Origin of the sequence: Spongiibacter pelagi (genome assembly GCF_014705705.1) — a bacterium.
In the GTDB taxonomy this organism is placed as follows: Bacteria; Pseudomonadota; Gammaproteobacteria; order Pseudomonadales; family Spongiibacteraceae; genus Spongiibacter; species Spongiibacter pelagi.
Map to the genome: position 1 here is coordinate 115,344 of NZ_JACXLD010000004.1, position 115,343 is coordinate 230,686.

The 115,343-nt window shown below is 51.5% G+C and carries 105 protein-coding genes and 6 tRNA genes (2 of these 111 cut by a window edge); 77 read left to right on the forward strand and 34 right to left on the reverse strand.

All coding sequences use genetic code 11. The features are described from left to right. The 7 genes from IB286_RS08525 to IB286_RS08555 all read left to right on the forward strand — a co-directional run. Nucleotides 1–426 carry the 3' portion of an SPOR domain-containing protein gene (locus tag IB286_RS08525; protein WP_190764487.1) on the forward strand. Its footprint begins 231 nt before the window's first position, so 426 of the gene's 657 nt are visible here — the last part of the coding sequence; its start codon lies beyond the left edge, outside the window; it ends in the stop codon at nucleotides 424–426. A gap of 163 nt (nucleotides 427–589) precedes the next feature. Continuing rightward, nucleotides 590–1,117 carry a CvpA family protein gene (locus IB286_RS08530; RefSeq protein WP_190764489.1) on the forward strand — a complete coding sequence of 176 codons (528 nt, stop codon included), beginning with the start codon at nucleotides 590–592 and terminating at the stop codon, nucleotides 1,115–1,117. 99 nt (nucleotides 1,118–1,216) lie between these two features. After that, nucleotides 1,217–2,737: an amidophosphoribosyltransferase gene (gene purF / locus IB286_RS08535; protein WP_190764491.1), complete on the forward strand. Its 1,521-nt coding sequence runs from the start codon at nucleotides 1,217–1,219 to the stop codon at nucleotides 2,735–2,737. Nucleotides 2,738–2,752: 15 nt separating this feature from the next. Next, the gene (locus tag IB286_RS08540; protein ID WP_190764493.1) at nucleotides 2,753–3,964 is read left to right on the forward strand and encodes an O-succinylhomoserine sulfhydrylase; all 1,212 of its coding nucleotides are present in this window, start codon (nucleotides 2,753–2,755) and stop codon (nucleotides 3,962–3,964) included. Between the two features lie 99 nt (nucleotides 3,965–4,063). Beyond that, nucleotides 4,064–4,990: an AAA family ATPase gene (locus IB286_RS08545; RefSeq protein WP_190764937.1), complete on the forward strand. Its 927-nt coding sequence runs from the start codon at nucleotides 4,064–4,066 to the stop codon at nucleotides 4,988–4,990. A gap of 9 nt (nucleotides 4,991–4,999) precedes the next feature. Beyond that, a complete protein-coding gene (locus IB286_RS08550; RefSeq protein ID WP_190764496.1) occupies nucleotides 5,000–6,001 on the forward strand; it encodes a DUF58 domain-containing protein in 1,002 nt (333 codons plus the stop codon). Continuing rightward, nucleotides 6,001–7,980, forward strand: coding sequence for a transglutaminase TgpA family protein (locus IB286_RS08555; protein ID WP_190764498.1), 1,980 nt, complete (start codon nucleotides 6,001–6,003; stop codon nucleotides 7,978–7,980). The genes IB286_RS08550 and IB286_RS08555 overlap by 1 nt, the downstream gene beginning before the upstream one ends. Here IB286_RS08555 and IB286_RS08560 read toward each other — a convergent pair. Next, nucleotides 7,977–8,615, reverse strand: a complete 639-nt coding sequence (locus IB286_RS08560) for a TetR/AcrR family transcriptional regulator (protein WP_190764500.1) — start codon at nucleotides 8,613–8,615, stop codon at nucleotides 7,977–7,979. The two genes, IB286_RS08555 and IB286_RS08560, sit on opposite strands and share 4 nt — an antisense overlap. A 113-nt stretch (nucleotides 8,616–8,728) precedes the next feature. On the opposite strand from IB286_RS08560, the gene IB286_RS08565 reads away from it, so the two are divergent. Both IB286_RS08565 and IB286_RS08570 read left to right on the forward strand, forming a co-directional pair. Then, nucleotides 8,729–9,874: an efflux RND transporter periplasmic adaptor subunit gene (locus IB286_RS08565; RefSeq protein ID WP_190764502.1), complete on the forward strand. Its 1,146-nt coding sequence runs from the start codon at nucleotides 8,729–8,731 to the stop codon at nucleotides 9,872–9,874. Next, a complete protein-coding gene (locus tag IB286_RS08570) occupies nucleotides 9,864–12,965 on the forward strand; it encodes an efflux RND transporter permease subunit (RefSeq protein ID WP_190764504.1) in 3,102 nt (1,033 codons plus the stop codon). Before IB286_RS08565 ends, IB286_RS08570 begins: the two co-directional genes overlap by 11 nt. A 6-nt stretch (nucleotides 12,966–12,971) precedes the next feature. On the opposite strand, the gene IB286_RS08575 is transcribed toward IB286_RS08570, so the two are convergent. Further along, a complete protein-coding gene (locus tag IB286_RS08575) occupies nucleotides 12,972–14,078 on the reverse strand; it encodes a 3-deoxy-7-phosphoheptulonate synthase (RefSeq protein ID WP_190764507.1) in 1,107 nt (368 codons plus the stop codon). Between the two features lie 233 nt (nucleotides 14,079–14,311). Between IB286_RS08575 and IB286_RS08580 the strand changes: the two genes are divergently transcribed. The 3 genes from IB286_RS08580 to IB286_RS08590 are packed head-to-tail and all read left to right on the forward strand — an operon-like array spanning nucleotide 14,312 to nucleotide 17,533. Continuing rightward, nucleotides 14,312–15,592: a lipoprotein-releasing ABC transporter permease subunit gene (locus tag IB286_RS08580; protein ID WP_223826245.1), complete on the forward strand. Its 1,281-nt coding sequence runs from the start codon at nucleotides 14,312–14,314 to the stop codon at nucleotides 15,590–15,592. After that, nucleotides 15,585–16,295, forward strand: a complete 711-nt coding sequence (gene lolD / locus IB286_RS08585) for a lipoprotein-releasing ABC transporter ATP-binding protein LolD (RefSeq protein ID WP_190764509.1) — start codon at nucleotides 15,585–15,587, stop codon at nucleotides 16,293–16,295. Before IB286_RS08580 ends, lolD begins: the two co-directional genes overlap by 8 nt. Continuing rightward, a complete protein-coding gene (locus IB286_RS08590; RefSeq protein ID WP_190764511.1) occupies nucleotides 16,292–17,533 on the forward strand; it encodes a lipoprotein-releasing ABC transporter permease subunit in 1,242 nt (413 codons plus the stop codon). Before lolD ends, IB286_RS08590 begins: the two co-directional genes overlap by 4 nt. 14 nt (nucleotides 17,534–17,547) lie before the next feature. On the opposite strand, the gene IB286_RS08595 is transcribed toward IB286_RS08590, so the two are convergent. Beyond that, entirely contained in the window at nucleotides 17,548–18,078 is a 531-nt protein-coding gene (locus IB286_RS08595) for a DUF2062 domain-containing protein (RefSeq protein ID WP_190764513.1), read from the reverse strand. A gap of 97 nt (nucleotides 18,079–18,175) precedes the next feature. On the opposite strand from IB286_RS08595, the gene IB286_RS08600 reads away from it, so the two are divergent. From IB286_RS08600 to IB286_RS08670, 15 genes are all read left to right on the forward strand, one after another. Then, a complete protein-coding gene (locus tag IB286_RS08600) occupies nucleotides 18,176–20,650 on the forward strand; it encodes a DNA internalization-related competence protein ComEC/Rec2 (protein ID WP_190764516.1) in 2,475 nt (824 codons plus the stop codon). A gap of 73 nt (nucleotides 20,651–20,723) precedes the next feature. Then, a complete protein-coding gene (locus IB286_RS08605; protein ID WP_190764518.1) occupies nucleotides 20,724–21,374 on the forward strand; it encodes a MotA/TolQ/ExbB proton channel family protein in 651 nt (216 codons plus the stop codon). Beyond that, a complete protein-coding gene (locus IB286_RS08610; protein ID WP_190764520.1) occupies nucleotides 21,371–21,799 on the forward strand; it encodes an ExbD/TolR family protein in 429 nt (142 codons plus the stop codon). Before IB286_RS08605 ends, IB286_RS08610 begins: the two co-directional genes overlap by 4 nt. After that, nucleotides 21,796–23,595 carry a lipid A export permease/ATP-binding protein MsbA gene (gene msbA / locus IB286_RS08615; protein WP_190764522.1) on the forward strand — a complete coding sequence of 600 codons (1,800 nt, stop codon included), beginning with the start codon at nucleotides 21,796–21,798 and terminating at the stop codon, nucleotides 23,593–23,595. The genes IB286_RS08610 and msbA overlap by 4 nt, the downstream gene beginning before the upstream one ends. A gap of 2 nt (nucleotides 23,596–23,597) precedes the next feature. After that, on the forward strand, nucleotides 23,598–24,578 hold the full coding sequence (gene lpxK, locus IB286_RS08620; RefSeq protein WP_190764524.1) for a tetraacyldisaccharide 4'-kinase: 981 nt from the start codon (nucleotides 23,598–23,600) through the stop codon (nucleotides 24,576–24,578). 35 nt (nucleotides 24,579–24,613) lie between these two features. Beyond that, on the forward strand, nucleotides 24,614–25,372 hold the full coding sequence (gene kdsB / locus IB286_RS08625) for a 3-deoxy-manno-octulosonate cytidylyltransferase (protein ID WP_190764526.1): 759 nt from the start codon (nucleotides 24,614–24,616) through the stop codon (nucleotides 25,370–25,372). A gap of 1 nt (nucleotide 25,373) precedes the next feature. Then, a complete protein-coding gene (locus tag IB286_RS08630) occupies nucleotides 25,374–25,847 on the forward strand; it encodes a low molecular weight protein-tyrosine-phosphatase (RefSeq protein WP_190764527.1) in 474 nt (157 codons plus the stop codon). A gap of 2 nt (nucleotides 25,848–25,849) precedes the next feature. Further along, the gene (murB, locus tag IB286_RS08635) at nucleotides 25,850–26,887 is read left to right on the forward strand and encodes a UDP-N-acetylmuramate dehydrogenase (protein WP_223826246.1); all 1,038 of its coding nucleotides are present in this window, start codon (nucleotides 25,850–25,852) and stop codon (nucleotides 26,885–26,887) included. Beyond that, nucleotides 26,877–27,485, forward strand: a complete 609-nt coding sequence (locus IB286_RS08640; RefSeq protein WP_190764530.1) for an alpha-ketoglutarate-dependent dioxygenase AlkB family protein — start codon at nucleotides 26,877–26,879, stop codon at nucleotides 27,483–27,485. Before murB ends, IB286_RS08640 begins: the two co-directional genes overlap by 11 nt. A gap of 77 nt (nucleotides 27,486–27,562) precedes the next feature. Beyond that, a complete protein-coding gene (gene uvrY / locus IB286_RS08645; RefSeq protein ID WP_190764532.1) occupies nucleotides 27,563–28,207 on the forward strand; it encodes a UvrY/SirA/GacA family response regulator transcription factor in 645 nt (214 codons plus the stop codon). Between the two features lie 6 nt (nucleotides 28,208–28,213). Further along, nucleotides 28,214–30,049 carry an excinuclease ABC subunit UvrC gene (gene uvrC, locus IB286_RS08650; RefSeq protein WP_190764534.1) on the forward strand — a complete coding sequence of 612 codons (1,836 nt, stop codon included), beginning with the start codon at nucleotides 28,214–28,216 and terminating at the stop codon, nucleotides 30,047–30,049. Nucleotides 30,050–30,097: 48 nt separating this feature from the next. Further along, nucleotides 30,098–30,661 carry a CDP-diacylglycerol--glycerol-3-phosphate 3-phosphatidyltransferase gene (pgsA, locus tag IB286_RS08655; RefSeq protein ID WP_190764536.1) on the forward strand — a complete coding sequence of 188 codons (564 nt, stop codon included), beginning with the start codon at nucleotides 30,098–30,100 and terminating at the stop codon, nucleotides 30,659–30,661. Nucleotides 30,662–30,757: 96 nt separating this feature from the next. Next, nucleotides 30,758–30,833 (forward strand) — tRNA-Gly (locus IB286_RS08660). 25 nt (nucleotides 30,834–30,858) lie between these two features. Beyond that, nucleotides 30,859–30,932 (forward strand) — tRNA-Cys (locus IB286_RS08665). 104 nt (nucleotides 30,933–31,036) lie between these two features. After that, nucleotides 31,037–32,128, forward strand: a complete 1,092-nt coding sequence (locus IB286_RS08670; protein ID WP_190764538.1) for a PilT/PilU family type 4a pilus ATPase — start codon at nucleotides 31,037–31,039, stop codon at nucleotides 32,126–32,128. Nucleotides 32,129–32,188: 60 nt separating this feature from the next. Here IB286_RS08670 and IB286_RS08675 read toward each other — a convergent pair whose 3' ends face one another. Continuing rightward, a complete protein-coding gene (locus tag IB286_RS08675; protein WP_190764540.1) occupies nucleotides 32,189–32,782 on the reverse strand; it encodes a hypothetical protein in 594 nt (197 codons plus the stop codon). Between the two features lie 539 nt (nucleotides 32,783–33,321). Between IB286_RS08675 and IB286_RS08680 the strand changes: the two genes are divergently transcribed. From IB286_RS08680 to IB286_RS08695, 4 genes are all read left to right on the forward strand, one after another. Continuing rightward, entirely contained in the window at nucleotides 33,322–35,508 is a 2,187-nt protein-coding gene (locus IB286_RS08680; protein ID WP_190764542.1) for a thrombospondin type 3 repeat-containing protein, read from the forward strand. 131 nt (nucleotides 35,509–35,639) lie between these two features. Beyond that, nucleotides 35,640–35,726: transfer RNA gene (locus IB286_RS08685), tRNA-Leu, on the forward strand. A gap of 711 nt (nucleotides 35,727–36,437) precedes the next feature. Further along, complete coding sequence (locus tag IB286_RS15800) at nucleotides 36,438–37,010, forward strand: tyrosine-type recombinase/integrase (RefSeq protein ID WP_398284895.1); 573 nt, start codon at nucleotides 36,438–36,440, stop codon at nucleotides 37,008–37,010. A gap of 616 nt (nucleotides 37,011–37,626) precedes the next feature. Further along, the gene (locus tag IB286_RS08695) at nucleotides 37,627–37,989 is read left to right on the forward strand and encodes a hypothetical protein (protein ID WP_190764546.1); all 363 of its coding nucleotides are present in this window, start codon (nucleotides 37,627–37,629) and stop codon (nucleotides 37,987–37,989) included. Between the two features lie 1,129 nt (nucleotides 37,990–39,118). Here IB286_RS08695 and IB286_RS08700 read toward each other — a convergent pair. From IB286_RS08700 to IB286_RS08720, 5 genes are all read right to left on the reverse strand, one after another. Then, a complete protein-coding gene (locus IB286_RS08700; protein ID WP_223826248.1) occupies nucleotides 39,119–39,490 on the reverse strand; it encodes an XRE family transcriptional regulator in 372 nt (123 codons plus the stop codon). Continuing rightward, entirely contained in the window at nucleotides 39,474–39,833 is a 360-nt protein-coding gene (locus tag IB286_RS08705; protein WP_190764548.1) for a type II toxin-antitoxin system RelE/ParE family toxin, read from the reverse strand. The genes IB286_RS08700 and IB286_RS08705 overlap by 17 nt, the downstream gene beginning before the upstream one ends. Nucleotides 39,834–39,941: 108 nt before the next feature. Next, nucleotides 39,942–40,445: a hypothetical protein gene (locus IB286_RS08710; RefSeq protein ID WP_190764550.1), complete on the reverse strand. Its 504-nt coding sequence runs from the start codon at nucleotides 40,443–40,445 to the stop codon at nucleotides 39,942–39,944. Further along, complete coding sequence (lexA, locus tag IB286_RS08715; RefSeq protein ID WP_190764552.1) at nucleotides 40,445–41,044, reverse strand: transcriptional repressor LexA; 600 nt, start codon at nucleotides 41,042–41,044, stop codon at nucleotides 40,445–40,447. The genes IB286_RS08710 and lexA overlap by 1 nt, the downstream gene beginning before the upstream one ends. 238 nt (nucleotides 41,045–41,282) lie before the next feature. After that, a complete protein-coding gene (locus IB286_RS08720) occupies nucleotides 41,283–41,600 on the reverse strand; it encodes a DUF6763 family protein (RefSeq protein ID WP_190764554.1) in 318 nt (105 codons plus the stop codon). 273 nt (nucleotides 41,601–41,873) lie between these two features. Between IB286_RS08720 and IB286_RS08725 the strand changes: the two genes are divergently transcribed. Then, nucleotides 41,874–42,983: a mechanosensitive ion channel family protein gene (locus IB286_RS08725; protein WP_190764556.1), complete on the forward strand. Its 1,110-nt coding sequence runs from the start codon at nucleotides 41,874–41,876 to the stop codon at nucleotides 42,981–42,983. Beyond that, complete coding sequence (locus tag IB286_RS08730; protein ID WP_190764558.1) at nucleotides 42,980–43,723, forward strand: S-methyl-5'-thioinosine phosphorylase; 744 nt, start codon at nucleotides 42,980–42,982, stop codon at nucleotides 43,721–43,723. Before IB286_RS08725 ends, IB286_RS08730 begins: the two co-directional genes overlap by 4 nt. Here the strand turns inward: IB286_RS08730 and IB286_RS08735 are convergent. Further along, nucleotides 43,694–44,716 (reverse strand): CsiV family protein, encoded by a 1,023-nt coding sequence (locus IB286_RS08735; RefSeq protein WP_190764561.1) that lies wholly within the window; start codon nucleotides 44,714–44,716, stop codon nucleotides 43,694–43,696. The two genes, IB286_RS08730 and IB286_RS08735, sit on opposite strands and share 30 nt — an antisense overlap. Beyond that, complete coding sequence (mfd, locus tag IB286_RS08740) at nucleotides 44,716–48,141, reverse strand: transcription-repair coupling factor (RefSeq protein ID WP_317889733.1); 3,426 nt, start codon at nucleotides 48,139–48,141, stop codon at nucleotides 44,716–44,718. Before mfd ends, IB286_RS08735 begins: the two co-directional genes overlap by 1 nt. Nucleotides 48,142–48,304: 163 nt before the next feature. Here mfd and IB286_RS08745 point away from each other — a divergent pair, with 163 nt between their 5' ends. From IB286_RS08745 to IB286_RS08790, 10 genes are all read left to right on the forward strand, one after another. Next, entirely contained in the window at nucleotides 48,305–49,771 is a 1,467-nt protein-coding gene (locus IB286_RS08745; RefSeq protein ID WP_190764563.1) for a glyceraldehyde-3-phosphate dehydrogenase, read from the forward strand. Between the two features lie 197 nt (nucleotides 49,772–49,968). Next, complete coding sequence (locus IB286_RS08750) at nucleotides 49,969–51,303, forward strand: Na(+)-translocating NADH-quinone reductase subunit A (protein WP_190764565.1); 1,335 nt, start codon at nucleotides 49,969–49,971, stop codon at nucleotides 51,301–51,303. Between the two features lie 2 nt (nucleotides 51,304–51,305). Further along, nucleotides 51,306–52,499 carry an NADH:ubiquinone reductase (Na(+)-transporting) subunit B gene (locus IB286_RS08755; protein ID WP_190764567.1) on the forward strand — a complete coding sequence of 398 codons (1,194 nt, stop codon included), beginning with the start codon at nucleotides 51,306–51,308 and terminating at the stop codon, nucleotides 52,497–52,499. Further along, nucleotides 52,492–53,259 carry a Na(+)-translocating NADH-quinone reductase subunit C gene (locus IB286_RS08760; RefSeq protein WP_190764569.1) on the forward strand — a complete coding sequence of 256 codons (768 nt, stop codon included), beginning with the start codon at nucleotides 52,492–52,494 and terminating at the stop codon, nucleotides 53,257–53,259. Before IB286_RS08755 ends, IB286_RS08760 begins: the two co-directional genes overlap by 8 nt. A gap of 2 nt (nucleotides 53,260–53,261) precedes the next feature. Continuing rightward, entirely contained in the window at nucleotides 53,262–53,927 is a 666-nt protein-coding gene (locus IB286_RS08765; protein WP_190764571.1) for an NADH:ubiquinone reductase (Na(+)-transporting) subunit D, read from the forward strand. After that, a complete protein-coding gene (gene nqrE / locus IB286_RS08770) occupies nucleotides 53,927–54,535 on the forward strand; it encodes an NADH:ubiquinone reductase (Na(+)-transporting) subunit E (protein ID WP_190764573.1) in 609 nt (202 codons plus the stop codon). Before IB286_RS08765 ends, nqrE begins: the two co-directional genes overlap by 1 nt. A gap of 27 nt (nucleotides 54,536–54,562) precedes the next feature. After that, nucleotides 54,563–55,786: an NADH:ubiquinone reductase (Na(+)-transporting) subunit F gene (gene nqrF, locus IB286_RS08775; RefSeq protein ID WP_190764575.1), complete on the forward strand. Its 1,224-nt coding sequence runs from the start codon at nucleotides 54,563–54,565 to the stop codon at nucleotides 55,784–55,786. 115 nt (nucleotides 55,787–55,901) lie between these two features. Beyond that, the gene (locus IB286_RS08780) at nucleotides 55,902–56,810 is read left to right on the forward strand and encodes an FAD:protein FMN transferase (protein ID WP_190764577.1); all 909 of its coding nucleotides are present in this window, start codon (nucleotides 55,902–55,904) and stop codon (nucleotides 56,808–56,810) included. Between the two features lie 2 nt (nucleotides 56,811–56,812). Continuing rightward, on the forward strand, nucleotides 56,813–57,052 hold the full coding sequence (gene nqrM, locus IB286_RS08785) for a (Na+)-NQR maturation NqrM (RefSeq protein ID WP_190764579.1): 240 nt from the start codon (nucleotides 56,813–56,815) through the stop codon (nucleotides 57,050–57,052). 268 nt (nucleotides 57,053–57,320) lie between these two features. Further along, on the forward strand, nucleotides 57,321–58,550 hold the full coding sequence (locus IB286_RS08790; RefSeq protein WP_190764581.1) for a sensor histidine kinase: 1,230 nt from the start codon (nucleotides 57,321–57,323) through the stop codon (nucleotides 58,548–58,550). Between the two features lie 68 nt (nucleotides 58,551–58,618). Here IB286_RS08790 and acnB read toward each other — a convergent pair whose 3' ends face one another. Then, a complete protein-coding gene (gene acnB, locus IB286_RS08795) occupies nucleotides 58,619–61,246 on the reverse strand; it encodes a bifunctional aconitate hydratase 2/2-methylisocitrate dehydratase (RefSeq protein WP_190764583.1) in 2,628 nt (875 codons plus the stop codon). A gap of 248 nt (nucleotides 61,247–61,494) precedes the next feature. On the opposite strand from acnB, the gene IB286_RS08800 reads away from it, so the two are divergent. From IB286_RS08800 to cobD, 4 genes are all read left to right on the forward strand, one after another. Beyond that, nucleotides 61,495–61,962 carry a DUF1289 domain-containing protein gene (locus IB286_RS08800; RefSeq protein WP_223826249.1) on the forward strand — a complete coding sequence of 156 codons (468 nt, stop codon included), beginning with the start codon at nucleotides 61,495–61,497 and terminating at the stop codon, nucleotides 61,960–61,962. A gap of 61 nt (nucleotides 61,963–62,023) precedes the next feature. After that, a complete protein-coding gene (miaE, locus tag IB286_RS08805; RefSeq protein WP_190764585.1) occupies nucleotides 62,024–62,635 on the forward strand; it encodes a tRNA-(ms[2]io[6]A)-hydroxylase in 612 nt (203 codons plus the stop codon). 14 nt (nucleotides 62,636–62,649) lie between these two features. Continuing rightward, nucleotides 62,650–63,651 (forward strand): adenosylcobinamide-phosphate synthase CbiB, encoded by a 1,002-nt coding sequence (gene cbiB, locus IB286_RS08810; protein ID WP_190764588.1) that lies wholly within the window; start codon nucleotides 62,650–62,652, stop codon nucleotides 63,649–63,651. After that, on the forward strand, nucleotides 63,651–64,673 hold the full coding sequence (cobD, locus tag IB286_RS08815) for a threonine-phosphate decarboxylase CobD (RefSeq protein ID WP_190764590.1): 1,023 nt from the start codon (nucleotides 63,651–63,653) through the stop codon (nucleotides 64,671–64,673). The genes cbiB and cobD overlap by 1 nt, the downstream gene beginning before the upstream one ends. Before the next feature lie 70 nt (nucleotides 64,674–64,743). Here cobD and IB286_RS08820 read toward each other — a convergent pair whose 3' ends face one another. The 7 genes from IB286_RS08820 to IB286_RS08850 form a co-directional block, all read right to left on the reverse strand. Further along, a complete protein-coding gene (locus IB286_RS08820; RefSeq protein ID WP_190764592.1) occupies nucleotides 64,744–65,310 on the reverse strand; it encodes an ANTAR domain-containing response regulator in 567 nt (188 codons plus the stop codon). Beyond that, nucleotides 65,307–66,605, reverse strand: a complete 1,299-nt coding sequence (locus IB286_RS08825) for a CmpA/NrtA family ABC transporter substrate-binding protein (RefSeq protein WP_190764594.1) — start codon at nucleotides 66,603–66,605, stop codon at nucleotides 65,307–65,309. The genes IB286_RS08820 and IB286_RS08825 overlap by 4 nt, the downstream gene beginning before the upstream one ends. A gap of 142 nt (nucleotides 66,606–66,747) precedes the next feature. Further along, nucleotides 66,748–67,632 carry an ABC transporter ATP-binding protein gene (locus tag IB286_RS08830; protein WP_190764596.1) on the reverse strand — a complete coding sequence of 295 codons (885 nt, stop codon included), beginning with the start codon at nucleotides 67,630–67,632 and terminating at the stop codon, nucleotides 66,748–66,750. Between the two features lie 9 nt (nucleotides 67,633–67,641). Next, nucleotides 67,642–68,658: an ABC transporter permease gene (locus IB286_RS08835; RefSeq protein ID WP_190764949.1), complete on the reverse strand. Its 1,017-nt coding sequence runs from the start codon at nucleotides 68,656–68,658 to the stop codon at nucleotides 67,642–67,644. Between the two features lie 94 nt (nucleotides 68,659–68,752). Then, the gene (locus IB286_RS08840) at nucleotides 68,753–70,144 is read right to left on the reverse strand and encodes a CmpA/NrtA family ABC transporter substrate-binding protein (protein ID WP_190764598.1); all 1,392 of its coding nucleotides are present in this window, start codon (nucleotides 70,142–70,144) and stop codon (nucleotides 68,753–68,755) included. Between the two features lie 308 nt (nucleotides 70,145–70,452). Then, nucleotides 70,453–71,190 carry a UDP-2,3-diacylglucosamine diphosphatase gene (locus IB286_RS08845; RefSeq protein WP_190764600.1) on the reverse strand — a complete coding sequence of 246 codons (738 nt, stop codon included), beginning with the start codon at nucleotides 71,188–71,190 and terminating at the stop codon, nucleotides 70,453–70,455. Next, a complete protein-coding gene (locus tag IB286_RS08850) occupies nucleotides 71,190–71,684 on the reverse strand; it encodes a peptidylprolyl isomerase (RefSeq protein WP_190764602.1) in 495 nt (164 codons plus the stop codon). The genes IB286_RS08845 and IB286_RS08850 overlap by 1 nt, the downstream gene beginning before the upstream one ends. A gap of 110 nt (nucleotides 71,685–71,794) precedes the next feature. Between IB286_RS08850 and IB286_RS08855 the strand changes: the two genes are divergently transcribed. From IB286_RS08855 to IB286_RS08865, 3 genes are read left to right on the forward strand one after another with little or no spacing between them, the layout of a single operon-like run. Continuing rightward, nucleotides 71,795–73,477 carry a glutamine--tRNA ligase/YqeY domain fusion protein gene (locus tag IB286_RS08855; protein ID WP_190764604.1) on the forward strand — a complete coding sequence of 561 codons (1,683 nt, stop codon included), beginning with the start codon at nucleotides 71,795–71,797 and terminating at the stop codon, nucleotides 73,475–73,477. 2 nt (nucleotides 73,478–73,479) lie between these two features. Further along, nucleotides 73,480–74,862 carry a cysteine--tRNA ligase gene (cysS, locus tag IB286_RS08860; protein ID WP_190764606.1) on the forward strand — a complete coding sequence of 461 codons (1,383 nt, stop codon included), beginning with the start codon at nucleotides 73,480–73,482 and terminating at the stop codon, nucleotides 74,860–74,862. Nucleotides 74,863–74,912: 50 nt separating this feature from the next. Beyond that, nucleotides 74,913–75,632: a hypothetical protein gene (locus IB286_RS08865; RefSeq protein WP_190764609.1), complete on the forward strand. Its 720-nt coding sequence runs from the start codon at nucleotides 74,913–74,915 to the stop codon at nucleotides 75,630–75,632. A gap of 9 nt (nucleotides 75,633–75,641) precedes the next feature. On the opposite strand, the gene IB286_RS08870 is transcribed toward IB286_RS08865, so the two are convergent. The 3 genes from IB286_RS08870 to folD are packed head-to-tail and all read right to left on the reverse strand — an operon-like array spanning nucleotide 75,642 to nucleotide 77,537. Then, nucleotides 75,642–76,025, reverse strand: a complete 384-nt coding sequence (locus IB286_RS08870) for a VanZ family protein (protein WP_190764611.1) — start codon at nucleotides 76,023–76,025, stop codon at nucleotides 75,642–75,644. Then, nucleotides 76,025–76,672: a lysophospholipid acyltransferase family protein gene (locus IB286_RS08875; RefSeq protein WP_190764613.1), complete on the reverse strand. Its 648-nt coding sequence runs from the start codon at nucleotides 76,670–76,672 to the stop codon at nucleotides 76,025–76,027. The genes IB286_RS08870 and IB286_RS08875 overlap by 1 nt, the downstream gene beginning before the upstream one ends. Nucleotides 76,673–76,691: 19 nt before the next feature. Continuing rightward, complete coding sequence (gene folD / locus IB286_RS08880; protein ID WP_190764615.1) at nucleotides 76,692–77,537, reverse strand: bifunctional methylenetetrahydrofolate dehydrogenase/methenyltetrahydrofolate cyclohydrolase FolD; 846 nt, start codon at nucleotides 77,535–77,537, stop codon at nucleotides 76,692–76,694. A 180-nt stretch (nucleotides 77,538–77,717) separates the two neighbouring features. Between folD and IB286_RS08885 the strand changes: the two genes are divergently transcribed. From IB286_RS08885 to IB286_RS08900, 4 genes are all read left to right on the forward strand, one after another. Beyond that, nucleotides 77,718–77,794, forward strand: a tRNA-Pro gene (locus IB286_RS08885). A 27-nt stretch (nucleotides 77,795–77,821) separates the two neighbouring features. Beyond that, nucleotides 77,822–77,898: transfer RNA gene (locus IB286_RS08890), tRNA-Arg, on the forward strand. A 25-nt stretch (nucleotides 77,899–77,923) separates the two neighbouring features. Next, nucleotides 77,924–77,999 (forward strand) — tRNA-His (locus IB286_RS08895). A gap of 144 nt (nucleotides 78,000–78,143) precedes the next feature. Then, on the forward strand, nucleotides 78,144–78,632 hold the full coding sequence (locus IB286_RS08900; protein ID WP_190764617.1) for a DUF411 domain-containing protein: 489 nt from the start codon (nucleotides 78,144–78,146) through the stop codon (nucleotides 78,630–78,632). Nucleotides 78,633–78,649: 17 nt separating this feature from the next. Here the strand turns inward: IB286_RS08900 and IB286_RS08905 are convergent, their stop codons facing one another. From IB286_RS08905 to IB286_RS08925, 5 genes are all read right to left on the reverse strand, one after another. Next, nucleotides 78,650–79,408 (reverse strand): pyridoxine 5'-phosphate synthase, encoded by a 759-nt coding sequence (locus IB286_RS08905; protein WP_190764619.1) that lies wholly within the window; start codon nucleotides 79,406–79,408, stop codon nucleotides 78,650–78,652. Further along, nucleotides 79,405–80,013: a peptidylprolyl isomerase gene (locus tag IB286_RS08910; RefSeq protein ID WP_190764621.1), complete on the reverse strand. Its 609-nt coding sequence runs from the start codon at nucleotides 80,011–80,013 to the stop codon at nucleotides 79,405–79,407. Before IB286_RS08910 ends, IB286_RS08905 begins: the two co-directional genes overlap by 4 nt. A 4-nt stretch (nucleotides 80,014–80,017) precedes the next feature. Then, entirely contained in the window at nucleotides 80,018–80,713 is a 696-nt protein-coding gene (locus tag IB286_RS08915; protein ID WP_190764624.1) for a TIGR04211 family SH3 domain-containing protein, read from the reverse strand. Nucleotides 80,714–80,896: 183 nt separating this feature from the next. Further along, nucleotides 80,897–81,196, reverse strand: a complete 300-nt coding sequence (locus IB286_RS08920) for a YciI family protein (protein ID WP_190764626.1) — start codon at nucleotides 81,194–81,196, stop codon at nucleotides 80,897–80,899. 2 nt (nucleotides 81,197–81,198) lie between these two features. Beyond that, nucleotides 81,199–81,936, reverse strand: a complete 738-nt coding sequence (locus IB286_RS08925) for a VC0807 family protein (RefSeq protein WP_190764629.1) — start codon at nucleotides 81,934–81,936, stop codon at nucleotides 81,199–81,201. 106 nt (nucleotides 81,937–82,042) lie between these two features. Between IB286_RS08925 and IB286_RS08930 the strand changes: the two genes are divergently transcribed. Genes IB286_RS08930 through rluB form a run of 5 tightly spaced genes read left to right on the forward strand, consistent with a single transcriptional unit; the run spans nucleotide 82,043 to nucleotide 86,208 of the window. Beyond that, nucleotides 82,043–82,930: a PHP domain-containing protein gene (locus IB286_RS08930; RefSeq protein ID WP_317889734.1), complete on the forward strand. Its 888-nt coding sequence runs from the start codon at nucleotides 82,043–82,045 to the stop codon at nucleotides 82,928–82,930. 55 nt (nucleotides 82,931–82,985) lie between these two features. Further along, on the forward strand, nucleotides 82,986–83,615 hold the full coding sequence (locus IB286_RS08935) for an L-threonylcarbamoyladenylate synthase (RefSeq protein WP_190764631.1): 630 nt from the start codon (nucleotides 82,986–82,988) through the stop codon (nucleotides 83,613–83,615). A 56-nt stretch (nucleotides 83,616–83,671) separates the two neighbouring features. Further along, nucleotides 83,672–84,658 carry a segregation and condensation protein A gene (locus IB286_RS08940; protein WP_398284911.1) on the forward strand — a complete coding sequence of 329 codons (987 nt, stop codon included), beginning with the start codon at nucleotides 83,672–83,674 and terminating at the stop codon, nucleotides 84,656–84,658. 40 nt (nucleotides 84,659–84,698) lie between these two features. Further along, nucleotides 84,699–85,397 carry an SMC-Scp complex subunit ScpB gene (scpB, locus tag IB286_RS08945; protein WP_190764633.1) on the forward strand — a complete coding sequence of 233 codons (699 nt, stop codon included), beginning with the start codon at nucleotides 84,699–84,701 and terminating at the stop codon, nucleotides 85,395–85,397. After that, on the forward strand, nucleotides 85,348–86,208 hold the full coding sequence (rluB, locus tag IB286_RS08950) for a 23S rRNA pseudouridine(2605) synthase RluB (RefSeq protein ID WP_398284913.1): 861 nt from the start codon (nucleotides 85,348–85,350) through the stop codon (nucleotides 86,206–86,208). Before scpB ends, rluB begins: the two co-directional genes overlap by 50 nt. A gap of 46 nt (nucleotides 86,209–86,254) precedes the next feature. Here rluB and rmf read toward each other — a convergent pair whose 3' ends face one another. Then, on the reverse strand, nucleotides 86,255–86,458 hold the full coding sequence (gene rmf / locus IB286_RS08955; protein WP_190764636.1) for a ribosome modulation factor: 204 nt from the start codon (nucleotides 86,456–86,458) through the stop codon (nucleotides 86,255–86,257). A gap of 253 nt (nucleotides 86,459–86,711) precedes the next feature. Between rmf and rlmKL the strand changes: the two genes are divergently transcribed. Beyond that, complete coding sequence (gene rlmKL, locus IB286_RS08960; RefSeq protein ID WP_190764638.1) at nucleotides 86,712–88,949, forward strand: bifunctional 23S rRNA (guanine(2069)-N(7))-methyltransferase RlmK/23S rRNA (guanine(2445)-N(2))-methyltransferase RlmL; 2,238 nt, start codon at nucleotides 86,712–86,714, stop codon at nucleotides 88,947–88,949. A gap of 74 nt (nucleotides 88,950–89,023) precedes the next feature. On the opposite strand, the gene cspE is transcribed toward rlmKL, so the two are convergent. Together cspE and IB286_RS08970 are read right to left on the reverse strand one after the other, a co-directional pair. Beyond that, on the reverse strand, nucleotides 89,024–89,230 hold the full coding sequence (gene cspE / locus IB286_RS08965; protein WP_190764640.1) for a transcription antiterminator/RNA stability regulator CspE: 207 nt from the start codon (nucleotides 89,228–89,230) through the stop codon (nucleotides 89,024–89,026). A gap of 213 nt (nucleotides 89,231–89,443) precedes the next feature. Next, a complete protein-coding gene (locus tag IB286_RS08970; protein WP_190764642.1) occupies nucleotides 89,444–91,603 on the reverse strand; it encodes a YgiQ family radical SAM protein in 2,160 nt (719 codons plus the stop codon). A 169-nt stretch (nucleotides 91,604–91,772) separates the two neighbouring features. Between IB286_RS08970 and IB286_RS08975 the strand changes: the two genes are divergently transcribed. The 9 genes from IB286_RS08975 (at nucleotide 91,773) to IB286_RS09015 (ending at nucleotide 101,091) form a co-directional block, all read left to right on the forward strand. Then, a complete protein-coding gene (locus tag IB286_RS08975; protein ID WP_190764644.1) occupies nucleotides 91,773–92,243 on the forward strand; it encodes an NfeD family protein in 471 nt (156 codons plus the stop codon). A 2-nt stretch (nucleotides 92,244–92,245) separates the two neighbouring features. Further along, nucleotides 92,246–93,094: an SPFH domain-containing protein gene (locus IB286_RS08980; RefSeq protein ID WP_190764646.1), complete on the forward strand. Its 849-nt coding sequence runs from the start codon at nucleotides 92,246–92,248 to the stop codon at nucleotides 93,092–93,094. A gap of 11 nt (nucleotides 93,095–93,105) precedes the next feature. Then, entirely contained in the window at nucleotides 93,106–93,960 is an 855-nt protein-coding gene (gene purU / locus IB286_RS08985) for a formyltetrahydrofolate deformylase (protein WP_190764648.1), read from the forward strand. A gap of 193 nt (nucleotides 93,961–94,153) precedes the next feature. Then, on the forward strand, nucleotides 94,154–95,218 hold the full coding sequence (locus tag IB286_RS08990; protein ID WP_190764649.1) for a PstS family phosphate ABC transporter substrate-binding protein: 1,065 nt from the start codon (nucleotides 94,154–94,156) through the stop codon (nucleotides 95,216–95,218). An 85-nt stretch (nucleotides 95,219–95,303) separates the two neighbouring features. After that, a complete protein-coding gene (gene pstC, locus IB286_RS08995; RefSeq protein WP_190764651.1) occupies nucleotides 95,304–96,692 on the forward strand; it encodes a phosphate ABC transporter permease subunit PstC in 1,389 nt (462 codons plus the stop codon). Next, the gene (gene pstA, locus IB286_RS09000) at nucleotides 96,685–97,965 is read left to right on the forward strand and encodes a phosphate ABC transporter permease PstA (protein WP_190764653.1); all 1,281 of its coding nucleotides are present in this window, start codon (nucleotides 96,685–96,687) and stop codon (nucleotides 97,963–97,965) included. The genes pstC and pstA overlap by 8 nt, the downstream gene beginning before the upstream one ends. A gap of 14 nt (nucleotides 97,966–97,979) precedes the next feature. After that, nucleotides 97,980–98,792, forward strand: coding sequence for a phosphate ABC transporter ATP-binding protein PstB (gene pstB, locus IB286_RS09005; protein ID WP_190764655.1), 813 nt, complete (start codon nucleotides 97,980–97,982; stop codon nucleotides 98,790–98,792). A gap of 15 nt (nucleotides 98,793–98,807) precedes the next feature. Beyond that, the gene (gene phoU / locus IB286_RS09010; protein WP_190764657.1) at nucleotides 98,808–99,488 is read left to right on the forward strand and encodes a phosphate signaling complex protein PhoU; all 681 of its coding nucleotides are present in this window, start codon (nucleotides 98,808–98,810) and stop codon (nucleotides 99,486–99,488) included. 289 nt (nucleotides 99,489–99,777) lie between these two features. Continuing rightward, nucleotides 99,778–101,091 carry an OprO/OprP family phosphate-selective porin gene (locus IB286_RS09015; protein WP_190764660.1) on the forward strand — a complete coding sequence of 438 codons (1,314 nt, stop codon included), beginning with the start codon at nucleotides 99,778–99,780 and terminating at the stop codon, nucleotides 101,089–101,091. A gap of 48 nt (nucleotides 101,092–101,139) precedes the next feature. Here the strand turns inward: IB286_RS09015 and phoR are convergent, their stop codons facing one another. From phoR to IB286_RS09030, 3 genes are all read right to left on the reverse strand, one after another. Further along, nucleotides 101,140–102,414 (reverse strand): phosphate regulon sensor histidine kinase PhoR, encoded by a 1,275-nt coding sequence (gene phoR, locus IB286_RS09020; RefSeq protein WP_190764662.1) that lies wholly within the window; start codon nucleotides 102,412–102,414, stop codon nucleotides 101,140–101,142. A 143-nt stretch (nucleotides 102,415–102,557) separates the two neighbouring features. Further along, on the reverse strand, nucleotides 102,558–103,253 hold the full coding sequence (gene phoB / locus IB286_RS09025) for a phosphate regulon transcriptional regulator PhoB (protein ID WP_190764664.1): 696 nt from the start codon (nucleotides 103,251–103,253) through the stop codon (nucleotides 102,558–102,560). 124 nt (nucleotides 103,254–103,377) lie between these two features. Further along, complete coding sequence (locus IB286_RS09030; RefSeq protein ID WP_223826250.1) at nucleotides 103,378–104,961, reverse strand: AbgT family transporter; 1,584 nt, start codon at nucleotides 104,959–104,961, stop codon at nucleotides 103,378–103,380. Between the two features lie 47 nt (nucleotides 104,962–105,008). Between IB286_RS09030 and IB286_RS09035 the strand changes: the two genes are divergently transcribed. The 7 genes from IB286_RS09035 to IB286_RS09065 all read left to right on the forward strand — a co-directional run bounded on the left by IB286_RS09035 (nucleotide 105,009) and on the right by IB286_RS09065 (nucleotide 112,901). Next, on the forward strand, nucleotides 105,009–106,355 hold the full coding sequence (locus IB286_RS09035) for an MFS transporter (RefSeq protein ID WP_190764665.1): 1,347 nt from the start codon (nucleotides 105,009–105,011) through the stop codon (nucleotides 106,353–106,355). Between the two features lie 358 nt (nucleotides 106,356–106,713). Beyond that, nucleotides 106,714–108,960 (forward strand): FimV/HubP-related protein, encoded by a 2,247-nt coding sequence (locus IB286_RS09040; RefSeq protein WP_190764667.1) that lies wholly within the window; start codon nucleotides 106,714–106,716, stop codon nucleotides 108,958–108,960. Nucleotides 108,961–108,962: 2 nt separating this feature from the next. Next, the gene (locus tag IB286_RS09045) at nucleotides 108,963–109,652 is read left to right on the forward strand and encodes a TIGR01621 family pseudouridine synthase (RefSeq protein ID WP_190764670.1); all 690 of its coding nucleotides are present in this window, start codon (nucleotides 108,963–108,965) and stop codon (nucleotides 109,650–109,652) included. Between the two features lie 47 nt (nucleotides 109,653–109,699). Next, the gene (locus IB286_RS09050) at nucleotides 109,700–109,996 is read left to right on the forward strand and encodes a DUF2288 domain-containing protein (RefSeq protein WP_190764676.1); all 297 of its coding nucleotides are present in this window, start codon (nucleotides 109,700–109,702) and stop codon (nucleotides 109,994–109,996) included. A 26-nt stretch (nucleotides 109,997–110,022) separates the two neighbouring features. Then, nucleotides 110,023–110,343, forward strand: coding sequence for a hypothetical protein (locus IB286_RS09055; protein ID WP_190764678.1), 321 nt, complete (start codon nucleotides 110,023–110,025; stop codon nucleotides 110,341–110,343). A gap of 11 nt (nucleotides 110,344–110,354) precedes the next feature. Beyond that, nucleotides 110,355–112,496, forward strand: a complete 2,142-nt coding sequence (locus tag IB286_RS09060) for a GNAT family N-acetyltransferase (RefSeq protein ID WP_190764680.1) — start codon at nucleotides 110,355–110,357, stop codon at nucleotides 112,494–112,496. 9 nt (nucleotides 112,497–112,505) lie between these two features. Further along, nucleotides 112,506–112,901: an HIT family protein gene (locus IB286_RS09065; RefSeq protein ID WP_190764682.1), complete on the forward strand. Its 396-nt coding sequence runs from the start codon at nucleotides 112,506–112,508 to the stop codon at nucleotides 112,899–112,901. Here the strand turns inward: IB286_RS09065 and IB286_RS09070 are convergent. Beyond that, complete coding sequence (locus IB286_RS09070) at nucleotides 112,883–114,937, reverse strand: B12-binding domain-containing radical SAM protein (protein WP_190764684.1); 2,055 nt, start codon at nucleotides 114,935–114,937, stop codon at nucleotides 112,883–112,885. The genes IB286_RS09065 and IB286_RS09070 overlap by 19 nt on opposite strands. A gap of 176 nt (nucleotides 114,938–115,113) precedes the next feature. Between IB286_RS09070 and IB286_RS09075 the strand changes: the two genes are divergently transcribed. After that, a protein-coding gene (locus IB286_RS09075) for an SRPBCC family protein (RefSeq protein WP_190764686.1) crosses the window boundary here: on the forward strand, nucleotides 115,114–115,343 show its 5' portion. Its footprint extends 193 nt past the window's final position; only the first 230 of its 423 coding nucleotides appear in the window; it begins with the start codon at nucleotides 115,114–115,116; its stop codon lies off the right edge, out of view.

Genomic DNA, 115,343 nt, shown 5'->3' on the forward strand with positions numbered 1-115,343 from the left:
GCGCCGGAAGAGGTGGTTATGTTGCAGCCGCCCGCGCCAGAAAAACAATCAGCTCCTAAAGAGTCTGTGCAAGCTGAGAAGAAACCCCCTGTTAGCAAACCAACAGCCAAGGTTAGCAAACCGGCGGCAGAGCCTAAAACTAAGCCTGCGAATCAGCCGATTCTCGATGACAATAAACTGCCCAATGGCTGGTTGATTCAGGTCGGTAGTTTTGGTCAGTCGGCCAATGCCGAAAAACTGAAAAGCAAAATTCAAGACAAGGGTTATAAAGCCTATGTTGATTATCGTAAAACCGGTGATCGCGGTCTGTATCGGGTACTGGTCGGCCCGTATTTAGCTAAAGATTTGGCCGAGGCGGAGCAGGCCGAAATCAATACCGCTTTCAAAGTGAAATCCATCGTTACGCGTTTTGAGGCCAATCCCTGATTTATTTCAACACGCAAACACCATTTATGCGTGTAGTTGTTACTGTTCACAGCAATTCTTGCTTGGGCTGAACGAGTCGGCTTGATAGAATTCGCGGCTACTCCCTCAGAAAAGGGAAATCACCCTTTAGTTAGTAGGGCAATCAATCGGAGACACGCGCCAAGTGTTAGCGAGCTTTAATTGGGCAGACTGGGCCATTATTGGTGTTATTGTCGCATCAGCCCTTATCAGCCTACTTCGCGGCTTTGTTAAAGAAGCCCTGTCTATGGTGTCTTGGGCGCTGGCATTTTTCATCACCATTGCGTTTCACGACCCGATGGTGGCGCTTTTAGAACCCCATATCACCAAACTCTATGTGCGCGATATTCTCGCCTACATTCTGTTATTTATTGGCGCCTTGGTCTTGGGCAGTCTCGCCACCCACCTTGTTTCTCAGTTAGTGAAGCGCACCGGTTTAAGCGGCACCGACCGTTTGCTCGGCATGATGTTTGGCACCGTGCGTGGATTTATCGTGGTGTTGGCCTTGTTGGTGGTATTGCCCTCATTGCTGGCCGGTATTGAGCAGGATAACTGGTGGCAGGAGTCACAGTTGATTCCCGAGTTTTTAGTGATGCAGGAGTGGTCAGAAGAAACCTTTGGGGATCTGGTCGCCGGCGTAAAAAACCTGCTTAACAAAGAGCCGATGGGCTAATCATATTCATCAATCAGATCGGTGTAGTGCCGGTTTGGCTAGTCAATATTGTTACTCAATATTGTAAAAATAGAATTCGTGCCAGTGAGGTAAAACTGCATGTGTGGGATAGCGGGTATCGTCGCCAAGGGCAATGTGAATCAGGATCTCTATGATGCCCTGACCGTACTTCAGCACCGTGGCCAGGACGCCGCCGGGATTGTGACTTGCCAGGGCGGCTTACTGCATCAGCGCAAAGGCAATGGCCTCGTGCGCGATGTTTTTCATACTCGCCATATGCAGCGTTTGTTGGGAACCATGGGTATTGCCCATGTGCGCTATCCCACCGCAGGGACCTCCAGTCCGGCCTTGGCGCAACCGTTTTATGTAAACTCGCCCTACGGTATCAGCCTTGCCCACAACGGCAACCTGACCAATTCAGAGGAATTAAGCCGCGAGCTGTTTCAGTCTGACTTGCGTCACCTCAACACCGAATCCGATTCTGAGGTGTTACTGAATATTTTTGCTCACGAATTACAGCGCCTCGGTAAGTTGGTGCCATCGGCGGATGATTTGTTTACCGCTGTAACCGGTGTCCACAAGCGCTGCCGTGGTGGTTATGCCGTGGTTGCCATGATCGCCAGCTATGGTGTGGTGGGTTTTCGAGATCCAAATGGTATTCGCCCGCTGGTTTACGGTCAGCGCAAAACTGCTGAAGGGGTGGAGTATATGCTTGCCTCTGAAAGTGTGGCGCTGGATGCGCTGGGCTTTAAATTGATTGGCGATGTTGCGCCGGGCGAGGCGGTATTTATTGATATGCAGGGCAATTTGCATGTTCGCCAGTGCGCTGAAAATCCACGTCTGCGCCCCTGTATTTTCGAGCATGTTTATTTTGCCCGTCCGGATTCCATTATGGACGGCATTTCAGTGTACAAATCGCGCCTGCGTCAGGGTGAGCGGCTTGCAGAGAAAGTACTGCGTGAGCGCCCCGAGCACGATATCGATGTGGTGATTCCAATTCCAGATTCCAGTCGTATTGCCGCGCAATCTATGGCGCAGATTCTGGGCGTGAAATTCCGCGAAGGTTTGGTGAAAAACCGCTATATCGGCCGCACCTTTATTATGCCCGGCCAGAGCAAGCGCAAGAAGTCGGTCAAACAAAAGCTCAACACCATCGGCCTTGAATTCAAAGGCAAGAACGTGATGCTGGTGGATGACTCCATTGTACGGGGCACTACCTGTCAGCAGATTATTGAAATGGCCCGCGAGGCCGGTGCGGCCAAAGTGTATTTTGCTTCCGCTGCGCCGCCGGTACGCTATCCAAACGTGTACGGTATCGATATGCCTTCGGCGACTGAGCTCATTGCTCATGGCCGCAACCTCGATGAGGTGCGCGTGGAAATTGGAGCGGATTGGCTGATCTACCAAGATCTGGAAGATCTGAAATCCTGTTCCGCTGAGGGTAACCCCAATGTGGACGATTTTGATTGCGCCGTGTTCGACGGTCAGTATGTCACTGGCGATGTTGATCAGATGTATCTGGATCGCTTGGAAGCCGACCGCAATGACAATTCACAAAGCCAGCGCAATGCCTCCGTAGGTGATGGTGCATTGATTGGCTTGCATAACGATGCCTCGTAAAAGGAGGCGAACAGCATGACGGACGACAGTTATTTACAGCAGCGTTTAGCGGTTTTGGCTGAGGCTGAGCTTGATACGCGAGCCGTGCGCGCGGGTCAAACACGCACGGCGGAAGGCGAGCACTCAGAGCCTATTTTCACCACGTCCAGCTATGTTTTTGCCTCGGCAGAAGAAGCGGCGGCGCGGTTCTCTGGTGAGCAGCCCGGCAATGTTTATTCTCGCTATACCAACCCCACAGTGCGGACTTTTGAAGAGCGTATTGCGGCGCTGGAAGGTGCCGAAATGGCGGTGGCCACGTCCTCCGGTATGGCCGCTATCCTCTCTACCTGTATGGCGCTACTGAAAAGCGGTGATCATATTGTTTGCTCGCGCAGTGTTTTTGGCACCACCACGGTATTGTTGAACAAATTCATGGCCAAACTCGGGGTGCGTACCACCTTTGTTTCGCCACTGCATATTGATGAGTGGGAGCAGGCGATTGGTGCCGATACCCGTCTGCTGTTTTTGGAAACGCCGTCTAACCCTCTTGCCGAAATTGCCGATATTCGGGCACTGGCGGCGCTAGCCAAAAAGCGCGATTGCCTGCTGGTGGTCGATAACTGTTTCTGTACCCCGGCGCTGCAAAAACCGCTGGAGTTAGGGGCGGATATTGTTGTGCACTCGGCGACCAAGTATCTGGACGGTCAGGGCCGTTGCGTCGGTGGCGCGGTGGTTGGTCGCAAAGCGGAAATGGATGAAGTGCTGGGCTTTATTCGCAGTTGCGGCCCCAGCATGAGCCCCTTTAACGCCTGGGTTTTCCTAAAAGGTCTGGAAACACTGCGCCTGCGTATGGAGGCCCACAGTGCCAACGCATTAGCACTGGCTCAGTGGTTGAATGAGCAGGATGGTATCGAGCAGGTGTTTTACTCCGGCTTACCCGAACATCCGCAACATGCTTTGGCGGCTAGCCAGCAACGCGCTTTTGGCGGGGTGCTGTCATTCAAGGTTTGTGGCGGTCGCGAAGCGGCGTGGCAGTTTATTAATGCCACGCGTTTGGTATCGATTACCGCGAATTTGGGTGATGCCAAAACCACGATTGTGCATCCGGCCACCACAACTCACGGCAGACTCAGTGACGAAGACAAGGCTCGCGCCGGTATTACTGAGAATCTTATCCGTGTTGCTGTCGGCCTTGAAGATATTGCCGATCTGATTAAAGACATGCAGCGCGGTTTAGACGCCCTGTGAGCTGCAACTCAAATCTGATGGTTAGCATAGCCTGTGCCAGCCAGTATCAGTAAACTCTAAGCCTTCCTCTCAAGCGAAGGCTTAAGGTTTTACTGCGTGATGACATCCGATAAAGACCTGTTGCAACAGGCGCAACAGGAAATCTCCCAACTCATTCTCGGCAAATCCCGACAAGTACAGTTATCGCTGTGCTGCTTGCTGGCCGGTGGCCATCTGCTGGTAGAGGACTTGCCCGGCGTGGGTAAAACCACCTTGGCCCAGGTGTTTGCCAAAGTGGTGGGGCTTGAATACCAGCGCGTGCAATTCACCAGTGATCTGCTGCCGGCGGATGTGCTTGGTCTGTCGGTATTTGATCGCAACACCAATGCCTTTCATTTCCATCCGGGGCCCATTTTTACCCAGTTTTTGCTGGTGGATGAGGTCAATCGCGCCAGCCCAAAAACCCAGAGTGCACTGCTGGAGGCGATGGCGGAGCAGCAAGTCACCATCGAAGGGGAAACGCGAAAATTACCCCAGCCGTTTTTTGTGATGGCGACGCAGAATCCGATTTTTCAGTCCGGTACTTTCCCGCTGCCAGAATCTCAACTCGATCGTTTCATGATGAGGATATCGCTGGGTTACCCCGATGAGCGCTCCGAGCGTTTGCTGTTGGAAGGTGGCGACCCGCGTCAGCAAATTAAACATTTGCGCGCCTTGCTGGACGGTGAGCGCATCACTCAATTACAGCAGCGCGTGAGTGAAATAGAAGCGCGGGGCAGTGTGATCAGCTATCTGCAGCGTTTGATTGCGTTCACTCGACAAGACAGTTTCTTTGCCTTTGGCCTGTCTACCCGTGCGTCACTCGCCTTGCTACAGGCTGCCAAAGCGTGGGCATTTCTTGAGGGGCGGGACTTTTTATTACCCGATGATATTCAGCAGGTTTTAGAGCCAGTTGCGGGACACCGATTGCAAGCCGCTGCCGATCACCGCGTCGAAGGTGAAACTCTAGTGAAGCGCCTATTGGCAGAAGTGCCGGTACTGGCTTAAGCCCCATTTATGGCGAATCCTCTGTCATTTTTGCGGGCCCAGGCCGAGCGGCGCTTTAATGCTTGGCTGGCTAGGCGAAGCCCGCCGCAGCGCGCCTTGTCGCTGAATCACAGCCAAACCTATATCTTTCCCTCCAAGCCGGGCTTGCTGTTTCTGGGGATGTTATTGCTGATATTGCTACTGGCCATTAACTACCAGAACAATTTGGTTTTTGCCCTGTGTTTTACTCTATTTAGTTTGTTTTTGGTTTGTATTCTGCACACCTTTGCCAATCTATCTGGGCTCAGTTTGCGAGCCGGGGCGGCGGAGCCGGTGTTTGCCGGAGAGGATGCACATTTTCATCTGCATCTGAAATCGGGCGCGCGAGCGCGCTACGCGGTTTCGCTAGGTTTTAATGGCCAAGAAAGTCAGATTGCGGAAATGGCGGGGGCCAATGAAGAACTTACAATCAGGCTGCCATTCCCCACGACCCAGCGGGGCTTGTTAAAGCCGAATCGGCTGCGGGTGCGTTCAGATTTTCCTTTAGGCTTGCTGCGCTGCTGGAGTCTGCCTGCGCTCGATTGGCAGTGTTTGGTCTATCCCCAGCCGAGAGCATTGCGCCCACTACAAACTGCGGAATCTAGCGGGGAAGAGGGTGGGGCTGATCGCCTCCATGACGGTGAGCAATTTAGCGGCTTTGAACGCTATCAGCCGGGAGAGTCGCCGCGCCGGATTTACTGGAAAGCTTATGCCAAAGGGCAGGAATTACTCAGCAAACATTTTGAGCAGTCACTGTCCCATGAATTAATTTTGGATTGGGAAAGTCTGCCGGGTTTGGGTACTGAAGATCGTCTGAGCACGCTTTGCGCATGGGCGTTGGAGTGTGATCAGCGGGGCTTGGGCTTTGGGCTTAGCTTGCCAAATCAGATAATTGAGTCAGGTTTTGGCGCGGCACATCTGGCCAATGTCTTGGCTGCCTTAGCTCAGTTTGATCCCCTAAAAACCGCTAATTCAACGGCAGGGGTGTCCTGATGAGTGCCGAGCACAATGAATTCAGTGCCGAACAATATTCCCGCGCCGGGCCTTGGGTATTAGCTGCGCAGTTGATTGTGATTTTACCTTTATACAAGGTGCTGCCGGTGTGGACGATACTGCTGTGGGGCAGTGTGGCGTTCTGGTATTGGAAGGTGCTGCGATCGGCTTGGGTGCATCCTTCGGCGCTGATTAAAACAGCTTTGGTGCTGGCTGGATTCAGCGGTATCTATTTCAGCTATGGGCGTTTTCTCGCCATTGAGCCGATGGTGGCGGTGCTGGTTATCGCGCTAGTGCTGAAATTATTAGAGCTGAAACACCGCCGGGATTATTGGCTGGTGTTATTCCTGTGCTATTTCTGCCTTGGTTGTGGGTTTTTATTTGAACAGGGTTTGTTATCGCTGGCGGTGGCGATTGTGCAGTTATTGGTGTTGCTCGCCGCACAGCAGCGCTTTTATGGTGGCCAGTTAGCACCGACAGCGAGTTTGAAACTCGCCGGTTTAATGCTGCTACAAGCGGTTCCCTTAATGCTGTTTTTGTTTGTGGTGTTTCCCCGTATCGGGCCGCTGTGGACAATGCCGCTGCCCTCGCAAAGTGCGCGTACCGGCATGTCTGATAATGTTGAATTCGGCGATATTTCTTCGCTGATCGCCTCGGCGGATTTGGCGTTTCGAGTGCAATTTGAGGGCGAGCCGCCTGCCGCCGAACAGCGTTACTGGCGTGGACTGGTATTGGAAAACCTGCAGGGCAGGCGCTGGTCGCGTTCAGATTATAAAGGTCTTGTCGCGCTTCCCGAGTCGATAAAAGAAGGCGGGAGCGAGCCGGATTTAAGCTATACCATCACCCTTGAAAGCAACTTCCATGAATGGCTGTACAGTCTGACGCCGTCGGTGTTGCAGGATACAGATGCTCACTATGCCGGTGCCGGTCAGTGGCTTTTGAGAAAACCGCGCAATGGCCGCCTTCAATATCAGGGTCAGTGGTTTGCGGATGTGCAAATCGACGCGCACAAGCACGAGTTAACTCGAAACCTGCAGTTACCCGATGATATTAATCCGCGTACCCGCGCCTTGGCTGAGCAGTGGCGGCTTCAATACAGCCAGCCCAGTGAGCGCTTGGCTGCCGCACTTGCGTATTTCCGCAGCGGACAGTTTATTTACACTCTGCAGCCGCCGCGCTTGGGCAAAGATAATGTCGATGAGTTTTTGTTTGAAACCCGGCAGGGCTTTTGTGAACACTTTGCCGGTAGCCTGGTCTTTGCTCTGCGTGCTGCCGGTGTCCCCGCGCGCTTGGTGGTCGGCTATCAGGGCGGTGAAATGGATGCGGAGCAGGGGTATTTTCGGGTGTATCAATCCGACGCCCACGCTTGGGCTGAAGTCTGGCTAGAGGGGCAGGGCTGGCTTCGGGTTGACCCCACCGCCACGGTTTCGCCCGACCGAATTCGCTTGGGGGCAGAATCTGTATTTGGCGGTGTGCAGGGCTTTCTCGATGCTGCGCCGCTGTCGTTACGCAATTTTGCATGGGCGGCGGAAATTCGCGCAATGGCCGATCGGATCAATTATGCGTGGGCCCGTTGGGTGGTGAATTTTGACAGCGACAGCCAAAGTGCGGTCTTGGTGAAGTTGCTTGGCAAAATTGATATGCAGCGCTTATTGATCGCCTTGCTGCTTTTCGGAGGTTTACCTTTATTGCTGCTGGGTATTTGGGCCACTCGGTTTGAACGCGGAGCCCAGCTGCCAAAGCTGGAGCAGCGTTATCTTGCGTGTTGTCAGCAATTGGCCAAGCTCAGTGGAATAGGAAGACGGGAAGGTGAAACCCCCCATCAATATTTACAGCGTATTCAGGCCCAAGCGCCGGAGTGGGGAGTGTGGTTTGCCGAGGTGACCGAGGTGTATGTGGCGGCGCGCTATCGGCCGGGTGGCGATAATAATAAGGCACTGTTGCAGATGAAAACGCTTGCTAAAGCGCGGCGCATTTAATTACGGCGATAGGCGCGAAGAAAAACATCGACACAGGACTGGGCGTAGCGCTCAATCTTGTCTTTCTGGTTCTCATTAGAGGATGTCGTATTCAAACCCAATATTGCACAGTTGTGTTGCTCGCCGTGAAGAAGGGCAATCATTTGCGTGCAGGCGGTGTCGTGATCGCCGATATCCAGCCAGCCGGCTTCGCTTTGTTGTTGTAAAAAATCCAGTAATTGCTTGCGGATTTTACTGGGCCCCGCTTCCCAAAACAGTTGAGCGACATTGCTGCGTCCGGCATCGGCAACACAGACTTTATGCACACCCAAGGCTTCTTCGCTAACCAGTAATTGCGCTAGGTGAACACAGAAGCTGCGCAAATAGGCCTCGGGATCGCTGCTTCGATTCATCGAAGGGCCCAGTTCGTATTCCTCGACAACACTTTCTATTGCGCTGCTAAAGAGTTGTTCTTTGGTGCCAAAGTGGCTGTAAACCGTCTGTTTGGATACCCCGGCCAAGCGGGCAATATTGTCCATGCTGACATTTTCAAAACCCTGCTCCAGAAATAGTTTGGCGGCGCTGTCTATAATTTGGCAGCGCTTTTCTTCGCTTTTGCTGCGGCCGCGTTTTGGGGAGGGGCTGGCAGAATTCATCGGTGCTTTCGGCAATCTCGTAGTAGGTGAAGAGATAGTAATAAAATCAAACTGGACAGTCCAGTTTGGGTAAATTATATTCTGGACTCTTCAGTCTAATTGGAATGTTTGACATGGATCTGGCGAGAAGTTCGGTGCGCTTTTCTGCAACCCTAGTGTTTGCGGCATTCATCATTGCTCTTGGCGCGACAGCGGCGGTGGCCGAAGTGCGACCAGTGGCCACGGTGACCGTGAATCTGCAGGACAGCTACCAAGCCAAGCGACTTTTTGCCGGGCGGGTGTTGGGCAGTAAACGCTCGGTGATTGGCTTTGAACTGAAAGGTTTGGTTGAGTCGGTCAGTGTTGATGATGGTGATTTTGTTGCCGCCGGGGCGGAATTGGCCAGATTGGACACCGAAGGTCTGCAGATTGAAAAAGCCGAACTCGAAGCGGGTAAGCGTGAAGTGCTGGCACAGCTAGAACAATTGCGCCGGGATCTGGCGCGCTTTGAAACCCTGTCGGAAAAAGGCTATGTCTCCGCCGGTCAGTTGGACGATCTGAAAAGTAATATCACCGCTACCGAGGCTCGCCAAAAGCAGGTTGAGCAGCGTTTGCGCGGGGTGTCATTGCGGCTTGAAAAATCGGTATTGAGAGCGCCCTTCGCTGGCGAAATTGCGGGCCTGAAAGTGGAAGAGGGGGCTGTTGTCGAACCGGGAATACCGGCACTGGAGTTAGTAGAAGTTGCCGAAAATGAAGCCTTGTTTGGCATTCCGGGCGAGCTGGCTCAGCAGTTGGTCATCGGTCAGGATCTTGAGGTCTTTGGCGAGGCCGGCCAGCGTCACGGTGCGGTAATTTCCATCGCACGCAATCTTGATTGGCGTACCCAAACCCGTATGGTGCGTATCAGCCTGCCAGCCGAATCGCCCTTTGTAGACGGCCAAACCGCTTATGCCTTGATTCCCGAGCAGCGTCCCCAGCCCGGCTTCTGGCTGCCCAAACAGGCGCTGTTAGAAGATATGCGCGGCACTTGGGCGGTTTACCAATTGGCGGCCAATGAGGCGGGTGAGCTGCAAATTGTAAAACGTTCAGTGCGGGTGCTGTATCAGTATCAAGGCCAAGTCTTTGTCGATGCGGAATTGAAAGACGGCGATCTATTGGTCAGCGGCGGTATTCACAAGCTGGCGCCGGGGCAATTGGTGCGCCCGGCTAAAGGTCTGAGCAGTTTGAATATGACCGAATCATTGAGCGGCTATGCTCAGGTCCATGTCGATGCTAAATAATCCCCGCACTATTGCGCTGGCTTTAGCGCTGATTCTAGTTACCGGCTTGGTGGCAATTAAACAATTGCCCCGGCAGGAAGATCCTCGCTTTGGTAATCGCCACGCCTTTGTTCAGCTGGTGTTTCCCGGAGCCAGCGCTGAGCGGGTGGAAACCCTGGCGGTTGAGCCGGTAGAAAATGCACTGCGTTTATTGCCGGAAGTAAAAACCGTGACCTCAAAATCCAAGGCGGGCATTGGGGTGGTGATTGTTGAAATTAATGAAGAAATTGCGCCCGATGACACAGATCAAGTGTGGGCCGAGGTGCGCGATAAACTTGAGCAAGTCAGTAAAAAGCTCCCTTCAGATGTGCTTGCTCCGGTGCTGGATACCGACCGTCTCTATGCTTACACCTGGATTGGCGCACTGGTGTGGAAGGGCAGCGGTGAGCCCGACATTCTGCGTTTAGGTCGTTACGCAGAAGAATTGCAAAGTCGCCTTCAGGGTTTAAGCAATACCGATTTGGTGCGTTTGCACGGCGCGCCGAAAGAGCAAGTTCAGGTAAAAGTGGATGTGGTGCAAGCGGCCTCGGTGGGCTTGGATGTGCCCAGTATTGCCGGCTTGTTGTCCAAGAGTGATGCGAAAACCTCGGCGGGGCAGTTGCTGGATAAAAACTACCGTCAGTCGGTGGAGCTGGTCGGTGGTTACGATCAGTTGGAGCGTATCCGTCGTACGCCGCTGTTGAGCTTGCCCGATGGCGGTTCGGTGCAGTTGCAGGATGTCGCGGATATTTATATCGGTGAAGATGATACACCGGGAGATTTTGCCATTATCGATGGCAAACGCGCGGTGGCGATTGGTGTGCGCTCGGAAATTGATACCCGCGCTGATTTGTGGACCGACAAGCTGTTAATTGAAATTGCGGAGTTCTCTGCGCAGTTGCCTGCAGAAATTGGCATTCAAGAACTGTTTTCTCAACAGTCTTATACCACTGAACGTTTGAGCGAGTTGGTCGGTAATATCTTCCTCGGTTTCACCTTTATTTTTGTGATTCTGTTTTTCACCCTTGGCTGGCGTTCAGCGGTGTTGGTGTCTTTATCGCTGCCGGTCACCATGCTGTTTTCCCTGTCGATGATGCACTTCACCGGTTTGGCGATTCACCAAATGTCGGTCACCGGTTTAATTGTGGCGCTGGGGATTATGGTGGATAACGCGATTGTGGTGGTGGATCAGATTGGCCGCTATCGTCGCAACGGTTTTTCGGTGGCTGCCGCCGCCAGCAAGGCGGTGCGCCATTTATGGGTGCCTTTGCTGGGCTCGACCCTGACTACCATGCTGACCTTCTTGCCGATTGCCTTGATGCCCGGCTCCGGTGGTGAATTTGTGGGGCCGCTGGCCATTACCGTGGTGTTTTCACTTTTGGGATCATGGCTGATTTCGCTGTTTATCATCGCGCCGATCAGTAGCAAATGGTTGAATGCCAATACTCACAACAAGGTGGTTTCCAGCAATCGTTTAGCGGAAATGTATCGCCGCTTACTGGAGTTTGTGTTGGATCGCCCGCGCCGGATTATGGTGTTGTGCTGTATTTTGCCGGTGCTGGGTTTCGGTCTTGCGCAAACGCTACCAGAACAATTTTTTCCGCCCTCACAGCGGGATATGATCGATATCGAAGTTTTCCTTCCCGCCTCCAGCAGCGTGTTTCAAACCCGTGCGGTGACCGAGCGTTTAAGCGCAACCTTGAATCAGTATCCGGAAGTGAAATCCCTGCACTGGTTTGTGGGTAGCAGCGCCCCCAAGTTCTATTACAACTTGAAAAGTGGCCAAGATGGGTCGGCGCATTTTGCTCAGGCCTTGATTACCCTGAATGGCTACAAAGGGGTAAATGCCTTAATTCATAAAATGCAGGCCGAGCTGGATGAACAGTTCCCCACGGTGCAAGTGATCGTTAAAAAATTGGAGCAGGGGCCGCCGCGTGACGCACCGGTTGAGTTGCGGGTATTGGGGACGAACCTTTATCGCTTAAAAGAAATTGGTGATCAGATCCGTGCCATTGCCTTAAATACCGACGGTGTCACTCAGGTGCAAGACTCCATGAGTGAGGTGGTACCGAAAATCTGGCTGGATGTGGATGAGAGTGAGGCCCAGCGAGCACAGGTGGGTTTGCGAGATCTCTCCCAGCTGTTATCGACCACTATTGACGGTGTGGTGAGTAGCACCATGTTGGATGGGCCGGAGCAATTGCCGGTGCGGGTATCCGGTAAAAAAGTGAATGACGCCAGTGTGGATTTGTTGATGTCGGTACCGCTGGCGCTGCCCACGGGAGCGCGGCCGCTGTCAGCCTTGGCGGAAGTGGAATTGCGCCCCGCGCAGGCGGTGATTTCACGGCGCGATGGTCAGCGGGTCAATAATATTTATATTTTTTCCGATGTGGATTTGCTGCCTGCCGTTGTGCAAAGCCGCCTGCAGAAAAAACTGGAAGAGGCCAATTTCCAATTGCCGGCCGGCTATGAGTTACAGATTGGTGGTGATTCTGAAGCGCGCGACGAAACCGTCGGCAAGCTGATGGGCAGTATGGGTATTATCACGGTACTCCTAGTGCTGACCGTGGTTATGTCATTCAACTCCTTCCGCCTGTCCGCCATTACTTTTGCGGTGGCGATTCAATCGCTGGGCTTGGGAATGCTGAGTCTGTGGTTGTCGCAATACGCCTTTGGCTTTACCGCGATTATCGGCTTGATGGGTTTGATGGGCTTGGCGGTAAACGCGGCCATCGTGATTCTCACCGAGCTGAAATCCTCACCACTGGCGATGAGTGGCAATAAGGTGGAGATCACTCAAATCGTGCTGGAATGTACTCGCCATATCAGCTCGACCACGATCACCACTGTGGCGGGATTGATTCCGTTGATTGTGTTCGGTGGGGAGTTTTGGCCACCCTTTGCCATTGTGTTGGCCGGCGGCACGGTATTGACCACAACCCTGTCTCTGGTGTTTGTGCCCGCTGCGTTTGCGGTGTTGCGTCGGCCTTATATGCTGAAATTTTTGCCGGAATCGGCGCAGCAGAGTTTGCGTGACGAGCCGCCGATAGAAACCCTAAAAGCGCATGACTAATACCGCTTAATTCGCCCACAACGCCTTGCGGGCGAGGTAGGCGTTGCGGGCAATTTCCACGTCTTTCAAAAAGGGTTCCAGTTCAGAGAGCAACATCGCTTGGGGGCCATCTACCAGCGCTTTTTCCGGCGCTGGGTGAAAATCAACCAAAACCATATTGGCGCCGGCGATAATACCCTGAGTGGTCGCGTGGCATAGTTCCAGAATGCCATCTGGCGAGCGCTCGCGAGTGCCTACGGAGTGCGAGGGGTCGATACACACCGGCATGCGCGTTAACCGTTTTACGGTAGGGACTTGGGCAAAATCCACCAGATTGCGATGGGGTGCGCCGAAGTCACTTTTCATACCCCGCAGACAAAAAATCACCTGATTATTGCCTTCGCTGGCGAGATATTCGGCGGCGTTAAGTGATTCGTTCAGGGTGATGCCAAAACCGCGCTTAAGCAGTCCCGGGTGGCGAGTCTGGCGGCCGATCGCTTTGAGTAATTCAAAGTTCTGGGTATTGCGCGTACCGATTTGCAGGATCACCCCACAGGGATTGCCGGATTGATCCAGCGCCTCATTGATCTCGGCAATATGCTGTTCATGGGTGACTTCCATGGCAATGACTTTGATGCCGTATTTCCCGGCTAGATCAAATACCCACGGTAGGCAATCGGCGCCATGCCCTTGAAATGCGTAAGGATTAGTGCGGGGCTTATAGGCACCCATACGAGTGCATTGCAGGCCATTTGCTTTTAATGCCGAGAGCATTTCCTCAACATGTTTTGGATTGTCCACGGCGCACAGCCCGGCAAAAACATTCAGGCTGTCTTGACTGAATTCAATACCGTTATAGGTGAACCCGGCCAGCCGCTTTTCGTCCCGGTGGCGGCCCAGAATTCGATAATCCTCAGAGATGCGAATGACCCGCTCGACCGCCGGTAGGGCTTCAATATCGTGCTGATCGAGCGCGTGGGTATTTCCTAATAGATAGATTTCGGTCAGCGCCTGTTGTTGGCCTTGAACCTGATGCTGGCGAACTTGAATGCCGGGCAGGGCGTCGAGAAACGCCATGGTGTTGATATAGGCTTCGTCAGTGCTTTGAATATCGGGGTGAAGGATGAGTAACATTTGGGTTGTCCTTATTTTGCCCGCAGAAATACGCTAACACGCATATATAAAAAGCTTCGGCCATATTCGCCTTTTGTGCAACTGCTTCTTGTGACGATTGTCTTATGGTCTTAGGGGAAATGGTCTGAGGCGAAATGGTTTTTGGTGTCCAATTTTGATGTTAGTCCATGTACTATAGGTCGGCGGTTAATTCCTTGATAACAATCACGACCATCATACGTTGAGCCAAATTCTTGACTGATACTTCCACCTCGATTGAAGCAAAACAAACGGCGTATTTTCCGTTGTTTGTCGGTTTGCGCTATTTTCGCCGGGCATCGGGCAAAGATAAGTTTATGTCGCTGATCTCCTGGTTTTCTCTGCTCGGGGTGTTGCTCGGGGTTTTGTCGCTGATTGTGGTGATGTCAGTGATGAATGGCTTTGAAGCCGAGTTGCAGCAGCGGGTACTTTCCGTTGTGCCCCATGCTCGAGTAGAAGGTCCACAACAGCGTTTAACAAACTGGCAGTCTTTATCCAGTGAAATTTCAGCTAGGGCAGGGGTTTCCGGTGTCGCCCCTTATGTCGGCGATAAAGCGATGCTCAGTGCAGGCAGCCGCATTAGCGGGGTCGCACTGTATGGCATTGATCCCGAATTGGAGCGGCAAGTTTCCGGTCTAGCCGAGCACATGTTGGCCGGCCAATATCTTTCTGAACAAGACGGCGAATACCCCATTATTTTGGGGGATATTCTGGCGCGCAGCCTCGGTGTGCGTTTGGGTCAAAAACTGCGGGTGATTTTGCCCAAAGTGACCGTGACTCCATTTGGCATGTTTCCCCGTGAGAAGGAGTTTGTGGTAGCGGGGGTATTTAGTGCCGGGGCGCAATTGGATGCCAGTACCGCGTTTATCCGCTTGGATGATGCCCAGCGCTTGTACCAACTCGGCAAAGATGTGCAGGGCTTACGTCTGCAATTTGAGGATATGTTTGCCGCGCCATTTCATACGGCTGAGATAGTAGCAAGTCTGCCCGAGGGCAGTCGGGGAGAGGATTGGAGCCAAAGTCAGGGCAGCTTATTTCACGCTGTGAAAATGGAAAAGACACTGGTGCGAATTCTGTTGCTGTTTATCATCGTGATTGCGGCGTTCAATATTATTTCGATTTTAAGTATGGCGGTTTCCGAAAAGCGCGGTGCGATTGCGGTGCTGCGTACCATGGGTGCCACGCCGGCCAGTATTATGAAAATCTTTGTGATCTACGGCATGAGCACCGGCGTTCTGGGCGTAGTCCTCGGCGTATTAATTGGCTTGCCTCTGGCGCTGCATGTCGGCGATGTGGTGGCTTGGCTGGAAGGGGTTAGCGGCCTGTATTTATTTGATCCGCAGGTGTATTTCATCAGTCATCTGCCCTCAAAAATTGTCCCTTGGGATGTGGCTTTTGTCGCCCTGTTTTCTTTAAGCCTGTGTTTTCTTGCCACCTTGTATCCCGCTTGGCGAGGCTCTCAGGTGCAACCCGCGGAAGCTCTGCGTTATGAATAATCCGGTGATTTCCTGCTCCAAACTCTGCAAGTCTTATCCGCAGGCCGGGCAGCCTCTGGAAATTTTAAAAGACATCGATCTCGCGATTGCGCGCGGTGAAAAACTGGCCATTGTTGGTCCTTCAGGCTCGGGTAAGACAACCCTGCTGCATATGCTGGGGGGCTTGGATTTGCCCAGTTCCGGTTCGGTAAAGGTGGCGGGTGTTGAGCTGGCCAGTATGAGCGATAAGGCGCGCAGCGCACTGCGTAATTCCGAGCTGGGTTTTGTTTATCAGTTTCATCATTTATTGGGTGAGTTTTCCGCACTGGAAAATGTTGCCATGCCTCTGCTGATTGCCGGGCAGTCTCGCAGAGCAGCGGAAAATGCGGCCAAACCGTTGCTTGAGCGGGTTGGCTTGGGGCATCGCCTGAGTCACCGCCCGGCGCAACTTTCTGGGGGTGAACGCCAGCGAGTGGCGATTGCGCGTGCCTTGGTCAATCAACCGGCCTGCGTACTGATGGATGAGCCTACGGGTAATTTGGATCGCGATAATGCGGAAAGTATTCACGGCCTGCTGGATGAATTAAATGCGGAATTTGATACCAGTTTGGTGATTGTGACCCACGATCCCTTACTTGCCAATCGCATGCAGCGGGTACTGCGTATTGAAGACGGTCGCGTCTCTGAACTGCCTGCCACTGAGCCTATGGCGGAGCAGCTATGAGGCGTCTGCCTTTTATTTTGGGGGTGCGCTACAGCGCCGGTGGCAGTGGTAACTCGCTGGTCAGTTTTCTGTCGCGATTATCAATGGCGGGCTTGGTTTTAGGAGTCGCCTTATTGCTGACAGTAATGTCAGTGATGAATGGTTTTGACCGCGAGATGCGTCAGCGAATTTTGGCGCTGGTGCCCCATATTACTCTGCAGCCTACCTTGGTTGCCGATAGCTTTGATTGGCAGGGCGATTTACAGGCCATTGAACAACATCCGGAAGTGCTAGCGGTGGCGCCATTTATCAGCGGCAATGCGCTGTTGATTAAAGGCGTTCACGCGGAGCCGGTTTTGTTTAACGGTATTGATGTGAAGGCGGAAAAGCAGGTTTCCCGGCTGGGCGAATTTGTCGATCTTCGGGTATTGGATGACGCGGCCAATCCTCAGAAATTACTTCTTGGCCGGGCCTTGGCGGCCAAGCTGGGGGTGAGTATTGGCGATGCGATTTCTTTAGCCGTTCCCGGCGGTGTAGCCGAGAGCAGCCCTTTGGCTCGCCGGCCCATTCACTTTGCCCGTTTTAGTCTGGCCGGGATTGTTGATACCGGTACGGAATTGGATCAAGAGCTGGTGTTAATGGGTATGGCCAGCGCGGAACAGTTATTGCCCAATCAGCCTCGCGCTTTGCGGGTTCAGCTTGCCGATGTATTTGAAGCACCTCGGGTGGCGTGGGAGCTGAATGCGGTTCATGGCCGGGATTATGATGTGCGCGATTGGACGCGCCAGTTCGGCAATATGTATCACGCCATTCAAATGTCCCGCCGCTTGGTGGTGATTATGCTGCTCTCGGTGGTGGCGGTGGCGGTGTTTAATATCGTTTCTACCTTGGTATTGGTGGTGAACGATAAGCGCGGGGATATTGCTATTCTGCGCTCTCAAGGCGCGAGTCAGGCGGATATTTTAGCGGCGTTTATGGTGTTCGGCGGCCTGATTGGCGCCATGGGTACCGGTTTAGGCGCACTGCTTGGTTTGCTGTTATCTTGGTCTATTGGCCGCATTGTCAGCGCTGTAGAGCAGCTTGTCGGGATTCAGATTCTGAATTCAGATGTGTATCCCATTAGTTATCTGCCCAGCGATATCCGAGCCGAGGACGTGCTGTTGTTAAGTGCGTCTGCTTTGTTGATGAGTTTGCTGGCAGCGCTGTATCCCGCTTGGCGGGCGTCGCGACAACCACCGGCTCAAGCGCTACAGCATTAATGTTGAATGGTGTGTTAGCGAGTTTGCCGAGCTAGGCGTTCCTGCTGGCGTTTGCGCCAACGACGAATCACATTAACCCGCCACAGGACATGGATAGAGCTAGCACCCAGCAGCCCGCAAAACAGTCCGCAAACAAAACAACCCAACAAAAAGGGTTGCCACAGTTCGATCAGCTCGTTGTGAATCCAAGTCCAAGACAGCTCAAACACAAAGGTTTTGTGGGGCAGCCCCAACAGCAATGCGCCAATTTTGTAGGTAAAGTAAAACATGGCCGGCATGGTTACCGGATTGGTGATCCACACTAGCATGACCGACAGCGGTAGATTGGCGCGCAACATAATGGCGACCAGTGCCGAAAGCAGCATTTGGGTGGGGATAGGAACAAACGCAATAAACAGCCCAATGAAAAACGCCAGCGTGACCGAGCGACGGTTGAGGTGCCAGAGATTGGGGTCATGTAGCAAACTGCCAAAGACGCGCACCGAGGGGTGTTCGCGCATTTTCTCTGGTGCGGGCAGCCAGCGTTTGAAAAATTTTCGAGCCATGCTTTGCTAGGCGTATAGTGCTTTCGGTTATTCAGGGCGGCGCTATTATGCACAGTAAGAGGAAGTGACTCCAGTTTTAATCTGAGGGCTGTTAAGGATGACGGCTTTTGCCTTGGCCATGTGCCTTACGGCGTATTTGCCAGTATTGCTGCCTGCAAGTTGGCCGCTAAGCGCGGCGGCGGCAGTGGTTTTGCCGTGTCTATTTTGTAAGTATGGCTTGTGTAAGTACGGTTTTTGTAAGTACGGGTTTTGTCGCGAGAATGTGCGGCTAAGCGGCTCTTACTATCTTTCTTTTATCTGCGCCTGCCTTGGTGCGGCTTATTTTTCCGCAAACGCCCAACAGCGCCTAGAGCAGGTATGGCCTGAGTCTTTGGCCGGGCAAGATGTGAATGCGGAGGTCGAGATTGTATCCTTGCCGGAAGCCTTGTCCGGTGGACGTCGCGGCCCGCAATTTCGTTTTGATGCCCGCTTGTTAGAGGGGCAGTGTTTTGCGCTTCCCGGCACGCCAGAGTCTTTATTTTGTCCGCCGGGGGAGCCGCGCCTCAGACTCAATAGTTATCTTCCTCAGAATTTCAAACCCGGTGGCCGTTATCAACTGCGGCTGCGCTTATGGCCGCCAGATGGCCGACATTCGCCGGGTGCGTTTAATTACCAGCGCTGGTTGTGGGCCAGTGCTTATTCGGCTACGGCTTATGTTCCGGAGTTTTACACGTATCTCGGGCAGTCGACCCATGCGCGAGCGAAATTTATGGCTTGGCGACAATCATTGCTGACAGAACTTCAGCCGCTATTTGAACTGCGTTCCCAAGAGGCCTTAATTAAAGCGTTGTTGTTTGCGGATCGCAGTGGGATGAGCAGCCAACACTGGCGAGTATTTTCTCGCACCGGAACCAGTCACTTAATGGCCATCTCAGGGATGCACCTTGGCATGGTGTTCGGCTGGATATTGCTGTTAGCGCGAGGGCTGCAGCTGTTTTCCCGTGGGGGAAGCCGCTGGCGGTGGGGCAGTGTGCTACTGGCTTGGCTGACAACATTGGTTTACGCCGGAATGGCCAATTTTACGCTGCCAACTCAGCGCGCCTTGATCATGCTCGCGGTATTGACGCTGGGCTTAGCCAGTGCGCGCTTCGTCCCTCCTTGGCGAGGATTATCATTGGCGCTTTTGCTGGTGTTGCTGCTTGATCCGCTGGCCAGCCATAGTGCGGGTTTTATCCTGTCTTTCAGTGCGGTAGCGGTCTTGTTGCTGGTGTTTTCCAGTTATCGCGGCAGGACGCAAACCTCCGTGTTTTCACACTTGCTTAAGGCGCAGTTGGTGTTGGGTGTGGGGTTGTTGCCGGTCTCATTAGCGATGAATTTTTGGCACAGCTCGGTCGCGCTGCCGGCGAATATGATTGCTATTCCGCTGATGACTTTTCTGATTTTGCCGCTGTTACTGCTGTCGGTCTTGCTGTTTTTAATACTGCCGTCGGCGGGCTTGGTGCTGATGAGCGGGGCCAATTGGGTGTTGCAGGGCTTGATGGAAATTCTCCATGCGTTCTCTGAGTTTGCACCGAACTGGCAACCTGCCAATGGCGCTTGGGTAATAATCGGCTTGTTGCTGGTCGCGTTTATTTTACTTCTGCCAAGAGGAATGCCGGGGCGTTGGCTGATGCCTCCGCTATTACTTTTACTACTATTTTGGCCATCGAGAGAAATTAAAAAAGAACGTTTTGAAGTCACGGTATTGGATGTGGGGCAGGGCTTGTCGGTTTTGGTGAAAACGCAATATCACGCCTTGCTCTACGATGTCGGCCCTGATTTCGATAGTGGCTTTAATAGCTTTGACGGAATTATTTGGCCTTATTTAAGAAAAGCGGGGGTGGATGATTTAGATGCGGTGGTGCTGAGTCATGGCGATCGCGACCACGCGGGTTCTTTATCAGCTTTGCTGGCACAGTTACCGGTTGCGCAAATAGTCAGTGGCGAGCCGCTGCGAATACGCTCGCAGTTAGCCGAGGCTTTGCCCTTGGTGTTCACTGAGGTGCAAAACTGCCATTCGGTAAATCAGCCAATTTCGTGGACTTGGGATGACGTTGAATTTCAATTTATGAGTGTTGCCGCGCAGTTAAGTCTTACTTTCGAGAACAAAGGGCCAAAAGTGAAGTCGAACAATCGCTCATGTGTGCTGAAAATCAGTTCGTCAAACGGAACGGCGCTAATCACGGGTGATATAGAAAAAGGGGTAGAAGAACCGTTGCTTGCCAAGTTTGGCTCAAACCTGCAAAGCGGCTTATTGATTGCGCCGCACCACGGCAGCCTTACGTCCTCGTCCGAGAAATTTATAGCAGGGGTTAATCCCCAGCTTGCGGTATTTTCGGCCGCCCGCTTTAACCGATATCGCCATCCTCGGAGGGAAGTGCAGGCCCGCTATTGTGCGCGAGGCGTGCAGCTCGCGAGCACGGGACTGCAGGGCAGTTTGCGCTTTGAGTCGGGGCCGGGCGGCTGGCGTGTGGCAGATCAGGGCCGGCGCAAAAAATATTTTTGGCAGCGTCAACCAGAGGAAATGTGTGTAATTTCCCAAAAGGGCGATTAACGGCCTTCTGCCTATGCCGGGGGCTGCGTATAATGCCTGCCAACTAAATTTTATAAAGAGAAAGAGATACGCCGTGCTTGAACTTGTTAAAGCAGGTGGCTGGTTAATGCTACCGATCATCTTGTCTTCTATTGTCGCCATGGCGATCTGTGTCGAACGCTTTCTGGCCCTTAATCCTGAAAAAATTGCGCCGCGCAAATTGTTGAATCAAGTTTGGGGCTGGATGCAGCAGAAACAACTCGATGCGGACAAAATCCGTCAATTGCGAGCGGGCTCACCACTGGGCCAAATTTTGGCGGCGGGCTTGGCTAATGCCAAATATGGCCGCGAGGTGATGAAAGAAAATATTGAAGATGTCGCCTCCCATGTGGTCCATGAAATGGAGCGCTACTTGAATGCGCTTGGCACCATCTCTGCGGTTACGCCTTTGCTGGGTCTGCTCGGTACGGTATTGGGTATGATTCGGGTATTCAGCGAGATCATGGTTCAAGGCACCGGCAATGCCGGGGTGTTGGCCGGCGGCATTTCAGAGGCTCTGATTACTACTGCCTCGGGTCTGTGCGTTGCGATTCCTGCGCTGATTATGCACCGCTATTTTTTGCGCCGTATCGATACCATTGTGGTGACCATGGAACAGGATGCAATTCGCTTGATTAACGCGGTTCATGGCGATGTGAAAATTCAAGGCGCCGCAACCGCAGCAGAGACAGGTACAAACGCGTGAACTTTAAGCGCCAGCGCGTCGATGATAATGGCATCAATCTGACGCCGCTGATCGACGTTGTATTCCTACTGCTGATTTTCTTTATGGTTTCCACCACCTTCACCAAGGAGAGCCGCTTGCAATTGGAATTGCCCAGCGCCGAAGGTGAAGCAGCGGTAGAGCAGCCCGAACAAATTGAAATTGTTATCAATGCGGCCGGACAGTATGTGGTCAATCAGCAACGTTTATTGAGCGATGATGTTGGCGGATTGATGGCGACCTTAACTGAGGTCAGTGCGGGCAATACCGAGCTGCCGTTGATTATCAGTGCCGATGCTGCAACGCCGCATCAGGCGGTAATTACTGCAATGGATGCCGCTGGACGACTGGGCTTTGCCAAATTAAAAATAACCACCCAACAGCCGGATGCTGGCGGACAGCCATGAGCCAAAATCAATCTGACTTTAAAATTTACCTGCGCCTACTTAAATATGTGGTGCCATTTTGGCCGTATTTTGTACTGAGTATTCTGGGTTTTTCCATGTACTCCGGCGTGCAGGTTTTGCTAGCCGATATGATGCAACTGATTGTCGATTATATCGGTGGCAATATCAGCGCAGGCGAAGGCGGGGTAATGTCGCGGCTGATTCATCGGGTTGGCGGTGAAGAGTTTCGACTTGAAGATGCGCGCACCGCAATTGTGGTGTTATTGATTGTGTTGGGCTTGTTGCGCGGATTGGGCTTTTTTGCCGGTAACTATTTTATCGCCAATGTTTCCCTGCGACTGGTGCATGTGCTGCGTTGCGAATTGTTCGAAAAAATGCTGTTTATGCCCAGCGCCTATTACGACCGCAATTCAACTGGCGCACTGATTTCTAAAATTACCTTCAATGTCGAGCAGGTCACTGGGGCGGCGGTCAACGCGCTTAAAGTGGTGATGCGCGAAGGTACATTTACGATTGGCTTGGTGGCTTACCTGCTGTTTATCAATTGGAAACTCACCACGATTTTTGTGTTTGCTTTCCCCATGATCGGCGTAACGGTGTGGTGGGTTGGTAAACGTTTCCGCAAGCTCAGTCGCAATATTCAAAACGCGATGGGTGAGGTGAATTCAGTCACCAATGACAGTATCAGCGCCTACCGCGAAATTCGTCTTTATGGCGGTGCGGAGTATGAAAATAATCGCTTTGAAAAAGCCAGCCAGCGCAATCGCAATCAGAATTTGAAAATGTCGTTTTACAACGCCATTAGCCCTACGGTGATTCAATTTCCGGTGGTGGTGGCCACGGGCGTATTGATCTGGATTGCCTTGGGATTGACCGATGCCATGACGCCGGGATCATTTGTGGCCTATTTATCTGCGGCCTTGTTTTTGCCCAAGCCGATCCGTCAGCTGGCGGAAGTGTCCAGTGTGATTCAAAAAGGCTTGGCGGCAGCGCAGGATATTTTTGAATTTCTGGATACGCCCCAGGAAACCGATAAGGGTACGGTTGAAGCCGAGCGCTTGCGGGGCGATATCAGTATTCGCAATTTGAACTTCCGTTACGGCCCTGATTTGGAGCCGGTATTGCGCAATATCAATCTGGACGTGACCGCAGGCACTTCGCTGGCTTTGGTCGGGCTTTCTGGTTCGGGTAAATCCACTTTAGTCAGTTTGATCTCGCGTTTTTATCAGCATGAAGAGGGCGAAATTAAGCTCGACGGTGTGGATGTTCGCGACTATCGCCTGACCAATTTACGGGATAATTTGGCCTTAGTGACACAACAAGTGACGCTGTTTAACGATACGGTTTATAACAATATTGCCTACGGCAGTATGGCTAATGCCAGCCGGGAAAGTGTGATTGCGGCACTGGAAGCCGCTCATGCTATGGACTTCATCAACGAGCTGCCAGAAGGGCTGGAAACCGAGATTGGTGAAGACGGCGTGATGTTGTCTGGCGGTCAGCGTCAGCGCTTGGCGATTGCTCGGGCCTTCCTTAAAAATGCGCCGATTTTGATTTTGGATGAGGCCACTTCTGCGCTGGATAATCAGTCGGAAAGTTTGATCCAAGCCGCAATGCAAGATGTGATGAAAGGGCGTACTACCATTGTTATCGCCCACCGCCTGAGCACCATTGAAAATGCGGATCAGATTGTGGTGATGGAGTCTGGCAAAATTCTTGAGCAGGGTAGTCATCAAGAGTTGCTGGCACTGCAACAGCGTTACTTCCAGCTCTATAACAAAAACTTCGAGGAATAAGCGTGGCGCTTGAGCACGCTTTGAATCGCGCCTGGTATTCCACGCCGGGTTTATTGTGGTTGCTGCTGCCACTGGAAGGTCTGTTTCGTTTAATCAGTTCTGCTCGTCGTCGTTGGACTCAGCCGCAAGATTGTGGCGCGCCGGTCGTGGTGGTTGGTAATATCGCCGTGGGCGGCAGTGGCAAAACTCCGGTGGTGATTGCCGTTGCCGAGGCCTTGCAGGTGGCGGGATTTAAGCCCGGTATAGTCAGTCGCGGCTACGGCGGTAAAGCCGAGCAGTATCCCTATTTATTATCCGAAACCAGCCTGCCAGAACAGGCTGGCGATGAACCTTGTTTAATCTATCAGCGCATCGGCTTGGCGATGGCGGTAGCACCAGATCGAGTCGCCGCAGGGCGCTTGTTGGTAGAACAATATGGCTGTGATGTGATTATCAGTGATGATGGTTTGCAGCATTATCGAATGGCGCGCAAAGTTGAAATTCTAGTGGTAGATGCGCAGCGCGGTTTTGGTAATGGCCATTGCCTGCCGGTAGGGCCATTGCGGGAGCCGGTAAGTCGTCATAACAAGGTTGATCTCTGTGTTTTCAATGGTAAGGGAAGTTTGAAGCTCAATAGACCTAGTTTTGATATGGCGTTGAAGCCGTCCAAGCTGGTCAATCTATATAGCGGAGAAAGTCGTAGCATTGAGCAGTGGCCTAGCAGTGAAATGCAGGTGAATGCGATTGCGGGAATTGGTCATCCCCAGCGATTTTTCGATACGCTGGGTGGGCTTGGTTTCAGTGTTTCTGGCAGAGGCTTACCCGATCACCATCAGCCGAATGCGGACGATTTGGATTTTGGAAATTCTAAGCCGCTAATCATGACCGAAAAAGACGCGGTAAAATGCCGACATCTTGCTCAGCCTCATCATTGGATGCTGCCGGTTGATGCACAAATTGATCCTCAGTTTTACCAGCAGTTAATCGCGTTATTGCGCGCTTGAACCCCAGTGGATTTGAACCGCTTCAGGAGTATTTTGTGAGCTATACCATCATTATTCCCGCCCGTTTTGCTTCTAGTCGCTTACCGGGAAAGCCGCTGTTGGAAATTGCCGGCTTGCCGATGATTCAGCATGTGTGGCAGCGAGCGCAAACGAGTAAAGCCGCACGTGTGGTCATAGCCACTGAAGATCAGCGGGTTTTTGATGCCTGCTCGGCCTTTGGTGCCGAGGTGGTAATGACCGATGCCGGGCATGAGTCGGGTACGGATCGCCTGCAAGAGGTGGTTAGTAAACTCGGTTTGGCAGACGATGAAATTGTGGTCAATGTGCAGGGCGATGAACCGTTGATTCCCGCCGAAGCGATTGAGCAAGTGGCGGCTAATTTGGCGGCTAATTCTGAGGCGGGAATCGCTACTTTGGCGGAACCGATTACTGATGTGGAAACGGTATTTAACCCTAATGCGGTTAAAGCGGTGATCGATAATCAGGGCTTTGCGCTCTATTTTAGTCGCGCGCCGATACCGTTTAATCGGGATGATTGGTCCACGGGCCAGCCGAGCCAAATGCCGGAAGCACCGGTATTTCGACATATTGGTATCTATGCCTACCGCGTGGGATTTCTGCATCAGTTTGTGCAATGGCCGCTGGGGCGTTTGGAAGCCTGTGAAAAATTGGAGCAGTTGCGGGCCATGGAAAATGGCGTGCGTATTCATATCGCGGCTGCTTGCGTGGATATACCCGGTGGGGTGGATACCGAGGCAGATCTTGAAAATGTTCGCCGTTTGATGGGAGTCTAAAATGAGCGTGTCGGTGCTGTTTGTGTGTTTGGGAAATATTTGTCGCTCACCGACAGCGCACGGTGTGTTTGAGCAAATGTTGCTAGAGCAGGGCTTAGCTGAACAGGTTGAGGTCGATTCTGCCGGTACCGGCGATTGGCATATTGGTCGGCCGCCAGATGCGCGTATGCAGGCCGCCGCTAAACAGCGGGGCTATGATCTTTCGCATTTGCGCGCCCGGCAAGTCAGCGCTCAGGACTTCCACAATTTTGACTATGTGCTCGCCATGGATAAGAGTAATTTCTCAGACCTACAAGCCATGCAGCCGCACAATAGCCGAGGCAAGTTGAGTTTGTTTTTGGATTTTGCGCCGCAACAACATTTGCGCGAGGTTCCCGACCCTTACTATGGTGGCGAAGCCGGATTTTACGAAGTTATTGATCTCGTTGAAGCTGCCGCGCAAGGCTTGTTGAATGATATACGCCAAACACGTTAGTCATGTCGAAATCAGTGATTCCCGAAATACGTGAGCAAGTTGATTTACAGCCGTTCAACACCCTGTCTTTGCCGGTGTGGGCAGATTATTTTTGTACCGTTCACGATACCGCTGAGCTAAAAGCTGCCCTAGGTTTTGTCAATGAAAAGCAGTTGCCGGTTTGTCTGCTCGGCGGTGGCAGTAACAGCGTTTTTAAGGGGGATTTCCCCGGTCTGGTGATACAGATTGCGCTGAAAGGGATTACTTGCGAGGAGCAGGGCACGCGCCGATTGGTGTCGGTCGCTGCCGGGGAGAACTGGGATCATTTTGTGCGACATTGCCTGCACTCCGGCTGGTATGGCATTGAAAACCTGATCGCGATTCCCGGCAGTGTGGGTGCGGCGCCTATTCAGAATATTGGTGCTTATGGTGTTGAATTAAGCGCCTGCCTGCATTCGGTAACAGGCGTACATATCGATTCGTTGCAAGAGCAAACCCTCAGCGCGGCGGAATGTGAGCTTGGCTATCGAGACAGTGTGTTTAAGAACCGTTTGCGCGACAAATTTGTGATTACTGAGATAAGCCTCGAACTTTCTAGTGACGCGCAAGCGCAATTGCAGTATCCCGCTTTGAAAGAGGCCTTGCCTGACCATTATCCACCAACCCCGGAGCTGGTGGCGCAAACGGTGGAGGTCGTCCGCGCTAGTAAATTACCCGATCCCGCAACTGAACCCAATGCGGGCAGTTTTTTCAAAAATCCGATTATTGATGTCGAGCAGGCTGAACAACTGCTTAAGCAGTTTCCCGATTTGCCCCATTGGCCTATTGCCGAGGGTAAGGTTTCGGGCAAGGTTAAATTAGCGGCGGCTTGGTTAGTGCAGCACTGTGGCTGGAAAGGCCGGCGAATGGGGCCGGTTGGTGTGCATCCCAAACAGGCGATTGTGCTTGTGAATTATGAGGGCGGTTCAGCGGCGGAATTACTGGCACTGGCTACGGCGATTCAGCAAGAGGTGTTCAACACCTTCAGCGTATCGCTGGATATTGAGCCCCGTGTTTATTAGTGGGAGCAATGCCCCGCTGGCGGACGAAATCATTGAGCTAGACGGTTCTCGTCTGCTGTATTTTAGAAACTATATTTCCGATCCTGATGCTTGCTATAACGCGCTGCTTGAACAGAGCCACTGGCAGCAACCTGAGCTGACCATTTTTGGCCAAACACGAAAGGTGAGGCGTCTGGTGAGTTTTGTGGGCGATCCCGGTGTGGCTTATCGCTATAGTGGACATCGTCATTTTGCTGATCCTTGGCCCGGCATACTCAGCGACATCAATCGCCAACTTCACAGTGATTTTGAGTTTGGCTTTAATAGCGCGCTGTTAAATTATTATCGCAATGGCAGCGAAGGCATGGGCTATCACAGCGACGACGAACCAGAGCTCGGCCCCGCGCCGGTTATTGCCTCGCTTAGCTTGGGTTGCGAAAGGGATTTTGTTTTTCGTCGCAAAGGCGGCGGTCGACAACAACTGAGCTTGCCTTTGGCTCATGGTTCACTGTTATTAATGTTGCCGCCCTGTCAGCGAGATTGGCAGCACGCCTTGCCTGAACGTAAGCGAGTTAAAGCGGGGCGGATTAATCTCACCTATCGGCGGATTTTTGCTTAGCTTTCACAATCGCCTGCTAGGTCTTGGTGCATTTCTGTCTTGGTGGTATCTTCTTCGCGTCTGCGATAGGAAAAAAAATGATTCAGGTTTTATTAGCTGACGATCACCAAATGGTGCGCACCGGCATTGCCCGGATGATTGAAGATGCGCCGGATATGGAAGTGATTGGCGAGGTTGGCAGTGGTGAAGCGGCCTTGAGTTTCTGCCAACAACATCGACCCGATGTGGTGATGATGGATGTGCGTATGCCCGGATTAGGGGGCTTGGAGGCGACCCGGAAACTGCGACAGATGGTGCCTGACACACGGATTATCGCCATTAGCGCCTGTGATCAAGAACCCCTGCCTAGCCGCCTGCTCAAGGCGGGTGCGGCGGCCTATGTCAGCAAAGATACGTCCGAGCTGGAAATGCTCAAAGCGATTCGTGAAGTGGCGGCGGGGCGGCGTTATTTAAGCCCGGCGATTGCCCAACAGATTGCCCTGAATGGTCTTTCGGAAACGGCGGAGTCTCCCTTTGATGAGCTCTCTGAGCGGGAGATGCAAATTTGCCTAATGATCGCCAATTGCCAAAAAGTGCAAGATATTGCTGATCAGCTTCATATCACCCCCAAAACAGTGAACAGTTACCGCTATCGAATTTTTGAAAAATTGGATCTCAGTGGCGATGTAGAACTAACCCTCATGGCCATTCGGCACGGTTTGATTGAATCCCCCGCCAACTGATTGCCAATGTCTGCTTCCTCTGGATTTGATTCCGCCTCCTTTCTGAAAACCGTTACTCGCCAGCCCGGTGTCTACGTTATGTACAACGAGGCGGCTGAGGTGCTTTATGTTGGCAAAGCAAAAAATCTGCGCAATCGCTTGAGTAGTTATTTTCGCGCTAGCGGCCTGACCAGTAAAACCGTGGCTTTGGTAATGCGCATTGCCAATATTCAAGTCACCGTGACCGGTACTGAACGAGAAGCACTGTTGCTGGAACAGAATCTGATCAAGCAGTATCGCCCGCCGTACAATATTTTATTGCGCGACGATAAATCCTATCCTTATGTGTATCTCAGTACGGATAAACAGCATCCACGTTTAAGCATTCACCGTGGCAGTAAAAAGGGTAAGGGGCGTTACTTTGGCCCGTATCCCAGTGCGGTGGCGGTACGCGAGAGCCTTAATGCGCTGCAAAAAGTTTTTAAGGTGCGCCAGTGTGAAGACAGTTATTACAAAAATCGCAGCCGGCCCTGTTTGCAGTATCAAATCAATCGCTGTTCCGGCCCCTGTGTGGGCATGGTTAGTGATGAGGATTATCAGCGAGATGTGCAGCAAACCGAGCTGTTTCTATTGGGCAAAAGCTCCGAGCTGAACCGGCAGTTGGCCGATCAAATGGAAAGTTATTCTGCGGCACTGGAATTTGAAAAAGCGGCGGAATACCGCGACCGCATTGCCTTTTTACAACAGGTGCAATCCACCCAGTCCATCGAGGGGCAGCAGGGCGATATCGATATCGTTGCCGGCGTGTTGGAAGCTGGCCAATGTGCCATCCATCTTATTTATGTCCGCAATGGCCGTATCTTGGGCAGCCGTAGTTATTTTCCCAAAAGCCGCTTGGATGAAAGCGTTGAAAGCCATGTTGAAGCGTTTATCGCCCAGCATTATCTTGGGGATTCTGCCGGCATGGATATGCCCAAAGAAATTGTGCTGAATGTGGTGCTGCCTGATATTCCCCTGTTTGAAGAAAGTTTGAGCGAACAAGCGGGGCGCAAAGTCAGTTTGAGCTATCGCGTTCGCGGCAACCGCAGTAAATGGCAGCAGTTGGCGGTCACCGCCGCGCAGCAGAATTTGCGCAATCGTTTAGCGGCGTCAGAAACTGTGGCTGGTCGTTATCGGGCGCTGCAAAAAGCTTTGGAGCTTGAAGAGTTACCCCAACGCCTAGAATGTTTCGATATCAGTCATAGCAGTGGTGAGGCGACAGTGGCTTCCTGTGTGGTGTTTGATGCCTCGGGTCCGGCTAAGTCGGAATACCGCACTATGAATATTGAAGGGGTAACCGGCGGAGATGATTATGCCGCCATGCGTCAGGCCTTAACCCGGCGCTATAAACGCATTGCCAGTGGCGAAGTACCGCGCCCGGATGTGCTGTTTATTGATGGTGGCAAGGGGCAGCTCAATCAGGCCAAAGAGGTGATGGAAGAGTTGGGACTGACCGATCTGCTTATGGTTGGTGTGGCCAAAGGGGCAGATCGACGTGCGGGTTTGGAAGTATTAATTCGCTCCGATAATGATCGCGAGATCAGTCTGCCGGATAACAGCCCGGCCTTGCATCTGATTCAGCATATTCGCGATGAATCTCACCGCTTCGCCATTACCGGCCATAAAGCCCGGCGCAATAAGGCGCGAACCCAGTCTGGTTTAGAGGCTATTCCGGGCGTAGGCGCAAAACGTCGGCGAGAGTTATTGCGTCATTTTGGCGGCCTGCAGGGGGTCTATCAGGCCAGCCTAGAGGATTTATCCAAGGTGCCGGGAATCAGCGAAAAGCTCGCCACTGATATTTATGAAAGCTTGCGTAGTGAATAGCGGCGCAAAATCCGTAAAATAGCCATTGAATGACCGCGTGAGTGACCTATGAACATCCCAAATGCCCTGACTCTTTTTCGAATCATCCTGATTCCGGTTCTGGTGGTGGTGTTCTATCTGCCGTTTCCCGGCTCCTACCTGACTTGCGCTGCGCTTTTTGCCTTGGCGGGGATTACCGACTGGCTGGATGGCTATCTTGCTCGTCGCCTTGGACAGAGCACACCTCTTGGGGCATTTCTTGATCCGGTGGCCGATAAGCTGATGGTCGCGGTTGCTCTGGCACTGCTCATTGAGCGGTTTAACGCACCGTGGTTTACCATTCCTGCGGTGGTTATTATTGGTCGCGAAATTGTCATTTCAGCGCTGCGTGAATGGATGGCTGAGTTGGGCAAACGCACCAGCGTAGCGGTGTCCTATCTCGGTAAAGTCAAAACCACGGTACAAATTATCGCCATTATCGGCCTGCTGATGTTCCCGCCAGAGCAGTACTGGTATTGGGATATGTTGTCGCTGAGTTGCCTGTACGTTGCCGCCGTGCTCACATTGTGGTCAATGATTGTCTACCTTCGTGCGGCATGGCCGGATCTGCGCTCCGTTCCCAATAAAAAATAACGCAAAATCAGCGACTTTCCTTGACAGACAAGGCGCAGTGAATAGAATAGGCGCCTTCCTTGAAGACGTGCTCTTTCTCTGAGCGCGGTCGTTAAGGCGGGATTAGCTCAGTTGGTAGAGCGGTACCTTGCCAAGGTACAGGTCGTCGGTTCGAACCCGATATCCCGCTCCAAATTTCGATATTTCTTTGAGTAAAAGGCGCGGTGGCAGAGTGGTTATGCAGCGGACTGCAACTCCGTGTACGCCGGTTCGATTCCGACCCGCGCCTCCATTCTTCCTGCACAGCACCTCTCGCACACATTCCCCTATAAATCATCTTGTTCTTAGCTATCTCACGTCATACAGTTAATCCATAACTGGATATTGAGTGTGTGCATGGCTGATTTATTTCGCTATCTGGAGTTGATGGCAAGAAAGGGCGCTTCTGATTTATTTATCAGTGTCGGTGCGCCTCCCATGTTGAAAATTGAGGGGGGAAGTCACGCCATTGGCGAGGAGCGCCTTAATTCTCAGCAGGTGCGCAGTTTGGCGTATTCCATGTTGAGTGATGCTCACAAGCAAACCTTTGAGCAGACGCTCGAGCTGAATTTTGCAACAGGTGTCGATGGGGTGGGGCGTTTTCGCTTTAATCTCTATCGCCAGCGTGGCGAAATCGCGATGGTGATTCGCTATATCAAAAGTCATATTCCCAGCCTTGAGAGCCTTAATCTCCCGCCTCAACTCAAGGAAATGGTGATGTTGCAGCGGGGCTTGGTGTTGGTTGTTGGCGCGGCGGGTTCGGGTAAGTCTACGGCCTTGGCATCCATGATTGACCACCGCAACTCTACCGAAACTGGTCATATTTTGTGCATTGAAGACCCGATTGAATTTATGCACAGCCATAAAAAATCGGTGGTAGACCAGCGCGAGGTTGGCCTAGATACCTTGGATTTTGGTACGGCCTTGCACAATGCCTTGCGCGAAGCGCCAGATGTGATTTTGATCGGTGAAATTCGCGATAAAGAAACCATGCGTCATGCCATTGTTTACGCGGAAACGGGGCATCTCTGCCTGGCTACCTTGCACGCGAATAATGCTAACCAAGCGCTGGATCGCATTATTAATTTCTTCCCCGCTGAGTTTCATCACCAGTTATTAGTCGATCTGTCGTTGAATTTACAAGCAATTGTGGGGATGCGCTTGCTGCCGGGAATGGACGGTCGACGTGTTCCTGCTGTCGAAATTTTGCGAAAGTCGCCCTATGTGTCTGACCTGATTGAAAAAGGCGATATTGATGGTCTGAAAGAGGTGATGGCCAATAATAATGATATCGGCATGCAGACCTTCGACCAATCGCTGTATGACTTGTTTATGCATGACAAAATCAGTCGGGATGTTGCGCTTCAACATGCGGATTCGGCCAATAATTTATTGTTGAGAATGCGCTTGAAGGGCGACTTTATGGGCGAAGGGCTAGAGTTAGATTAAAAAAAACCGGCCATGGGGCCGGTATAAGCTCAGGAAACTTGTGGTGTTTGGGACCAGTAATTAAGCGATTTTTTCGCGGGTGTCGGTTTGGGTTTTTTCCCAGCGTTGGCGGAAAGTCCGGTTGAACATATTCCAGCTCATAGGCATTTTTTCATCCCAACGTTTTGGCAGATTACTCAAGGGCATGGCTACGCCATTAATGTCCCGCCAGAACAGCCAGTCAGAGCGAAAATGGGGCGTTAAACGGCCTACAATTTGATTGGTGGCGGGGGCAAGGTTCAGGCCATCCAGATCGCCGCGACGCATCATTACCACGTCTTCCAAATCGATACCTTCTGAAAAAGCGAACAGAATCGCGGCGCGCTCACTGCGCTCAAACCGGCCAATCAAGTAAGTCACGTCGGACATCAGCTCGAGACTTTTGGGAAGGAGTTGGCTGACGGATTTAATCCAGCCATTTTGTACGGCTTGTTCTGCGGCAATCATTAAGCGGCTGAAGGCATCCTCGCGGGCAGTCTTGCCGTCTAGCAGTTCAATACGCTTCAGGGCATCAAAAAGCGAATCAGTATTTAGCTGATCGAGAAAATCTTCATAAAAGTCGCAGGCTGAGAAACAGCGGAGATCCACGAAAAAAGCTAAATCAGAAAAGCGCATAACTTTGTCCATCCGTATAAGTGCGTAATCGCTCTAACGATTTAAGTATGCGTAAAACTACGTATGCGAGCAAGGGGTAATCACTGCATCTGATGAAGATTAGACTTTAATGTGAAAAAAATCACGGAAATCTGTGTCGGAGTGTGGCACGTATAGGTGGTATATGTGTCGTAATCAGTGCGCTGATATACAGATCGTCTATATTGTTGTTTAGGCGTTGTTGTTTAGGCATTGTTGTTTAGGCTTTGCTTGATAGGCTATTTATAACGCTAATAAGAGTTAGACTTGGGTCAGGGGCTACTTTCGTTTAAGGGCTACTTTAGTTGGCACCCTCGTTCAACACGGCAGAATCACGTATTGGGCTTGAACAATGCCTTCGGTGACACTGTCCAAATACTATTTGGATACCCATGCGGAACATTATGTGTAATTTCACGCCCCTGTCGGCTTCTCGAACGCTTGCTCTCTGGCTCTGTGGTTTGTCGATATTCCCGAGCCTACTGTGGGCGAATGAAACCCAGCCGAAAATCGGATTTTATTTGCAGCAGAAAGCCGCTGAATTTGAAGCCGGCATATCCGAATTGCAAAGAAATATAAACGAACCTCTAAGCCTGAAAGGCATTGCCACGCAGGATAATGCTAGCGGGATTGTGGTTGAGCTGCTGCTGAATAATCCACCGGAAAATGTAGCGGAGCTACTTGGACTTACTGGCGCGCGTGTGCGCCATATAAATGTACAGGAAGGCTGGGCAACTATTTCGCTCGGTTCTCAACACATAATCGATAAGCTGTCTGAGCTGGATTTTGTTACGCAGCTCAATTATGCGCCGCCACCAATTTTTCGGGCTGGCTCGGTGACTTCTCGCGCCGCAAGAGCGCTGCGTGCAAATCCCATTATTAACAGCCAAACCCTTGATGGTACGGGGCTTAAAATCGGCGTTATTTCTGACAGTTTTGCCCAAACCACCAGTGTGCGCGATAGCAATACCACGCCCGCCAAAGGCAGTGCGGGCAACTTAAGTGGTAGTCGGCCACAAGATAGTGGCGACTTACCGGCGGTAGTCACACTACTCAACGATTCAGTGTCAGGGACCGATGAAGGTGCGGCCATGGCGGAATTGATTCACGATATTGCGCCGGGTGCCGCCATTTATTTTCATGCGGCAGGTGGAAACCGCAGAGAAATGACCGCGGCGATTAATGCGCTGTGCGATGCGGGGGTCGATGTCATTGTCGATGATGTGCTGTTCTTATTTGAAAAAGTGTATCAGGACGATATCGTCGCCTTGGCAGCAAAAAATTGTGAGGATCAGCGCGGTACAGCTTATTTCACCGCAGCGGGCAATGATGCCAATTTTGGTCATCGATATGTTTATAAAGACATCAATGCGGCAGTGGACGACGAGGCGAGCACACCCTCTGGGAATGATTTACACAATTGGCGAACCAGCGGCGGCAGTGACGGTTTTATGCGCTTTGATGTTCCCGCCAATCAAAAAGTGTATGTGATTTTAAACTGGAATCAGCCGGGGGATAACATACCCGGTAGTGTAGGCTCCCAGGTGGATCTCGATCTGTATGTCACTCGCTTGGACTCAGTCGATGCCACGGTGCCGGGGAATAGCAATTTTGTGGCGCGTGGCGCGCAATTTCAGGGGCGAACCGGTGTCCCCTCTGGTGAGCCCGTTGAGTATGTGGTGTTGGACTCCGGCGCGACAGCTAAAACGTACTATATTGCGGTTGAGCATAAGAAGGGCAATAAAACCGCGATTCCCCAGTCTTCCGCCGTGCCGCTGGAATTTAAAATACTGTATACCGGTGGGCGCTCATTGAGTGCCGAATACAGTTTTAATGGGCCGACTACTTGGGGACATGTACTTGGCGAAGATATCCTCTCCGTTGCCGCCGTTCCTTGGTGGGAGTCGTTGGAGTTTGAACCCGGTAATTTCACTACACCAAATATTGATCCAGAGCCTTTTACGGCCGTGGGCGGAGAGCAAACCGTACAGTTTAATTCGGCAGGTGCTTATATGCCGGTAGTGCGTACTGTTCCGCAATTTGCATCGGTAGATGGCAGTAATAACACCTTTCTTGGGAGCTTTTCATCTACGGCACCGATTGATGGCGAGTGGGATAGTTTTCCTAACTTTTTTGGTACTTCAGCGGCAGCGCCAAACGCGGCGGGGATTTACTTATTACTCAAACAGGCTTTTCCCGATTTAACCGGCGCCTTGTTTTTAGAGGCCGTAGAGGCAACGGCGATCGATGTAACGGGCAGTGCCGCATCGTCGGGTTTTGATGACGTTACCGGCAGCGGATTGATTGATACTGATGCGGCATATCAATATCTGGCGAATGCGTTCGCTGATACCGATGGTGATGGTATTGCCGATACCTTGGATAACTGCCCCGATGATCGCAATGCCGATCAAGCTGATACCGATGGCGATAACATTGGTGATGTTTGTGATCCAGAAAACAATACCGATAGTGATGGCGATAGCGTCACCAACGATATAGATAACTGTCCTAATGTTGCTAATACAGATCAGGCCGATGCCAATAACAATGGTGTGGGTGATGTTTGTGAGTCAGCGCCATCTACCCCATCTGGTGGTTCAGGTGGCGGTGGCGGCGGAGGTTCAGGATGGGGATTGTTGCTACTGGGCTTGAGTCTTTCTATATGGCAGGCCTATTTAACTCGCAGCGAGAGGAAAACGGCCTAAAACATTTTACTTGGTGTGATATTAGGCTCGGTAAATTATTGAATTTGCTGAGCCAACTCAGTAGACTTCGCAACTTCTTTGAAATCACCAGACGCAGGGAATGTTTATTCCTCTAGTCGTCTTTCCCTTCTGCCCGGATGGTGAAATTGGTAGACACAAGAGACTTAAAATCTCTCGACCTCACGGTCGTGCCGGTTCGATTCCGGCTCCGGGCACCAGAAAACCCTATGTAAATCAATGGGTTATCGAGCGACAAGACACTAGGCGAAACCCTCGCGAAAAAGTGTCTACCCGCAGCGATTCCAAAACTGTCTACCTAGCGTCTACACAAGCGGTAGACACATGGTAAAACGCGCAGATTTATCCGACGATTTCATCTCGATGATCCAGCGTCCCCCGAAGGGGGCGAGACGCATCCGAATTTATGACGCCGCCACCCCCGGGTTATGCTTCAACGTTTCCCCCGCGTCCTTCACGTGGCTCAAGATCCTAAAGACTAACGATAAGGCTCAGTGGATAACGCTTGGGAAATGGCCGGACGTTTGTGTTGCGGAGGCCCGTGTCCTTCACGCCGAGCCACCCCCGCAGAGGGAGCCTAAAGATAAACCCCGGGTAGGTCCTAAGAAGTTCCCGAGAGGGACGCTGGGGGCTGTCCTTGCGTCCTATATCGAAGAGGTAAATCTCAAGCCGAAGACCCGGGAGAAATACGCCCAGCTTATCCGGGGGAAGTCCTCGGACTGGCTCTGGCGTCAAGTCCTCGAGATAACCCCCAGCGAGGTCCTAGCGAGACACAGGGAAATCGCGGCGTCTTCCCCAGCTCAAGCCGATGGGTGGGCTCGGGTCTTCCGGGCGCTTACGCGGTGGTGGGCCGCCATGACGGACGCCCCTGCGGTTTCGCCCACGGCTAAACTTAGCGCGACCCGGGGGTGGTGCCGGGTTCCTCGCAAGAGGAGCTGGCTGCGTCCTCACCGGCCGGCTCTATTTATAGAATCTCTCGAGACGATCCGAGACACCCCCGCCGGGATCGACACAGCGGATTACCTCGGTTCACAGGGTCACGCCTTATGGAGACGCTACGTCTCCGCTGGGCTGATCTGGATTTCTTGGGACGCTCCCTCATCTTTAAGGACACGAAGAATCGCGACCCTCTCGAGCTTCCTATGGTCCCCACCGTGGAGCGGGTCCTTCGAAGGCGGCTCGAGACGAGATGCAGTGACGTTTGGGTTTTCCCCGCGAGGAACGGGGATAACCACAGGGCTGACGCTTGCGGATCCGCAGAGAGCCGCCTGAAAGAAACGCTGGGCTTTGGGTTTTCTCACAATGACCTTCGCAGGTCCTACCTAACTTACGCGGAGAGGCCCCCCTGGGTCAGTATCTACACCCTCAAGAGACTCGTGAATCACAGAACCGGCGGAGACGTAACTGAGGGCTATCTTGGGTCGGATCCTGAGAGGCTCAGAGAGGCCGCTCAGGCTATCGAGGGGGCATTTGGGGGACCGTAATAGAACACAAAAACCCAAAATAAGACACTTTCTGTATGCCTTCTCGTCTCGGGAAAGGATGGCGGTGGAAAAAAGCAAAAAAATAAACATTAAATTTTAGTAATAGAGCGTACAGACGAGGTGGCGTCAGACGGAGGACCGTAGCGTCGTAAAGCATGTAATACATACTTCCGCCCGTTTTTCATCAGTACAGACGAGATTTTTGGGTCGCTTGACGCAATAAAAATACAACAAAATCAAGGACATATCCCCTTGCTTTTGGGGGCGAGTGGCGAGAAGCTGGGGGTGTCGAAAATCACACGAGACACTAAAAAAATGATCACCAAAATCGATCAACAAATCAAAAGAACGACGCTAGAACGTGCTGCCTACGACCGGAGGCGCGAGGTCCAGAGCTGCCGATTTCACATAGACAACCTCAAAGATAGGGCGAAAAAAGACCCCGAGGCGTGGGCGCTCTGGCAGCAGATTGACGATTCCGCTCGGAAGCTTCTGAACGCGGGTCCCCTCAGCCACAGCGACACTTGGGTCTGGTGCAAGCACCTTCACGCTTCCGCCATGCTTCTCGCGGTCCTCGTTCGTCGGAGCGAAGAAGCTCAAGCGGGAGAATTCACGAATGGTTGAGGCGCAAACGGCGGGGGATCCTTTCGTTTCTTTCCTTCCTCGAGGTCCGATCAGGAACTACCTCTGGATCGGCGATTGTGGGAGCCGCAAGACGGCAGAGGCCCGGGTCTCCATCATTGAGAGCCTGATCTGCGACGCTGTCGAAGCGGGAGCTAAGAGGTCGCCTCCCATTTTGCGTCTCGCCGACGAGGCGGTCTATAACGCTTCGTGCTGGTTTGCGGATCTTGCCGAAGGCGCGGAGGTGACGAAAGAAATCGCGAGAGAAATCGAGTTCGCATTCTTCGCGCTTCAATTCGCCTCTTGGCTTTTCACGGCGACGAGCTCTATAGTGAGGGTCACTGTGCGTGGATCTTGAGGGATGGGGGGTTGATTCCACCTTTCTGATTACGCTACTTTACAGAAAGCTTAAAATGGAATTTAAACATGATAAAAAAAGTCCTCTTTTTCTCGTTCTCAGTTTGTGTCTCTTTATTCGTCCCCGCTGTCGTAGCCGAAGTGTCGGGACACGAGTTTTTCAGATGCCAAACAGAGCAAAGCATAGGGTTCGATAGCCGAGACGGGAACGGATGGATCCCTACTCAGTTCAGCGATAAGCGCTGGTACGTGGTGAGGTCCGCACGTAAAGGAGAATTTTGGCATAAAGACGGCTACGACTACGTCGCGTTTAGCTATTACGAGGGGCCAGACCAGAGAGGTCTTTTCCTCGGACCTCCTGAGGCGGCTATGAGCTGCCTAAAGTTTACAGAGTCGAAAGGCAGGAGCAGAATTACCTGCTCTGACGTGAACCCGAAGGGGTGGACGGACTCCGTAGGGCTTTTCTCTTTTTCAGTCGATTTAGGGACTAACCGATTTGCTCACGCCGTTATGTCCGGCTTTCAAGGCGGCACTCCGAATATTCAGATCGGCCAATGTTCATATAAACCGCGCCCTTAAAGGGGCTTTCTGAGTGAAGACCGTTTCCTATGGGGCCTATCTTCGTATATCTCTCGAACGGTCCAGAGCTTCTCAGGACACGCTAGGGGAAACCAGACGGGGCTCGATTGGTTTGAGCAAATCCCGTCACCAGCGGACGGCAGAGCGAAAATCATACGCGTCACAGAGTCGGGACACGAAGCCGCCAAGAAGCTCTCAGAGGGCCTCAAAAGGCTCAAGACAGGGCGGGCCATCCCAAGACCCTTCACGTACCTGATGACGAAACCGAAGACCCAGTGAATGCGTCTCTCACCCTTTTGGGTAGCCTTCGGGGGCCCTTTAGAGAACAATAGGTCCCGCAGCAGACCCAGCGTCAACACTAGGATCTAAAGGGCCTCTAGCGACTTCAATAGCCCGACGCAGGTAAGACAGAAGGTTACTTAACCATTTGATTTACAATTGGTTTCAGCCACAAGTTCGAACTTAAAATCTCTCGACCTCACGGTCGTACCGGTTCGATTCCGGTCCCGGGCACCAATAACTTCCTTGCTGTTTCTGTGGCTTTAAGGGCATTAGCTTCCAGAGTTACCCCTGATATCGTGGAACTGTGTAATTGAAACAGACCCATCGGGAAATTTTGCCTGTATTTCAAGTTCCCCGCCCATCGCTTTTATTGCTTCACGGAGTGTTGAAACGTACATATCTGTACGGCGTTCCATTTTAGAAATAGCGGCCTGATTTACGTGCATCTTTTCTGCAAGCTGAGCTTGTGACAATTTTCGCGCCAGACGTAGTTCAGATAGTGGCATTTCGGCCATCAGCGCTTTTGCTTTATTACTTGCTGCTGCTTGAGAATCTAGCGGCATTTTATCGCGCAGGTGCTTAAATGATTTAGCCATGTTAATACCTACCTTTTCATTTACTGGTTCATTCACTGGGTTCATTAGCAATTTTCAGTAAATGTTGGTCGTACAAGCGATCTGCTATCGGAAGAAATTGGTCGTAGAAGCGCTTGTTGCCAGTTTTATCTCCGCCTATCAGTAAGATGGCCATGCGGCGAGGATCAAATGCGTAAAAGACCCGATAGGGCCGCCCTTGGTGCTGGATTCTCAGTTCCCGCATATGGCTGTGCTTCGAACCCTTGATACCTGAGCTGTATGGGTGGGGGAGTTGTGGACCGCGCTTTTCTAGTAATTCCACATAGGCAGCAATATCTTCCTGCTCGGCAACAGTGAGAGTCTCCCACCAGATTTCGAATTCATCCGTGTATTCGATTTCATATTCCATTGATGGAATATAGCTTGGGAGGAATATTTGTCAAGATGGGGCGGAGTTAGAGGAGCCTATGGCCGACTAGGTAGTGGCTCTACCTGTCGGCAAAGGTGAGAGAAGGGGTTACTGGATCTTAATCAGCAAACACTGCGCATTACCGGCGGTTGCAGCATGAGCCAGTGCAATTCTCTCTCGTTCTGAGATGTTTCCATCGACTAAAACGGCAACGGTGTGGCTTTTGCCGCGTTCGAGGGCGCGAACGGCAATCTCGGTAAGAGAAGGGCAGTTTGCTGTGTGTTTGTTGTTAACCACTTGCAGAATCCGATTGGGCTTGCGCGCTTGGCTATTGCTGTCGAGCAGGGGTTTGAGTGGGCGATCAGCAACCCAACACAACCAGCGCTGATCGGCGTTTTCACTTAATTCCAGTAACATGCCAGCAAGAATAGATTTGGCCAGCGCGGGGTTGCTGTGCAGGCTGATTTCGGTCAGTCGTGCGGTATCTGCGATGGGATGAGTCGAGGCGCTGTTTATGGCATGAGTAGGAACTTGCACGGCGGTATTTCCCTGAGTGTTGTTTGCAGCGGCGCTGTGATTAAACAGTGAGGTTTGCTCGAAATTAATCATCATTAGCTCCTTCTCAATACGCCAACACTTAGACCTTCAATCGCGAAGTCTTGGTGCCGTAAATCGACTTCAATTGGGTCGTAGTCAGGGTTCTCAGCAATAAGCAAAATTTGGTGCGGTTTTTTCTGTTGAAAACGTTTAACGGTGACTTCGTCATCGATGCGGGCGACCACGATTTGTCCGTTATGAGCGGTGCTACAGCGGTGAACGGCGAGTAGGTCGTCTTCAAAAATGCCGACGTTAATCATACTGTCGCCGCGAACCCGCAAAAAATAATCAGCGGCGGGGGAGAAGATCGAAGAGGAGATGCTGCAGTAATCTTCAATATTTTGTTCTGCCAGTATCGGGTTGCCGGCGGCAACGCGGCCAACAATGGGGATACCTTGTTGGTGGTCTGGCAAGCGGATGCCACGTGAGGCGCCGGGAATAATTTCGATGACGCCTTTGCGGGCTAGTGCTTTTAGATGTTCTTCTGCCGCATTGGGGGAGCGAAAGCCGAGCTCTTTGGCAATGTCGGCGCGAGTGGGCGGATAGCCGGTGTCATCAATATAGCGCTTGATTAGGTGGAGTACTTCTGTCTGTCGGGCAGTGAGCTTTTCCATCGGCGTTTTCCTGTTTTGTCCACAAAGTTGAGGACGGATTTTGATCTGGTTATTCATACAGTAACTGTGATTATATACAGGCTCTATGCTGGCGCAAGACTTTATTTAAAAATTTATTTTTGGGGTTCGTTTTTGGTCGATATAAAAAGTGGTGCGGAATAAAAAGAAACCCGCCGAAGCGGGTAGGGGGGAGTGATGATTAGGTCAGAGTGTTACTTTTGATCAGTATTCGTCGTGATCAGTATTCGTCGAGGATGCCGTTGACGACATCGGACTCAATTTCGCTAAGTGGGTTTGTCCATTGATCCATCATGGCGGTGCTGTCGTCCCAGGTGCGATAGTCATCGTCACTGAGCTCAAAAACTTCTCGCCAATCTTCGGGCTCTTCCACAGATTCAAGCTGTAGTTGTTGCCAGCTTTCCATATCGTATTCGCAAAGCTCGCCTTCTAGGAGCTGGGTTTCTATGGTGTCGTCGTCTATGGCGACAACTTCGAACAGTTGGCCAATTTCTAAATCTTTATACCAATTTCCGACTTGTGGTCTCAGTGATGCCATGATGCGTTCTCCCCAAAAAATTCTCCTTTATTTATGTGTCTTCAAAGCTATCATCACGGAATTGCCTGTCTAGTAGGTAATTTTTCTGACCTGAGCTTCAGTGCGATGTCAATGTTTTTTGAACTTGGCTGAAAAACAAGCCCGAATTCAATAAGATGCTGTTACTTTTTCGGGAAAATCTCATGGAAGAGTGTGGTTTTTAATCTTTTATTCTTATATTAATTCTGGTTCTAGAATTAAAATTGTATAGAAATATTTGAGGCTTTTTTGACTATGTCACAGTCTTGGCTTGGCGCCGTAAATTTGTCGGATTACCCCTGGCTTGGGGAAGTGTTTGTGGTGGTATTGATTGCCCTGTTTGCCAATTTGCTGGCCGGGCGGTTGTTGTTACGGCTGGCCAAGCGCTTTGAGAAAACCCATAACCTTTGGGATGACGCCTTGCTGGAGGCGAGTCGTCGGCCAATTATTCTGATGATTTGGGCGGTGGGTGCCAGCCATGTGCTGGAGATTATTGATGCCAGCAGTGATGCGCCGGTGTTCGCGATGATTGATCCGCTGCGCAGTGTTGCTGTGGTGGCGATTATCATCTGGTTCTTGGTCAGCCTGATTCGGCAGGTGGAAGAGCGTCTGCTATCGGAAGATTACACCCACAACGATGAGCCGATTGATCGCACAACGGTAATGGCGCTGGGTAAGTTGATGCGCTCGGCAGTGATTATTGTTGGTTCGTTAATGATGCTGCAAAACTTGGGATATAGCGTATCTGGGGTGCTGGCCTTTGGCGGTATTGGCGGTATTGCGGTGGGTTTTGCCGCCAAGGATTTATTGGCGAATTTCTTTGGCGGTTTGATGGTGTATCTCGACCGGCCGTTTTCTGTAGGTGATTGGGTTCGTTCGCCGGATAAAAATATTGAAGGCACCGTAGAAAATATTGGCTGGCGACAAACTCGGATTCGCACTTTCGATCAGCGTCCTTTATATGTGCCCAATTCCACGTTTGCACAGATCTCGGTAGAAAATCCCTCGCGAATGCTGAACCGACGTATTTATGAAACTATTGGTCTACGCTATGAAGATGCGCGACTACTGCCGGCGGTTATTGCCGATGTGAAGGCGATGTTGCAGGAGCACCCGGCGATTGATTTAAATAAAACGATGATTGTGAATTTCAATGCCTACGGGCCATCGTCGCTGGATTTCTTTGTGTATACCTTTACTAAGACCACGGTGTGGGTGGAGTACCACGAGATTAAGCAGGACGTTCTGCTAAAGATCCTGGACATTATTCACCGCCACGGCGCGGATGTAGCCTACCCAACACAAACATTGAAACTCGATCCGGTCGAGTTGATTCAAAACATCGAAGGGGGAGTAAACCCGTGAGTAAAACTATTGCGGTGATTGGGGGAACGGGGCTGTGTGATTGGCCCGGCGCTCACTTGTTGGAGAGCCGCGAGGTAACAACCAAGTGGGGAAGCCCCAGTGCGCCGCTGTGTCGCTATACGTATCAGGACGCCGGGTTTGTTTTTTTGGCGCGCCACGGTAGCGGCCATTCGGTACCGCCCCATGCTATTAATTACCGCGCTAATATCCAAGCGCTGAAAGACGCGGGTATGACCGAGATTATCGCGGTGAATGCGGTGGGTGGCATTAGTGAGCGTTTTGTGTCTGGGGTGATTGCTCTGCCTGAGCAGATCAACGATTACACTTGGGGGCGGGAGCATACCTTTTACGATGGTCATGACGGGGTGGTGGAGCATATTGACTTCAGCTATCCATATAGCGAGCCACTGCGCCTGCGCTTATGTGCTGCGGCAGAGCATTTGGGTATCGATATTGAGCCCTATGGCACCTATGCGGTGACCCAAGGGCCACGTTTGGAGACCGCCGCTGAAATCGTTCGTTTGGCAAGAGATGGTAACGATATTGTGGGGATGACGGCCATGCCAGAAGCAGCATTGGCGCGGGAAGCCGGTTTGGATTATGCCTCGGTGTGTTTGGTGGTGAACCCCGCTGCGGGTGTCAGTGACACGCTGATTACCATGGAGGACATTCAAGCGGTCATCGACACCGGCATGGTGCAGGTTAAATCACTACTGGCCCGCTGCATTAGCGCTTGTTGATGGCGTTGCGTCGGCTTTATTCGGCACGGGTTTAGCTTGTTCGGGATTAGCTGGCGCAATTTCCTGGGGTTTCATCTTGGTGATTTTTACCAAGACGCCGAACAGCGGATGGTCGATAAAGTGCAGCTCATCACTGCGCATGCGCCGCCGTTGTTCCATCCTGACTATGCGGCTAATGCGATAGTCACCAAAGCTAGCTTGTTGAGCTTGCTGTTTTTCCATCGCCATTTCCCATTTGCGTCTTTCCATATCGGGATTCTGCTCAAGAAACGCCTGATATTCGGGGCTGGATTCATATTCTTCATCCAGTAATCCGGTATTTTCCTGGTAAGCTTTTGGCTGTGGGGGAAGGTAGTAAGTCGTGCCGCTCTCCGTGTCAAAGCTGAGGCTGTTTTCTTCAAATTTGCTCAGCCAGAGATTGGTGTCGATGTACAGGTAGCGTTCGAGAGCAAGTTTGATATAGCCCTCTAGTTCACTATGCTGGCCGAATTCCTTGCCGCCTTTAATGAGTACCGCTGGCGCATTTTTTAAATTTTCCAAATCCTGCTGCCAACTGGCTTGATACAACACGCGATAATAGCTGGAGCGTTTAATGGATGCTGCGGCTTGCGCAAATTCAGGGTCGGCAGCGGAGATGCGCTCAAAGGATTTGCCCTCGTCGCCGGTGTAAGGCGCCGCCCACGATTTGGGATAGCGAAGGAAAATTCGGTCTGGCCAGACTTCGCTGTTTTCGGCGGCGGGGTCCTTATTTGCAAAAACCATAAAATCGATTTGAAAGCGGTTTTCTTGCGCACTGGCGTTCAGCGCTAGCAGGCTGAAGCCGAGTGCGGCGGTGAGTCGTTTTACCCAGCACTTAGCATTTGAAAAGGCGAGCTTGGTGGGGCGATCCAGTTTGGTCAAAGTCGTGTCCTGATTATCGGTCTTTGCAGGTGTTGTCTTGAATGATTCTACTACGCTAGCGGCGCAGGCCAAGAGCATTTTATCAGCCGCCATTACGCCAGTTTCTCTAGTAAGCTCTGCACAACGCTAATACGCTGTTCGGTGTTTTCTAAGCTGTCTTTAAATTTAAAGGCATTGGCACCGTCGAGCTGGTATTTCACTGCGTTGCTTTGAATCAGTTTGATCAGGGTTAGGGGTTCTACCTTGGTGTCGGCGGTAAATTCAAAGCGACCGCCATTGGCCGATGCTTCGATTTTATTGATGCCTAATTGTTCGGCAACTAGGCGCAGCTCTGCGCAGCGGAACAGGTTTTTACACTGCTCAGGCAAGAGCCCGAAGCGGTCAATCATCTCTACCTGCAGTTCGCGCAGACCGTCTTTATCTTCAGTGCTGGCAATGCGTTTATAGAGCATCAAACGTTCCTGCACATCGGGTAGGTAGTCTTCGGGAATCAGTGCTGGAATGCGTAGATTCACCTCAGTTTGTTGTGCATTGCTGTCTTCAAGATTTATCTGTTTGCCGGCTTTAAGGGCTTTTACCGCCCGATCTAGCATATCCATATAAAGGCTAAAGCCAATGGAATGAATTTGACCGCTTTGATCTTCGCCCAGTAATTCACCGGCGCCGCGAATTTCCATATCGTGGGTGGCCAAGGTAAAGCCGGCGCCGAGGTCGTGGGCCTCGCTGATGGCGGTTAGGCGCTTCTGGGCATCAGTGGTCATTTGCTTGGCCGAGGGCGTGAGCAGATAGGCATAGGCCTGATGGTGAGAGCGACCCACCCGGCCACGCAGCTGGTGAAGCTGTGCCAGGCCGAATTTATCTGCCCGCTCGATAATAATGGTGTTGGCATTGGGTACGTCGATACCGGTTTCAATAATGGTGGAGCAGACCAGTACATTGTGGCGCTTGTGGTAAAAGTCGCTCATCACTTGCTCTAGCTCGCGCTCGGGCATTTGGCCGTGACCGACGCCGACGCGTAATTCTGGCAGCATTGTTTGTAAATCGCGGGCTGCTTTTTCAATAGTTTTGACTTCGTTATGTAGGAAGTAAACCTGACCGCCGCGCAGAATTTCACGCAGGATGGCTTCTTTTATAAGTGCTTCATCACGCTCGCGCACAAAGGTTTTTACCGAGAGGCGCCGTGCCGGTGGGGTGGCGATAATCGACAAATCACGGATGCCTGACATAGACATATTCAGGGTGCGAGGAATGGGGGTCGCCGTTAGGGTGAGCACATCGACCTCGGCGCGGAGGTTTTTCAGGGCTTCTTTTTGACGTACGCCAAAGCGGTGTTCTTCGTCGATAATTACAAGCCCCAGATTGTTGTAGCGAATATCGCTGCTGAGCAGTTTGTGGGTGCCGATAAGAATATCGACCTTGCCGGCTTCCAGTTGCGCAATCACGTCTTTTTGTTCAGCGGCGCTACGGAAGCGGGACAGCACTTCAATATTTACCGGCCAGTTGGCAAAGCGGTCGCGGAAGGATTCGTAGTGCTGTTGGGCGAGCAGGGTGGTGGGCACCAGAATGGCAACTTGCCCGCCATTTTGTACCGCAATAAATGCGGCGCGTACCGCGACTTCGGTTTTACCAAAGCCCACATCACCGCAGACCAGACGATCCATAGGCTTGCTGTTTTTCAAATCTTGCAGCACAGCTTCAATGGCCAACTGTTGGTCTGGGGTTTCTTCAAAGGGGAAGCCTGCCGCAAAGGTTTCGTAGTCATCCACAATGGTGAAGGCGCGGCCTTGGCGGGCTTCGCGTCTGGCGTAAATGTCCAGCAGTTCGGCGGCCACATCGCGTACTTTTTCAGCGGCTTTGCGTTTGCTTTTGCTCCACTGGTCGCTGCCCAGTTTATGGAGCGGGGCAAGTTCGTCATCGGCGCCGCTGTAGCGGCTAATTAAATGCAGATTGCCCACGGGAACATACAATTTTGCGCCGTCAGCATATTCCAATGTGAGAAATTCATTTTCCTGATTGTCGATCGCCAGCGATTGCAGACCCATATAGCGGCCAACGCCGTGATCTGCATGAACTACCGGTGCACCGGGGCGCAGTTCGGCAAGATTGCGCACCGCATTATCTGCCGCTGTGGTGGCTTTTTTGCGTCGGCGACTCTGCCGAACCCGATTGCCAAGTAATTCGGTTTCTGTGACCACCGCGAAGGTGCTTGTGCCTTCAAAGCATAGGCCCGCTTCTATGGGCGAGATACACAACGCCAGAGCTTGGGTGCCCTCACTAAATTCCTGCCAGCTTTCTATCAGTGTTGCTTGTAGTTTGTGACGGCGCAGCAGTTCATCCAGCGCTTCGCGCCGGCCGGCAGATTCCGCACAAAGCAGCACGCGTTTGTCGAGGGTATAGCTGCGCAGTTTGCCAACCGGGTCAGCCAATTGTGGATTGATTGCCAGCTCGGGCAGGGCGCGATACGGAAAGTTGCTGGCGCTAGGATCTTCCAATGCTTCTGCAGCTAAGACAAAGCGTGGCAATTTTTTGAGCTGTCCGAACAGTTCTTCAATAGGCAGAAAGAGTTGCTGAGGCTTAAGCACCGGGCGGCGCAGATCGCCGCAGCGCTGTTCGTAACGTTGGTGAATATCCTGCCAAAAATGTTCGGCTGAGCCTTCTAGCCCCGGCGAAGTAATCAGCAGGCTGTTTTCGGGCAGGTAGTCGAACAGGGTGCCCGTTTGTTCAAAAAACAGTGGAAGATAGTATTCGATGCCGGCGGGAGCGATGCCATCGCTCACATCTTGATAGACCGGGCAGTTGCGATGATCGACATTGAATTGTTCATGCCAGCGCCGGCGGAACCCGGTTATGCCTTGTTCGTCAAGGGGTATTTCGCGCCCTGGTAGTAGAACCAGCTGCTCCACTGGTACTGTACCCCGTTGGGTTTCGGGATCAAAATAACGCAGGGTGTCGATTTCGTCGTCAAACAGGTCGATACGCAGAGGTTCTTCGCTGCCCATGGGGAATAAATCGATTACCGACCCGCGAATGGTGTATTCGCCATGTTGATACACCGTGGAAACATGTCGGTAGCCGCAGTTTTCCAGTTGGTGGCGGAAATCGTTAATGCTCAGTTTTTGACCCACAGCCAATTCAAGGTTGCGACCGGTAATGTGGCTGGCGGGAGCCAAGCGCTGCATCAGCGTGGTAATAGGGGCGACGAGCACGCCGTTTTGCAGGCGGGGAATTTCGCTGAGGGTTTTTAGGCGCTCGGAGATAATATCTTCGTGGGGCGAAAAATTATCGTAGGGCAGGGTTTCCCAATCGGGCAGCAGCTTGATTGGCAATTCCCGGCAAAAAAAGCGTAGCCCCTGCTCAAGCCGATAGGCGCTGGCGGTATCGGCCGTGACCAAGAGAATTGGCTGGGCTTGTTGCTTGGCCAGCTCGGCAATAACGAGGGCGTGGCTGGGCTCAGGGAGCTGTCCCCAGTAGTGGCTGTACGAGGGGCTGAGTTTGCTGATTTTGGGCAGAGAAATCACGGAAGCGGCTGTCTTTTTGGTCGTAAGTGGTAAAAACGCGGCCAATTGTAGCCGCAGATGGAGGACAATGGCATTTTTACGCAAGCTATCGGAGTTGAATTACCGACTCGTAATAAAGATAATACGCGCACCCAAATCTCGCTGCTTTTAATAGGTGTTTGAAGTGACTGAAAGAAAACGTGAACGACCCAGTGATTATTTTGCAGATTGGAAAGAGCGCGAAGCGCTAGCTGAGGGGATGATTCCCCTAATCGGCAAACTTTACCGGGCGAATAACGTTAAGACTTACATTTATGGTAAGAACCTCGTTAACCTTTCAGTTCTCGACATTATGCAGGCGCACCGCTTTGTGCGTCAGGTTGAGAAGAACGAACTCTCCGAATTTGAAACTTTCCCGGTAATTCAGGCGTTGGCCGAGCTGGATCTGGGTACTGCCCATATCGATGCGGGTCGTATTGCGGTTGCCTACGAGCATGAAGGCCGTGCCGCGGGTAAGTCGGTTTCTGAATTTGTTAAAGAACAAGTTGCCGATCTGGTCGGCGGGACTAAAGAGCCTGCGCGTCCACCTCGCGATGTTGTGCTGTACGGCTTTGGTCGTATCGGTCGTTTGATGGCTCGCCTGCTGGTAGAAAAGGCCGGTGGCGGTGGCAACCTGCGTTTGCGCGCGGTTGTGGTTCGTCAGGGCGGTGCAGAAAACGATCTGGTGAAACGCGCCAGCCTGTTGCGCCGCGACTCGGTACACGGCCCCTTCAACGGCACCATCCGTGTTGATGAAGAGCGTCAGTCGTTTGTTGCCAACGGCGTTGAAGTTAAAGTGATTTATGCCAACTCTCCAGAAGAAGTGGATTACACCGCTTACGGCATCAACGATGCGATTCTGGTGGATAACACCGGTAAATGGCGCGACAGCGAAGGCCTGTCGGTGCATCTGTCTCGTCCCGGCATCTCCAAAGTTATTCTGACTGCGCCGGGCAAAGGCGATATGAAAAATATCGTTCACGGTGTTAACAACAATGAAATTCTGGACAGCGATACTATTATCTCTGCCGCTAGCTGTACCACCAACGCGATTGCGCCACCACTGAAGGTGCTGGACGAGAAATTTGGCGTTGAAAGTGGCCACATCGAAACTGTTCACTCTTACACCAACGACCAGAACCTGATCGACAACTACCACAAAGGTGATCGTCGTGGCCGCAGCGCACCGCTGAATATGGTTATCTCTGAAACCGGCGCGGCTAAGGCGGTGGGTAAAGTTCTGCCACAAATGTTGGGCAAATTAACCGGTAATGCCATCCGTGTGCCGACACCTAACGTATCTTTGGCTATTCTTAAGTTGAACTTGAAAACTGAAACCACAGTAGAAGAGCTCAACGAGTATATGCGCGGTGTTGCTCTGCATTCACCGCTGCGCAAGCAGATTGACTACTCCAACTCGCCAGAAGTGGTTTCTAGCGACTTTGTGGGTTCACGTCACGCTTGTGTATTCGACAGTGAAGCGACCATCGTGAATGGCAAAACCTGCATTCTGTACTGCTGGTACGACAATGAGTTCGGTTATAGCTGTCAGGTTCACCGCGTACTCGAACAAATGGCTGGCGTAAAATACGCCGTATACCCCAGAGACTAAGCCGCTCTGAACCGGGACGACGGAATGCCGTCCCACACCTCTGCATTTATTAGAGGTGTTCTGCAAACCTCGCGCCCTTGTATTTGGGCTGCGGGGTTTTGCATTACTGCATTCGTCCGAATTTCCGCTGAGCTGCATGCGCAGCCGGCAACAGTTTTTAGTTTTATTTTTTTAACCTTTAGAGTGTTTGGCAGCCTATGATTAAAGTCACAAAAGGCCTTGATGTGCCTATTGTCGGCGCGCCTGCCCAGCGTATTGAAGACGGTCCTACCCCACGTTCAGTGGCGGTGATCGGCTTTGATTACGAGGGTATGAAGCCGACTATGGCGGTTAAAGAAGGAGACCGGGTTAAAACCGGCCAGCTTCTTTTTACCGATAAGAAAACCGAAGGAGTGCGTTACACCGCGCCAGCTACCGGGGTGATCTCAGCGATCAACCGTGGTGAAAAGCGGGTATTGCAGTCAGTGGTTATCGATGTAGAAGCCGATGACTACGAAACCTTTGCCAGCTACAGCGCCGATCAACTGAGCGGCCTGAGCGCAGAGCAGGTGACTGAAAACTTGGTGCAATCGGGTCTGTGGACTGCATTGCGCACCCGTCCGTTCAGCCGCGTTCCTCAGCCCGGCTCAACGCCTGCGGCGATTTTTGTTACCGCGATTGACACCCATCCGCTGGCTGCCGACCCTGCGGTTGTTATTGCGGAAGCTGAAAGCGACTTCCAAAACGGCTTGGCTGTGCTGGCCCGATTGGGTGCCAAAGTGCATCTGTGTGTGGCGGCGGGCAGTGGAATTTCTTCTTCTATTAATGGTGTTCAAACCAGCGAATTTGCCGGTGTTCACCCTGCGGGCCTAGTCGGCACTCATATCCACCTGCTCGAAGGCGCAAGCATGAGCAAGGTGGTTTGGCATTTGGGCTATCAAGACGTGATCGCCGTGGGTCGCCTGTTCACTACCGGTCAGCTTAAAGCTGAACGCGTTGTGGCGCTGGGTGGTCCTGTGGTGACTGAACCGTGCCTGCTGCGCACGCGTCTGGGTATCAACCTAGAAGAACTGTGTGCTGGTCAGACCGAAGGCGGCAAAAACCGCATCGTTTCCGGTTCTATCCTTGGTGGTCGCACGGCTCGTGGCGCGGTTTGCTACTTGGGTCGTTATCACAATCAGGTCAGCGTACTGGCCGAAGGTAATCAGCGTGAATTTATGGGCTGGTTGTCTCCCGGTGCTAACAAGCACTCTGCACTGCGTATTTACCTTTCTCAGTTTGGCCGCAAGCTGCTGCCATACACCACCAATACCAATGGCAGCGAACGCGCCATGGTGCCGGTAGGTGCCTACGAGAAAATTATGCCGCTGGATATTCTGCCAACGCAGTTACTGCGTTCCTTGATTGTTGGCGATACCCAAATGGCGCAGCAATTGGGCTGCTTGGAACTGGATGAAGAAGATCTGGCGCTGTGCACCTATGTCTGCCCCGGTAAATATGAATACGGACCGATATTGCGCGACAATCTGCGCCGTATCGAGAAGGAGGGCTGAGCATGGGCCTGAGAAGTTTCCTCGATAGTATTGAGCCACATTTCGAGAAAGGTGGCCGTTTTGAAAAATGGTATGCGCTGTATGAAGCGGCGGATACGATTTTCTATTCTCCCTCTTCAGTAACCAAAACCACTGCCCACGTGCGCGATGGTGTGGATCTGAAGCGGATTATGATTACCGTTTGGTTCTGCGCTTTCCCCGCCATGTTCTTTGGTATGTGGAACGTGGGTTTCCAAGCGAATACCGCGATGGCCGAACTGGGTGTTATCGGTGGTGAAGGCTGGCGTCACGCGATGATCGCGATGGCTTCTGGCTATAACCCTGCCAGCATCTGGGACAACTTCTGGCACGGTTTCTGGTACTTCATTCCTATTTACGCCACGGTATTTATTGTGGGCGGTTTTTGGGAAGTGTTGTTCGCCATGAAGCGCGGTCACGAAGTTAACGAAGGTTTCTTCGTAACCTCGATCCTGTTCGCCCTGATCGTTCCGCCAACACTGCCACTGTGGCAGGCCGCCTTGGGTATTACCTTTGGTGTGGTGGTTGCGAAAGAAGTGTTTGGCGGTACCGGTAAAAACTTCCTTAACCCAGCCTTGGCCGGTCGTGCTTTCCTGTTCTTTGCCTATCCAGCGCAATTGTCTGGTGACGCAGTTTGGACAGCGGTAGACGGTTACACCGGTGCAACTGCGCTGTCGGTTGTTGCCAGTGACGGTATGGCCGCACTGCAAAGCCAGCTGACTTGGATGGATGCCTTTATGGGCCGTATGCCCGGCTCAATCGGTGAGACCTCGACTCTGGCGATCCTGATTGGCGGTGCTTTCCTGTTGTGGACGGGTATTGCTTCCTGGCGCATTGTTGCCGGTGTCATGATCGGTATGGTTGCGCTGTCTAGCCTGTTTAATGCGGTTGGCGGCAACCCCATGATGGAAATGACCTGGCAGTGGCACCTGGTTCTGGGTGGCTTTGCTTTCGGTATGATCTTTATGGCGACCGACCCCGTTTCTGCGTCGATGACCAATACTGGTAAGTGGGTATTTGGTGCATTGATCGGTGTGATGGTGGTGTTGATCCGTGTGGTTAACCCTGCATTCCCCGAAGGTATGATGTTGGCGATTCTGTTTGGCAACTTGTTTGCACCACTGATCGACCACTTCGTAGTTCAGGCAAACATCAAGCGGAGACTGGCACGTGGCTAATAACGACAGTATTAAGAAGGTTCTGCTGGTTGCCGTATCGCTTTGTATCGTCTGTGCACTGTTAGTTTCCAGTGCGGTGGTGATGCTGAAGCCAGTTCAGAAAATCAACAAAGAGCGCGACCTGAAGAAAAACATTCTTGCTGCGGCAGGTTTGTATCAAGAAGGCGTGTCTATTGAAGAGCAATTCGAAAAGATCACCACTAAATTGGTGAATTTCGAAACGGGTAAATTCAGCGACGACTACGCCGTTGCCGGTTTTGACCAGCGCAAGTTTGCCAAAGACAGCGCCACTTCAACCGATTTGGGTGAGGCGGATATCGCCAAGATCAAGCGCCGTGAAAACTACGGACTGGTCTACTTGGTGGGCAGCGAAGGCCAATACGATAAGGTGATTTTACCAATTCGTGGCTACGGTCTGTGGTCAACGCTGTGGGGCTTTGTTGCCTTGGAGAATGACTTCAATACGGTTGCGGGTCTGGGCTTCTATGAGCACGGCGAAACACCGGGGCTGGGTGGTGAAGTTGACAACCCAAACTGGAAAGCGCTGTGGCCTGGTAAAGAAGTTTACCGCGATGGTGAAGTGGCTATCGAAATGGTGAAAGGCAATGTCACTGAGGCAACGCCTCATGCCATCAACAAAGTAGACGGTCTTTCCGGTGCAACCCTGACCAGCCGTGGCGTCAGCAATCTGGTGCAATTCTGGATGGGTAAAATGGGTTACGAGTCATTCCTCGACAATTTACGAGCAGGGGAGGCGTAAGCATGTCAGAACTGAAAACGGCACTTACATCGCCAGTATTTAAAAACAACCCCATCGCGTTGCAGATTCTTGGTATCTGTTCCGCGCTGGCGGTAACCAGCAGCCTGCAGGTTACTTTGGTTATGTGTATCTCCGTGACCTTGGTTACGGCTTTTTCCAGCATGGCGGTTTCCTCGATCCGCAATCACATTCCTAGCAGCATTCGTATCATCGTGCAGATGGTTATTATTGCTTCGCTGGTTATCGTGGTGGATCAGGTGCTTAAGGCTTACGCCTTTGCCATCAGCAAGCAGCTCTCGGTATTTGTGGGTCTGATTATTACTAACTGTATCGTTATGGGTCGCGCCGAAGGTTTCGCAATGAAGAATCCGCCGCTGGCGAGCTTTGTTGACGGTATCGGTAACGGTCTGGGTTACTCGGTCGTATTGATCAGCGTGGCGGTAGTGCGTGAGCTGTTTGGCTCCGGCAAACTGTTCGGCTTTGAAATTCTGCCGGTGGTGACCAACGGTGGCTGGTATGTGCCCAACGGTCTGTTGTTGCTGCCACCCAGCGCCTTCTTCCTGATTGGTTTCTTCATTTGGGCTCTGCGTAGCTGGAAGAAAGAACAGGTTGAAAAAGAGGAATTCAAAATTGCTAAAAACACCCGCAGCGTGAAGGAGGCTTTCTAATGGAACATTATCTAAGCCTTTTTGTTCGCTCCGTATTTATTGAAAATATGGCGCTGAGCTTCTTCTTGGGGATGTGTACCTTTTTGGCGATCTCCAAGAAAATTCAGGCCGCTATTGGTCTGGGTATTGCGGTTATCGTAGTTATGGCCATTACCGTTCCGGTAAACCACATGATCTACGACGGTCTGCTGCGCGATGGTGCGTTGGCGTGGGCCGGTCTGCCAGATATGGACCTGAGCTTCCTCGGTCTGTTGAGCTATATCGGTGTTATCGCGGCGATTGTTCAAATCATGGAAATGGTTTTGGACAAATACGTGCCTGCACTGTACAGCGCTCTGGGCGTGTTCCTGCCGCTGATCACCGTAAACTGCGCCATCATGGGTGGCTCGCTGTTTATGGTTGAGCGCGACTACAACCTCGGTGAGTCTCTGGTATTTGGTGCCGGTGCCGGTACCGGTTGGGCGCTGGCAATTGTGGCTTTGGCGGGTATCCGTGAAAAGCTGAAATACAGCGACGTGCCAGAAGGTCTGCGCGGCCTGGGCATTACCTTTATCACTGTAGGTTTGATGTCATTGGGCTTTATGTCCTTTGGCGGTATCGACCTATAACCGAGAACCCAGACTGGAGACGTATTAATGAATACAGTAGTTATTCTCGGTGTGGCCATGTTTACCGGGATTGTACTGTCGCTGGTGGCAGTCATTCTGTTTGCCCGCTCGCGCCTTGTGAGCAGTGGCGATGTGAGCATCGAGATCAATGGTGAAAAAACCATCCGCGTACCTGCGGGTGACAAATTGCTGGGCACCCTAGCGAATCAGGGTATTTTCCTGGCCTCAGCCTGTGGCGGCGGCGGTAGCTGTGCCCAGTGTAAATGTATTGTTAAAGACGGCGGCGGCTCTATGCTGGCCACCGAAGAAGCCCACTTCAATGTTCGTGAAGCCCGTGAAGGCTGGCGTCTGTCTTGTCAGACTCCCGTTAAACAGGACATGAAAATCGAAGTACCTGAAGATGTATTCGGTGTTAAGCAGTGGGAATGTACTGTTGCCTCTAACCCGAATGTGGCGACTTTCATTAAAGAGCTGACCCTGCAATTACCAGAAGGCGAGAACGTTGATTTTCGTGCCGGTGGTTACGTGCAGCTGGAGTGTCCTCCGCACCACGTTAAATACTCAGATTTTGATATTCCTGCTGAGTACCGTGGCGACTGGGAGCGTTTTGGTTTCTTCAATGTTGAATCCAAAGTCGACGAAACCGTTATCCGCGCTTACTCCATGGCCAACTACCCAGAAGAGAAGGGCATTGTGAAGTTCAATATTCGTGCGGCGACTCCGCCACCGAATAACCTGTCTTTGCCTGCCGGTAAAATGTCTTCTTGGGTGTTTAACCTGAAGCCGGGCGACAAAGTTAAGGTCTACGGTCCCTTCGGTGAGTTCTTCGCCAAAGAAACCGAAGCCGAGATGGTATTTATCGGCGGTGGTGCTGGTATGGCGCCAATGCGTTCGCATATCTTCGATCAGCTCAAACGTCTTGGTTCTAAGCGCAAGATCTCATTCTGGTACGGTGCACGCTCTCTGCGTGAAGCGTTCTACGGTGAAGAGTACGATCAGCTTGCGGCGGAGAATCCCAACTTTGAATGGCATTTGGCCCTGTCTGATCCTCAACCTGAGGACAACTGGACCGGAATGACGGGCTTTATTCACAACGTGTTGTTTGAGAATTACCTCAAAAATCACGAAGCGCCAGAAGATTGTGAGTTCTACATGTGTGGGCCTCCAATGATGAACGCGGCGGTGATTAAGATGCTCGAAGACTTGGGCGTTGAGCCAGAGAATATCCTGCTGGATGACTTCGGTGGTTAAGCCTTATTATCGTGCCATAAAAGCAGCCTTCGGGCTGCTTTTGTTTTTCTGTATCGGGGTTCTGGCCGGATGCGCTCGCTCGTCTGAGGATGTGCTTCGGTTTGAGGGTGCCACTATGGGCACCACTTACCACATCACCTTGCTTAATCCGGGTGATCTGTCGGGTGGTCAGCTCAAGGCTGAGTTGGATGAGCGCTTGCTTGCGTTTAATCAGATTGCATCTACCTATATTGAAGACTCAGAGTTAAACCAGTTAAATCACGCCCCGGTTGGCGAGTGGATTACGCTCAGTGAAACCCTGTACGACATTATCAGCGTGTCAGTGCAGGTGAGTTGGATGACCCATGGTGCGTTTGATATTACCGTGGCGCCGTTGGTAAGCCTGTGGGGATTTGGACCAGAAAAACGCCAAGGTGTACCCGCCGACGAAGATATCGAAGCGGCCAAGCAATTGGTCGGCACGGATACCTTTGAACTGGATATATTGGAACCGAAAATTCGCCGCTTGCTACCGATTCGTATGGATCTTTCCGCTGTGGCCAAGGGTTATGCGGTGGATATGACGGCGGATTGGCTAGCCGATAAAGGTGCGACAGATTTTCTGGTTGAGATCGGCGGTGAAATTCGAGTGGCGGGGGATAGCCCTCGCGGTGATCCGTGGCGCATTGCGGTGGAAAATCCCAGCATCAATGGTGCAGCCAGAGCGATCCGTTTGGAAAATACCGGCGTCGCCACATCGGGAGATTACCGCAACTATTTTGAGGAAAATGGTGTGCGTTATTCTCATACCATTGACCCTAAAACCGGGCGTCCGATCACCCATAATCTAGCTTCGGTGACGGTACTCGATCCTAGTTCGGCAATGGCGGATGCGATGGCTACGGCCTTTTCAGTGCTGGGCGGTGAGCGTACACTGAAGTTAGCTGAGGCTCAGGATATTCCGGTATATCTGATTGAGAAAACCCCCCAGGGCTTTGTTAGTCGTTATAGCTCGACCTTTGCCCCGTTTTTGGAGGAGATGTAAGTATGGCTACTTTCATTATTACGGCGGTCTTTATTCTTCTGGTCGTGACCGCGATGGCCGTGGGCGTGCTGTTAGGGCGTAAACCGATTTCCGGTTCTTGTGGTGGTGTTGGTGCTGCCCTGAATGACCCGGACTATATTTGCGATCTCTGCGGCAATGACCCTAAAAAATGTGAAGAACAGTCTGCGGCGGCGGCCAGCAATGCTAAATCCTCCCAGTTTTACGATGCTTCTGAGCGCTGATCCCAGCGCTCTATCTTCAAACCTACCCCCAAGCCTATCCCGCTTTATTGATTAAAAGCGCTGCTCTCATTTCTAAAGGCAAAGAGAGTTAAAGGTAAAGAGGGCTCCTATCTAAAGAGAGTTCCTTATAGCCAGCTTTCGGCTTCTCTGCTAGTTTGAATACCAGAATATAGCGCGTTAATGCCCGTGTTGTGGGTACACTGGCCTGCCTATAAAAAATAATTCTAGCGCCTGCAGCACCTCGGGTAGTTCACAACAGGATGCGTTTATGTCGGACTTTATGAAGACCTTTTTGGGCAATCAAATGCCGCCTCATGGTCACTGTTATTTGTGGAATGACCACTTGGTCTATTTACACGTAATAAGCGACAGCCTGATTAGCCTTGCCTACTTTACGATTCCGATTGCCTTGGTTTACTTGATTCGGCGGCGGGATGATCTGCAATTCAATTATATTTTTCAGATGTTTGGCTTGTTTATATTTGCCTGCGGCCTCACCCACGTCATTAATATTTACAACGTTTGGTACGGGGCGTACTGGTTTAGCGGCACGGTAAAAGCGATTACCGCCGCCGCGTCGGTGATGACCGCGATTATGATCTGGCCGTTAATGCCCAAAGTGCTGGCGATTCCCAGTAATACGCGCTTGCGGGAGTTAAACGAAGATTTGCGGCAGAAATCTGAGCAAAATGCATTGCAGCGGCAAGAGCTGGAGAATGTGTCGCTTAAGCTGGCAGAGCTGGTCAATGAGCGAACTGCTGAGCTGGAAGAAATCCGCCGTATTCGCAGCCAGCTTGAGAAAAATAATGTCGAACTGTCGCGCAGTAATGAAGCGTTTCAGCAATTCGGCTATATCACCTCCCACGATTTAAAAGAGCCGCTGCGAACCATTAGCTCGATGGGGCAGATGTTAAAGCAATTATCTGCGGAGAAGCTCGACGATAAAGAAAGGAAAATGCTGGACTATATGGTGGACTCCTCAGTGCGAATGTCGAGTCTGATTGATGATCTGCATTCCTATACCGTGGTGGGGCATAGCCAAGACGCGCTTAGCGAAGAAAATCTGGATGACATTGTGCAAACCCTGCTGACCGATCTGAGTGTCAAAATTGAGGAGTCGGGGGCCAAAATTTCGGTGGCGCCTCTTGGGCGTGCCAAAGTGATCAAGCCGCAATTCCAACAACTCATGCAAAACATGATCGGCAATGCCATTAAATTTAGTGCGGCCGGTCGTGCCCCTCAAATAGAAATTGGACGCTTGAACGATAGCGAGACAGAGCTAGGGATTTTTGTACGCGATAACGGCATTGGGATTCCAAAGGCCTATCATCAGAAAATCTTTGGTATGTTTCAGCGCTTACATAAGCGCGGAGAATACGAAGGCACGGGCATGGGCTTGGCGATCAGCAAGAAAATTGTGGATAACCACGGTGGCCGGGTTGAGGTGAACAGCCAAGAAGGCGAGGGCACCGAGTTTCGGATTTTCTTACCTAAATAGCTTGATAGCTACGGGAATTGAAAACATAAAAAAGCCGCCCGAGGGCGGCTTTGATATTTCAGCTTGGCTTACATTGCCACTTCGGCAATTTCTACCGCAGCAATACGGGCACCTTCTTCCGCACCTTTCTGGAATTCTTCGATTTGATCGAAGTTCATGTAGCGGTAGATTTCCGCAGACATGCTGTCCAGATTCTGAGCGAATTCCATGTACTCGGCTGGAGTAGGCAGCTTGCCAATGATCGCGCCAACCGCTGCCAGTTCGGCAGAAGTCAGGTAAACATTCGCGCCAGTACCCAGGCGGTTAGGGAAGTTACGGGTTGAAGTAGACAGTACGGTGGCGCCGTCGGCGACACGTGCTTGGTTACCCATACACAGTGAACAGCCTGGCATTTCCATACGTGCACCGGCAGCGCCGAACACGTTGTAGTAGCCTTCTTCCATCAGTGTGTGCTGGTCCATTTTGGTTGGCGGAGACAACCACAGACGTGTAGACAGAGAACCTTTGTGTGCGTCCAGCAGTTTACCGGCGGCGCGGAAGTGACCGATATTGGTCATGCAGCTACCGATAAACACTTCGTCTACCTTGTCGCCAGCAACTTCAGACAGCAGCTTGGCATCGTCTGGATCGTTCGGGCAGCAAACTACAGGCTCTTTCAGCGCGTCCAGGTCGATTTCGATAACCGCAGCGTATTCGGCATCGGCATCGGCAGCCAGCAGGCTTGGGTTAGCCAGCCACTCTTCCATTTTGCTCGCGCGGCGTTCCAGCGTACGTGGGTCGCCGTAACCTTCGCTCACCATCCAGCGCAGCAGGGTGATGTTTGAACGCAGGTATTCAGAGATTTCCGCAACACCTTGCTTGATAGTACAGCCAGCTGCTGAGCGCTCTGCAGAAGCGTCAGATAGTTCAAACGCTTGCTCAACGGTCAGACCTTCCAGACCTTCAATCTCGAGAATACGGCCAGAGAAGATGTTTTTCTTGCCTTTTTTCTCAACTGTCAGATGACCGTCTTTGATCGCTTGGTAAGGAATGGCGTGTACCAGATCGCGCAGGGTAATGCCGGGCTGCATTTTGCCTTTGAAGCGAACCAGTACAGATTCAGGCATATCCAGTGGCATTACGCCGGTCGCAGCAGCAAAAGCCACCAGACCAGAACCTGCAGGGAAAGAAATACCCATTGGGAAACGGGTGTGCGAGTCACCGCCGGTACCAACAGTATCTGGCAGCAGCATACGGTTCAGCCAGCTGTGAATGATGCCGTCACCGGGGCGCAGAGAAACACCGCCGCGGGTCATGATGAAGTCGGGCAGGGTGTGCTGGGTGTCGATATCAACAGGCTTGGGATAGGCCGCAGTGTGGCAGAAAGACTGCATGGTCAGGTCGGCAGAGAAGCCAAGGCAAGCCAGATCTTTCAGTTCGTCGCGGGTCATTGGGCCAGTGGTGTCCTGTGAACCCACAGTCGTCATTTTGGGTTCGCAGTAAGTGCCGGGGCGAATACCTTGACCTTCTGCTAGGCCACAAGCGCGACCCACCATTTTCTGCGCCAAGGTGAAGCCTTTGCCAGTGTCTTCTGGCTGGGCAGGTACGCGGAACAGCTCGGAAGTTGGCAGGCCCAGAGATTCGCGAGCCTTGGCCGTCAGGCCGCGACCGATGATCAGGTTGATACGGCCACCGGCGCGAACTTCATCCAACAATACGTCAGATTTCAGTTCAAAGGTGCTAACGGTTTCGCCAGTTTCAACGTTTTTGATCACGCCGTCGTAAGGGCGAATTTCGATCACATCGCCCATGTTCATGCTGTCGACATCGGCTTCAAATACTAGCGCGCCAGCATCTTCCATGGTGTTGTAGAAGATAGGAGCGACTTTACCGCCGATACATACACCACCGCCGCGCTTATTAGGCACGCCGTCAATGTCTTCGCCGAAGAACCACAGTACAGAGTTGGTGGCAGATTTACGTGAAGAACCGGTACCCACAACGTCACCAACTAGGGCGATGGGGTGGCCTTTCTTTTGCAGCTCTTCGATTTGCTTCAGCGGTCCAATTTTGCCTTGCTCGTCTGGAGTAATACCGTCGCGAGCCATTTTGTACATCGCCAGTGCGTGCAGTGGGATGTCTGGGCGAGACCATGCGTCAGGCGCAGGAGACAGGTCATCGGTATTGGTTTCGCCGGTGACTTTAAATACGGTTTTAACAATGCTTTCAGGCACATCGGCGCGGTCGGTGAACCACTCGCCATCGGCCCAGCTTTGAATGACCGCTTTAGCGTGTTCGTTGCCCGCTTTGGCTTTTTCTTCTACATCGTGGAAAGCATCAAACATCAGCAGGGTGTGCTTCAGCTCTTCAGCGGCCAAGGCTGCCAGTGCACTGTCGTCCAACAGGTCGACCAGAGTGGCAATGTTATAGCCGCCGTGCATATTGCCCAGCAGTTTTACGGCTTCTTCTTTGCTGATCAGCGGGCTGCTGGCTTCGCCTTTAACAATGGCTGACAGGAATCCGGCCTTCACATAGGCGGCTTCATCTACGCCAGGTGGGACGCGGGTTGAAATCAGCTCAACCAGAGTGGCTTCTTCGCCCGCTGGTGGATTTTTCAACAGTTCAATCAGGCCGGCTACCTGCTCGGCGTTGAGCGGCTTGGGTACCACACCCTCCGCAGCGCGTTCTTCGACGTGTTTGCGATATGCTTCTAGCACTTTAGACTCCTTTTGGTGGTTTCAATACCCGAAAGCCACCGGGATCGCCGGTAGTCGGGGCTATCGATGCCCATCATCGATCTGAAATAAGGGGCTGAAGTATACGCTAAAAGGGCGGGGGCGTTAAGTTTGGACTTTAGTCCAATAGGCTCAAAAATTAACGGTGTTTTTTCTGGTCGATGTCGGCTTGCCGGATGGGCGGGCCTGTCATACCCTTGCTGCTTTCTCGCCTACCGATGGAGTGTGTTTTGTCCTCAGCTCAACCCCGTGTTCTGACTCCCTGTATTGGCGTTTGCTCTACCGGGATTGGCGATGATGTGTGCCGGGGCTGCAAGCGTTTCTGCCATGAGGTGATTCACTGGAACAGCTATAGCGAGGAACAGAAACAGCTTATTGATCAGCGCCTAGATGGCTTTTTGGTGCAAGTGATGGCAGATAAATTGGTGATTGATAATCCCGATTTACTGGAGTGGCAGTTGCAGATTCAGCGGGTGCGTTATCGCAATCACAAAGATCCGTATATCTGGCTATTCCAATTGCTTAAAGCCGGTGCTGGGCAAATTGGTGAAACCCGGCAGTATGGTTTTACGGTGCGTAAACCTTGGCGAGAGCTGTCACTTCACGCTCTGCGTGAGTTGATTGACCAAGAGTTTTACCGCCTCTCTAAAGCCCATTATCAGCGCTATATTGGCATGTACCTGCCGGAGAAAGGCTAAGGGCTCTCAGCCGCAGGCTTTGTTATACTGCGCGCCTTTTGATTTAGCCGGTACTGCTTTCATGTCCACCGATATCAGCGAAATTCTCGATTTTTTGCCCTGTGCCACGCCCGATGCCTGGATTGAGGCCGCGCTTGCGCATCCTGAAGATATGCTGATTGATCACGCTAATTGCGAGAAAAAAGCCGCCGGCACCGCACTGAATTTGATGTTCCGCTACGTGGATAAAATTGATCTGCTCAACAAAATGTCGCGTTTGGCGCGGGAAGAGTTGCGGCATTTCGAGCAAGTTTTGAAAATCATGAAAACCCGCGGCATTGAGTATCGGCAAATCAGCTCGGCCCGCTACGCCAATGGTCTGCGTTCTTTGGCGCGCAGCAGTGACCCCGGTCGGCTGGTTGATGTGTTGATTATCGGCGCCATTATCGAAGCCCGTTCCTGCGAGCGTTTTGCCGCCTTGGCGCCACATTTAGACGAAGAACTTGCCGAGTTTTATCGCTCTCTGCTGAAGTCTGAATCACGTCACTACCAAGACTATTTGAAGCTGGCGCGTAGCTATGCGAATGAGCCGATTGAGGAGCGCGTTGCGCTGTTTCTGGCCAAAGAGCAGGAGCTTATTCAACAGCCTGATGAGGCGTTCCGCTTTCACAGTGGCCCACTTCGCGCTGCCTAGATGGGTAGCCCGAGGTGCTGAGTTTCTTCTTTCAAAATAGCGCGCTTGCTATTGCCGCTGTCTGGTTGATAGCTCTGTGCTTTGATCAGCTTTTTGGCGAGCCTGTGCGCGGCCATCCTCTGGTTATCTTTGGTCGTTGTGCAAACGCGGTAGAGGCGCGGCTCAATCGTGGTCGAGACGGTTTTCTTCTGGGGAATTTTCTTCTTGGCTGTTTTCTCCGGGGACTGCTGGCCGTATTGATTCTTTTACTGCCGGTGGCTTTGCTTGTGGGGTTGCAGTATTGGCTATACCCCGAACTGCCTCGCGCTATCACTTTATTACTCGATGCGAGCGTGCTGTATTTGGCGATTGGTTGGCGCAGCATGGCCGAGCATATCGATGCCGTAATTGAGGCCTTGGCAAATCAGCAGCTCCCTAAAGCCAGAGGTTTGGCGAATCGTATTGTCAGTCGCGATCTTCAGCAGGCATCGGAGTCTGAATTAGCCACCGCCATGGTGGAAAGCAGTCTTGAAAACAGCGGTGACGCCTTGTTTGCCTCTTTGTTCTGGTATGCGCTTGCCGGCGCGCCGGGCGTAGTCTTGCATCGCTTGGTGAATACCTTGGATGCGATGTGGGGCTATCGCAATGAGCGCTATGAATATTTCGGCAAAGCGGCGGCGAGACTTGATGATCTACTGGCGTTTTTGCCCAGCCAATTACTGTCATTGAGTTTTGTTTTGCTAGGTGATAAGCGCCGTGTTTTACGTTGTTGGTGGTCCCAGGGCTGGCGCTGGAAAAGCATTAATGCCGGGTCGGTGATGGCCAGTGGCGCGGCGGCGTTAGGTCTGCAGTTAGGCGGCCCAGCGTGTTATCAGGGGCGCTATATTAATCGGCCTCATTTAGGTGAGGGTGTTCGCCGTGCTGCACAAATCGGTGATTTGGCCCTCGTATTCGCCTTGGTGAAGCGCGTTGTGCTGTTGTGGTTTGTCGTATTGCTGTTTGTTGCTCTGTTTACGTGGCTGTTAGGGAATTATTGATGAATCGCCCAGAACATGGCGGCGATGTTCGCAAGTTGCAACAGCAATTCAATTTACCTGCTGATGCGGTGTGGGACTTGTCGACCGGGGTGAGTCCTTTTGCCTACCCCTTGCCGGCAATGCCCATCAGCGAGCTGCAACAGATGCCGTATCCCAAGCCGGAATTGCAAGCCATTGCCGCTAGCTATTATGGGGTCAGCGAAGATCAACTGCTGGCTGCGCCTGGCTCGCAAGCGATCATCCAGATATTGCCGCGATTGCGTCCTCGCTCGCGGGTGTTATTGCCGGCGATTGGTTATGAAGAGCATCGTTATTGTTGGCAGCGTGCAGGTCATGAGTTGCACTTTTATCACGATACGCAGCAGATAGAGGCGCTGCTAGCGACGCAGCCGATTGATGTGCTGGTTGTCATTCATCCCAATAATCCCACCGCAGAATATTGCTGCCATGAATCGATAAAAACTTGGCGCAATAGTATGGCGGAGGATAGCTGGCTGATTGTGGATGAGGCATTTATTGATGCTGAGCCCGAGCGCTCGGTCAGTAATTTATTGCCTATGGCAGGGCTGATTATTTTGCGTTCCGTGGGAAAGTTCTTCGGCTTGCCGGGGCTGCGTCTTGGTTTTGCTTTAGCGGATCGCAAATTGCTCAATGAACTCAAAGACGAGCTTGGCCCTTGGCCTATATGTGCTTTGGCGCAATGGGCTGGGGTGCAATTGCTGGCAGATTTCGCGTGGCATAGTGAAGCGCGAAATCGCTTGCTGGTGGCAAGCCAACAACTTTGTACAGAGCTGAAAATCGCATTACCTGAACTTGATTGGGTGAGACAAACGCCGTTTTTCTGTTCAACCATGCTCGCGATTGATCACGCCTTGGAAATCCAACATGCGATGGCTCAGCAAGGGGTATTGGTGAGAGTGTACCGAACGGATGGGCAAGCGTGTTTACGCGTTGGTTTGCCGCCGTTGGGCCGACGGCTAAGCGACTTGTATCGGCTAGTTTCGAGTAGTATCGGCTTGTAACGAATGGCATCGAGTGGCATCGAACTGAAGCAGCGCTTTTCTTAGATTGTTATAGCACTAGAGCTAAAATTCAGGGCAGTGAGCCGGTTTCCATCAAGTGTCTGGCAACATCGGCAATGCCGCGCTTTTGATGCTTGGCATTTTTCGCTAGCAGATCTCGGGCTTGTGTATCCGCCAGGCCATATTTTTCCATAATAAATTTGATGGCGCTGTGCAAATCCCGCTGCTGGGCCAGCACCGGACGCATACTGGCAACTTCGCGGGCGAGTTTGTCACGGCTTATCAGTTGGCTAATCACCACATCCGTTAGCGCCTGTAATAGCGATACCGCAACACTGTCTACGGCGTACAAACTCAGCCCGGTTTCCGCTGCGAGGCGGTTAATACTTTCTGAATTGCGACCAAGAGAAATTACCGTGCGCGCGTGATTGCGGTCTAGTTGAGCGAGATGCTCGAGGGTGTCGCGGGCAGTGGAGCTGGTGTCGATTAAAATAATTTCAGGGCGCTGCTGTTCAATCAGTGGATAGAGTGAATCTTGCTGGCCGTTAAAGCTGACCAGATCGAGCCCCGCCGTGCTCAGTGCGTCTTGCAGCTTGCTGATTTTCTCTTCGCTGATGCCTATTAATAGCAGTTTCATTGACCACCGCCTGCCAGTCGCTCGCTATTGGCTAAGGTGAGTGCGGGGATGTTGGCGGTGGATAAATTCTGATTTTTTAAATAGGGGATGATGCCACCCACCGGAATAATTTCTCCGGTGAGAAAACGGTTGGCGCCGAGTTGTTGAGACTGCGGCATCAGCATTTTTTCGTCGATATTACCTTCGCTCTTGCGATCAATGCGCGGTGAATCCATGCCCAGCGATTCCGCCGCCTGGCGATAGAGGGCGGGTTTGTAGACCTGATTAATCACCTGCTCGATATTGATGGTCTCTTTAAGCTGACCCCAGCGGTACATTTGCGAGACGATCCATTCCGGGTGACTGAGCCAGGGGAAGTTGGCGGAGTAGCGATGAAATACGTGGAAGTCATCGAGGTTTTCCGCCGGCTTGTCCCAATGTTTTAAGCAGTGGCCGGTCATGGATAGAGCTACGGTTTCTTCTGGCAAGGCAATATAAGCGGCTTGGCTGATTAAGCGCGCCGCCGCTTGGCGATTTTGGGATTGATCCAGCCAGGCACAGGCTTTTAGTAAGGCGCGCAATATTGCCTGATGGGTATTTGGGTTTTGTTCGGCCCACTGCTCGGTAACCGCAAAGACTTTTTCTGGGCTGTTATTCCAAAGCTGATATTTATTGGCAACCACATGGCCCAGTTGCTGTTGCACGGCCAGCGTATTCCACGGCTCACCCACACAGAAACCCTGAATATTGCCCTCGCGCATGGCTTCCACCATTTTTGGCGGGGGAATGACCACCAGCTCAATATCTTCATCGGGGTGGATGCCGCCAGCGGCGAGCCAGTAACGCAGCTCAAAGCTTTGGGTAGAGCAGGGGTACACAATGCCGAAGCGCAGCTTTTGACGATGATTGCGCCGGCCTTGGTCGACCACGGATTTGAGGGTTTGGGTGGCAATCAGTGGGTTGCTTTCGACTCTGGGGTCAATGTCATACATTTCCTGATACAGGGCGTTGTTCAGGGTGATGGCATTGCCGTTTAGATCGAGCACTAAGGCGCTGATGAAATCTAATTGCGGGCCGCAAACACCAAGCCGTGAGGCCAGTGGCATAGACGCCAGCATTTGTGCGCCATCGAGTAAGCCAAGACCGACCTTGTCGCGAATCGCGGCCCAAGAGGTTTCTCGGCTAAGGCTGACGTTCAGGCCTTCGGCTTCAAAGTAGCCGCGTTCCTTGGCAATAACCAGCGGGGCGCAATCGGTAAGAGGAATAAAGCCAAACTGTAGTGTGGTTTGTTCCAGTGCCTGCAGGGGCTGACTCATTTGTTATTTGTCCTGATTTTTATTAGACGGGCGTTTCGTCCCGTCAGTACTGCCATATAAATGGTGCGTCGTGTTACTTCAGGATAAGCAATAAGTAGGCCAGTTACTGTTTTAGCAGGTAGCTGGCCATCAGAATGCGGTTCTAACCGCCAACCACCTGCTTTAATTCAGGGGGCTTTTTTACAGGAGCGCCTTGCGCGTTTTCTGGTGCACTTTGCTGCCCCTTGTTGGTCATGGGAACATCGGGTTTTGCCTGTTTTTGGTGCAAGAAGGTGAGTACTTCGGCGCGGTAGTGGTTGTATTCCGGGCTGTCGGCCAGCACTAGGCGGTCTCGCGGGCGCGGCAGGTCGATGTGCAGAACTTCGCCAATCGTTGCTGCCGGGCCGTTGCTCATCATCACAATACGGTCGGAGAGTAATACCGCCTCATCGACATCGTGGGTGATCAGGATCACGGTATTATTCAGTTCCGCCTGAATCTCCATCAGTGAATCTTGCAGGTGGGCGCGGGTGAGGGCATCCAAGGCGCCAAAGGGTTCATCCATTAGCAGAACTTTAGGTTCCATAGCCAAGGCGCGGGCAATGCCCACGCGCTGTTTCATACCGCCGGAAATCTCCGCCGGGTATTTATGCAGCGCATGAGACATATGCACCAGTTGCAGATTGTGCTCCACCCACTGCTTAATTTCGGCGCGGGATTTTTTGCCTTTGAAAATCTGTTTCACGGCAATTTCGACGTTTTCATAAACCGTCAGCCAAGGGAAAAGAGAGTGATTTTGGAAAACCACGGCGCGGTCGGGGCCGGGCTGATTCACTTCCTTTCCTTCTAGAATAATGGCGCCTTCAGTGGCTTGGTGTAAGCCGGCGACAATATTCAGCACGGTAGATTTACCGCAACCTGAGTGGCCGATCAGGGAAATAAATTCGCCCCGCTCAATTTTTAAATTGACCTTATCCAGCGCTTTAAACGGGCCATTTTTGGTGGGGAATTCCATGCTGACATGGGAAATATCCAGATAGTTAGCCATGGTTCTCTCCTAGTGTTGTTGTTCGCCGTCATGGGCGACCATTTTTTGCAGACTGAGCATTACCGTGTCGAGCACAAAGCCGATAAAGCCGATGGTGACAACAGCAAACATAATGCGGGCCAATGATTCCGAACTGCCGTTTTGGAATTCATCCCAGACAAATTTTCCAAGGCCGGGGTTTTGCGCCAGCATTTCAGCGGCAATCAGCACCATCCAGCCGATGCCCAAGGAAATACGCAGGCCGGTAAAAATGGCGGGTAGGGAGGCCGGTACCGCAATTTTGCGGACTTGGGTAAACCAGTTCAGTTGAATAACCCGGCCGACATTGATTAGGTCTTTGTCGATATTGGCGACACCCATTGCGGTATTGATCAGGGTAGGCCACATACAGCACAGGGTGACGGTGATGGCGGAGTTGAGGAATGATTTTGGAAACAGCGGATCTTCACTCACATACACCGCGCTCACCACCATGGTGACCAATGGCAACCAGGCCAGTGGGGAGACTGGCTTGAGCACCTGTACGATTGGTGCAATCGCGGTGTTGAGTAGCGGGCTAAGGCCACAGGCAACGCCAAGCGGAATGGCAATCACTGAGGCAAAGATAAAGCCGGTGAATACGGTTTTCAGGCTGGTAAAAATCTGATCAACGTAGGTTGGTGCACCGGTGAACGGGCGAATTTTTACTTCGGCATCGGGATTGGCGGCCAGTTTTTTCGCATTGCGATCTTCTTGGCGCTGGTAAAACGCGGTTTCTTTTTCGCGCGAAGCTTGGTGATCCTGCCACAGGCTTTGGCCTGCTGCGTAGACGGCGGCCGGGCCGGGGAACTTGCCGAGGCTGGTGTCAATTTGAGCCGCCGCGGTCGACCAGAACGCCAGAAACATCAAGATGGCCGCCAAGGGTAGGCCAATTCGACGGGCGATTTCCTGGGCTTGTTCGCGTGGATTTTCTCCCATGGCGAGGCGCACTACCGGCGTTAGCCATGAAAAGCCCGCTAGATTCATGTAGCGAATGGTGTGGTGCATAAATGATTGAGCTTGGGACTGCATGAAAAATCTCCTTGGGCGAGTGCCGCTGCCGGGGCGTGGTTTTGATGCGCTCGGCAGCGGCTTCGCGCGATTACATCAGCTTGTCTGAGGGTTTCAGACCGATAGGGAATTTGCCGAGGTATTCGTTGGGTTTGGTGCCGTCGTAAGTAATGCCGTCGATAAATTCTTTTTGCGGCGGCTTGAAGCCGGTTTCGGTGGCAAAATTGGGGAAGTCGCTGGCCTTCATTTTGCCTTCGGCAATCAACTCTTTGGCCGCCAGTGCATAGATGTCTGGGCGGTAGACTTTCTTGGCAATGTCCATATACCAGCTATCTGGCTGGTGCTCAGGAATTTGTCCCCAGCGGCGCATTTGGGTCAGATACCAAATTGCATCGGAGTAGTAAGGGTAGGTCGCGTTGTGGCGGAAGAACACGTTGAAGTCAGGCACTTCGCGTTTGTCGCCAGACTCGTACTCAAAGGTGCCGGTCATGGAGTTGGCAATTACCTTGTAGTCGGCGCCGACATAGTTGGGTTGCGACAGGATTTTCACGGCCGCGGGGCGGTTGGCATTGTTGTTGGCATCCAGCCATTGGGCGGCGCGAATCATGGCTTTCACTACTGCAATATGGGTTTGCGGATATTTATCTGCCCATTCTTTGCTTACGCCAAAGACTTTTTCTGGGTTGTCTTTCCAAATTTCATAGTCGGTGATAACGGGAACACCAATGCCTTTGAATACGGCTTGTTGGTTCCATGGCTCGCCTACGCAGTAGCCGTAGATGGTGCCGGCTTCCATGGTGGCGGGCATTTGCGGTGGCGGGGTTACTGAGAGCAGGGCATCGGCGTTAATGGTGCCGCTGATATCGCCCTTTAGTGGCGCGTAAAAACCGGGGTTGATGCCGCCCGCCGCCAGCCAGTAGCGCAGCTCATAGTTGTGCGTTGACACCGGGAATACCATGCCCATTTTGAACGGCTTGCCCTCGGCTTTATACGAATCAACGACGGGTTTTAGGTAGTCGGCTTTGATCGGGTGCACGGGTTTGCCATCGGCTTGCTTGGGAACGTGCTTTTTCATTTCGTTCCACACGGCGTTAGAAACGGTAATGCCGTTGCCGTTCAAATCCATGCTGAAAGCGGTGATGATATGGGCTTGGGTACCAAAACCAATGGTGGCACCAAGGGGTTGTCCCGCCAGCATATGGGCGCCATCTAGTTCACCGGTGATGACCCGGTCCAGCAATACTTTCCAGTTGGCCTGTGCTTCCAGAGTGACATACAGGCCTTCTTCTTCGAAGTAGCCGTTTTCATAGGCAATGGCCAGTGGGGCCATATCAGTTAGTTTGATAAAGCCGAATTTCAGGTCTTCCTTTTCGGGTGTGGCGGCCAGTGTCAGGCTGCCTGCCGAAAGGGTGAGCGCGCCTAGGGCGCATTTAAACAGCGTGCTGAACTTGCCAGCTTTTCCTGTTTGTGAGTTGCGGGACATGTTCTCTCTCCAAAAAAGTAAGGGTGGTGCCCGCTGGGGTTTGATCAGAACCCGAAGGGCTTGCCACAGTGCCTAATGGCGTTATCGCGTTTTTGGTGAACGTTCGGAGAGGATTAATGCAGCGCCTGTGCCAATAAGTTAAAAATCAATAAAAACAATTAGATATGCAATAAACCTAGAATAAGATTCATAAAAATGGGCGCATAATGGTGCGCATTACTGGCGTTGGGCTTGGGCGGGGTGCGCACAAGTAGTGCAGATTTGGGGCGTGTTGTTATTGCTGGTGGCGGGTAAAGGGGGGCAAAAAGTTAGGCAACCGGCCACGTTTCAAGGCTGAGATTGTCCTTATTGCTGCGCAGAAAAATGGCGGAATTTTCCCAGTCGCCCAAGACAATCCGCTCGGCGGGAAGGGTGCTTTCTTTTATAAGGTGGCGTGCTGGGCGGTGGGTGTGGCCGTGGATCATAAGAGCGGCGGAAGCCTCGTTAATTACGCGCAGCACTTCGCCGGAATTCACATCCATAATATCTTGAGCTTTATTGCTATTGGCTTCTTTACTGGCCATGCGCAGATGCTGGGCTAGCGCCCGACGCTCATCCAGAGGTTTGCTTAGCACATCTTGCTGCCACGCGGCTGAGCGCAGCATTTTGCGGAACTGCATATATTCCACATCGTCGATGCACAGGCTGTCGCCGTGTAGAAGCAGGGTTTTAACGCCATTTAGCTCGATGGTGCTTGGGTCGTTGAGCAGGGTCATACCGCAACTGCGGCAAAATGCTTCACTGAGGAGGAAATCCCGGTTGCCGTGCATAAAGAAAACGGCGGTGGGCGCGCCGCTTTCCGGCTGGCTTAGTGAGCGCAGTGCGCTGCGAATGGTTTCAATCAATTCGCTGCTGTCGTCGTCACCAATCCAGCTTTCGAAAAAATCGCCGAGGATATACAGCTCGTCGGCGGAGCGTGCCTGTTCATCAATAAAACGTAAAAACGCCCGAGTAATGTCCGGGCGCGAGGGATCTAAGTGCAGATCAGAGATGAACAGGCGATGCATCAGTCTTCCCAAGTCGCAGATTCGATTACCACATCATCTGCAGGAACATCTTGGTGACCGGCTTTGCTGGTGGTGCGAACGGCTTTGATTTGCTCAACGACGTCCATGCCCTCGGTCACTTTGCCGAATACCGCATAGCCCCAGCCCTGCATGTTTTTGCCGCTGTGGTTGAGGAAATCGTTGTCTTTAACGTTGATAAAAAACTGGGCGCTGGCGGAATGTGGGTCCATGGTGCGGGCCATTGCCAGCGTGCCAACGGTGTTTTTTAGGCCGTTGTCCGCTTCGTTTTCAATGGGGTCGCGGGTCGCTTTTTGCTTCATGCCGGGTTCAAAACCGCCGCCCTGAATCATAAAACCGTTGATGACACGGTGAAAAATAGTGCCGTCGTAATGGCCGTCGATAACGTATTGTTTGAAATTCTCGGCGCTTTTTGGCGCGTTCTCAAAGTCCAGTTCGATTTTGATATCGCCAAAATTTGTTTTGAATATAACCATTTGCTGCGGTTCTCGCTTATCTGACAAAAATAAAGCCGCTATAATAGCGTCCTTTTGAACCGGACGCGAAGTCCGGTTTTTTCTCTTTAGAATGTCGATTGGAAAACTGCATGAGCAAACCGGAATCCCACGTAACCAATTTCGTGCGCGATGTGATTGAAGCCGATATTGCGGCGGGCAAACTTACCTCCGAGCAGGTGGTCACCCGTTTCCCTCCTGAACCTAATGGCTACCTGCATGTTGGGCACGCCAAATCTATTTGTTTGAATTTCGGTCTGGCTCAGTCCTTTGGTGGCCAGTGTAATCTGCGTTTTGACGACACCAATCCCGGCAAGGAAGATCAGGAATACGTCGACGCGATTATGGAAGATGTGCGCTGGCTGGGTTTTCAGTGGGCGGGCGAGGTGCGTTATGCCTCAGATTATTTCGATCAGTTTTACGCTTGGGCGCAGGAGCTTATCGGCAAAGGTTTGGCCTATGTCTGTGATCTGAGTCCGGAGCAGGCCAGTGAATATCGCGGTTGGGCGACCCAGCCGGGCAAGCCGAGCCCGTTTCGTGAGCGCAGCGCTGAGGAAAACCTCGACCTGCTGGAGCGCATGAAAAACGGCGAGTTTGACGAGGGCAGCCGAGTGCTGCGTGCCAAAATTGATATGGCCTCGCCGAATATGAATCTGCGCGATCCCATTCTTTACCGTATCCGCAAGCAGTCTCACCACCAGACTGGCGACAAATGGTGCATTTATCCGAGCTATGATTTTTCTCATGGTCAGGAAGATGCGCTGGAAGGGGTAACGCACTCTATTTGTACCCTGGAGTTTGCCGATCACCGTCCGCTGTATGAGTGGTTTCTTGAGAATTTGTCAGTGCCCGCTAAACCGCGCCAATATGAGTTTGGTCGTTTGAATCTGGACTACACCGTGACCAGCAAGCGCAAACTCAAACGTTTGGTCGATGAAAATCATGTGGCGGGCTGGGATGATCCGCGTATGCCAACCATTCACGGTATGCGCCGCCGGGGTTTCAGCGCCCGCGCCATTCGCAATTTCTGCGGTTCACTGCCGGTGGCAAAATCCGACGGTGTGGTTAGCATTGCTCAGTTTGAATCCGCCGTGCGAGACGATTTGGATAAACACGCACCGCGCGCAATGGCGGTACTGAATCCGCTCAAGCTGGTGATTGAAAATTACGCTGAAGGCAAGCAGGAAAATCTGAAAGCCGCTAATCACCCCAAGGAAGATATGGGGGAGCGCGAGCTACCATTTACCCGTGAAATCTATATTGATGCCAGCGACTTTAATGAAGACAGCAGTCTGTCGCGCAAGAAGTTCAAGCGCTTGGTGCTGGGTGATTATGTGCGTCTGCGTGGTGCCTATGTGATTAAAGCAAACCGCGTGGAGCACAACGCGGCGGGCGAGCCGACGACGGTGTTTTGTGAGTTGGTAGAAAATACCGTAGGTGAAGATCCACCGGAAGGGATCAAACCGCGCGGCGTTATTCACTGGGTATCGGCTAGCGCCGGTGTTAAAGCCACAATTCGGGTTTACGATCGCCTGTTTTTAAATGCTTCGCCAGATAAAGGCGAAGAGGATTTTCTGACGCATATTAATCCCGATGCTTTAAAGATTTTGGATAACTGCTGGATTGAACCGTCGCTTGCGACTGCGGCGCCCGAGGCGAGTTTCCAGTTCGAGCGCGAGGGTTATTTTGTGGCGGATCGTTTCGATCACAGTGCGTCCGCACCGGTATTTAATATGACGATTGGCCTGCGCGATAGCTGGTCAGACAAGGTTTAACTATGTCTTTAACGCTTTACAACACGCGCCTGCGTCGCAAAGAGGTTTTTCAGCCATTAAATCCCGAGCGGGTCACCATGTATGTTTGTGGCCCCACCGTGTACAACTTTATTCATATTGGCAATGCGCGGCCGGCGGTGGTGTTTGACACGCTGTACCGGGTATTGAAAACCCTATATCCAGAAGTGGTCTATGCCCGCAATATCACCGATATTGACGACAAGATCATGAAGGCGGCGAAGGATAATAATGAATCCATCGCCGATGTGGCCGAGCGTTTCACGCAGGCCTATTTGGAAGATATGGTGTCGCTGAATACCCTCAGCCCAGACATGACCCCAAAGGCGACAGAAAATCTTGAGCCGATGCAGTCGATGATTGCCACCTTGATTGAACGTGGCCATGCCTACGAGGCGGAAGGTCATGTGTTGTTTGCGGTTCAGTCCATGCCGGATTACGGCAAGCTGTCTAATCGCTCGCTGGAAGATATGCTCGACGGCGCGCGAGTGGAAGTTGCGCCCTATAAAAAATACGCCGGCGATTTTGTGCTGTGGAAACCCTCTGCAGAAGATGAGCCGGGTTGGGATAGCCCTTGGGGTTATGGGCGTCCCGGTTGGCACCTTGAATGCTCGGCGATGATCAAAGCCCATTTGGGCGATCGCATTGATATTCACGGCGGTGGCCGCGATTTGATTTTTCCTCACCATGAAAACGAGCGTGCGCAAAGTTGTTGCAGCCAGCATGGCGAGGGCGAGTTTGTGCAGTACTGGATGCATAATGGCTACCTGAATATCGATGGCGAGAAAATGTCGAAATCCCTCGGCAACTTCCGCACGGTCCGCGACCTGTTGGGGCAATATAAGGGCGAAGTACTGCGCTTTGCGCTGCTGTCCGCGCAGTATCGTTCTGAGCTGGATTTCTCCCGCGAGTTATTGGCGCAGGCCAAGGCAAGCCTTGATTCGCTCTATACCTCATTAAAAGAGGTTGATGGCGTTGTAGCAGAAGCGCCACAGAATTTAAGCGACGCGCCTTTTTATCAAGCTCTGCTGGATGATTTGAATACGCCGATTGCCATTGCTGAACTTCACCAATTGGCCAAGGCCTTGAACAAGGCTGCTGATGAAGAAAAACCGCGCCTCAAAGGTTTATTGCTTAAAGCCGGTGAGCTGATGGGCTTTTTGCAAGAGTCACCCGAACAGTGGTTTAAACAAGGTGTGGGCGAGCAGGGGATTAGTGCCGAGGAGGTTGAGGCCTTGATTGCCGAACGCGTTCAGGCAAAAAAAGATCGCAATTTCGCCCGCGCGGATGAGATTCGTGAATCTTTGAAAGCGCAGGGTGTGGTGTTGGAAGATAGCCGCGAAGGCACTAGCTGGCGCCGGGAATAAATCCTATCCGGCTGCGGTCTTCTGCCGCAGCCTTTTCTGAGAGCATAAACATGAAAGCAAAGGTTTTGACTGTGGTTTTGGCAGGGCTGCTTGGTGCGTGTTCAATGCCGATGATGCAGATTGATGCATCGTTTGCGCAGGTGGCGGAGTATTACCTCGTCACCGGGCGGCAGGGTTTAATGCTCAAGCAGCAAATTCGTTTTGCCGATGTAGAAACCAGCAAGATTGATCGCGATTGGAATTCGACCACTACCGTTGAAGTGCTTGGCGTAAGCAGCCAAAAGCGCCGCACCGGTTATCGCTTTAGTGTGCTGCAAAATGGGGAAAACACTGCGCGGGTTGACTGCAGCAGTGGCGGCGATATGTCTCAGGTGGATGTCAGCAGCGTTTTTGGCAAAAACACCAGCATGGTGTTAGATGCGGTCGATTTTCTGCAGTGCTCACTGCTGAAGTGGGGCGAAACCAAAAACTGGCAGTTGGATTTGATCCAGTCCTATGACGGTAAAGAAATGCGTGGTGTTTTGCGCCCAGCGGTGTATAGCAATGCGCCCGCACCCTATGAAATTCTTGGCGTTAGCGAGATCGAAGGTTTTGATTGGGCGCTGGGCGAGCAGGTCGGCTTTGAAGTGTTTAAGCAGGGCCGCCAATTAATGGCCGTTCAACTCATGGGTAATGGCGCGGTGTGGTTGGCGCCGGATCTTAACGCTGATGAACGCCGCTTTATGACCAGTCTTGCCTTGGCAATGTTGGCCTATCAAAAAGTCGAATAACGGCGATTTTTAGCTGGTTTTTCCTATCTGAAAGCCCCAGCGGCCTATGATATAGGCTGTTAGGGCGCCCAGCGCATTGGCAACTAAATCCATTGCAGAGGCTTGTCGTCCCGGACTGAGTTCTTGCAGCAATTCACCGGCTGCACCAAAGGCCACAATCAACCAAAAACCGCGCCATAAAGCTCTTCTTGTTGTGCTTAGGGGCAGGGTTAGCAACATAAAATTCATATACGCCGCAAAATGCAGGGCTTTGTCCCAAACATTCACCGTGGGAACTTCTTGCGCAGGCAGTAGTGTGGCGTAGCCAAGAATGGCGGCGTAAATCACTAAAGCAATCAGTGTCAGCTTTTGAAAAAGAGTCAATGAAGCGAAAGATTGCAGGGCACCGCGCATTATTGCTTGGCCTTATAGTCGTCAGGAATGAGAGCGTTTAAGCGCTGTTCGGCATCAGCTACCAGCGTATCCATCTCTGCTTCGGGATCATTCAGCGGAAACAATTCTGCTTTAAAACGCACGGTTGAAAACGGCAGCGGTATCTTGAATTTGTCCCAGGTTGACTCAATTCGCCAGCCTTTATATTCCGCGCGCAGCAGGTAGATAGGTAGGCCAGTTTTGCGAGCCAGCAGTAGGGCGCCGGGCTTCATTTCATGGCGCGGGCCGCGTGAGCCATCCACGGTAAAGGCAATATCTTTTCCGGCGCGAGCGGCGCGCAGAAGTTGAAAGAAAGCATCTTTACCGCCCTTGCTGGGTGAGCCGAGAGCGACTTCGTAACCGTAGCGCTCCATAACATTGGCAATGGCCCAGCCAAAATGATTTTGCGAGGCGATGCTGGCAAAGTTGTCGGCTTTACCCGGCTGGTAGTAATACACCAGTGGCAGTAGTTCATCATGAAATATCGCCATGACGCAGGGGTGCTGTAGTTCGGGTATATCCCGATAGCGCAGCGTGCGCATACTGGCGAACATTAGTCGCAAAATGCCGCTCAATAATTGGCGAGCAACTTTTTGGGCCGGGCCAATTTTTTTAATTTTTTTTGCCATTGTTTTAAAAGCGCGGGTTTTAGGCTAGGGCTTTTTCGCCGGATTCGACGCTCTGGAAAATCAGCGTGTTTATGGTCATGGGGCCAACGCCACCGGGAACCGGGGTGAGGGCGCTAGCTCGATCACTCAATGGGCCTAGTTCAATATCACCTACGCCGCCGGGGTGGTAGCCGGCATCGACAACCACAGCGCCATCTTTAACCCATTCCGCTTTGATGAATTCGGGTTTGCCAACCGCGCCGACCAGAATGTCGGCTTGTTTGATCAATGCAGGTAAGTTCTGGGTGCGGGAATGGCAGATGGTTACCGTCGCATTGGCTTCCAGCAGCATCATTGCCATGGGCTTGCCCAAAATCGCGCTGCGGCCTACAACCACGGCGTGTTTACCTTCGATGTCGATTTGGTAGTGTTCCAGCAGGCGCATAATGCCTTTTGGCGTGGCACAGCCGTAGGCTTCTTCGCCCATCGCCATACGACCAAAACCAAGGCAGGTTACACCATCGACATCTTTAGCAAGGGCGATGGCATCGAAGCAGGCACGTTCGTCAATTTGCTCAGGCACGGGATGTTGCAACAGGATGCCGTGCACATCGGGGTTGTTGTTCAGCTCGTCAATTTTGGCCAGTAGCTGCTCGGTCGTGGTGGCACCGGGCATTTCAACTGCCATGGATTCCATGCCAACGCGACGGCAGGCATTGCCTTTCATTTTTACGTAAGTAGCAGAAGCGGGATCATCACCCACCAAAATGGTGGCAAGAATTGGGGTTTGTCCACCGGACTTTTCCTTTAGGGCGTCGACGCGCTTTTGCAGTTGTTCTTCCCAGCTTGCCGCCAGTGCTTTGCCGTCAAGGATCGTTGCGCCCATGGTGTTGTCTCCCGTAAAAGCCTGTATTTTCAGTGTCATAAGTTCGCGGGCGCTATTGTCGCATGGCCAAAATAAGCAAACCACTAACAAATGAAAGAATTTTTACAAAAGCGATTGACGAGGCAGGAGCTGCTGCGTATCATGCGCAGCTCCTGTAGCGGGGCAATAGGTAAACGTATTCGGGGTATAGCGCAGTCTGGTAGCGCGCCTGCTTTGGGAGCAGGATGTCGGGAGTTCGAATCTCTCTACCCCGACCAACTTCGTTTACCTATTCTGGCGGTAGTGCGCCCGTAGCTCAGCTGGATAGAGCAACGGCCTTCTAAGCCGTCGGTCACAGGTTCGAATCCTGTCGGGCGTGCCATTTATACAGGAAACCCTCCGCAATGGTGGCCGTAGCTCAGTTGGTAGAGTCCAGGATTGTGATTCCTGTTGTCGCGGGTTCGAGCCCCGTCGGCCACCCCATTATTTAAACTTCCCCTATTAAAATCTAAATTCGGCCAATTGCTGGCGGTTTTCTTTTGTTCTTTATATTCTGCCGTTGCGTATACACTTTGGCATGCATTCGTTTGGAATAAGCATTGGATTTGGCTTGGTGGAGTAGGGGATATGAAAATTAAAAGTGGATTGAGTTTGTTTGCACCCATTGTGTTTGGGTTTGGTCTTTCCTTGCCCGTGAGTTCGGTCATTGCTGAAACCGCCACGGCGCTCACCGTTTATAAAAGCCCTAGCTGTGGTTGCTGCGGCAAGTGGATTGAACATCTTGAGCAGAATGGCTTTAGTTCGTCGATCGAGCATCCTCTGGATTTACAGAGCGTGAAGCAGAAATACCAAATTTCATCGTCACTGGCGTCCTGCCATACGGGGGTGTCTGAGGCGGGTTTTGTTTTTGAGGGGCATGTTCCGGCGCGGTATATCCAACAGTTTTTGGATAACCCGCCAAAAGATGCGCTGGGATTGACGGTGCCGGGAATGCCAATGGGAAGTCCGGGCATGGAAATGGGTGCGCGCTTTACGCCTTATCAGGTTTTGCTATTAAAAGCCGACGGCACAACAGAAATCTTTGCCAATATTGAAACGCCGGCTCAGCAATACTGAGCGCGGTGTTTTGCGCTCTAGCGCAGGCAATCCAGATAGGCGCGGGTGGCCTTGTCCAAGCCTAATTCTATGGCGTCCACGGTAAAGGCGTGGCCGATAGAGACTTCTAATAAATTGGTGACGGCGTCTTTGAAGTGTTTGAGATTGTGCAGGTTTAAATCGTGACCGGCATTCAGGCCAAGCCCGCATTCTGCTGCCGTTTCGCTGGCGAGAATATATTTCGCTAGTTCGGTTTCCTGCTCACTACCACCAAAGCATTCGGCGTAAGGGCCGGTATAGAGTTCAATGCGATCCGCACCAACGGCTTTAGCTAGGCGAATTTGCTCGGGATCGGGGTCCATAAACAGGCTGCTGCGCACGCCTAATTTTCTTAACTCATCCAATACCGGTTTCAGTTTGTCGCCATCCCGGCGCAGGTCGAAGCCGTGATCGGATGTGAGCTGGCTATTAGTGTCTGGCACTAGGGTGCACTGGGCCGGCCGGGTTTGACGAACAATCTCCATAAAACCGGGATAGTCGCTAACGCCTTTGCGATCGCTTTTCATCGGCGCGGCAAAAGGATTGCCCTCGATATTAAATTCCACTTCCAGCATTGCCGCTAACTCATAACAGTCATCGGCGCGAATATGGCGTTGATCGGGGCGCGGATGCACGGTAATACCGTGGGCGCCGGCAGCGATACAGCGCGCGGCGTGATCGGTGACGCTGGGATAGTCGGTGTCGCGGGAGTTGCGAATCAGGGCGATTTTATTGAGATTAATGCTGAGTGCAGTCACTTGGCGGGCTCGTCGATACTGACGCTATTAATAGTGATGGGCTCGAGCGGTACATCATCAAACATGGCGATTTGACCTGTTTTGCTCAAAGAAATATCGCGGGCGACATTTTGTCCCTCGATCACCTTGCCGAAAACCGCATAGCCGGGATTGCCCGCACGGGCGTCTAGGCTGAGATTCATGCGTAAATTGATAAAGAATTGGGCGCGGGCACTATTTGGATCATCGGTGCGGGCCATGGCAACCGTCCAGCGCTCATTATTCATTTTGGCGGTCTTGGCTTCGTTGATAATTGAGTCGCCAGTCGGCTTTTCGAACAGGTCTTTGTCAAAGCCGCCACCTTGGATCACAAAGCGTTTGATCACTCGGTGAAATATGGTGCCGTTGTAGTGGCCGCTGCGCGCATAATTTAGAAAGTTTGCCACTGTTACTGGCGCGCGCTCTGGGTACAGCTCAATGCGAATATCCCCCTTGCTGGTATGCAGGGTGACGGTCGGATGAGCGGTTGTTTCTGATGAGGCGGCTTCTGCGGAGGAGGTTTCAGAAAGGGCAGTGCCGCTAAACAGAAGCAATAGCGCTAAGCTCAGTGCGCGGTGAAACATCATAATATTAGGCCCAGTCAGAACGTTTTTTGGGCATGACCCGTGGCACGATCAGGGTGATTAACACACCGATAATGACCGCGAAGGCGCCATTGAGGAAATACTCGTTTTCTTGGTTTTCACGCAGGCGAACATTGTCGGTTTGTAGTACGTCGACTTCGCTAGTCAGTTCTTGATTTTGTTCCAACAGGCGGCGGTTATCCGAATCCAGTTTCAAGGAGTTGGCAGAGATGCGTTTAATTTTTTCCAGCTCTTCGGAAAGGCGGGCGTTTTCTTCTTTCAGGCTGGAGATAAGGGCGCTGTTTTCGGAATTGGATTGGCTAGTGTCGCCCAGCTCTTCGCGCAGTTGTTGATTGCTGGTTTGCAGGCGTTCTAATTTGGCCGTGGCAGCCTCAAGTTGGTTGCGGGCACCGGGTTGATTGCTGAGATACTGGCTGGGAAGCCAGCCCTCTAAACCGCTGCGGGTTTTGACCCGGCTAAATCCGTTGTCTTCATCGGTTTCAATTAATTCAAGCTGGGTGCCGCTGGGCAGACCTCGATGAACAATGCGGTATTTGGTGCCAGCGCCAACGCGCAGGGGAACATGGATTTGATCGGTGATAAAGCGAGTTTCACTGCTTTGTGCCTGTGCGCTGCCGGCCAATGGAAATAGGGGTAGGCAAAGAGCTAGATAAAAATAACGCCAGGATGTCAGTCTGTTCACGGAGGTACCTATTACCCAAAAATGTGTGGGTTTTCCAATAACGAATGGGCCGGCTGCTATGGATGTAGGCGCCGGCCCGGATTGTGTTTGTGATCTTGAGATTAAGAAGACCACCTAAGCTATTAAAAATTCAGAATAATGCACAATAATTTTCTGTGCAATTCCAGATGTGCTTAGCAGTGATTAGGGTAGCACTTTCTTGAAAGGTTTCACGGTGACCTGTTGGTAAACGCCACCTTCAATATAGGGGTCGGCATCGGCCCATTGCTGAGCTGCGTGCAGAGAGTCGAATTCGGCAACGACCAAGCTGCCGGTAAATCCGGCTTCGCCGGGGTTGTCGCTGTCAATCGCTGGGTGTGGGCCTGCCAGAATCAAGCGGCCTTCGTCGCGCAATTGCTCCAGTCTGGCGATATGAGCAGGACGGGCGGCAAGGCGCTTTTCTAGGCTGTTTTCAATATCCTGGCTGATGATGGCGTAGAGCATGATTAGGCTTTCTCGTCGTGATGAATGTGAAAAATATCGTCTAATTCAAGATGGGTCAGACTTTTGATTTGGTGAATCAGATAATAGAGCACGCCCATCATTACCAGTGTGCAGGGCAGTGCAATCACTGGAAAACTCAAACCAGTCATACGCCCAAGTTCGGCACTGTATTCCGGTGTGCCGGGCGGGCTAACCAGCAGATATTTGGCCAGTCCGTAATTTAGCGCGGAGGACAGAAAAAATGATCCAGCCAGCATTTGGGTGGCGTTTTTTAACGCGCGCTCAAATTGCGGGTGACATTGATGTTGGTCTAGCGCGGCATCGACTTTTGCGACGTCCACGATATTTTCGTTGAACAGAAAAGTGCGGATCAGCGGGAAGGGTGTGTAGATCGAAATCAGTGTTGCCAAGCCAATCAGTCCGGGAATGGCCGCTTCTTTTATCGCAATGTATTTGGGGTCCAACTCCAGCAAGCTAATACCGCCGGTCAGTAATACGCTAATAAAACCTAAGATAGAAAAGAAATTCGCTTTGCGGGTTTTGATGTAATCCCACAGTCCAAAACAGATCGGGAACAGTAGTGCCAGCACGATGCTGCCCTGCGGGCCGAGCCGGTCGTCGGCGCTGAGTTTGGTCAAGATCAGGGTGGGAATAACAATATTGAACAGCAGATTGAAGATGGGGCTATGGCCCTGTTTGCCAGTGCGATTGTTCGCACCCTGGGGAGCTTGTGTTGACATGGGGTTCCGTAAAACAGCGATCGGTGCAAAAGTGGCATCACTATAACGATTTTACCCCGTTACCACTACGGTAATTTCCCTTTGCAGAGACAGAGCGCGATATACTGTGAGCCTGTTTCTGCTAATTGCGGTATTTGGAGTTATTTTGCTGGTTGATCTGCACTGTCATACCACCGCCTCAGATGGCAGCTTGAGCCCCGCCGAGTTGGTCGCTCGCGCCTATGAGCGCGGTGTGCGGCTATTGTCGATTACCGACCACGACACCTTGGGTGCTTATGATGCACTTGAGTTTGCTGAGCAATATCCGGATTTAAACATTATTCCCGGTGTAGAGTTTTCCTGTAATTGGTCTGGGGTCAATGTCCATATTCTTGGTTTGGGTGTAGATATAGAGCATCCCGCCTTAAAAGCCGCTGTTGCCGAGCAGGTGGAAGCCCGGACAGAGCGTGGGCGCGAAATTGCTCGCCGATTGGCCAAAAAAGGCATGCCCGGTGCCCATGAGGCGGTATTGGAAATGGCCAAGGGAAGAGCAGTAGGTCGCCCGGATTTTGCGCGCTTTTTAGTTGAGAACAAGCACGTTAGCTCAATGAACGATGCCTTTGATCGCTATTTAGGGGCGGGCAAAATTGGCGATGTAAAAGCCATGTGGCCCGAGCTGGGCAAGGTCGTACATTGGATTGCTGAATCCGGTGGTCAGGCCGTGGTTGCCCACCCCATGCATTACAAAATGACCAATGCCAAGTTGCGCCGTATGTTGACGGAGTTTGTGGCCGCAGGCGGTGCCGGTATTGAGGTTTGCAATGGTCGCCAAGCGGAACAAGAGGTGAGCTATCTGCGGGAGTTGTGCCGCCATTTTGGTCTGCGCGCCTCTGTCGGCAGTGATTTTCATAATCCCAATAACTGGCTGGATCTGGGTTGCGAGCCTAATCTTGTCGGTAGTTGTGAACCGGTTTGGGCAAGGTGGTCGGCGGCCACCGCGCTCGGACTGTCATAAATTGAGACTGTCCTAAAGTTAAACACCATTCCATAACAACGAAGCGGTAGAGCGTGTGAGCCAATTTTTTCAGATTCATCCCGAAAATCCCCAGCAGCGTCTGATCAAACAGGCGGTGGAAATTATTCACAGCGGCGGGGTGATTGTGTATCCGACCGATTCGGGTTATGCCTTGGGCTGTCATTTGGGCGATAAAAACGCGCTGGAGCGTATCCGTCAAATTCGGCGCTTGGATGAAAAGCACAATTTCACGCTGGTTTGTCGTGATCTTTCCGAGTTGGGCAAATACGCTCGTGTTGATAACACCGCCTTTCGTTTGCTGAAAAGCCATTTGCCGGGGCCGTTTACCTTTATTCTTAAAGCCAGCCCGGAAGTGCCAAAGCGGTTGCACCACCCCAAGCGTCGCAGCATCGGCCTGCGTGTGCCCGATAATGTCATTTGTCAGGATTTATTGGCGGCACTGGGAGAACCGATTATGAGCGTGAGCTTGATTCTTCCCGGCGATACGCTGCCGATGACCGATCCTTACGATATTCGCGATACCCTCGCTAAGCAGGTTGATCTGGTTATTGATGGCGGCTACTGCGGTATGGAGCCGACTACAGTGGTGGATTTGGTCGACGATGTGCCGGTTGTTTTGCGTCAGGGCCTCGGAGACATCAGTGAAATTACCGCAGCGCTGTGATGCGGGCTCGCTTCACCGTATAATCGCGCCTTTGGTCTGAAATCCTGAGTACTGTGGTGCACGACGACTCCCAAGTTTCCAGTGACGAGCCTACGCCGGTAGCGGTGGAGGCGACGTCTCTTTTGGCGGCGACACCGGCTCCTGAGCCGATTGAAATTGTTAGCCTGCAAGCCCTTCGGCAACAGCCCCAGCAGGGGGAAATGCCGTTTGCGGTCGTGCAAGGTAAACCGCTGACCGAATTGCCCAAGGATCTTTATATTCCGCCCGAAGCACTGGAAGTGTTTCTCGAGGCGTTTGAAGGGCCGTTGGATTTATTGCTGTATCTGATCAAACGCCAGAATCTCGATATTCTGGAAATTAACGTTGCCCAGATCACCGAGCAATACATGCAGTACGTCAATATGATGAGCGCCATGCAATTTGAGCTGGCCTCGGAATATTTGTTGATGGCAGCGATGTTGGCGGAAATTAAGTCCCGCATGTTATTGCCGCGATCCTCGGAAGAGCTGGAAGACGAAGAAGACCCCAGAGCGCAATTAATCCGGCGCTTACAGGAATACGAACGCTTTAAGCAGGCGGCGGAGAACCTCGATCAACTGCCGCGTATGGGTCGTGAGAATTACACCGCCGATGCGGCGCCGCCGGTAATGGACAAGGCGCGGGCCGAACCCGATGTAGATTTACGCGAGCTGTTATTGGTGTTGGGAGATGTACTGCGCCGTGCAGACCTTTATACCAGCCACCAAGTGGAGCGCGAAAAACTATCTACCCGCGAGCGTATGTCTGAGGTATTGGCTAAATTGCGCAGCGACAGCTTTGTGCCCTTCGTTACCCTGTTTCGGGTAGAAGAGGGGCGGCTTGGCGTGGTGGTGACCTTTTTGGCCGTGATGGAGCTGATAAAAGAATCGCTGGTGGAAATTGTGCAGGCCGAGGCGTTTGCCCCCATTCATGTTAAAGCCCGCGCCGGTGCCACCATGAGTGATATTCCAGCAGTCGATGGCGACGAAGCACCTGCAAATACTGAATACGAGTCCCAATCTTGAGCCGGTGCGGCTTGGGAGTGAAGAGAGAGTCACACAATCAATGCTAGACCCGGAAAAACTGCAACGGATATTGGAAGGCGCGCTGATGGCGGCGGGTAAACCGCTCAGCCTTCAACAATTGCTTGACCTGTTCGAGCTGGAAGAGCGTCCCGATAACGCCACCTTGAGAAATACCTTAAACGCGATGATGGATGAATGTCAGGGGCGGGGGTTTGAACTCAAATTGGTGGCCAGTGGCTACCGCTATCAAGTGGTGGAAGAGGTTGCGCCTTGGGTAGGGCGCCTGTGGGAGGAAAAACCCCAGCGCTATTCCCGCGCCTTGATGGAAACACTGGCCTTGATTGCTTACCGTCAGCCTATTACCCGTGGCGATATCGAAGATATTCGCGGCGTAGCGGTGAGCTCGCAGATTATTAAAACCTTGCTCGAACGTGAGTGGGTTCGTGTGGTGGGTCATAAAGATGTGCCGGGGCGTCCGGCGATGTATGCCACCACCCGTAAATTCCTCGACTATTTTAATCTTGCCAACTTGGATGAATTGCCCAGCTTGGCAGAGATTGCGGATTTGGATTCACTGAATGGTGAGCTTGATCTCGGCGCTAAAGCGCTTGAGGAAAACGCTGAGGAAATAAACGCTGCGCAAGCCGAAGCCGAAGCCGAAGCCGAAGCCGAAGCCGACTTGATTGATAATGAATTTGAACCCGAAACTGAAGAAAGTAAAACCGATGGCGCGTACTGAAATACTGGCAAATGAAAAACTGCAGAAAGTGCTCGCTCGCGCGGGGCTGGGTTCTCGCCGTGAAATGGAAAAAGTCATCAGCGAAGGCCGGGTAAAGGTCAATGGCCAGCCTGCAACCTTGGGTGATCGCGTGGATAGCAGCGCCACAATTTTGCTGGATGGTCGTCCGGTAAAACATGCGGTTGAGGGCAATAAGCCCCGCATTCTGCTCTACAACAAACCCGAAGGTGAAATCTGCAGCCGCAAAGACCCGGAAGGTCGCCGCTCGGTCTTTGATCGCCTGCCGCGTATCAAGGGCGAGCGCTGGATTTGTGTGGGACGTCTCGACTTCAACACCACCGGCTTGCTGTTGTTTACTACCGACGGTGACTTGGCCAATAAATTAATGCACCCCTCAACGACTATTGAGCGCGAATACCTGTGCCGCGTGATGGGCGCGGCCAAAGAAGAGCAATTGCAGAAGCTAATCGACGGTGTGCAGCTTGAAGATGGCCCGGCCTCTTTTACCGATATTGTTGATGGCGGTGGCGAGGGGATTAATCACTGGTATTACGTGGTGATTATGGAAGGTCGCAACCGCGAGGTTCGCCGCCTATGGGAATCCCAAGGCTTACAGGTAAACCGCTTGAAGCGCGTGCGCTACGGCAATGTGTTTATTCCTTCCAAGGTTAAAGTTGGTCAGTGGACCGAGCTGGAAGCCAAGGAAATTGCCCCAGTTTATGAAATGGCGGGCTTAGACGTGCCGGAAAGCTTAGGTCTCACCGTGAAAAAGAGTGAAGGGCGAAAGCGGAATACTAAAAGGCCCCGATAATCGGGGCCCCTCCGTATTCTTTAATTGTTCGGGTTTTTCGTGGGGATCAGTGAAACGCTTGTTTTTGCAGAGCGCTCATTGTGGTTAAACCATCCCAGTTATCGTTGCGTCCCTCGCGCCAACCCGTCAGCCATTCCTGTTTGAGTTGGTCCTGGTTGTGAGGGCAGGTTCCCTTTTGTTTGCCGGCAAACCCCGCCTGGTATCCACGTTGAAAAGCTCTTTCGGTCATATCGCGTTTCTGTCTTCTCATAGAGCATAAGCCTCCAGTATTGCAGGAAAGACGCCAAGCGCTGTGATTTTTTACTTACGCTTGCGCGCCGCAAAATGCCATCTGAACAGGGGTTGTGTTCAGGTGGATTTTTATCAAACCAGATTTTGCGGGCTGAGGTCGAAGAACTTTTCGTCATAAAACTGAAATACTTTATAGTGTGCTCGAATATAGGAGCTAACTTGCTGTTCAATAAGCGTAAAATTAAATCCCCGTATTTCTCGAGTGCGATTCAATGAGTCACAAGCTGCCAATTATTTTGAGCTGTCCCAAAGGGCTGGAATCGCTGCTGATTGCCGAGGCGGAAAGTCTCGGTGCCGAGCTGGTGAAAGAGAGTGTGGGCAGCTTGCGGATGGATGCCGACCTCCAAACCATCTACCGCCTTTGCCTGTGGTCGCGCTTAGCTAACCGGGTCATGTTGCAGTTGCACGAATGGCAGGGCGATACCGCCGACTCTCTGTATCAGGGGCTGCTGGAAATTGAATGGTCCAAGCATCTCGCCGCCGGCGGCAGTTTATGTATCGACTTTAATGGTCGCAGCGGTGATTTGCGCAACAGCCACTTTGCCGCCTTGCGCGCCAAAGATGCAGTGGTCGATTATTTTCAAAATCGTGGCCAAGCTCGGCCTTCAATCGAAAAGCAAAACCCGGATTTACGCCTTAATGTGCGCCTGAAAAAAGGTCGCTTTCTCGCCGCTCTGGACTTGTCGGGCGAAAGTTTGCACCGCCGTGGCTACCGCCATGAAAGTGGTTTAGCGCCACTGAAAGAAAACCTTGCCGCCGCTATTTTGCTGAGGGCCGACTGGCCGAGTATCGCCAGCCGGGGTGGCGCCTTGATTGATCCCATGTGCGGTTCGGGCACCTTACTTATAGAAGGTGCGTTGATGGCCATGAATATTGCGCCGGGCTTGAAACACGGTCACTGGGGCTTTAGCGGCTGGTTGGGGCACAACGCCAAACTGTGGCAGATGTTGTTCACCGATGCGGAAAATCAGCGCAATGTGGCGATGCAGCGGCAGTGGCCAGAAATTCGTGGCTACGATGCCAGTGGCAAAATTATCGCTCAGGCGGAGGCCAATATTGGCCGTGCCGGTTTAGAGAAAGTGGTAAGAGTTTCACGTCGTGAACTGTCTGAGCTGACGGTGCCCAGCCATCGTGATATTCAGCCGGGTCTGCTGGTCTGCAACCCCCCTTATGGTGAGCGGCTTGGCGATGAAGCCGAGCTGGTGTACCTCTACCAAAGTCTCGGCCAACGCCTGCGCGATCATTTCCTGCATTGGCAGGCGGCTGTATTCACCGGCAACCCCCAGCTGGGCAAACGCATGGGGCTGCGCAGCCACAAACACTATCAGTTTGTGAACGCGAGTATTCCTACGCGCCTGTTGCTGTTTAAGGTGGAGCCAGATCAGTTTGTTGTAGAAAGGTCTACTGCGCCAAACGCAGAAAACATGGGCCAAACCGGGGAGACGGAAGCCGCTGTTGGCAAGTTGTCTGCCGGCGCTGAGATGTTTGCCAATCGTTTGAAGAAAAATATTAAACGCTTGGAGAAATGGCGCCGTCGGGAAAATATTGAATGTTACCGAGTTTACGATGCCGATATGCCGGAATACGCGGTAGCGGTAGATTGCTACGGCGAGGCAATCCATATCTCAGAATATGCGGCACCGGCTTCAGTCGATGAAGACGCCGCCAAAACTCGCCTGCGCGATGTGATACAGGTTTGCAGTCAGGTGTTTAATCAGCCGATTCGCAATATCGCGATTAAAGAGCGCCGTCGCCAGCGCGGCACCGAGCAATATCAACGCCAAGGTGGAAAGCCCAGTTATCAGCAGAAAAATGCCGATGAGGGCTTTATGCAGGTCTCAGAGGGGCAGGCTAAATTGCTGGTGAACCTGTTTGATTATCTGGATACCGGCTTGTTTCTCGATCATCGCCCGGTACGTTTGGATATTGCCGCAAGAGCCAAGGGCAAGCGCTTTCTCAATCTGTTTTCCTATACGGCGGTTGCCAGTGTGCAGGCCGGCTTGGGCGGTGCGCGTCACACCACGTCGGTGGATATGTCGCACACCTATTTGCGCTGGGCGCGGCGCAATTTGTCTTTGAACGGTTTGAGTGAGTCTCGCCACCGAACCGAGCAGGCAGATTGTCGGCGCTGGTTGGCGGAGTGCAAAGAAGAATACGATCTGATTCTGTTAGATCCGCCGACCTTCTCGAATTCCAAGCGTATGGATGATGTTTTGGATACCCAGCGGGATCACGGCGGCTTAATTCGCGAGGCAATGCGCTGCTTGGCAAAAGACGGCTTGCTGATTTTCTCCACTAATAAGCGCGGCTTTATTTTGGATGAGGCGATCGCCTCAAACTTTGACGTGCAGGATAAAACCCAGTGGTCACTGGATGAGGATTTCAAACGGCGCAGCAAACCGATTCATTACTGCTGGTATATTCGCCATCGGGATGGGGCAGGTAAATAAAGGCGGCTTACAAAACGAGCGGCAATAAAAAAGGCGGTCAGTGACCGCCTTTTTTTCTACCAGTGAAACCCGAATTAGATGGGGTTTACGTTGGCAGCTTGAGGGCCTTTTTGGCCGTCTTGTACTTCAAACTCAACCGCTTGGCCTTCAGCAAGGGTTTTGAAACCGTTGCCTTGGATAGCGCTGAAGTGAACAAATACGTCTGGACCAGACTCTTGCTCAATGAAACCAAAGCCTTTGGTTTCGTTGAACCATTTTACTTTGCCAGTAGTTTTAGACATGTCTTTTTAACCTCGTTGTGTTTAATCGCCTTTCGGCACGAGCTGAGATAGGCAGAGGTGCTTATGAAACAGAACGAGGTACTAAAAACGACTTCGTGGTGCATTTGCATAAAACCGGGCTGCGTCTATAGCCAGCACGGCCATTATATACATAGTCCTAAGCCTTAATTAAAGGTTTTTTAGTCTAAGGGGGTGAAATTTTTATTACAGAATTCAGCGCCGTTTTCGAGGTGGCAGTCCGGTATGCTGAGTTAGTATCTTTTTACCGCTCTTATTTTTGGGTTGCCAGTTGGCAGGTTGCCGTGGTGGCACCAGATGTTTTTTGCCATAACCGATCAAATCGCGGCGCCCCATTTTGAGTAATGACTCGCGAATTGACGGCCAACCTTCAGGGTCGTGGTAGCGTAAAAATGCCTTGTGCAAGCGCCGTTGTTTAAGGCCTTTGGCGCTGAAAACCGACTCACTTTTGCGCGACACTTTCTTCAGTGGGTTCTTGCCGGAGTAGTACATGGCGGTGGCATTGGCCATAGGCGAGGGGTAAAACGCCTGCACCTGATCGGCGCGGAAACCGTTGTTTTTCAACCACAGGGCGAGGTTCATCATGTCCTCGTCTGAGGTGCCCGGATGCGCTGCAATAAAGTAAGGAATTAAATATTGTTCCTTACCCGCCTGCTTGGAAAATTTATCGAACATCGCTTTAAAGCGGTCGTAGGTGCCCATGCCCGGTTTCATCATTTTAGACAGCGGGCCGTCTTCAGAATGTTCGGGGGCAATTTTTAAATAACCACCCACATGATGGGTGACCAGTTCACGCACGTATTCGGGTGTTTCCACCGCAAGGTCGTAACGCAGGCCGGAGGCGATCAAGACTTTTTTAACGCCATCCACCGCGCGCACACGGCGGTAAAGATCAATCAGTGGCGTTTGGTCAGTATCCAGATTTTTACAAATACCGGGGAATACACAAGACAAACGGCGGCAGCGCTGCTCGATGGTTTCGCTCTTACAGCGCAGGCGCCACATATTGGCGGTGGGGCCACCGAGGTCGGAAATTACACCGGTAAACGCTGGCGAGGTATCGCGAATTTTTTCAACTTCGCGGGTAATTGATTCCGCCGAGCGGCTCTGAATAATTCGGCCTTCGTGTTCGGTAATGGAACAAAAGCTACAGCCACCAAAACAGCCGCGCATGATATTTACCGAGTGGCGAATCATTTCATAAGCGGGAATACGAGCATCGCCATAACGCGGGTGGGGCAGGCGCTGATAGGGCAGGTCAAACACCCAATCCATTTCATCGGTTTCCAGCGGAATTGGCGGCGGGTTCAGCCACACATCCTTATCGCCGTGGCGCTGAATTAATGCGCGGGCATTGCCGGGGTTGGTTTCCAAATGCAGCACGCGTGCCGCATGGGCATAACTGACCGGATCTTGTTTTACGGTTTCGTAATCCGGCAGGCGAATCACGGTAGTGTCGCTATCCGTGTGTTGTTTGCGCGCTTGCAGTGGGTCGAGAATGGTAACGACCTGCACGTCTTGCTCGGCCGCAGGCGCTTGTTCAAGTCCAGCCGCAGGGGCATTGGCGCAGTTGCCAGAAGCATCGGTTTTGGCAGAAGTGTCGATATAAGGATTTACCGGCGGCTCAACTTTGCCGGGCTGATCAATGCAGCTTGAGTCAATCACCGTCCAACCGGCAGGGACTTCGTCAACCACAAACGCGGTGCCGCGCAGGTTACGGATCTGTTCAATGTCTTCACCCATCGACAGACGGTGGGCGACATCGACAATGGCGCGCTCGGCATTGCCATAGAGCAGCAAATCGGCGCGGGAGTCGAGCAGGATTGAGCGGCGGACTTTATCGCTCCAGTAATCGTAATGGGCGATGCGGCGCAAGCTGGCTTCGATTGAGCCAATCACAATAGGCGAATCTTTATACGCCTCTCGGCAACGTTGTGAGTAGACAATAACAGCGCGGTCGGGCCGCTTGCCGCCTTCGTTGTGGGGCGTATAGGCATCGTCGTGGCGCAGACGCCGATCTGCCGTGTAGCGGTTAATCATTGAATCCATATTGCCGGCGGCAACGCCAAAGAACAGATTCGGTTTGCCTAAACTTTTAAACGCCTCGGCAGATTGCCAATCCGGCTGACTGAGAATACCAACCCGAAACCCCTGTGCTTCCAGTACCCGGCCGATAACCGCCATGCCGAAACTGGGGTGATCCACATAGGCGTCGCCGGTCACAATGATAATGTCGCAGCTATCCCAGCCCAGCGCATCCATTTCTGCGCGGGTAGTCGGCAAATAGGGTGCGGTGCCAAAGCACTCAGCCCAATACGGACGATAATTAAATAGCGGGGTGACTTGCTGGGGCATTGCGGTGACCAGAGGGCGCGAAGAAAACGCGATTATAGCAAATACAGGGTCAGAGTTCTTTTGTCTCGAACGGGATTCGCCCGTGATTTTTGGCTTAAGTGCTTGATAATTTTGTCGTGCCGGTCAAGATTAGGCAGGTTTTGTTTGCCCTGATAGGAGAAGGCCAAGAATGGATTGGTTGAATACACACATTGCCTACTGGCACTGGCTGGTGTTCGGGTTGTTATTGGTGATCACCGAAATCTTTGTGCCCAGCTTTGTGATGATCTGGTTTGGTGCCAGCGCGGTGGCGGTAGGGCTGATTCTGGCCGTGATTGAAATGCCAGTGTCGGTGCAATTACTGATCTGGGCGGCGCTCTCGGTTTTCGATCTGTTTATCTGGTTTAAATTTGTTCATCCGAAGATGAAGGATCGCAGCCTCAGCGGTATGTCTCGCGAACAGTTGATTGGTCAAGAAGGTATGGTGATTAAAGTGGGGCAAGATGGTCACGGCACCATGCGTTTTCCGGTGCCGGTGTTGGGTAATGACGAGTGGTCGTTTATTTGTCGCGGCATGGTTTCAGTGGGTGACAAAGTTTATGTGGAGGAGCTTTCTGGCAACTCCGTTATCGTAAAAGTGCAGCAGCCTCGAGGAGAATAAACATGGATGGATTAGCCGTAACGGCAGTATTAGTTGTACTGGTTTTTGTCACGCTGGCAAAGGGCGTAAAAACCGTTCCCCAAGGTTATAAGCATATTGTGCAGCGCTTGGGAAAATATCACTCCACGCTGAATCCGGGTTTAAACCTGATTATTCCTTATATTGACGATGTGGCGTACAAAGTCACCACCAAGGATATTGTTCTGGATATTCCCTCGCAGGAAGTCATTACCGAAGACAATGCGGTGATCATTGCCAATGCCGTGGCCTATATCAATATCGTGTCGCCGGAAAAAGCAGTATACGGTGTTGAGGACTACACCATCGCCATTCAAAACTTGGTGCAAACGGCGCTGCGTTCAATCGTGGGTGAAATGTCGCTGGACTCGGCGCTGTCATCTCGTGATCAGATCAAAGCCAAGTTGAAAGCGGGTATCTCCGACGATATTTCCGATTGGGGAATCACCCTGAAAACCGTAGAAATCCAAGACATTAACCCATCGCCTACCATGCAGCGCGCAATGGAAGAACAGGCTGCCGCCGAGCGTCAGCGCCGTGCGGCAGTGACCAAGGCCGAAGGTGAAAAACAGGCGGCGATTCTGGAAGCGGAAGGGCGCTTGGAAGCCTCTCGCCGTGATGCCCAGGCAGAAGTGGTACTCGCCAAAGCCAGCGGTGCGGCCATTGAGCTGGTTTCAGAAGCAGTGAAAGACGATGAGCTGCCAGTGATGTATCTGCTGGGTGAGAAATACACCGAGGCGTTAAAGTCCCTGGCTGCCTCCAGTAACGCCAAAACGGTTGTGTTCCCGGCGGACTTGCAGCAAGCTTTGCGCGCCGTTCTCAACCGTAATTAAAACGAACTCCCATGGAAAACACATACCGACTCATTATTAGCTGCCCAGACCGGGTGGGCATTGTTGCCAGAGTCAGCCAGTTTATTGCCGAACAAAGCGGCTGGCTGCTTGAGGCTAACTACCACTCGGATGCCGAAAACAACTGGTTTTTCATGCGCAATGAAATTCGCGCCAGCTCGCTGTCGGTGAATCTTGAAACTTTCCGCCAGAATTTTTCGGTGATTGCCGATGAGTTCGATATGGAGTGGGAACTGATCGACTCCAGTGAAAAACGCAAGGTGGTGATTCTGGCGAGTCACGCCTCGCACTGTATTGCCGACCTGCTGCACCGCTGGCACAGCAATGAGTTGCACTGCGATATCCCTTGTGTGATTTCCAATCACGAAAACCTGCGCAGCATGGTGGAGTGGCACGGTATCCCGTTTTTGTATGTGCCGGTAACGCCGGAAAACAAACCGGAAGCTCATCGTAAAATCATGGATTTAACGGCGGAATACGAGGCCGATACCGTGGTGCTAGCCCGCTATATGCAAATTGTGCCGCCGGAGTTCTGTCGCCGTTATCAGGGCCGGATGATCAATATTCACCACAGCTTCTTACCGTCGTTTATCGGTGCCAATCCCTACCAAAAAGCCTATGAGCGCGGCGTGAAACTGATTGGTGCCACCAGTCACTATGTTACCGAGCAATTGGATGAAGGCCCGATTATTGAGCAGGATGTGATTCGAGTGAATCATCGCCACAGCAAAGATGATCTGGTGCGCTTGGGTAAAGACGTAGAGAAGGCGGTTTTGGCACGGGCGCTGCGTAATCATCTGGAGGATCGGGTGCTGGTGCATGGCAATAAAACCGTGGTGTTCGACTAGGGCTCAGGCGTTCAAATAAGAAGAATAATTGGGTGTGGTTTCCGCCGCTCGCTTGTCATTCTAATAAGTAAAAGTAGATGAAAAGCGGGCTGGGGGAGCGTTGTCACATTTCTGTAACATAACTGTCATAGGATGGGCGCGCGACCCAAATTGACCAGTTTTAAGATAAAGCTGGTAGTCAAAGGAGACACACATGAACGCTTTTTTTAAGTCTGCTACTAAAGCCCTTGTTTTGGCTGGCGGCCTAGCAACGTCTTTTTCATCATTCGCTGCACGTGAAAATATCGATATCGTCGGTTCTTCAACGGTTTATCCTTTTGCAACCGTTGTGGCTGAGCGTTTTGGCCGTGCTACGGGTAATCCTACTCCTAAAATTGAATCTACCGGTTCCGGTGGTGGCATGAAGCTGTTCTGTGATGGTGTTGGTCTTGGCTACCCTGACATTACTAATGCATCTCGTCGGATTAAGCGTTCTGAATTTAAGTCTTGTCAGGAAAATGGCGTCAAAGAAATTATCGAGGTACCAGTCGGATTTGATGGCATCGTCATTGCCAACTCCTTGGAAGCTGAACCGATGTCATTGACTCGGCGTGAGCTGTTTTTGGCCCTCGCCGCAAAAATTCCGGGTGAAAATCAGGGCGAGCTGATCGACAACCCCAATAAAACGTGGAAAGACGTTAATCCAGAATTACCTGCAGTTAAAATTGAAGTTTTGGGACCGCCACCCACTTCAGGCACCCGTGATGCTTTTGTTGAGCTTGCGATGGAAGTGGGTTGCGAGTCTTTCCCTTGGGTTAAGAGCTTGAGCAAGTCGGATAAAAACTTGTTTAAGTCGATTTGTCACAGCATTCGTGAAGATGGAATGTATGTGGAAGCGGGGGAGAATGACAACCTGATCGTCCAAAAACTCCAAGCTAATCCAGCCGCTCTTGGTATCTTCGGCTTTAGCTTCCTTGATCAAAACGCAGACAAGGTTCGCGGTTCAAAAATTGAGGGAGTTGAGCCCAGCTTTGATAATATTGCCGACAAATCGTATCCGGTATCTCGCCCATTGTATTTCTACGTTAAGAAAGCGCACGTAGGTGTTGTGCCCGGTATTGAGGCTTTTCTTCACGAGTTCACTAGCGAAAAAGCGTGGGGTGATGAAGGCTATCTGGCAGATAAGGGTATGATTCCACTGCCGAAAGCGACTCGAGATGCATTGTCTGAATCGATACGCAACTTAAAAGTCATGACCGGCCAAGAAGATTTGCACTAAGTGTAAATTGAGGCAAATATGCTGACTCACTGGCCCCTCTTTGGAGGGGTCAGTTGTGTTTGCGACAGGGGAACTAAGGAAACCTATGCAAGCTTCAACCTTGTTCATCATTATTATTGGCTTAAGTATCTTTGGGTACTTTATGGGCCAAGGCAGAGCGTTGGCGCTTGCTAAACCGCTAGGCGGGATTCGCAAACTCCATTCGCTTCCAAGTTATTATGCGGCACAAGCTGCCCTGTTTTGCGCCTTGCCTGCGATTGTCTTAATGGGGCTGTGGCTGATTTTTGAGCAGCCAATAATCGATAGCTTGGTGATGTCTCGTGTTGAAGCTGGTGGCCTCATCGAAAGCAAGGCAGATTACAACCTAGCTTTGAATCGGGTTCACAATATTGCAGCTGGCGTTTTGAGCCGTGAAGGGCAGCAGAGTGTTGTGCTGGCAGCGGCAGATAACCTGAATGCTTTTCGTACTAATGCGCGATTAGCTCTTACCTTACTTGCCTTAAGCTTGTCAGTAGCAGGGCTTGTTCTAGGATTACGCCGGATTCGCCCTGATTTTCGTGCCCGCGCATCCGTAGAGTGGATCATGAGTGGGTTGCTCATGGCTTGTGCGCTCTTGGCCATTTTTACCACACTCGGCATTTTGTTGTCGGTGGTGTTTGAGTCAATCCACTTCTTTAGATCTGTACCTATCAGCGAATTTATTTTTGGCACCAGTTGGAGTCCGCAAACGGCGATTCGGGCTGATCAGGTGGGTTCTTCTGGAAGTTTTGGCGCGGTCCCTCTGTTTACTGGCACCTTGCTTATTTCTGCTGTTGCTATGTTTGTTGCGGTTCCCGTTGGTTTAATGTCGGCGATTTATCTGGCCGAGTACGCCAGTCGTCGCACTCGCACTTTGGTTAAGCCAACCCTTGAAATTCTGGCCGGTATTCCAACGGTAGTTTACGGTTTTTTTGCCGCATTGACGGTCGCCCCATTTATTCGCAACCTCGGGGAGAGCCTGGGGCTTGATGTGTCTTCCGAGAGTGCACTTGCGGCGGGCTCGGTAATGGGGGTGATGATTATTCCATTTATTTCGTCCCTTGCTGACGATGTAATTACCGCTGTGCCGCAATCCATGCGCGATGGTTCACTTGCGCTGGGCGCGACCAAGTCAGAAACCATTCGGAAAGTGGTTGTACCTGCAGCACTCCCCGGTATTGTGGGTGGGGTTTTGTTAGCGCTGTCCCGCGCGATTGGCGAAACCATGATTGTAGTGATGGCTGCAGGCATGGCTGCAAATTTAACGGCTAATCCTTTAGATACCGTAACGACGGTTACCGTACAAATTGTGACGCTGCTAACGGGTGACCAAGAATTCGATAGCGCCAAAACCCTTGCGGCTTTTGCTCTTGGTTTGATGCTGTTTGTGGTGACCTTGTGTTTGAATATTGTCGCTTTGCGCGTGGTAAAAAAATATCGGGAGCAATATGAATAATTCTGCCGAAAATTTGAGGCGTATTCAGAAGTCTCTAAAAAAGCGCTATTTTGTTGAGCGTTGTTTTCTATGGAGCGGTCGTGCTGCTATCACGCTGGGTTTGTTAGCGGTATTGGTTTTGTTTGTCGATATAACTAGCAAAGGTTATGGCGCCTTCCGTTCTACAGAAATATTGTTGGATATCCATTACGACGCGGATGCGCTTGGTATAGACAATCTGCACGATGAGAAGCAGCTGGCCTTTGCTGATTGGGATGTGCTGTTGAAAAATGCCTTAAGAGAGCAATTTCCCGATGCCAGTGGCCGCAAAGAGCGCAAGCAGTTATACGGCTTGGTCAGTAATGGCGCGGGCTTTGACTTAAAAGAGCGTTTAATCGCAAATCCCAAGCTGCTCAATACTTCCGAAAAAGTCTGGATTATTGCCGATGATGACATCGACACCTATTACAAGTCGTGGTTGAGCGGTGATCCTTATGCTGAGCGCATGTCTGAGAAGCAAATTCAGTGGATAGAAGTTTTAGATGAGCAGGGCGCAATTGCGCTCAAGTTCAGCAAGAACCTGTTTACTCGAGGGGATTCTCGAGAGCCTGAGCAAGCCGGTATCTGGGGCGCGGTAATGGGCTCTTTATTTACGCTGGCAATTACATTCTGCCTCTCCTTTCCAATTGGTGTGGCAGCAGCGATCTATCTTGAAGAATTTGCGCCGCGGAATCGATTAACTGATTTTATAGAGGTAAACATCAATAATTTGGCGGCGGTACCGTCGATTATTTTTGGTTTATTGGGACTGGCGATTTTCATCAACTTTTTTCACGTGCCAAGATCGGCGCCTCTGGTTGGTGGCCTAGTGCTTACCTTGATGACATTGCCGACTATTATTATTACCAGTCGCGCAGCGATTAAGTCTGTGCCTCCCTCCATTCGTGAGGCGGCTTTAGGAATGGGGGCTTCCCGTCATCAAGTTGTTATGCACCATGTATTACCCTTATCGATGCCTGGAATGTTGACCGGTGCAATTATTGGTATGGCGCAGGCATTGGGTGAAACCGCACCCTTGTTGATGATTGGTATGGTCGCTTTTATTGTGGATATTCCCCAAGGCTTTACCGACCCTGCGACGGTTTTGCCAGTGCAAATTTTCCTTTGGGCAGATAGCCCTGAGCGCGCATTTGTAGAGAAAACATCTGCCGCTATTATGGTGCTGTTATCTTTCCTGATCGTAATGAATATGACCGCAGTTTGGATTCGTAAGCGTCTGGAACGACGTTGGTAAGAGAGTATTTGTAGATGCCAGATATGAAAGTGAATGAAAAGCATGTCACCGTGGGTAAGCAGTTCCATGATGATCCACGGATGACAATGCGCAATGTAAATGTCTTTTACGGTGAAAAACAGGCCATCCACGATGTCAGCATAGATATCGGTAAAAATGAAGTGATGGCCATGATTGGTCCCTCGGGTTGCGGTAAATCTACATTCCTGCGTTCACTCAATCGCATGAACGACACGGTAGAAGGTTGCCGTGTTGAGGGTGAAATCTGCATGGATGGAGAAAGCCTGTATAACACCAAATTAGATGTTGTTGAGCTGCGAGCGCGTGTGGGTATGGTGTTTCAAAAGCCCAACCCGTTTCCAAAATCTATTTATGAAAATGTTGCTTACGGCGCAAAAATCCACGGCCTAGCAGATAGCCGTATTGACTTAGATGAGATTGTGGAAAATAGTCTCAATAAGGCGGGCTTGTGGAAAGAGGTAAAGGACCGCTTGCACCAACCGGGCACGGGCTTGTCGGGTGGTCAGCAGCAGCGTTTGTGTATTGCGCGTGCGATTGCGGTGACGCCAGAAGTTATTTTGATGGACGAGCCTTGTTCTGCACTAGACCCGATTGCTACGGCAAGGATCGAAGAGCTGATTAAAGAATTGAGTGAAAATTTCACTATCGCGATAGTGACGCACTCCATGCAGCAAGCGGCGCGGGTGTCCGATCGGACAGCATATTTCCATTTGGGACAATTAATCGAAGTCAATCCGACCGAACAAGTCTTTACCATGCCTGAGCATGAATTGACTGAAGGCTATATCACCGGTCGTTTTGGATAATAAAGGATAGGCGGCGTGGATAAACTCTCATTTGAAAACCATATTGCTTCTCGCTATGACGAGGAGCTAGAACAAATTTTCTCCCAGCTTATGGCAATGGGCGGCAAAGTTGAGCAGCAGGTACAGCTTGCAGTAAAGGCCATTCTAGACTCAGATAGCAATATTGCTGAGAGAGTTATTCAGGGCGATAAAGATGTCGATCGTATGGAGATACGTATCGACGAAGACTGTGTATTGGTTATCGCAAGACGCCAACCCACGGCAAGTGACTTGCGACTGGTCATATCCGTAACTCGTGCGGTTGCCGATCTGGAACGTATTGGCGATGAGGCTGAAAAAATTGCCAAACACGCTCTTGAATTAATAGAACATGGGCCGCTGATGTCTGGCTATACGGTAGTGAGTCAGCTAGGGGTTTCTGTCACAGCAATGCTACACAATGCGCTGGACGCTTTTGCTCGGTTTGATGCCGATGCCGCGATGCGAACCATTGATGAAGACAAACAGGTGGATCAAGAATATAAAGCTGCGCTTAGCGAACTTGATACGTTGATGGCGAGTGAGCCCGCTTTGTTGAAACAATATTTAAATTTGGTCTGGATTGTGCGTTCACTAGAGCGTATTGGTGATCATGCCAAAAACCTTTGCGAACAAATTGTCTTTGTTGCCAAAGGTAAAGATATACGCCACCAGTAATCTTTTAACGCCAAGTCCTTTTCTTCTGAACCGGCAGATTGCTGATCTGCCGGTTTTTTTTGCCTTTTATTTCATGAAAATATTTCGGCCAAATATTTCAAAAACCTTTCAAAATCATGACATTGTAAATATTTATGGTGATTTTATAGTCAAAAGCCGCTGATTTTCTGATCAAAAAACGCACTTGTCACAATACTGTAATATAAACGTCATATTATGCTCCCGCACTTAGGCAAGGTTACATACTTATAAAGCCATGCAATTTAAACAAAACATTGGGAATGCATCGATGAACAACACAAATACGATCCACAAGCTCGGTTTATTAGGACTTTTGCTTCTTGGTGGGCAGAGCGCTTATGCGGCCGATCAAATTGATCTACTTGATACGCTGGTCGCGAAGCAGGTTCTTACTCAGGCAGAAGCGGACCAACTGCGCGCTAATCAAAAATCGCAAGCTACAGTGGAAGTTGGTAAAAAAGGCTTGGTAGTTAAAAGTGCAGACAAAAACTACTCCATTAACGTGGGTGGACGTATTCACGCCGATTTTGCTACTACCGACCATGAAGACTTGGCCGGCGGGAAAGATGCCATTGATGGTACCGAGATTCGTCGGGCCCGTTTACATATCAAAGGCAATGTAGGCAAACAGTGGTCGTACGTGCTTGAAACGGATTTTGCGGGTATTAACGTTAGCCAAAAAGATGTCAATGTTGGTTACCACCTGAAAGATCTGCCTTTTACCATTACTGCAGGCCACCAAAAGCAAGCGGTAAGCATGGAGCTGGAAGAAAGTTCCAATGACATTCTGTTTACTGAGCGCTCAACTGTTGCGGCTCTTTCTACCCCTTATTTTGATCGCGCTCTGGGTGTGACCATTGGTGGTGGCGGCGATAATTGGCACTTCAAAACCGGTGTTTTTGGTGACACCACCGCATCCGGTACGGCTGATGAGGGCAGTGGTTTCGGCATGCGAGGTAGTTATGCACCTATCGCGGAAAACGGCAAAGTCCTGCATTTCGGGGCGTCTTTTGGTATGCGTAAAACCAGTGACGATTATCTGGCTAACGGCAAGTCGCCGAGCTTTAGCTACAAGACGTCAAACTTTTCGGGTTTAAAGCCGGTTGAAGCCAAGATTGGGCTTGAGGAAATGAGTGAAGTACAGCTGGGCATTCTCGAATTTGCCGCCATTAGTGGCAAGTGGTCTTTCCAAAGTGAGCTGGCGCAAAACCGTGTTGAGCGTGATACGGGTGATAACGTGGGTTTCAATGCCCAATATGTGCAGGTTGGTTACTCTGTGTTCGGCGGTCAAAGAACTTACAAAGCATCTGAAGGTGAGTTCAAACACTTGTCTGTTCAATCGGGTGGTGCGTTGGAATTAGCACTGCGTTTGGATCAGATTGATTTGGAAGACAAGGACATTAGCGGTGGTAAGGCCAAGCGTGCGGGGATTGCGGTGAATTGGTATCCCAATAACAATGTTCGCATTATGTTTGACTACATCAGAAGCTTTGACCTGGACGGTGGCGCCATTCAAAACATCAATAACGAACCTGCAGGTGATATTGATACCTTTGCTGCACGGATTCAGTGGAATATCTAATACACATTTGTTGTACAGAAAGGGGTATGCCGTTGGCATACCCCTTTTTTATTTGTGGACTGGAAATTTGCAGCTAAATTTTGCGCCACGACCAGCGCTACTGGAAATGCTCAACTCGCCGTCATAGCGATTAAGTAAATGTTTGACGATCGCCATACCCAAGCCAGAGCCACCAGTTTGAGAGTTACGGCTACTGTCTGCTCGATAGAAGCGCTCAGTGATTCGAGGTAGTGCCTCTTCTGGAATACCGATGCCGTTATCCTCAATATTGATCACCAGCTGTCTTCCGTAATGATGCGCTGAAATGCGAATGTCGCAGCCTTGAGGATTGTGTTGAACGGCATTAAAAACAATATTGCCGATGGCGCTGTGCAAATCATTCGCTTTAATCGACAATTTGAGAGTGTCACTGCAGTCGAGAGTAACGTTATGTAGTCCCTCACTTAATTGTTTTGCTTCGTTTGCAATTTGCTTAAGCACAGGAAGCAGTGGGATAGGGTCGGTTTGAACAAGTTCGTTCTCGGTTTCCAGCTTTGAAAGTAAAATCAAATCATCTGAGATAGCTCTCATCCGTTTGATTTGTTGTTCCATCTGGCTGAAAGCTCGGCCCACCATTGGGTTGTCTGACTTCTGGATGTTTTGCAGGGTTTCGATATAGCCTTGTAGCACGGTCAGTGGGGTGCGCAACTCGTGGGAGACGTTGCCGACAAACTCGCGCCGAAGCTGGTCGAGGTTGCGAACCCGGGTAATGTCGCTAAAGACAAGCACAATTTCTTTTTTGCCAAAATTGGCGGCGTGTACGCTCAGATACATCCCTTTGTGTAAGGGAGAGGGCATTTCCAGTGCGTCGCTGAAATCCTGCTTTTGCATATAATCAATAAACTCAGGTTGGCGAATTAAGTTGATGATGGCGGTGCCACGGTCACTACTTTTTAACCCGAGTAAGTGTTTTGCAGAATTATTCCAAATATCTATACCGAGTTCTCGGTTAAGTACCAAAATCCCTTGATCCAGCGCAGCAATGAGGCTGCTCATACGCTTTACGGCTTCTTGGAGTCTTTTCTTTCTGCGCAGGTCACGGCGTTTTTGTCTTGCCAGAGCGTTAGCGAGGTCGCCCCATACGCCGGAGTTGTAGGGCGCTGGATTTTTGAGTCCTGCTTCAATCCAGTGGAAGGTTCGGTAAATGGTGCGTAGCGTCCAAATCAGGTAGATAACCCCGCCAATGATGACGCAAATATAGGGGTAGCCAATACTTAGCCCAAATAAAAAGGAGAAGAGCGTGATGCCTAAAGCGCGCCAGATCTCCGTTTGTATTCCTTGCAATGATAAGCCCTTTTACGTTGTGTATCGTTTTTATTGGATGAACACTAGCCGGCAGGCTGCCAGCTGTCCTTTCGTGCAGCAGTTATACAGGAACTTTATAGCTGCAAGTTCCATATTTTGGTTTTATTTCTTTGCCAAGGCAATCAAGAAGTTCGCTCGGAAAAACGATAACCACTACCGCGCACGGTCTGAATAAAGTCGTCATGGCCATCTATAGCAATTGCTTTACGCAGGCGGCGAATGTGAACGTCCACGGTGCGCTCTTCGACGTAGGTATTGGTGCCCCAAACATGATCCAGTAATTGCGAGCGAGAATACACACGATCTTGGTGGGTAAGGAAAAACTCCAGCAGGCGGAATTCAGTTGGCCCTAAATTTACATCTTGTTCAGAGATCAATACGCGGTGGCCGATGGGGTCGAATTTCATCTCGCCAACTTGGATTAACTCTTCGGATTGCTCACGGCCGTGGCGGCGCAGCAGTGCATTGATGCGAGACAGCAGTTCGCGTTGTGAAAACGGCTTGCGAATATAGTCGTCGGCACCGGCATCCAGTCCAGTAATGGTGCTTTCTTCTTCGGCTTTTGCGGTGAGCATAATAACCGGTAGAGTTTTGGTCAGCTCATCCTTGCGCAAGCGCAGCAAGAGTTCTAGGCCTGAAGTGCCGGGCATCATCCAGTCCAATAAAACCAGATCGGGCCTCTGGTCTAGAATAATGGCATGTGCTTTTTGCGCATTATTGGCGGTCAGGATTTCGTAACCTTCTGCCCCCAGCGCCATCGCCAGCATGTCGGAGATGGCAACTTCGTCATCAACGATTAAGATTTTTTCAGTACTCACGAAATTTACCTTTCAATTTTTCCTTGGCGTATTTTGCGACAGATTGATGACAGAAATATGACAGCGATTTTGGTTGAATTCATACTATCTTATTCTTTTTTCAGCCTTTTAAAGGCGTCGGCGCTTAGGGCCCAAGAGGTAGTTCTAGCATCATCCAGCCCAATAGCAATATCGACCACGCCAACAATAATGCCAGCGAGTAGGGCAGCATTAAGCTAATCAGTGTGCCCATCCCGGTTTTGGCTTGGTGACGCTGGGCAAAGGCTAATACCACGCCAAAATAGGGCATTAAGGGAGTGATGATATTGGTGCTGGAATCGCCTATCCGATACGCCATCTGCGCGGCCTCGGGGGCCACTCCGGTGATATACAGCATGGGTAGAAATACCGGCGCCAAAATGGCCCATTTGGCTGAGGCACTGCCGATCATCAAATTAATCAATGCACTGACTAATATAAATGCCAGCAATAAGCTGGTGTGGGAAAGCTGTGCCTGTTGTAGCCAGTTTGCGCCATTAATAGCAGCCAGCGTACCAAGGCCCGACCAAGCAAAGTAATTCACAAATTGCGCGGCAAAAAACATCATCACCAAATAGCTGGCCAAGGTGGCAACGCCGCTTTCCATGCCTTCTATCCAATCGCTTGCCGAGCGGTAGGCGCCACTGATAAAGCCGTAAAGCGCTCCGGCCAAGGCGGCGTACAGGGCAATAAAAACCACGAAATTTTTAAGCAGCGGCAGCGCTGCCAAGCCATTGGGGTCGGGATTGCGCAGCAGGGCGTTTTCAGGAATGACTAGCATCGCCAAAAACAGCAGGTAAGCAATGCTGAAGAGGCCTGCCCAGCGCAGGGCCAAGCGTTCATTTTCTGCAGGCAATTTGCTGGCGGATATTTTGGCAGCGGGCTCATCGCCTTGATGATCTTCACTGACAAGGTTTTCTTCTTCAATCGACGATTTTGCCAGCCGGGGTTCAATCACTTTGTCTGTAATCAGGGCGCCAACAATACTGACCAGAAAGGTAGAAACAATAATGAAGTAATAATTATCACTGGCCAGCACAGCGGCGTTGCTGTCGACCAAATGCACGGCTTCAGTGGAGATGCCGCTCAGAATCGCATCTACCGGGCCGAGTAGAAGATTGGCACTGTAACCGCCGGATACCCCGGCAAAGGCGGCGGCAATTCCCGCTAAAGGTGCGCGTCCGGCGGCTTTAAAGATTAATCCCGCCAGTGGGATCAGCACCACATAGCCGGCATCAAATCCGAGGCTGGAAATCACGCCAGTAAAAACAATTGCCAAGCTGAGGAATCGGGCGGGAATATTGCGCGTCAGTTTTTTCAGTAGGGCACCGAGCAAACCAGAATGCTCGGCCACGGCGATGCCCATAACCGCCACAATCACCGGGCCAACCGGGGCAAATTGCATAAAATTACTGACGGCACTGCTAATCATCCAGCGCAAACCTTCACTGGATAATAAGGATTTAGCAGAGATGATTGTGCCATTGCTAGGGTGGCTGACACTGCTGCCGGAAGCGGTAAAAATTGCCGATAGCAGCACGACAATCAGGGAGAAAATTATAAACAGTACGCTGGGGTGAGGAAGCTTATTGCCAAGGCTCTCCAACAGGGTGAGTAGTGAAAACCGTCGGCTGGCATTGGTGTTATTCGGTGTCATGGGCTGATCCGTACTGGCTTGAGTGTGTATCATAGCGGTTTTTTTCAAAGGGTATCCCGGTTTGCCGCCGGAAAATAACAATGCAAACACCCGAATCAGCTAAGACCGCGCCAGCAGAAAATGTGAAATCGCCCGGTGGCCGGTATTTCAAGCTCAGTCTTTATTTGGCGATGATGGCGATAGGTGCGGGGCAAACCGTGGTCTTTGCCGTGCTGCCAATGTTGGGCCGCGCGTTGGCGCTGGATGAACTGGTGATTGAATTACCGGCGCTAAATTTTTCCTATCAACCTAGAGAGCTGGCAATCACCTTACTTTCTGCGTTGACGGCGCTGGCTTTTTCTATCAGCGCGCCAAAATGGGGGCGCTTGAGTGACCGCCTCGGTAAACGCAAGTCGATCATCTTGGTGGGCTTGGTGGGACATTCCTTGGGCAGCTTGCTGTTTTGTTCAGTGGCGTGGGCGGGTATGGTCGGCTGGCTCAGCGGTGTGTTCTTTTATTTCCTTTTGGTTTTGAGTCGGGCATTACACGCCTCGGTGTTGGCCGCTACGCATCCCTCAATATCGGCGTATATGGTTGATGTTACAACGTTGGCGGAGCGCACCAAGGGCATTGTAAAACTACAGTCGTTTAACCAGCTTGGGGTAATGTTGGGCCCCATTTTAGCTTGGTATGTCCATATCAGTTATTTGGCGCCACTGCTAATCCACGCAGTAATCACCCTGTTTGTGGCGATGTTGGTTTGGTGGTATTTGCCGGAGTCGACGATCGCTAGGTCGCCGGGGATTGCCGCCGACGATGATGCCGAGCGTAATACTACGCCGCCGGGAAAAGCGTCTTACTTTGATCCCCGCTATCGCGAGTTGTTATTAACGGCATTTCTTCTATTTAGTTTGGTGAGTTTGGTTCAGCAAACCTTGGGTTTTTATTTTCAGGATCGCCTGCATTTAGACGGGGTTAAAGCAGCGCAATATTTCTCTTTGTCGATGGTGGCCTCTTCGGTGGCGATGGTAATTGGCCAGCTAACTGTGGTGCGGTTCTTTCACAGTTTTCCACTGCGTTTGGTGGTGATTGGTATGCCGTTATTAATTACCAGTTTTGCGGTATTGGCGGTGTCTCATAGTTTTGCCGGCTTAATGACGGGCATGGGCGTATTTGGTCTTGCTATGGGCTTAAACGGTGCTGGCCTAAATGCCACGGCAACTTTCTTAGTGAAGCCAGAGGAGCAGGGTAGCTTGGCAGGAATGGTCGGCGCGGTGATCGGTATGGGCTTTGTCAGCGGGCCTTTGCTAGGCGGTTTTCTGTACGGGATTCAAGATTATGCACCCTATGTATTTGCCTGTGTTTTAGGGGTCTTGCTGTGGTTAAAAGTTGCGCATCTTGAGCGCGGTTTGCGCGATTATTTTAAGGAACAGCTCAAGACAGGATAAGCGGTCTTCTGGGTGGGTAAAAAATAGTCGTCTCTGTGCTTCCTGCGCCGCTTCTGGGCAAGGGCGAATCAGCACCAGCTTATCCACAAACTTATTCACCTAATCTGGGGAAAACCTCGCCGCTAAGGTGACGATTCTTTTTCTTTTGAGCCTGGGCAATGTCCTGATTTGATCTGGATCAGTACTCCGCGTTGTTTTTGGCTCCTAAGCGTTATCCACGATGCATCTTTCTTTACAGCGTGGTAGTGGTGTGATTTATTGTGATGTAGTCCACAATAATGGCAATCTGGCCTGTGTCGCGTTCTCAATAAAGAGAGCTTTAGTTGCCTCGCCATGCTGACCTGGAAACGTTGAGACCATGAAAACACGCAAATCTCTGCCCGCATTATTACCCCTGTGCTTGGCTGTAATGTTAAATCGTGAGGCAATGGCTCTCGGGATTGGCGAGGCGCGACTGGACTCCACATTAGGGAAGCCTCTGCAGGCACGGATTCCGGTATTCAGTGCCAAAGGCCTTGATGAGACTCAGCTAAATATTAAGATTCTGCCGAGTTATGATTCGGACGCAACACAGTCGATCAGTGATGTTTCCTCATTAAAACTCAGTGTGGAAACGAGTCTGAATGAAGACGGTAAGGGCATTATTTATCTAAGTAGCCCTGAGCCAATTCGCGAACCTTTCTTGGATTTTACCGTGCAGGTACGCTGGCCACAGGGTTCAATTCAGCGGGAATACACCCTGCTTTTTGACTTGCCGGGATTAGTTCCTGTACTAGCGCCAGTCGCCGTGCCGGTAAAAACTGCCGCTGCTCAAATTTCTCCGCGTTCGTATCAGCCGGGCACCACATCAACGTCATCTCGTTCAGAGATAAAACCGAAACCCGCACCGGGTAAAATCCCCCCGCTGAGTGACAATCACAAACGCTATTTAATTCGCCGTGGTGATAGCCTGTGGGGAATTGCGGGTAGCTTGAGTCGAGAGCGCGGTGTTTCTCGCCAGTTGTTGATGGATCAGCTATTTGCTTTGAATCCTTCAGTCTTTATTCGTGGCGATCGCAGCCTAATTGCCGAGGGCAAATGGCTGAATATTGATGCCGCGCAGCTTGCGGCGGTACTAAATACGGCGCCTGTCGAACCTAGTGCTCAGTTTGCAAATAATGCTGGAGCTGAAGCCCTTAGCACTGATGCAGTCCTTGTTGTTAATGAAGCAGCCCTGAGCGCAGATGGAACAGCCCTGAGCACTGATAAAACAGCCCTGAGCGATTCCAGCACTGAACTGGCTTCAAGTTCTGCCTTGCCGCAGACCCTTGCCGAGGTACAGGCTGAAACTGAACAAGTGTCTCAAGGTATCGTCGAAATGAGTGCTAAGTTGCAGGCTTTGCAAATTAGATTGGCGAAACTGCAAGAAGAATATCAGGGGCTGAAAGAGCTTGAGGCGGGGCTTTCGCCAGAGTCCTCTGCCGCTGCAGGCAATAACGACGCTGAATTACTTGCTATTGCTGCCTTAGAGAATGTGGCTAGCTCAGCGAATAATGCCGAGCCAGTTGCAGCTACAAATGTAGCTAATGTCATCAGCGTTGAGGGGGCGGGTGGTGCAGAGCCATCAGCTGTCGATGAAGAGCCATTAGCTGTCGATGTAGAGCCATCAGCTGTCGATGAAGAGCCAATGTCTGACGATACTGCAGTGCTTACCGTGGGTGATGAAGGTAGCACTGCCGGATGGAATTGGTGGTGGATTGTGGTCGGTGCCGGTGTTGTGTTGGCACTCTGGGCCCGTCGTCGCTCCGGTACGGCTAAGCCGGTAACCTCGCGTGAACCTGATATACAGCACTTTTCGTCAAATGCAGTTGCTGGGAGTCGGGTTGAGCCAGTCAAAACCGGTATCGATGACAGTGTGTTTGATAATCTTGCTGCGGAAACCGCCGCTAAGCCAGTTGTTGCTAGCGCTAAATCCTGGGTAAGTGCAGAACCTTCGCCCTTTGAAAAGCCTGATGATAGCGTGTTTGCCGAGCTTTCTAAGTTGCCAGTTGCGGGCGCTCCTGCAACTAGCAATTCGGGGGATACCTCGGCTTTTGAAGAAGAGTTGATTATTGACGATTCTTCATTTGAAGCTCCCTCATTAGAAGACTCGGTGTTTGAAGATACGGTATTTGATGATTTGGTTTTAGATGACGCAGTGTTAGACGGCTCAGCGTTAGCGGACTCGGAGTTAAAGGGTAAGGCAGAGCCATCTGCCGCATTGATCAATGATTTCGAGTTGTCATCCTTTGATGAATTGGGTTTGGATTTTAGTGATGACGCCCTCGATACCCCACTCGATGACGCTTTTGCTGAGAGAGCAGCAGCGTGTATTGCCTCTGGGGATTATGAAGCCGCTCGGCCATTGCTGGAAAAACAGCTTGCCCAGGACGAAGATAATGTTGAGGTGCAACTGAGCCTGCTAGACACCTATGCCCATCTTGGGCTGAGCGAGGAGTTTGAATCACTGGCCCTGCAGTTGGAGTTCAATGAGTCTTTGAACAGTGAACACCAGCTCGATGCTATGCGTGAATTGCTGCAAGAAAATACGGGTTCTTTATCCGTCGTTCGTTCCCTTAAAAGTTAAGCATGTCTTCAAACAAAAACTGGTTTCGGCTTCATGCAGAGACCCGTGATTTTATTGTTATTGAGAAAGCCGCGGGCGCTAATTTGCATCGCAATCAGCGCGGTGTCAGCCTGCTTGATATTCTCAAACAGGATTACCCAAACGTATCTTTATCCTTGGTGCATCGGCTCGATGACGCCACCTCGGGCCTGTTATTAATTGCTCGTCATGCTGAAGCGGCTGCTGAGTTGTCTGCGCAGTTTTCCCGCCGAGAAGTAGAAAAATATTATTTGGCGATCGCCCGTGGCAAACCGAGTAAAAAACAGGGTGCGGTAATTGGTGATATGGAAAAAAGCCGCAATGGCAGCTATCGCCTGAGTCGTTCCAAAAATAATCCAGCGATCAGTTATTTTCATAGCAGTGCTATTGGCGAGGGGCGGCGAGTGTATTTACTTCGCCCCAAAACCGGAAAAACCCATCAATTGCGGGTGGCTTTAAAAAGCTTAGGTGTTCCAATTTCTGGCGATGAGCGTTACGGCGGCGAGCTTGCCGACCGCTGTTATCTGCACAGTATGGTGCTGGGATTTAGCTACAAGGGGAAGGCGTTTCGGTATTGCGCGGTTCCTGAACAGGGTAGGCTTTGGGACAATGACGGCTTGCGCGAGGCGTTGTTACAATACGCCCAACCTTGGTCCTTGCAGTGGCCAAAATAACGACAAGCTGCCGTTAATGGTAGTGGTGCTAAGGAATACGAGTTCTAATGAACGATCCTCATGATGATTTGCTAACGAAACTTAACCGAGAAACCGCAAAAATTGCGTGGTCGGAACTCGACCGTTTTTACGCCACGGGTGCGGTGGTTGAGGTTGCGGCTAGCGAAGATTTAGTGAACGTCGCCAAGGCGATGGCAGAAGATGATGCCGCCCAAATTAGCCGTTTAATGGGTGAAGGATTATTGTTTAAAGTCGATGATCAGCGCGCTGCGCAATTTCAGGAAGGTGATCGAGTGCTGTGGGCGGTGGTTGTTGCGCCTTGGGTCTTGGTTCAAGATCGCTAATTACTGAAATTTAAGGGGCTGGGATAATGTCTGTGAATCTTCCGTCGATTGCATCCTGCGAAACCTTAATCGGTGAGATTGATCACCGCCTAGTCGCTTTTTTTTGCGAGCAGGCCGAGGGCTACGATATTCCTCCGGCAGAACTTTATCGTCTCGAAGGCAGTATGGCGTGCTTGCTCGCGTTGGGTTTACAAAGCGAATCCCAGCTTAAAGCTCGCTTGCTAGAATTGGCGGCAGAGTATGGTGATAAAGCGCTCTATGAACGCTATAAACGCGATACCCGACTTTACCTTCATCTTGCTATGAAGCCTGCTCCGGTTTACCCCAGTACCCGCTCAGCGAATTGAGTGGGTAAAAAATGAGTAAGCAACTTCTCGAGCAATTAGCGGTGGACCGGCAGCAGGGGCATCGTCGAGGTCTAATGATCAGCGATGATCTCGTCGCCGTTCAATCGAGATTCTCTGACCTGTTAAACCAGCTCAATGCTCAAAATAGTGAGCTGCTTAGCCGGGTTTTGTTTTTGGGCGCTGATAATCCGTTTGGATTTAAGCCAGCGCAGCGAGGCAGTTACCTCGGTAGTGAATCTACCATGGTCGTGATTGATGGCTGGCAGCACACGGCGTTCAACGAATGGTTGGCGGTCATTGATACCTTAAAAGCCGGCGGTCTTTTGGTATTGCTCTGTCCTAAGTTAGATCAGTGGCCGGCCTTATATCAACAGCAAGCTCGGGCCGCGAATGACGGCTCCGATTCCCACGCCAATTTTATTCACCGCCTAGCACAGTTATTACCCAGCCTTGATGCATTTTCCACAGGCTTGCCGGAGCCGTCAGCTTCTCCTTGGCAAATTAACTTGCCCAGCGAAGATCAACAGAAATGTGTAGATGCCGTTTTACGCTGCAGTCGTGGCCGTACTGGACGGCCCTTGGTCATTAGAGCAGATCGAGGGCGGGGTAAAACCAGTGCGCTGGGAATTGCCGCTGCCAAGCTGGTGTTGGTCGGAAAGAAAATCGTGCTGTGCTCGCTGCATAGGGCGTCAGTGCAGGCGGCATTTCAACGGTTTGATGACACTTTAGCGGCAGTTGATAAGGCGAAACTTGAAAAGCTGAGTGTTAGTCCAGATCGACGACAATGGGGCGAGGCTTATTTGCAGTTCTACTCGCCACAAGGCCTGTTGGATGAGCTGCCTGAAGTCGACCTCATACTGATTGATGAGGCGGCCATGCTGCCGATTTCAAGTTTAGAAAAATTAATCCGGCATTATCCGCGTGTCGTGCTGAGCAGCACAGTATTTGGTTATGAAGGGAGTGGCCGTGGCTTCGATATTCGGCTTAGTGCTTTTTTAAATGCGCATTACCCGCAGTGGCGGCGGCAATATTTAAAACAGCCTATCCGCTGGTCGGAAACTGATCCTTTGGAGGCTGCGCTTAATTCGCTGTTTCTGCTGGATGCAGGGCGGCAATTTGATAATGAAGTCGAGCAGGAAAACAGCTTAGCTGTTGATGATGTTCAAATTGAAGTCTTGAATGCGGCGGAGTTGAGCGCGAATCAAACCCTGCTAAAACAGGTGTTTGCGCTATTGGTGGAAGCCCATTACCAGACCACGCCCCAAGATTTGGTGCAGTTAATGGATGCTCGCCAAGTGTTAGTTGTGGCGCATTATCGGCAAAAATTAGTAGGGGTATGCCAGGCATTTTTTGAGGGTGAGCCCGACTTGGCGCAACGCGATCCTGAATTACTTTCTGCTTTGATTCGTGGGCAACGCCGGCCAAAGGGGAATTTGGTCGCCCAGCGTTTGTGTAATCAATTTGCTGAAGATCGCTTTTTTACTTTGCCGAGTCTCAGAGTCAGCCGAATTGCGGTGGCAGCAAACTATCGGCGATTTGGTGTGGGCGGGGTGTTGCTGCGGGCATTGGAAAATGCCGCTAAATCAGTTGGCGCGTCCTTTCTTAGTTCTAGTTTTGCAGTAACCGCCGAGGTGCTACGTTTTTGGCTGAAACAGGGTTTTACGCCCTTGTACTGCGGTGAGCGACGGGATACCAGCAGCGGTTCTTGTTCGGTGATTGTTGCCAAGGCCTTGGATGCCGATTCACAATCATTACTGAACTTTGCTGCGCGACAGTTTTGCGCAAATTTACCAATGCAATTTATCGCCAATGCTGAGCTTATCTCCGGTGAAGTTCTTGGTTTGCTTATTGGTTCAAGCGCAGATGATGCGGGTATTTTGTGCGAGCATGACATACAAAATGCGCGACGGTTTTCGCTTGGTGAAATCAGTCTATTTCAGGCCAGACCGAATTTATGCCGCGCACTTTGTGCACTGCCGTTTCAACATGTTTGCGGTTGGGAGTGGGTGATTGAGCTGTTCTTGCTTAACAAGCCTGTAGCGCAGCTTATTGCCGAGCAAAAATTTAAGGGTGTCGCAGAATTGCAACAGGCTTTGCAGGCGTTCTTTGCTACACTGGTCGGGCAAGAATTCAATAAAGAACCACAGGAATAGGACAGCATTGTGAGCAGTGTTTTCAGTATGATTATCAAGCGGGAATTGCCGGGGCATTTTGTCTACGAAGATGATTTGGCGATTGGCATTATGACCATTGCGCCGATTGTGCCAGGCCATGTATTGGTGATTCCCAAAGAGGAGATTGATCACTGGGATGATCTGCCCGCAGAATTGATGGCGCACCTGTTTGCCGTTTCCAAAACCATTGCCAAGGCGCAAAAGCAGGTTTACCAATCTGAGCGTGTAAGCCTACAAATTGTCGGACTGGAAGTGCCTCATACCCATTTGCATCTAGTGCCGATTAATACACTGTCAGATGCGGATTTTTCTGGTGCCAGCATGGCCGAGCAGTCGGCCTTGGCGGCCGAAGCCGAGAAAATTCGTCAGGCACTGGCTGGCTGATTCAGCGCAAGCTCCTTATTTACAAGTTCTTTTGGCCCAAGTTCTTTTGGTACAAGCTCTTTTGGCAGGGTCGGGGGAATTACCCGCTCTGCTGATTTTGCCGTTCTTTCTTCAGTAATTTCGCCAGTAATTTCTATCACGGCGATATTCTGATTCTGCACAAGCTGACTCTGCTCTTCCTGAGTCTGTATTTCTCCGCGCAGCCATGCGCCGCCATCGGGGTCGTGCAAAATGCTGCCTACGCCGCCGGGCGTGATAATCTCAAGCTGCTGTTGCGTTTCAGTAAAGTGCTCTTCGCTGGGGAGTTCCAAGCGGTCGAGTGCGTACTTAAGCGCGGCGGCATTGAAGTCAAAATCAATTTTCTGGGTTTGTCTTTCGCCCCAGCGTGGCGCCAGTGCTTTATCCAGTGTCATCAACTTTTCAATCTTGCCTAGTAGGTCTTGAGAAAATTCCGAGTAACTCTGTTGCAAGTGCTGCATTTCTGCAAAAAGCAGATCGTAGAGCGAGTCTGGCTTTTTTAGGATCTCTAAAAACAGGGCCGCTCGATTTTCATAAACAGAGAGTGGTGAACTAGGGTTAAGCCCGGATGTTTTAGCGGCGTAATGATTGGCAACGGACTGCAATAACTGGCGCAAAATCGGGCCGGTGACAACGCTTTTTTGGAAGGCGAGGTAACGCAGTGTTAACGGCAGAATATGGCCGTGGGCAAACAGCATATGCGCCGTGATTAACATATAGCCCTGTAAACCCTGTTCGCGGTCAAAGGTATGGCTGGCGACAACATATTCACCCTTGGCTTTGCCGTAACCGGCAACGGGAATAGTTTGGATCTGATATTCCTCACGCTTTTCATAAAACTCGGTGCCGGGCAGTAGGGTATAGGCAAAGATATTCAAGCTGGGGAAGGTGCGCAGTAATTGATCGAGATTGCGCTCAAATTCCGGCAGATTATCACCGGGCAGTCCCCAGATTAATTCTGCCGCAATGGGAATGCCTTGCTCCGCCATACTTTGGGCAATCGGCTCAAATTTATTGGCAGCCATATTTTTGCGGTTGCTCAGTTCCAAGGCGAGAGGGGTGAGGGTTTGCAGAGCTAATTGGTAGTGGGGCAGCAGCTTATTTTGATTAAGCAGCAAAACGATTTCCTGCACTTTGGGGCTGTGCTTTTTCGACCACGAGGTAGCGAAAGTGCTAGGTAAACCGGTTTCTTTTTTAAGCTCGCAGATTAATTTGGCTTTTTCGACATCTTCTTTCAGTGCGCCAAAATTGGAGTCTGCCAGCCAGATGTCCTTGATGCCGGCGGCCACAATTTTGCGCCAATCTCGTTCAATTCTCGGCATGGAAAATTGGTACATTTTGCCGCCAATGGCGCCGGTTCCCCATTCGCAAAATGCGCATTTATAAGGGCAGCCACGGCTGGTTTCATAAGAAATGGAATCGTATAAGGGCTTACCTTTGGCATCGGTTAGCTGCACAACATCCAGTGCGGAGGGCAATTCATCGAGCCACTTTCGGCGCTCTCGTGTTTTGGTTTTTACGATGTCATTGTTATTCAGATAGGCGATGCCGGTGGTGTGTTGCCAGTGCTGGGTATATAGCCCATCGAGAAGGTCGGCAAAGGTTTGTTCACCCTCGCCAAGCACAATCGCGTCAATCGGGTCGTCAAATAAATAATCTTCCGCCTGTTGTACATGAGGGCCGCCGGCAATACAAAAAACACCGGGGCAAGCCTGTTTTATTTCGTGAATTAATTCGAGAAATTCGGCGGCGTTCCAAGTGTACATACTGAAACCGACAACCGGCGTTTGTCCGGCTTTTAGCGCTTGTTGCCAGCGCGGTAATAAGGTTTTACGCCATGTTGATTGCCACTCTGACAGCTTGTGTTGATCGCGGTAGTGAACCAGCTCGATATCGTAATTCTGGCGATGTAGGCCGTATTCTTGGTAGTAGGCTTTTAATCCACCAGTAGTAGTGGGAACCGCCCAGAACAAGTCGGAGTCCATGCTGAATAAATGCACGGGAATAGGGTGTGCCATGACGTGGTTTTCACTTCTTATTTGTTGTCATTTTAAACTTAAGATTAGCAGGCTTTCCGGTTGTGCTCTATGACCGATATGACACATTTAGTTGGCGTTTATACCCTGTTTGCAGGGCGTTTCGCTGGGGTTTATGGGGCACACTGACCCAATAAATAAAATAATGTGGGGTTGTGATGATTGAAGTACATGTCAGTCGAGAAGTGGATGCGCCGCTGGAAAAAGTATGGGCGTTGATGGCTAATTTTGGTGATTTGAGTTGGGCGCCGGGTATTGAGCGACTCGAGGTGATTGGCGAAGGCATCGGTATGATTCGCCGGGTCTATATGCCGGGCATGGAGCCGATTGATGAGGTGCTCACCGGCATGTTTCCCGAGGAAAATAGACTGAGCTACGATATTCCCCG

Coding starts and splice junctions, on each gene's coding strand:
- purF (WP_190764491.1), top strand. CDS start 1,217: ATGTGTGGGATAGCGGGTATCGTCGCCAAGGGCAATGTGAATCAGGAT.
- IB286_RS08540 (WP_190764493.1), top strand. CDS start 2,753: ATGACGGACGACAGTTATTTACAGCAGCGTTTAGCGGTTTTGGCTGAG.
- IB286_RS08545 (WP_190764937.1), top strand. CDS start 4,064: ATGACATCCGATAAAGACCTGTTGCAACAGGCGCAACAGGAAATCTCC.
- IB286_RS08550 (WP_190764496.1), top strand. CDS start 5,000: ATGGCGAATCCTCTGTCATTTTTGCGGGCCCAGGCCGAGCGGCGCTTT.
- IB286_RS08555 (WP_190764498.1), top strand. CDS start 6,001: ATGAGTGCCGAGCACAATGAATTCAGTGCCGAACAATATTCCCGCGCC.
- IB286_RS08560 (WP_190764500.1), bottom strand. CDS start 8,615: ATGAATTCTGCCAGCCCCTCCCCAAAACGCGGCCGCAGCAAAAGCGAA.
- IB286_RS08565 (WP_190764502.1), top strand. CDS start 8,729: ATGGATCTGGCGAGAAGTTCGGTGCGCTTTTCTGCAACCCTAGTGTTT.
- IB286_RS08570 (WP_190764504.1), top strand. CDS start 9,864: ATGCTAAATAATCCCCGCACTATTGCGCTGGCTTTAGCGCTGATTCTA.
- IB286_RS08575 (WP_190764507.1), bottom strand. CDS start 14,078: ATGTTACTCATCCTTCACCCCGATATTCAAAGCACTGACGAAGCCTAT.
- lolD (WP_190764509.1), top strand. CDS start 15,585: ATGAATAATCCGGTGATTTCCTGCTCCAAACTCTGCAAGTCTTATCCG.
- IB286_RS08590 (WP_190764511.1), top strand. CDS start 16,292: ATGAGGCGTCTGCCTTTTATTTTGGGGGTGCGCTACAGCGCCGGTGGC.
- IB286_RS08595 (WP_190764513.1), bottom strand. CDS start 18,078: ATGGCTCGAAAATTTTTCAAACGCTGGCTGCCCGCACCAGAGAAAATG.
- IB286_RS08600 (WP_190764516.1), top strand. CDS start 18,176: ATGACGGCTTTTGCCTTGGCCATGTGCCTTACGGCGTATTTGCCAGTA.
- msbA (WP_190764522.1), top strand. CDS start 21,796: ATGAGCCAAAATCAATCTGACTTTAAAATTTACCTGCGCCTACTTAAA.
- IB286_RS08630 (WP_190764527.1), top strand. CDS start 25,374: ATGAGCGTGTCGGTGCTGTTTGTGTGTTTGGGAAATATTTGTCGCTCA.
- murB (WP_223826246.1), top strand. CDS start 25,850: ATGTCGAAATCAGTGATTCCCGAAATACGTGAGCAAGTTGATTTACAG.
- uvrY (WP_190764532.1), top strand. CDS start 27,563: ATGATTCAGGTTTTATTAGCTGACGATCACCAAATGGTGCGCACCGGC.
- uvrC (WP_190764534.1), top strand. CDS start 28,214: ATGTCTGCTTCCTCTGGATTTGATTCCGCCTCCTTTCTGAAAACCGTT.
- pgsA (WP_190764536.1), top strand. CDS start 30,098: ATGAACATCCCAAATGCCCTGACTCTTTTTCGAATCATCCTGATTCCG.
- IB286_RS08670 (WP_190764538.1), top strand. CDS start 31,037: ATGGCTGATTTATTTCGCTATCTGGAGTTGATGGCAAGAAAGGGCGCT.
- IB286_RS08675 (WP_190764540.1), bottom strand. CDS start 32,782: ATGCGCTTTTCTGATTTAGCTTTTTTCGTGGATCTCCGCTGTTTCTCA.
- IB286_RS08695 (WP_190764546.1), top strand. CDS start 37,627: ATGGTTGAGGCGCAAACGGCGGGGGATCCTTTCGTTTCTTTCCTTCCT.
- IB286_RS08700 (WP_223826248.1), bottom strand. CDS start 39,490: ATGAACCCAGTGAATGAACCAGTAAATGAAAAGGTAGGTATTAACATG.
- IB286_RS08705 (WP_190764548.1), bottom strand. CDS start 39,833: ATGGAATATGAAATCGAATACACGGATGAATTCGAAATCTGGTGGGAG.
- IB286_RS08710 (WP_190764550.1), bottom strand. CDS start 40,445: ATGATGATTAATTTCGAGCAAACCTCACTGTTTAATCACAGCGCCGCT.
- lexA (WP_190764552.1), bottom strand. CDS start 41,044: ATGGAAAAGCTCACTGCCCGACAGACAGAAGTACTCCACCTAATCAAG.
- IB286_RS08720 (WP_190764554.1), bottom strand. CDS start 41,600: ATGGCATCACTGAGACCACAAGTCGGAAATTGGTATAAAGATTTAGAA.
- IB286_RS08725 (WP_190764556.1), top strand. CDS start 41,874: ATGTCACAGTCTTGGCTTGGCGCCGTAAATTTGTCGGATTACCCCTGG.
- IB286_RS08735 (WP_190764561.1), bottom strand. CDS start 44,716: ATGGCGGCTGATAAAATGCTCTTGGCCTGCGCCGCTAGCGTAGTAGAA.
- IB286_RS08750 (WP_190764565.1), top strand. CDS start 49,969: ATGATTAAAGTCACAAAAGGCCTTGATGTGCCTATTGTCGGCGCGCCT.
- IB286_RS08755 (WP_190764567.1), top strand. CDS start 51,306: ATGGGCCTGAGAAGTTTCCTCGATAGTATTGAGCCACATTTCGAGAAA.
- IB286_RS08765 (WP_190764571.1), top strand. CDS start 53,262: ATGTCAGAACTGAAAACGGCACTTACATCGCCAGTATTTAAAAACAAC.
- nqrE (WP_190764573.1), top strand. CDS start 53,927: ATGGAACATTATCTAAGCCTTTTTGTTCGCTCCGTATTTATTGAAAAT.
- nqrF (WP_190764575.1), top strand. CDS start 54,563: ATGAATACAGTAGTTATTCTCGGTGTGGCCATGTTTACCGGGATTGTA.
- IB286_RS08780 (WP_190764577.1), top strand. CDS start 55,902: ATGGGCACCACTTACCACATCACCTTGCTTAATCCGGGTGATCTGTCG.
- nqrM (WP_190764579.1), top strand. CDS start 56,813: ATGGCTACTTTCATTATTACGGCGGTCTTTATTCTTCTGGTCGTGACC.
- IB286_RS08790 (WP_190764581.1), top strand. CDS start 57,321: ATGTCGGACTTTATGAAGACCTTTTTGGGCAATCAAATGCCGCCTCAT.
- miaE (WP_190764585.1), top strand. CDS start 62,024: ATGTCCACCGATATCAGCGAAATTCTCGATTTTTTGCCCTGTGCCACG.
- cobD (WP_190764590.1), top strand. CDS start 63,651: ATGAATCGCCCAGAACATGGCGGCGATGTTCGCAAGTTGCAACAGCAA.
- IB286_RS08820 (WP_190764592.1), bottom strand. CDS start 65,310: ATGAAACTGCTATTAATAGGCATCAGCGAAGAGAAAATCAGCAAGCTG.
- IB286_RS08825 (WP_190764594.1), bottom strand. CDS start 66,605: ATGAGTCAGCCCCTGCAGGCACTGGAACAAACCACACTACAGTTTGGC.
- IB286_RS08830 (WP_190764596.1), bottom strand. CDS start 67,632: ATGGCTAACTATCTGGATATTTCCCATGTCAGCATGGAATTCCCCACC.
- IB286_RS08835 (WP_190764949.1), bottom strand. CDS start 68,658: ATGCACCACACCATTCGCTACATGAATCTAGCGGGCTTTTCATGGCTA.
- IB286_RS08840 (WP_190764598.1), bottom strand. CDS start 70,144: ATGTCCCGCAACTCACAAACAGGAAAAGCTGGCAAGTTCAGCACGCTG.
- IB286_RS08845 (WP_190764600.1), bottom strand. CDS start 71,190: ATGCATCGCCTGTTCATCTCTGATCTGCACTTAGATCCCTCGCGCCCG.
- IB286_RS08850 (WP_190764602.1), bottom strand. CDS start 71,684: ATGGTTATATTCAAAACAAATTTTGGCGATATCAAAATCGAACTGGAC.
- IB286_RS08855 (WP_190764604.1), top strand. CDS start 71,795: ATGAGCAAACCGGAATCCCACGTAACCAATTTCGTGCGCGATGTGATT.
- cysS (WP_190764606.1), top strand. CDS start 73,480: ATGTCTTTAACGCTTTACAACACGCGCCTGCGTCGCAAAGAGGTTTTT.
- IB286_RS08865 (WP_190764609.1), top strand. CDS start 74,913: ATGAAAGCAAAGGTTTTGACTGTGGTTTTGGCAGGGCTGCTTGGTGCG.
- IB286_RS08870 (WP_190764611.1), bottom strand. CDS start 76,025: ATGCGCGGTGCCCTGCAATCTTTCGCTTCATTGACTCTTTTTCAAAAG.
- IB286_RS08875 (WP_190764613.1), bottom strand. CDS start 76,672: ATGGCAAAAAAAATTAAAAAAATTGGCCCGGCCCAAAAAGTTGCTCGC.
- folD (WP_190764615.1), bottom strand. CDS start 77,537: ATGGGCGCAACGATCCTTGACGGCAAAGCACTGGCGGCAAGCTGGGAA.
- IB286_RS08900 (WP_190764617.1), top strand. CDS start 78,144: ATGAAAATTAAAAGTGGATTGAGTTTGTTTGCACCCATTGTGTTTGGG.
- IB286_RS08910 (WP_190764621.1), bottom strand. CDS start 80,013: ATGATGTTTCACCGCGCACTGAGCTTAGCGCTATTGCTTCTGTTTAGC.
- IB286_RS08920 (WP_190764626.1), bottom strand. CDS start 81,196: ATGCTCTACGCCATCATCAGCCAGGATATTGAAAACAGCCTAGAAAAG.
- IB286_RS08925 (WP_190764629.1), bottom strand. CDS start 81,936: ATGTCAACACAAGCTCCCCAGGGTGCGAACAATCGCACTGGCAAACAG.
- scpB (WP_190764633.1), top strand. CDS start 84,699: ATGCTAGACCCGGAAAAACTGCAACGGATATTGGAAGGCGCGCTGATG.
- rluB (WP_398284913.1), top strand. CDS start 85,348: ATGAATTTGAACCCGAAACTGAAGAAAGTAAAACCGATGGCGCGTACT.
- rmf (WP_190764636.1), bottom strand. CDS start 86,458: ATGAGAAGACAGAAACGCGATATGACCGAAAGAGCTTTTCAACGTGGA.
- rlmKL (WP_190764638.1), top strand. CDS start 86,712: ATGAGTCACAAGCTGCCAATTATTTTGAGCTGTCCCAAAGGGCTGGAA.
- cspE (WP_190764640.1), bottom strand. CDS start 89,230: ATGTCTAAAACTACTGGCAAAGTAAAATGGTTCAACGAAACCAAAGGC.
- IB286_RS08970 (WP_190764642.1), bottom strand. CDS start 91,603: ATGCCCCAGCAAGTCACCCCGCTATTTAATTATCGTCCGTATTGGGCT.
- IB286_RS08975 (WP_190764644.1), top strand. CDS start 91,773: ATGGATTGGTTGAATACACACATTGCCTACTGGCACTGGCTGGTGTTC.
- IB286_RS08980 (WP_190764646.1), top strand. CDS start 92,246: ATGGATGGATTAGCCGTAACGGCAGTATTAGTTGTACTGGTTTTTGTC.
- purU (WP_190764648.1), top strand. CDS start 93,106: ATGGAAAACACATACCGACTCATTATTAGCTGCCCAGACCGGGTGGGC.
- IB286_RS08990 (WP_190764649.1), top strand. CDS start 94,154: ATGAACGCTTTTTTTAAGTCTGCTACTAAAGCCCTTGTTTTGGCTGGC.
- pstC (WP_190764651.1), top strand. CDS start 95,304: ATGCAAGCTTCAACCTTGTTCATCATTATTATTGGCTTAAGTATCTTT.
- pstA (WP_190764653.1), top strand. CDS start 96,685: ATGAATAATTCTGCCGAAAATTTGAGGCGTATTCAGAAGTCTCTAAAA.
- pstB (WP_190764655.1), top strand. CDS start 97,980: ATGCCAGATATGAAAGTGAATGAAAAGCATGTCACCGTGGGTAAGCAG.
- IB286_RS09015 (WP_190764660.1), top strand. CDS start 99,778: ATGAACAACACAAATACGATCCACAAGCTCGGTTTATTAGGACTTTTG.
- IB286_RS09030 (WP_223826250.1), bottom strand. CDS start 104,961: ATGATACACACTCAAGCCAGTACGGATCAGCCCATGACACCGAATAAC.
- IB286_RS09035 (WP_190764665.1), top strand. CDS start 105,009: ATGCAAACACCCGAATCAGCTAAGACCGCGCCAGCAGAAAATGTGAAA.
- IB286_RS09040 (WP_190764667.1), top strand. CDS start 106,714: ATGAAAACACGCAAATCTCTGCCCGCATTATTACCCCTGTGCTTGGCT.
- IB286_RS09045 (WP_190764670.1), top strand. CDS start 108,963: ATGTCTTCAAACAAAAACTGGTTTCGGCTTCATGCAGAGACCCGTGAT.
- IB286_RS09050 (WP_190764676.1), top strand. CDS start 109,700: ATGAACGATCCTCATGATGATTTGCTAACGAAACTTAACCGAGAAACC.
- IB286_RS09055 (WP_190764678.1), top strand. CDS start 110,023: ATGTCTGTGAATCTTCCGTCGATTGCATCCTGCGAAACCTTAATCGGT.
- IB286_RS09060 (WP_190764680.1), top strand. CDS start 110,355: ATGAGTAAGCAACTTCTCGAGCAATTAGCGGTGGACCGGCAGCAGGGG.
- IB286_RS09070 (WP_190764684.1), bottom strand. CDS start 114,937: ATGGCACACCCTATTCCCGTGCATTTATTCAGCATGGACTCCGACTTG.